Origin of the sequence: Pseudomonas sp. NFR02 (assembly GCF_900119375.1) — a bacterium.
GTDB classification, from domain to species: Bacteria; Pseudomonadota; Gammaproteobacteria; order Pseudomonadales; family Pseudomonadaceae; genus Aquipseudomonas; species Aquipseudomonas paracarnis.
The window spans coordinates 741784-851479 of record NZ_FPJJ01000002.1; the positions used below are offsets into that span (position 1 = coordinate 741784).

Sequence of the window (109696 nt, forward strand, 5' to 3'; positions counted from 1 at the left end):
GCCGCCGCTGGTGCCGTTGACGCGCATCCAGGCACTGTCGCCGGTGAGTTTTTGCAGGCCGACGTAGAAGGTGTTGCCACCGTACCTGGCCGAGAACAAACCGGACCAGGTTTTGTTGTCCAGGTCGCCGGCGCGGGCGCTGCCGTCGTCCTTACCGTAAAAGAAGCCCAGGTTGGCGCCCAGGGTCCAGTCGCCCACAGGCTGGCTGTGGATCAGATTGACGAACTGCTGGCTGTAGATGTCCTTGAGCTGGGCATTCCACACGCCGACTTGGGTGCGTTTGTCGTTGAACGCGTATTCGGCGCCCTGGAAGTTGAAACGGTCGGAGGTGAAGGCGGTTTTGCCGAACATCGACATGTCGCTCATGCTGCCGTCGTCCCGCGGGCTATTGGCGCGGAATTGGCCGCCATAGAGGGTCAGGCCGTCGATTTCCTTCGAGGTGATCTGCCCGCCACGCAGGGTCTGTGGCAGGGAGCGGCCATCGTCGGAACGCAGGATCGGCAGCACCGGCATCCATTCGCCCACCTTCAGCTCGGTCTTGGAAAAGCGCGCCTTGAATGCCACGCCCAGCCGGCCAAACTCATCGGCTGGCCGGCCGTCATGGTCCAGCGGCAGCAACTGCGTGCCGCCTGTGCCACGCCCGCCATCGAGCTTGAGCGAGTACAAGCCCAGCACATCCACACCAAAACCGACTGTGCCTTGGGTGAACCCGGACTTGGCGTCGAGAATGAAACTTTGCGTCCACTCCTGCGCGCCACCCTGAGCCTTGGTCGGGTTGGTGTAGTTGCGGTTGAAGAAGAAATTACGCAGGTTGAGGTTGGCGCTGGCGTCTTCGAGAAAGCCGTGATCCTGGGCGAGAACGGGCAGGGCAGAACTGGCGACAGCAGCCGCCAGCAACAGCTGGCGCGGTTGGAAAGTGCTCATGGTGTGAACCTGTTGTTATTGGGTTTATGCAGGTGGCGGCCATGGTGCGCGGCGGTGCGGGGGCGATGAAAGTAGGGGAAGGTGGGTTGTGGGCGATGATCGAACGCAAGTTGTAAGGGCAACAATGCAGGCATAAAAAAACCGCTTCCGGTGAGGGAAGCGGTTTTCACACCCGCGCTATCAGAACAACTTCAACGGCGGTGCTTGTTCTTTCAACGGCTCGTTCTTCGCAGTCTGCTCGTTCCAGCCACCGCCGAGGGCCTTGTACAGGTTGACCTCGCTGGTGAGCTGCGCCAGGCGGTCGGTGATCAGCGATTGCTGGGCACTGAACAGTTGGCGCTGGGCGTCGAGGAAGGTCAGGTTGCTGTCGACACCAATGCGGTAGCGACGCTCGGCCAGGCGGTAGTAATCCTGGTTAGCCTCGACGAAGCCGCGCTGGGCATCCAGTTGCTGCTTGTAGGTCGCACGCGCGGCCAGGCCGTCGGAGACTTCCTGGAAGCCGGTCTGGATGGCCTTCTCGTAGTTGGCCACGTTGATCTCTTTCTGGATCTTCGAGTAGTCCAGGCTTGCGCGCAGGCTACCGGCGTTGAAGATCGGGATGTTGATCTGCGGGGCAAACGCCCAGGTTCCCGAACCGCCTTTGAACAGGCCACCCAGGGTAGGGCTGGCAGTACCGGCGCTGGCGGTCAGGCTGATGCTCGGGAAGAACGCCGCACGGGCCGCGCCGATGTTGGCGTTGGCGGCCTTGAGGTTGTACTCGGCTTGCACAATGTCGGGACGACGTTGCAGCAGGTCCGATGGCAACCCGGCCGGCACTTCGCTGAGCAGGTCATCGGACAGCGGCTTGCTGGCGATATTCGCCGGCAGGCCGGTGCCCAGCAGCAGGGTCAGGCTGTTTTCGTCCTGGGCCACCTGGCGGGTGTAACGCGCCAGTTGTACACGGGCGTTTTCCACCGAGGTGCGTGCCTGGCTGAGGTCGAGGGCCGAGGCCACGCCAACTTCATTGCTGCGCGAGGTGAGCTTGTAGCTTTGCTCGAACGCGGCCAGGGTGTCCTGGGTCAGCTTGAGCAGCTCCTTGTCGGCCTGCCAGGTCAGGTAGGCATTCGCCACGCTGGCCACCAGGCTGATTTGGGTGCTGCGACGTGCTTCTTCAGTGGCGAAGTACTTCTGCAGCGCTTCTTCACTGAGGCTGCGCACGCGACCGAACAGGTCCAGCTCATAAGAGCTGATCCCAAGGCCCGCCGAGTACTGGCTGGCGATGGTCGATTCGCCGGTCTGCGACAGCTTGGCCGGGGTGCGCGAACGGCTGCCGTTACCGGTGGCCGACACGGCCGGGAACAGGTCGGCACGTTGGATCTGATATTGCGCCGCATAGGCGTCGATGTTCAGCGCCGCGACACGCAGGTCACGGTTGTTCACCAACGCGGTCTGGATCAGCTGTTGCAGGGCAGGGTCATGGAAAAACTGCTTCCAGCCTTGCTCGGCAGCGGCCTGGCTCGGCGCCTGGGCCGACGAATACGCCGGGCCCTGCGGGAACTGCGCGGCCACCGGCGCTTCGGGGCGCTGATAGTCAGGTATCAGCGAGCAGCCACTGAGCACGAATGCGGTGACGGCTAGGGAAAGTAGCGACTTGCTCATTGGCCAGCCTCTTTAGGAGTTTCAGTAGTGTCTTTCTTTTTGCGTTCGCCAGCGGCGGACACGGTTGCGTAGAACAGCGGCACCCAGAAGATCGCCAGCACAGTGGCCGTGATCATACCGCCGATAACGCCGGTACCGATTGCGTGCTGGCTGCCTGAGCCGGCGCCGGTGGAGATTGCCAGCGGTAGTACGCCGAGCATGAACGCCAACGAGGTCATGATGATCGGGCGCAGACGCATACGGGACGCTTCGATAGCCGCCTCGACGATGCCTTTGCCTTGCTCGTGCAGTTCCTTGGCGAATTCCACGATGAGGATGGCGTTTTTCGCCGCCAGGCCCACCGTCACCAACAGGCCCACCTGGAAGAACACGTCGTTGGACAAGCCGCGCATGCTGGTGGCGATCAGTGCACCGATCACACCCAGTGGCACAACCAGAATCACCGCAATCGGAATCGACCAGCTTTCGTACAGTGCTGCCAGGCACAGGAACACGACCAAAAGCGACAGTGCGTACAGGGCTGGCGCCTGGGAACCGGAAAGGCGTTCTTCGTACGACAGGCCTGTCCAGGCATAACCGACACCGGCCGGCAGTTCTTTGGCAATGCGTTCGACTTCGGCCATCGCATCACCGGTACTGTAGCCCGGTGCCGGGGTACCGAGGATTTCCATCGCCGCTACACCGTTGTATCGCGAAAGTTTGGGCGAACCGTAGATCCACTGGCCCGACGAGATAGCCGACAGCGGCACCATTTTCCCGTCGTTGCTGCGCACGTACCATTTGTCCAGATCTTCAGGCGACATGCGGCTGGCGGCGTCACCTTGTACATACACCTTCTTCACGCGACCACGGTCGATGAAGTCGTTGATGTAGCTACCACCCAAGGCAATGGCCAGGGTCTGCTGGATATCGGCGAGGCTGATGCCTTGGGCACTGGCCTTCTCGTCGTCAACGGTCAGCTCGTACTGCGGCTCATCGTTCACGCCGTTAGGGCGTACGCCGGCCAGCACCTTGCTTTGTGCCGCAGCGCCCAGGAACTGGTTACGTGCAGCCATCAGCTTGTCGTGGCCGACGCCACCCTGGTCTTGCAGGAACACGTCAAAACCGGTGGCGTTACCCAGCTCCAGCACCGAAGGCGGCACGATGGCAAATACCATGGCGTCCTTGAAGGCCCCGAAGAAGTAACCCTGGGCACGCTTAGCCACTTCGAACACCGACTGGCTCGAATCCCGCTCGTCCCACGGCTTGAGCATCACGAACGCAAGACCCGAGCTCTGGCCACGGCCAGCAAAGTTGAAGCCGTTCACGGTAAACACCGATTTCACTGCCTTGCCTTCGCCTGGCTCGCCTTCCTTGTCGTTCAGCAGGAAGGCGCGCATGTCGTCGACGACTTTTTGCGTGCGCTCAGCCGAAGCGCCGACCGGTGTCTGCACCTGGGCGAAGATCACACCCTGGTCTTCCTCAGGCAGGAACGCGCTTGGAATACGGGTGAACATCCAGATCATGCCGGCCAGGATCAGCGCGTACACCAGGAATGCCGGGATCTTGTGCTTGATCATGCCGCCCACGCCGCGCTCGTACTTGAGTACGCCACGGTCGAAGGTGCGGTTGAACCAGCCGAAGAAGCCGCGCTTGGGCTGGCCGTGTTTTTCCGGATCAATCGGCTTGAGCATGGTGGCGCACAACGCCGGGGTGAAGATCAGGGCAACCAGCACCGACAACGCCATCGCCGAAACGATGGTGATGGAGAACTGCCGGTAGATCACACCGGTAGAACCACCGAAGAACGCCATCGGCAGCAGTACCGCCGACAGTACCAGGGCAATACCCACCAGGGCGCCCTGGATCTGGCCCATGGACTTGATCGTTGCTTCCTTGGGCGACAGGTGCTCCTCAGCCATTACCCGTTCGACGTTTTCCACCACGACGATGGCATCGTCCACCAGCAAGCCGATGGCCAGGATCATGCCGAACATGGTCAAGGTGTTGATGGTGAAGCCGCACGCCGCCAGGATCCCGAAGGTGCCCAGCAATACCACCGGTACGGTCATGGTGGTGATGATGGTGGCACGGAAGTTCTGCAGGAACAGGAACATCACCAGGAACACCAACACAATCGCTTCGACCAGGGTGTGAACCACACCGGAGATCGACTCGGTCACGACCGGCGTGGTGTCATAAGGCACCACCGCCTTCATGCCAGGCGGGAAGAACGGCTCCAGGGACTTGACTGTTTCGCGGATGGCCTTGCCAGTGTCCAGGGCGTTGGCACCGGCCGCCAGCTTGATCGCCATACCCGAAGCCGGCTTGCCGTTGAACTGTGCACTGATGCTGTAGTTCTGGCCGCCCAGTTCGATGCGCGCGACGTCACCCAGGCGAACCTGGGAGCCGTCGGTGTTCACCTTCATCAGGATCTTGGCGAATTCCTCGGTGCTTTGCAGGCGCGTCTTGCCGATGATCGTGGCGTTCAGCTGGGTGCCGGGCAGGGCAGGCAGGCCGCCCAGTTGGCCGGTGGCCACCTGCACGTTCTGGGCCTTGATGGCATTGCTGACGTCCACTGGCGTGAGCTGGTAGTTGTTCAGTTTGGCCGGGTCGAGCCAGATACGCATGGCGTACTGCGAACCGAACACCTGGAAGTCACCCACCCCCGCGGTACGGGAGATCGGGTCCTGGATGTTGGACACGATGTAGTTGGAGAGGTCGTCCTTGGTCATGCTGCCGTCTTCCGACACCAGACCGATCACCATCAGGAAGTTCTTCACCGACTTGGTCACACGGATACCCTGTTGCTGCACTTCTTGCGGCAGCAGTGGGGTGGCCAGGTTCAGCTTGTTCTGTACCTGGACCTGGGCGATATCCGGGTTGGTACCCTGGTTGAACGTCACGGTGATGGTCATGCTGCCGTCGGAGTTACTGTCCGAGGAGACATAACGCAGGTTGTCGATACCGTTGAGCTGTTGCTCGATGACCTGCACCACGGTGTCCTGCACGGTTTGTGCGGACGCACCTGGGTAGGTCACCTGGATATCAATGGCCGTTGGCGCAATGGCCGGGTATTGGTTGATGGGCAACTTCAGGATCGAGAGTGCCCCGACCAGCATGATCACCAGGGCAATTACCCAGGCGAAAATGGGACGGTCGATAAAAAATTTCGACATGGATTACTCCCCTTGACCAGCAGCGGCAGCAGGCGCTGCGGCAGTACCGGCGGGTTTAGCGTTGGAGGCTTCCGTGACCTTCACCTCGGCGCCTGGCTTGACGTACTGCAAGCCTTCGGTGATGACGCGATCACCGGCATTGAGGCCTTTTTCCACCAGCCAGTAGGCACCGGCGGTACGGTTGGCAACCAGTTCACGTTGCTCGACCTTGTTGTCCTTGTTCACGATCAGCGCCGTCGGAATGCCGCGCAGGTCACGGGTCACGCCTTGTTGCGGAGCCAGGATGGCCTTGCTGTTCACACCGGCCAGCAACTGGGCGTGTACGAACATGCCCGGCAGCAGCACGTGGTCAGGGTTGGGGAACACGGCACGCAGGGTCACGGAACCGGTGGTCTGGTCGACCGACACTTCGGAGAACTCGAGCTTGCCGTCCTGGGCGTAAGCCGTGCCGTCTTCCAGGGTCAGCTTGACCTTGGCAGCGTTGTCGCCGGCTTTTTCCAGTTGGCCACTGGCCAGGTCGCGACGCAGCTTGAGCATTTCAGCTGAAGATTGCGTGACGTCGACGTAGATCGGGTCCAGTTGCTGGATCACCGCCATGGCGTCGGCCTGGCCATTGCTGACCAGTGCGCCTTCGGTGACCGAAGAACGGCCAATACGCCCGGAGATCGGCGCGTACACCTTGGTGTAGCGCACGTTGATCTGGGCGGTTTGAACGTTTGCCTCGGCAGTCATGCGGTTGGCAACGGCGGTGTCGTATTCCTGACGGCTGACGGCCTGCTCCTCGACCAATTGCTTGTAGCGATCGGTGATGGATTTGGTCTGGGTCAGGCTCGCCTGTGCGCTTTTGAGCGTGGCTTCATACACCGACGGGTCGATCTGGTAGAGCTGTTGCCCTTCCTTCACGTCGGCGCCTTCCTTGAACAGGCGCTTGAGAATGATGCCGTTGACCTGCGGCCGGACTTCCGCAATGCGGAAGGCCGTGGTGCGGCCTGGCAGCTCGGTGGTCAGGGTATAGGCTTGCGGTTGAATGGTGACCACGCCGACCTGAGGGGTTTGAGCGGGCGGTGCCGCTTCTTCCTTTTTACATCCGCTGAGCAGCGATGCCAGGGCGACGGCAGTGACCAGAGCGGTAACAGCTGGCTTAAGTTGCATGAAGATCCTCGGGTCAGGCGCGCAGAGTGCGCACAAGAAGTGTGGAAGGGTAAAAAACAAGCCGTGAGTGGATAAGTAGCTTGCTACGCAATATACTTACGTTCATGGTTGTTTGTAAACTCTTGACAGGCTTCGCGCAATGCTGACAAAGCACCGCTGCAAGCCTCGATTCTAGTACGTTCGGCGCCCATGACGGCGTCGTCCCACAATTATTCAGATGATGGTCAAGTACCATCCACAGTGTCCTGATTGAGGTTTTACTGCCATGGTTCGTCGCACCAAAGAGGAAGCTCAGGAAACGCGCAGCCAGATTCTCCAAGCCGCCGAGCAAGCCTTTTATGAGCGTGGCGTGGCGCGCACCACCCTGGCGGACATCGCCGCGCTGGCAGGGGTGACGCGCGGGGCTATCTATTGGCATTTCAGCAATAAGTCCGATTTGCTCCAGGCCCTGCTCGACACGCTGCACGAACCGCTGGACGAACTGGCCCGGGCGAGTGAAAGCGAGGATGAAGCCGACCCGCTCGGCTGTATGCGCAAGCTGCTGATTCATCTCTACCATGAAGTGGCCCTGGACCCGAAAACCCGGCGCATCAACGAGATTCTGTTTCATAAGTGCGAGTTCACCGATGAAATGTGCGACATGCGCCGCCAACGCCAGACCCACAGCCTGGAATGCAACCTGCGTATCAGCCTGACGTTGCGTAACGCGGTCAATCGCGGGCAACTGCCTGAAAATCTCGACACCACCCGTGGGGCTGTCTGCATACATGCCTTCATCCACGGTTTGATCGGCCAGTGGCTGCTGGTCCCCGATAGCTTTGAACTGCACCAAGACGCCGAGCGCTGGGCTGACATAGGGCTGGACATGCTGCGCCTGAGCCCCAGCCTGCGCAATTGAAACAAAATGCGTAATTGCAACCCGTTGTGTCAACAGTAAAGCCTAAAGACAGTCAATCGTCCTTCTGCCTGATTTGTGGGGTGACTTTATATACGGCCTGGCGGGCGGTTGATAGGTAGCCGGCTAAGTATTTTGTAGCGATATTGTTGCCGTTCTGTGAAGCGATGTTTCCAGGGGGCTACAGACAGGCACAAATGTAGGAGGGGGACTTGCCTCTGATACTGTAGGAGCGAGCAAGCTCGCTCCTACAGTATTTGCGGATGACGTTAGATCGGCAGCGTCGGGTAGTCGATGTAACCTACCGGGCCTTTGCCATAGAAGGTCTCCGGATGCGGCTCGTTCAACGGCGCATCAGCCTTCAGTCGCGCCGGCAGGTCCGGGTTGGCGATGAAAGGAATACCGAAGGCCACTGCATCCGCCTTGCCCGCCGCCAGCCAGGCATTGGCGCTGTCTTTGGTGAAACGTTCGTTGGCGATGTACGCGCCGCCGAAGGCTTTTTTCAGCTGCGGGCCAAGGCTGTCTGCGCCTTCTTTTTCACGGGAGCAGATAAAGGCGATACCGCGCTTGCCCAGTTCGCTGGCGACGTAGGTGAAGGTCTCGGCGAGGTTGTCGTCGCCCATGTCATGCGCGTCAGCACGCGGTGCCAGGTGCACGCCCACGCGGCCGGCGCCCCAGACTTCGATGGCGGCGTCGGTGACTTCCAGCAACAGGCGCGCACGGTTTTCCAAAGAGCCGCCGTACTGGTCGGTGCGCTGGTTGGTGCTGCTTTGCAGGAACTGGTCGAGCAGGTAGCCGTTGGCGCCGTGGATTTCCACGCCGTCGAAGCCTGCGGCTTTGGCGTTCTCGGCGCCGGTGCGGTAAGCGTCGACGATGTCGGCGATTTCAGCGGTTTCCAGGGCGCGCGGGGTCGGGTAGTCGGCCAATGGGCGAACCAGGCTGACGTGGCCTTTAGCCTGAACCGCACTCGGGGCCACCGGAGTTTCGCCGTTCAGGTAGGACTCGTGGGAAATCCGGCCCACATGCCACAACTGCAGAAAGATCTTGCCGCCCGCGCCATGCACGGCCTTGGTGATGTTGGCCCAGCCGCGCACCTGATCGTTGGACCAGATGCCGGGGGTGTCCGGGTAGCCCACGCCCATGGGCGTCACGGAAGTGGCTTCGCTGAGGATCAGCCCGGCGGAGGCGCGTTGCACGTAGTACTCGGCCATCAGTGCGTTGGGTACGCGGCCGGCATCCGCGCGGCAGCGGGTCAGCGGCGCCATGATGATGCGGTTCGACAGTTGCAGGTCGCCCAGTGTGATCGGATCGAAAATAGTCGTCATGGGAAAAACACCTTCTCTTTCAAGTTGATCAGTGGGTCGCGGGGGCCAGGTCGGCATTGGCGCCCTGACGGAAAGTGATCAGGGTCACCAGCAGCGCGAGGATGGCCAGCGCCGCGGCGGCCAGTGGCACGCGGGTCAGGCCGAAACCGTGGGCAATCACGCTGCCACCGACCCAGGCGCCGAGGGCGTTGCCAATGTTGAAGGCCCCGATGTTCAGGGTGGACACCAGGTTCGGCGCGGCCTTGCCGAAGGTCACCACGTTGATTTGCAGCGCCGGCACGGCGGCGAACGAAGCGGTGGCCCACAGGAACAGGGTGATTTCAGTCGGTATCACCGCAACGCTGGTCCAGCTCAGCACCGTGCAAACCACCGCCATGCTGATGAACACGCCGATCAAGGTGGCCGCCAGGCGCTTGTCCGCCAGTTTGCCGCCGATGATGTTGCCCACGGTGAGGCCCAGGCCGATTAGCAGCAGTGTCCAGGTCACGCCTTTGGGCGACACGCCAGTGACATCGCCCAGCAGCGGCGCGACGTAGGTAAAGAGGGTAAACATGGACGCGGCAAACAGCGCAGTCATGCTCAGTGACAACCAGATACCGGCGCCCTTGAGGGCGGCCAGTTCGGCACGCATGTCGAGTTTTTCTTCGTCACGCTTGGCGGGCAGGAAGCGAATAAGGCCGATCAAGGCGATCACGCCAATCACGGTCACGGCCCAGAAGGTCGAGCGCCAGCCGGCTTCCTGGCCCAGCGCCGTACCCAGGGGCACGCCCAGCACGTTGGCCAGGGTCAACCCGGTGAACATCAGCGCCACCGCCGACGCACGTTTGTTGGCCGGCACCAGGTTGGCCGCCACCACCGAACCAATTCCGAAGAAGGCTCCGTGGCACAACGCCGTGACCACACGGGCAAACATCAGCACGTTGTAGTCGCTTGCCAGGGCGCAGAGCAGGTTGCCGATAATGAAAATACCCATCAACGCTACCAGCGCCGCCTTGCGTGGCAGCCTGGCGGTGGCCAGTGCCATGAACGGTGCGCCGATGGCCACGCCCAGGGCGTAACCGGTGACCAGCCAGCCGGCGCCGGGAATTGACACACCCAGGTCTGCCGCCACATCGGGCAGCAAGCCCATGATGACGAACTCGGTGGTGCCGATGGCGAAGGCGCTCAGGGCCAGTATGAGTAGCGAGAGGGGCATGTACGTGTCCTTGGTGATTACGGTGCGCTGAGTTCGGTAATGAGCGCAGTCAGAAAGGCTTGGATCACTTCCTCATTGCGCTTGAAAAAGTGCCACTGTCCAGCCTTCTGGCTGCTGATCAGACCCGCACGTTGCAAGGTGGCCAGGTGGGCCGACACCGTCGACTGGGACAAGCCGCAGCGCTGGTCGATCTGCCCGGCGCAGATGCCGTATTCGTGGTTGTGCAATTGCTCGGGGAACTGCACTTTCGGGTCTTTGAGCCAGGTGAGGATGTCTCGTCGTACTGGGTGCGCCAGGGCTTTTATTATTTCGTCGAGGTCGATGGACATGGCAGGGTGCTCGGTGTCGTAAAGCGTTATATCGCGATAAGGCGAACTTTAGATCGTAATATCCCGATATACCAATATGATTTTGATCTGAGGCCAGGTCGAATCGGTATATCGGGTTATAACGATATGTTGGTGGCAGTGGTAGACTGCGCGGCATGAATTATCTCGCACATCTGCACCTGGGCGGCCAACTTCCTGCGCAATTGCTGGGTAGCCTTTATGGTGACTTCGTCAAAGGCCGCCTGCAGGGCCAGTTCAGCCCGCAAATCGAAGCGGCGATCCAGTTGCATCGTTCCATCGACCGCTTTACCGATAGCCATCCGCTGGTGGGCGAGGCCTTGTCGCGCTTCAGTCTGACCCGCAGGCGCTATGCCGGGATCGTCCTCGATGTGTTTTTTGACCATTGCCTGGCGCGGGATTGGGCGCTGTATGCCGACCAGCCTCTGGAGCGTTTCACGTCCCAGGTGTATCAGGTGTTGGCGGCTGAACCCGCGTTGCCGGGGCGGCTGGCGCAGATTGCGCCGTATATGGCCGCGGATGATTGGTTGGGCTCGTACCGCGAGTTTGCGGTGATGGACCAGGTGCTGCGCGGGATTTCGCGGCGGCTGACGCAGCCTGAGGAGTTAGGATATGCGATGCAGGAGTTGCGGGTTTTATATGAGCCCCTGAGTGAGGACTTTCGACTGTTCTACCCAGAGTTGCAGAAATTTGCGCAATCTCAACTGACTACATGAGAGCTGAATGTGGGAGCTGGCTTGCCGGCTCCCACATTTGGATTGTGTTCACATTGCTTCAGGCTGCGAATGCAGGTCGAGCAGCCACTTGCTCTGCTTCCGGCACTGGCCCAAACAACGCCTTCTGCACCGCTTGCTGCGCCTGATACGCCAACGCCGCACGTTCCTGCCCAGTGCAGGCAATCGGCTTGAGCACATGAATCTCTACATCGCCCTGGTCATTGGAAAACAAGCGCATCAGGTGCGAGAGCAAATCATCATCGCCAATAAAGGGCGCCAGCGGGTCGACCTGGCCGTCGCGCAGATACCGAATCGCCACCGGCTGCAGCGACACATCCGCATCGATCGCGCTGGCCAGCAAGCGCCCGTGGAACGTGCGCAGGCCGCGACCGTCGGTGGTGGTGCCTTCGGGGAACATCAGCAAGGGGTGCTGTTGTTCCAGATGACGGGTCATCTGCTTGCGAATCAGTTGGCTGTCACCTGAACCGCGACGAATAAACAGGCTGCCAGCCTTGGCCGCCAGCCAGCCCGCCACCGGCCAGGTACGTACTTCGGCCTTGGACAAAAACGACATCGGCGCCACCATGCCCAGCAACGGGATATCCGTCCAGGACACATGATTGCTCACCCACAGCATCGGCGTTTGCGGCAACTCGCCATGCACCGTCACGCGAAAGGGCAGGGCGTTGGTCAGCCGTGCCATGAAGAAGCGCGACCAACGCTGGCGCCGCACCATCGAGTTAGCCACCCCCAGGCGCTCGAACAGGCCGAACACACTGGCCATGCTCAACCCCAGCCCCACCACCAACAGCACGCGGGCGATGCGCCCGTAAATGCGCAGGCGGTTCATCACATGGCCGCCTTGAAGTGGCGCGCGTAACGCGGGCACAACTCGTCGCGCTTGAGCAGGATAAACACGTCGGCTACCTGGAAGTCTTCATCCCAGCACGGCTCGCCGCAGATCTTCGCGCCCAGGCGCATGTAGGCCTTGAGCAGCGGCGGCATTTCGGCGATGACGTTGGACGGCAAGTCCAGGGCCGGCAGCGGTTTTTTCGGTTCGGCGCGCAGGTGTTCGTTGCACAGATAGCGCTCGCGCAAGCGCTGCATGATCGCGTGGGCCTGGATGCCGCCATCGTGCATCGGGATGCTTGCGCAGCCCATCAGGTAGCTGTAGCCACCCTGGTTGAGTACCTCGGCCAACTCGCCCCACAACACCGCGATGGTGCCGCCATTGCGATAGGCCGGGTCGACGCAGGTGCGGCCAATCTCCAGAATCGGGCCCTGCAAGTGCAGCAGGCCATGCAGGCTGAATTCTTCTTCGCTGTAGAACCGGCCCAGGGTGCTGGCGGCCTGGTGGTCGAGCAGACGGGTAGTAGCGACGAGTCGACCGCTGTTCAAATCCCGCACGCCGATATGGCTGCAGTGAACATCATAGTCATCCATGTCCAGACCCAGTTCCGCGCCTTTCAGCTTGGCGTTGAACTCGCCGCTGAACACGTTGAACCGCAGGGCCTGGGCTTCCTGCAATGCCTGTGCGCCTACCAGGCGTTCGGCTTGCAGACGGCGTTCATTGCCTTTGTCGCTGATGCGGGCGATCTGAGTCATAGCGAGTCTCCGGGTGCCGGCCAGGTTGCGGCCAGTCGACTTTGTTGTCCAAAGTCAGGCTATGTAGCCTCGGTGTCAGCTCCATGAAGTTACGGTGACGGTTGGATGACAGCCCCCTTGTCGCAAATCTGTCACTGGCGTGAGCTAGGCTCGCGGGCTTGAATGCCCCCTTGAGTTTGCGTCCATGGTCCGAGGCCTGTTGTGCGTTGCCCTATTGTTTGTCGCCGTGAATGCTCGCGCTGAAATCTGGCCTGAAAAGGAGTGGGCCGTGGGCACAGCCCTCACTGGTCCCGCTGTCGATGCCCTGAACGCCTACGCTTTCCCACCCCGTGACGATGCCACCCGCAACGGTATTCGCACCGACGCGTTGCTGGTCATTCGGGATGGCGAAATCATCTATGAACGCTACGCCGCACCCACCACTGCCAGCACACCGCACCTGACCTGGTCCGTCAGCAAAAGCCTGATGGCTACCGTGCTGGGCGTGGCCTATGGGCAAGGCCGCTTCAAACTCAGCGACCCTGTCGCACGTTTCTACCCGCCGATGAAGCAGCACCCTAAGGTAACCATGGCCGACTTGCTGCACTGGGCCTCCGGGTTGGATTGGCAGGAAGACTACGAATACGCCCCGTTGAAGTCTTCGGTGGTGGCGATGCTCTACACCCGTGGCCACACCGACATGGCGCAATTCACGGCGGATACCGAAGCCGCCGCCGCCCCCGGCCAGGTTTTCCGCTATTCCAGCGGCGACAGTAACCTCTTGTCCGCCGCGCTCAAGGGCATGCTCGGCCACAAGGCTTACATGAACTACCCATGGGACGCGCTGTTCCAGCCCCTGGACATTCGCGACGCAACCTGGGAAACCGATGCGGATGAAACGTTTGTCGCGTCGTCCTATGCCTATCTCACAGCCCGCGATCTGGCACGAGTAGGGTTACTGATGGCGCGGGATGGACGCTGGGGCGAGCGGCAACTGCTGCCCAAGGACTGGGTCGCCTTCAACCGCCGGCCCTTCGATCGCTACAAAGCCGGCCAGGATGAAGCCGTGCCGGGCGGCCATTGGTGGCTCAACACCGGCGCCCCCCAACCCTGGCCCGACGCACCGGCCGCCACCTTTGCCGCGCTGGGGCACTGGGGCCAGGCGCTGTTTGTGCTGCCCGATGAACACCTGGTGATCGTGCGTTACGGCGATGATCGGGATGGTAGTTACCGGCATAACGAACTGCTCAAACGAGTGCTGGCGGCGGTGCGCTCATGATGCGTCGTCATCCGTTCATCAGCGTTTTACTGGTGTTGTTTATCGCACTCTTGGGCTGGGTTTGGCACGAGCGCGTCAACCTGCAAGCCTTCCCTGACATCATCGCGGCGTACACCGCCAAGGAGTATTGCTCGTGCCGGTATGTGGCCAACAACCCTGCGCAGTATTGCCTGGGGTATGTGAAGCAGTACGTGCCAACCAGTGCGTTCACTGACTCGCCGGAACGCAGTGAAGTCACGGCAAGCGGTTTAGGGCGTACGCAGACGGCGCGGTGGTTGGGCGACCGTCAAGGCTGCCGCCTCAACCCCTGACACACCCAAATTCCCCTGTGGGAGCTGGCTTGCCTGCGATAGCGCCAGGTCAGTCAACATCACGGGTGCCTGTGCCGCCGTCATCGCAGGCAAGCCAGGTCCCACATTTAGATTATCTGCGTGGGTTCTCGGAAAAAGAACCGGCCCTGAGGTTCCACAGAGTGGAACCACCTTTGATTGTCCTCACGCGCACATCGCGCTTAGCTGTCGATGTGTCGCCAACAAGAACGGGACCACCCGCCTGTGAGGAGAATCACCATGCGCCCGCACCAGCACATCCTGGATTGGCTCAGTGACGTTGCCAGCGACTTGCACGCTGTGCGTCACGATATCCACGCCCACCCCGAACTCGGCTTTGAAGAGAACCGCACCTCAGCACTGGTCGCGCAGTCATTGCGGGAGTGGGGGTATGAGGTGCATACCGGCATCGGCAAGACCGGTGTGGTCGGCGTGCTGCGTAACGGCAGCAGCTCGCGCACGTTGGGGATTCGCGCCGACATGGACGCCTTGCCCATCATCGAAAATACCGGCGCGGTCTATACCAGCCAGCATGCCGGCTGCATGCACGCCTGCGGCCATGACGGCCACACCACCATGTTGCTCGGTGCCGCGCGTTACTTGGCGGCGACGCGGCAATTGGACGGCACTTTGAACCTGATTTTCCAACCCGCCGAAGAAGGCCAGGGCGGTGCCGAGGCGATGTTGGCGGACGGTTTGCTGGAGCGCTTTCCTTGCGACGGGTTGTTCGGCATGCACAATATGCCGGGTTTGCCGGCGGGGCATCTGGGCTTGAGAGTTGGCCCGATGATGGCGTCCCAGGATTTGCTTACCGTGACCCTCGAAGGTGTCGGTGGCCACGGCTCCATGCCACACCTCACTATCGATCCACTGGTGGCGGCAGCCAGCATGGTCATGGCTCTGCAAACGGTGGTGGCGCGCAATATCGATACCCAGGAAGCCGCCGTGGTCACCGTCGGCGCCTTGCAGGCCGGCCAGGCGGCCAACGTGATTCCCCAGCAAGCGTTATTGCGCCTGAGCCTGCGCGCACTCAACCCCAAGGTGCGTGAACAAATGCTGGAACGGGTCAACGCGATCATCCAGACCCAGGCCGCCAGCTTCGGCTGCACCGTGCAGGTCGAACACCGCCCGGCCTACCCGGTGCTGGTCAACCACGCCGAAGAAACCGAATTCGCCCGTCAGGTCGGCGTGGCCTTGCTCGGTGCCGACGCCGTGGACGGCAACACCCGCACGCTGATGGGCAGCGAAGACTTCGCCTGGATGCTGCAACGCTGCCCAGGCAGTTATCTGTTTATCGGCAACGGCGTGTCGCGGCCGATGGTGCACAACCCCGCCTATGACTTCAACGACGACATCCTGCTGACCGGCGCAGCCTACTGGGGCGCGCTGGCCGAGAGCTGGCTCAAGCCGGCCTGATGACCTCTTTTTTCTGCCGCTGGACCCTTTCCCTGACCGGTTGAACGGAGTGTTCCTCATGCAGACTGCAAAACCTGGTGTTTCGCGCACCCGCCAAGTGGTGGCGGCGGTGATTGGCAACGCGTTGGAATGGTATGACTTCATCGTCTACGGCTTTCTCGCCAGTATCATCGCCCGGCAGTTCTTCCCCTCGGAGGACGAATACGCCTCGCTGCTGATGGCCCTGGCCACCTTCGGCGTGGGCTTTTTCATGCGCCCGGTGGGCGGCATCCTCTTGGGCATCTACGCCGACCGCAAAGGCCGCAAGGCGGCGATGCAGTTGATTATCCGGTTGATGACCGTGTCCATCGCGCTGATCGCCTTCGCGCCGAACTATGCTGCCATCGGCATGGGCGCGCCGTTGCTGATTGTGGTGGCGCGGATGCTGCAGGGGTTTGCTACCGGCGGTGAGTACGCGAGTGCCACGGCATTTCTGGTGGAAAGTGCACCGGCCCATCGCAAGGGATTGTATGGCTCCTGGCAACTGGTGGGGCAATGCCTGGCGGTGTTCGGTGGGGCAGCGATGGTGGCGCTGGTCACGCATTTCTTTTCGCCCGAAACCCTCGACTTGTGGGGCTGGCGCCTGCCGTTTGTGCTGGGCTTGCTGATCGGCCCGGTGGGGTTGTGGATTCGTCGGCACATGGAAGACCCGGAAGAGTTCATCGAAGCGCGCAAGCAAGCCACTGGCCCGGCGCCGAGCCTCATGCAAGTGCTGCGTGAGCATCGGCGCAGTATTCTGGTGTCGATGGGGCTGGCCTGCGGCGCGACGGTGTCGTTTTATGTGGTGCTGGTGAACATGCCGACCTTCACTCACAAGAACCTTGGCCTGCCGCTGGACCAGGTGCTGATGGTGCAGATGTTTGCGGTAGCGCTGATGACTGTGGTGATTCCGTTGTCCGGCTTGCTCTCGGATCGATGGGGACGGCGACCGGTGTTGATGGCCTTCACCTTGGCGTTCTTCGTGATGGTCTACCCGTTGTATGTGTGGGTGGCCGCCGCACCGTCTATCGAGCGCCTGCTGGTGATGCAGGTGATGTTGTGCACGGCGATTGGCGGGTTCTTCGGGCCAGCGCCGACGGCATTGGCCGAGCAGTTCCCTATCGAGGTGCGCTCGACCGGTGTGTCGGTGGCCTATAACGTGGCGGTGATGGTGTTCGGTGGTTTCGCGCCGTTGATCGTGACCTGGCTGAGCAAGGTACTGGGCACGCCGGTGGCGCCCTCGTTCTATGTATTGTTTGCGTGCGTGCTGACGCTGCTGGGCACTTACTGCATGCGCGAGGCACCCCGGGCGAGCAAACCGCTGCCGTTTTCCAGAGAGGTGAAGCCTTGAGTATTGTTGATTGGGATGCCACTGAACTGTCGCGGGCCATTCATGGGCGGCAGGTGTCGTGCGAAGAGGTGATGCAGGCGTACCTGGCACAGATTCAGCGCTTTAACCCTGGCGTGAATGCGCTGGTGTCGTTGCGCGACAGCGAGGCCGTGCTGGCCGAGGCGAGGGCCTGCGATCGTGAGTTGGACCAGGGCCACTCCCGTGGCTGGATGCATGGCATGCCCCAGGCCATCAAGGACCTGGCGGCCACCCGGGGCTTGCGCACCACCCTGGGCTCACCGCTGTTCGCTGAGCATGTGCCGGGCGAGGACGCCATCAGCGTGGCGCGGGTGCGGGCCAGTGGCGCGATCATCATCGGCAAGACCAACGTGCCGGAGTTCGGCCTGGGTTCCCACACCTACAACACGCTGTTCGGTACCACCGGCAACGCCTATGACCCGCGCCTGGCGGCCGGCGGCAGCAGTGGCGGAGCGGCGGTGGCCCTGGCGCTACGCATGCTGCCGGTGGCCGACGGCAGCGACATGATGGGCTCGCTGCGCAACCCGGCGGCGTTCAACAACGTGTTCGGCTTGCGCCCCTCCCAAGGACGGGTGCCCCACGGGCCGATGCCGGAGTTGTTCGTGCAGCAACTGGGCACCGAAGGCCCGATGGGGCGCAGCGTGACGGATGTGGCTCGGTTGCTGAGCATCCAGGCCGGTTACGACCCCCGCACGCCGCTGTCATCCCAGGCCGATCCGGCGGTGCTGGGCCAGCCGTTGCAACGCGACTTCAACGGCGCACGCCTCGGTTGGCTGGGGGACTACAACGGTTATCTGCCGATGGATGATGGCGTGATGAGCCTGTGCGAAGCGGCGCTGGATGATTTCGCCAGGTTGGGCTGTGAAGTGCACAGCTGCCAACCGGACTTTTCCATGGCGCGCCTGTGGCGCTGCTGGTTGGTACACCGCCATTGGCTGGTGCACGGCAACCTCGGCGCGGCCTACGCCAACCCGCAAAAACGCGCGTTGCTCAAGCCCGAAGCGCAATGGGAAGTGGAGGGCGGCCAGGGCTTGAGTGCTCAGCAGGTTTACCAGGCGTCGGTGGACCGCAGTGAGTGGTACCGCGCTTTGGGCAAGCTGTTCGAACGTTACGATTTCCTGCTGTTGCCCACCGCCCAGGTGTTCCCTTTCGATGCACAACAGCCTTGGCCGCGCCTCGTCGGCGGGCGTGAAATGGACACTTATCACCGTTGGATGGAGGTGGTGATCGGCCCGACCCTCGCCGGTTTGCCGAGCATGAGCATTCCGGTGGGCTTCAACCCCCAGGGCTTGCCCATGGGCCTGCAAATCATTGGCCCGGCCCAGGCCGACAGGGCCGTGCTGCAATTGGCCTACGCCCATGAACAACTGACCCAATGGGTACAACGCCGGCCACCGGCGTGCCTTGCAACGACCCGTTGAGCGCTGACCGGGCCTGTATCTTGCTGTGAAAAAAGATCATCCACCGGCAACAGGGAGATCGAACATGGAGACAGGCACCGTACGCTCGGTTGAGCGCGCACTGGCAATTGTCGAGTTGCTGGGCGAGCACCAGGCCCTGGGGCTGGAAGAGTTGCACTACCTCACGCGCCTGCCCAAGGCCACGGTGTCGCGCATGTTGCTAACCTTGCAGGAACAGGGTTGGGTCTATCGGGGCCTGAGTGATCGACGTTACCGCCTGCGTGCCCGGCGCTTGTTCGGCGATACCCAGCAACGCTTCAAGCGCCAGGTGGTGGAGAGCGCCGCCCCCTGGTTATTGGAGCTCAGCGAGCGCACCGGGCTGGTGGTGGATTTGTCGTGCTTCGATGGTGAGCGCCTGGAGGTCATGGAGAGTGCGATTCCCAGTGTGTTGCGCAAGCTGTACCCGAACAACTGCCAGATCGTCGGCCAGTATGCCAGCCTGTTCCATTCCGCGATGGGCAAAGCCTGCTTGACGCAATTGCCGGCCGAAGAAGTACATCGCCTGGCAGGCCGTAATCATGTGGCGGCAGACGAGCACTATCGCGCATGCGAGCAAACCCAGCACCAGGGCTTTGGCCAGCGTACCGAGGGCTATTGGGAATATCCTGTGCGTTTGCCGTTCCTGATCCGGGCGGTGGCGCTGCCGGTGCGCGCCAATGGCCGCCTGGTGGGGAGCATGGCGCTGCATTGGCCAATGCATCAGGCGCCGGTGGAGCGAGTGTTGAATTTGCATATGGGCAGCCTTGAACAGGCGGTGTGCGAAGTGCAGCGAACGCTGGATTAAAAACACCGCAAAACCCTGTGGGAGCTGGCTTGCCTGCGATGGCGGTGTGCCAGGCGAGAAATGGTTGACTGATACACCGCCATCGCAGGCAAGCCAGCTCCCACATTTGAATTTGCGCCGGTTGTGAGATTGCGCTTAAGGTTCGCCCAGGTTTTTTGCCCCATGAGTCTTTATGTTCAATGTCAAACCTCTGGTCTTCGCGCTGCTGACCTGTGCTGCCGTGCCCGCCCACGCCGACTGGTACCTGGATAACGAATCCTCACGCCTGTCCTTCGTCACCACTAAAAACACCGAAGTGGCTGAAGTCCAGCGCTTCCTGGTATTGCATGGCAAGGTCGACGCCAAAGGTGCGGCTCGGCTGGAAGTGGAGCTGGACTCAATCAACAGCGGCATCCCGCTGCGCGACGAGCGCATGCGTAAAGAGCTGTTCGAGATCAAGACCTTCCCCGAAGCGCAGATCAGCGCGCAAATCAATCTGCAGCCCATCAATGACCTGGCATCCGGCGCGCAGTTGGAATTGCGCCTGCCCTTGAGCGTCACGCTGCACGGCAAGACCCAGACCTACAGCGCCGAACTGCTGGCCACGCGCCTGGATGAGCGGCGTTTCCAGGTGGTAACCCTGGAGCCCGTGGTGCTGCATGCCGAAGATTTCGACCTGGCGCCCGGTGTGGCTACCTTGCGCAAGGCGGCGGGGCTCAAGTCGATCAGTTTGTCGGTGCCGGTGGGTGCGGTGCTGATTTTCACGGCGCGCTGACATGAGCGGCGCGGTGTTCCCGTGGCGCAGCGCCAATCAGTTCGAATTGCTGATCGACGGGCCGAATTTCTTCCCGCAGATGCTGGTGGGCATCGCCCGGGCTGAGCAGCAGGTTGACCTTGAGTTGTACCTGGTCGAAGCCGGGGCCTGCGCCGAGGCCATGGTGCAGGCACTGGTGCTGGCCGCTGAACGCGGCGTGCAGGTGCGTTGCCTGTTTGACGATTACGGCAGCCTGGCGTTTACCCTTGGGCTGCGCAAGCGCTTGACCGACGCCGGCGTGACGCTGCGCTTTTACAACCGCCTGAATTGGCGGCGCTGGATGCGCAACCTGTATCGCGACCATCGCAAGCTGCTGCTGATCGACCAGCGCATTGCGGTGGTCGGCGGCACCGGTGTCACCGACGAGTTCTGGACGCCGGGGCAAGACACCGCCGACTGGCATGAAGTGATGGTGCAGATCAGCGGCCCGCTGGTGCTGGACTGGCAGGCCCTGTTCGATCGGCAATGGCACGCTAACGCCGCGCGCCGTGAATGGAAACCGGCGACCCATTTTGGTTTGCCCCGCTTACCCAAGGTGCCCGCCACCGGGCCGGGGCTTGGTCGCGTGGCGTATGCCGATGCGCGTCAGCACCGTGACATTCTGCAATCGTTGATTCGCGCCTTGAACAGCAGCAAATCGCGTATCTGGCTGGCGACCCCATACTTCCTGCCCACCTGGAGCGTGCGCCGCGCCTTGCGCCGGGCGGCAGGGCGCGGTGTGGACGTGCGTCTGTTGCTCACCGGCCCGCGCACCGATCACCCGTCGGTGCGTTACGCCGGGCACCGTTATTACCCGCGTCTGCTGCGTTCAGGGGTGCAGATCTTCGAATACCAGCCGTGCTTCCTGCACCTGAAGATGGTGCTGGTGGACGATTGGGTGAGCATTGGCTCGTGCAATTTCGACCACTGGAATTTGCGCTTTAACCTGGAAGCCAATCTTGAAGCGCTGGACCCGGGATTGACGGCGGCGGTGATGGGCAGTTTCGAAGCGGACTTTGCCCAGAGCCAGGCGGTGAGTCTGGAGGCATGGAAGGCGCGGCCATTGTGGCGGCGGGTAAAGCAGCGGGTGTGGGGCTGGATTGATCGGTTGGTGGTCAACCTGCTGGATCGGCGCGGCTAGTCGGGCCACCTCAAGTCCAATGTGGGAGCTGGCTTGCCTGCGATAGCATCACCTCGGTACACCTGACAAACCGAGGTGCCTGTATCGCAGGCAAGCCAGCTCCCACAAAAGCCAGCTCCCACAGCGACCGGGTTGACAGCTTCAGATCAGAGCAGTTCGAAGGTTTGCTGCTGCACATCCTGGGAATCCAACCCGATCTGTACATTGAACTCACCCGGTTCGGCTGCGTACTTGAGCTGGGTGTTATAGAACTTCAGGTCGTCCTCGGTGAGGGTGAAGTGCAGCGTGCGCGCTTCGCCAGCCTTGAGCATGACCTTCTGGAAGTGCTTGAGCTCCTTGATCGGGCGGATCATCGAACCGGCCACGTCCTGGATATACAACTGCACAACCGTTTCGCCATCGACCTTGCCGGTGTTCTTCACGGTGACGCTGGCGTCGAGCTTGCCGGTCTTGTTCAGCGTGGTGGACGACAGTGCCATGTCCGACAGGCTGAACGTGGTGTAGCTCAGGCCATAGCCAAACGGAAACAGGGGACCGGTGGTGTCATCGAAGTACTGTGAGGTGTAGTTGCCCGGCTTGCCTGGGGTGAATGGCCGGCCCACGGTCAGGTGGTTGTAGTAAGTCGGAATCTGCCCCACCGAACGAGGGAAGGTGATCGGCAGTTTGCCCGACGGGTTGTAGTCGCCGAACAGCACGTCGGCAATGGCGTTGCCGCCTTCGGTACCTGCGAACCAGGTTTCCAGGATCGCATCGGCCTGTTGGTTCTCTTCAAGAATCGACAGCGGACGGCCGTTCATCAACACCAGCACCAGCGGTTTGCCGGTGGCTTTGAGGGCCTTGATCAAGTCGCGCTGGCTTTGCGGGATGTTCAGGTCGGTACGGCTCGACGATTCGTGGGACATGCCACGGGACTCGCCCACCGCCGCAACGATGACGTCGGCGTTGTTCGCCGCCTTCACCGCTTCATCAATCAGCACCTGGGCAGGGCGCGGGTCATCCACTACTTCCGGGGCATCGAAGTTGAGGAAGTTGAGGTAGTCGAGCACCGCTTTGTCGCTGGTGATGTTGGCGCCACGGGCATAGATCACTTTGCCTTTTTCGCCGATCACGGCGTTCATGCCGTCGAGCAGGGTCACCGACTGCGCAGGCCGGCCGGCAGCAGCCCAACTGCCCATCATGTCGATGGGTGCCTTGGCCAGCGGGCCGACCAGGGCAATGGTCGCGGATTTTTTCAGCGGCAGGGTGTCGTTGTGGTTCTTGAGCAACACCAGGCTGCGGCGCGCAATGTCGCGGGCCTCGGTGCGGTGCAGGCGGCTGTCGGCGTAGGTGTCGACCGGGTCATCCTCGGCCTTGCCGATGCGCAGGTACGGGTCCTTGAACAGGCCCATGTCGTACTTGGCACCGAGCACTTCGCGCACGGCGTTGTCGATGTCGCTCTGCTGGATCTCGCCGGACTTGAGCAGCCCCGGCAATTCCTTGCCGTACAGCGAGTCATTCATGCTCATGTCGATGCCGGCCTTGATCGCCAGCTTGGCGGCTTCACGCCCGTCTTTAGCCACGCCGTGCTTGATCAGCTCGAAGATCGCGCCGTGGTCGCTGACGGTCAGGCCCTTGAAGCCCCAGTCCTTGCGCAGCAGGTCGTTCATCAGCCAGGTGTTGGCCGTGGCAGGCACGCCGTTGATCGAGTTGAGCGCCACCATCACGCCGCCGGAGCCGGCTTTGATCGCCGCGTGGTAGGGCGGCAGGTAGTCCTGGTACATCTTGACCGGGCTCATGTCGACCACGTTGTAGTCGCGCCCGCCTTCCACCGCGCCATAGAGGGCAAAGTGCTTGACGCTGGCCATGAGGCTGTCGGCATTCGCGGGGCTGGTGCCCTGGAACGCCTTGACCATGACTTCGGCAATACGTGACACCAGGTAGGTGTCTTCACCGAAACCTTCGGAAGTGCGGCCCCAGCGCGGGTCGCGGGAGATATCGACCATCGGCGCAAACGTGATGTCGAGGCTGTCGGCGGCGGCTTCCTGGGCGGCGATGCGCCCGGAGCGGCCAATGGCGTCCATGTCCCAACTGGAGGCCAGGGCCAGGCTGATCGGGAAAATGGTGCGGTGGCCGTGGATCACGTCATAGGCGAAGAACATCGGGATCTTCAAGCGGCTGCGCATGGCCGCGTCCTGCATCGGACGGTTTTCCGGGCGGGTGATGGAGTTGAACGTGCCACCGATGCGGCCGGCGGCGATTTCCTTGCGGATCAGCTCGCGGGGCATTTCCGGGCCGATACTGATCAGGCGCAATTGGCCGATCTTCTCATCCAGGGTCATTTGCTTGAGCAGGTCGCTGACGAAGGCGTCCTTGTCGTTAAGCGCAGCAGGCTTTGTTTCTGCCCATACGGGGTGGCTGGCCAGAGTGGCAACAAGGCCGAGCAAACACAGCTTTTTCATGAATATCCTTTTTCGGCGACTGCGCAGCATTCAGAGAGATGCTGTCGGCCAAAATGTGGGGAACGTCTATTGTTGTTCGGGTGTTGTTCAGATAAATGCAGCACACTCTGAACTCTTTTTCGCGCTGGGCATCTTTGTAGCTGATTGGCTCGAAGCATTCCAGTGGTGGCGGATTATGCCCCAAGCGCGTGGTTTATAGGGTTAGTCGTCACATTCCATCAGATCGGGCAGGAGAAACACTATGCAAGCAGCACACACTTATCGCTGGGGCTTCAAGGCTGCGGCGCTGTTACTGATCAGCAGCGTGCTGAGCGGTTGCGGCATCAACAACATCCCGACCCTGGACGAACAGGCCAAGGCCGCCTGGGGCCAGGTGCAGAACCAGTATCAACGCCGTGCCGACCTGATCCCCAACCTGGTGGAAACGGTGAAGGCGTATGCCGCCCACGAACAGGAAACCCTCACCGCGGTGATTGAAGCGCGGGCCAAGGCCACCTCGATCCAGGTGGATGCGAGCACCCTGGACAACCCCGAGAAGCTCAAGCAGTTCCAGCAAGCCCAGGATGGCCTGAGCGGCGCACTCAGCCGTTTGATGGTGGTGTCCGAGCGTTACCCGGACCTGAAGGCCAACCAGAACTTCCTGGCCTTGCAATCGCAACTTGAAGGCACCGAGAACCGTATCGCTGTGTCTCGCCGTGACTTTATCCAGGCCGTACAGGCTTACAACACCGAGATCCGTACTTTCCCGGGCCGCCTGTGGCACAGCGTGATGTACAGCGATTTGCCGATCCGCGCCACGTTTGAAGCCACCAGCGCCGATGCCGATAAAGCGCCGCAAGTGAAGTTCAAATAAGGCTGCACTGAGGTGTCGATGCGTTTATTACGGATAGGCCTGGCGCTGTGGCTGTTGGCCTGCGTGGGCGTGGCCCAGGCGGCACTGAGCTTCCCGGCGCTGACCGGGCGGGTGGTGGACAGCGCGCAGATGATCGACCCGGCGGTGCGCGAGCAACTGACCCAGCAATTGCAGGCGCTGGAGCAGACCTCGGGCGACCAGCTGGTGGTGGTCACCGTGCCCGACCTGCAAGGCGTGCCTATTGAGGATTACGGTTATCAACTGGGCCGCCAGTGGGGCATTGGCCAGAAGGGCAAGGACAACGGCGCGCTGTTGATCGTCTCCCGTGATGACCGCCAATTGCGCATCGAAGTCGGCTATGGCCTGGAAGGCGTGCTGACGGATGCGCAATCCTGGGTGATCATCAACCAGGTGATCCTGCCCAAGTTCAAGGCCGGCAATTTCAGCCAGGGCATCAGCGACGGCGTGGCCGCGATGATCCAGGTGGTGGGCGGTGAGCCCTTGGCGGTGCCGGCTCATGTGGCGGATGCGAACTTCGCCATGGATAATCCCGGGTTTTCCATCGGCCTGTTTATTCTGCTGATCGGCGTGCTGTGGCTGTGCAATCGCATGGGCTTGCCGGTGGGCGCTATCCTGCTGGCGATTCTCAACAGCAGCGGGCGCGGCGGTGGTGGGGGCGGCGGTGGCGGTGGTTTCCGCGGCGGCGGCGGTGGTTTTGGCGGTGGCGGGGCTTCGGGCAGCTGGTAATGACAATAACGAGAATAGAGCATCTACAACCATGGCATTACTGACTGAACACGAGCAGCGCCAAGTCGCCGAAGCGATCGCCCGGGTCGAGAAAACCACCGACGCGGAGTTGGTCACCGTGCTGGCGGCGCGCGCCGACGACTACGCCTACATTCCGTTGCTGTGGGCGAGCTTGATCGCGTTGGTGGTGCCGGGCGTGGTGCATTACCTGTCGGGTTACCTGACCATGTACACCTTGCTGGTGGCGCAGTGGGCGACGTTCATTGTGCTGTGCCTGGTGTTCCGCTTGCCCAAGGTCACTACTCGGCTGATCCCGCGTTCGGTACGCCACTGGCGTGCGTCCAACCTGGCGCGGCGGCAGTTTCTGGAGCAGAACTTGCACCACACGCTGGGCAGCACCGGGGTGCTGATTTTTGTCAGCGAGGCTGAGCGTTATGTGGAGATCCTGGTGGATGAGGGGATTTCCAAGCGCCTGGATGACAGCAATTGGGACGCTATTGTCCAGGCGTTTACCCAGCAGGTGAAACAGGGGCAGACGCTGGCCGGGTTCATCGCCTGCGTTGAAGCCTGTGGCGAGTTGCTCAAGGTGCATGTGCCCGTTACCCAAACCCGCAACGAACTGCCCAATCGCCTGGTCGTACTCGAATAACTGCTTTCTGTGGGAGCCGGGCTTGCCCGCGATGGCATCGCCTCGGTTTGCCTGATTAACCGAGTGGCCTGCATCGCAGGCAAGCCAGCTCTCACACAAGGCAGCATCCTTATTCGGGCTGATTGACCGTTGATCAAATAACCCCGTGCCCTGAACCCCCATCCCGCCTAAAATGCCCGGCATTCTTTACCCGAGGCGTTTTTGTTCATGTCCGTCACCGCTCAACCTGCCCGCCCTGCGCCGGATCATCATGCCCAGTTCATCGAACTGTTGAGCGCAAGCCTGGCCCAGAACGCTTTTATCAAGCTGGTGCTGGCCAAGTACGTCGGTGAGGAAGCCGAGTTGCAGCGGCTGATCATCAAGCCGGTATTCGTCAAGGACCGGCCATGCCTGTCGTTCGTCTATCGCTACAAGACCCGCGATATCACCAAGAACTTCCCCTTGGCCGACGGCGTTGCGGCGATCGGCGAGCTGTTGCCCAGCTCGTTCAAGAACGCGCACTTGCTGGCGCTGACCGACGAAGCCCAGTTGGAATACAGCAAGAAGAACAAAAGCTCGCTGTTCAAAAGTAAACCGCAGCAACTTCGCGAGGCGCCTTCGGCTGAGCATAACCGCGAAAAAAATCGCTTCCTCGACCTGAGCCGGCCGTTCCTCGCCGACCTGGGCGTGACCGACGCCAAGCAGGCGCTGATCCCCTCGATGTCGCGCAAGTGGAAGCAGATCAACAAGTTCATCGAAGTGTTCAGCCATGCGCTGACGTCGTCGCCGTTGCAGCTCGACCGCCCGGTGCGTGTCGCCGATTTCGGCTCGGGCAAGGGTTACCTGACCTTCGCCATTCACGATTACCTGCGCAATACCCTCAAGGCCGAGGGCGAGGTCACCGGTGTCGAGTTGCGTGAGGACATGGTCACCCTGTGCAACAGCGCCGCCGCACGCCTGGAGCACCCGGGGCTGGTGTTCAAATGCGGCGATGTGCGCAGCGTGGCGCCCAGTGAGCTGGACGTGATGATTGCCTTGCATGCCTGCGACATCGCCACCGACTACGCGATCCACACCGGCATCCGTTCCGGTGCGTCGATCATCATGTGTTCGCCGTGCTGCCACAAACAGATCCGCCTGCAGATCCAGAGTCCGGCGTTGCTCAAGCCGATGCTGCAATACGGCCTGCACCTGGGCCAGCAGGCAGAAATGGTCACCGACAGCCTGCGTGCATTGTTGCTTGAAGCCTGTGGCTATGAGACCAAGGTGTTCGAGTTCATCTCGTTGGAACACACGAACAAGAACAAGATGATCCTGGCGGTCAAACGTGCCGAGCCTGTGGACAACGCGCAGCTATTGGCAAAAATCCAGGAGCTCAAGGCGTTCTATCACGTCACCGAGCACTGCCTGGAAACCCTGCTGCGCGGGGACGGCTACCTGGCCTGAAATGGGCGCGGTTCCCTGTGGGAGCTTGCTCCCGTGACGGCCCCGGCGGCCAGCGCATATCTACCTGACGCCCCACGATCCAAATGTGGGAGCTGGCTTGCCTGCGATAGCGGCCTGACAGCCGACGCCTATCTGCCTGACACCCCACAATCCAACTGTGGGAGCGGGCTTGCTCGCGAAGGCGGCCTGGCAGTCAACACCGTTGGATTGTGTGTATATCCATTCCTGCGGTAACGGCCACCTAGGGTTCCGCTCTGACAGCGGCTCACTTTTGAAAAGCGCAAAAGTAAGCAAAACGCTCTTGCCCCACCACTCGGCACCTCGCTTAGGCTCGGTGTGCCCGTAATCCGCCAGTGATTTGGGGGGCCGCCGCCACGCGCCATCCATGGCGCGGGGCGGCTAAACCGGCATCCCTGCCGGTTTACCCCCCAAATCCCTGTCGAATTCCGGCCAGCGTGGTTTGACGGGGCGCTTGAGATCAAAAGCAGATCAAGATCAAGAGCGGCTCGCTTCGCATCGTGGTTACCGTCGACCGTTACAGCGTTGTGTAGATACTTTTGGCTATCGCAGGCAAGCCAGCTCCCACAGTTGGAATACGTGCGTGCTTAGAAGAAACGCGTCACGCTGATCTTCGCATCACGCCCTTTCGTGTACGCCCGGTCGCCGCTCAAGGCCGGGCGGAAGTTTTTGTTGAACAGGTTGTCCACCGTGAAGTTCACCTCGGTGCCTTTGAGGTATGCCTGCTGCGGTGTCCATTTGGCGAACAGGCCCTGGGTATTGTAGCGCTTGTTGCCGTACTGGTCGTAGAACAGATCGCCGATGCTGGAGCCCGGGCCGCCCGAGTATTTGTCGCTGGGCAGGCGGTCGGTGGCGCCGATGAACTGGCCCATCCAGCCCACCTGGGCATCCCAGGCCGGGATGTGGGTACCCAGTACCAGCACCCATTTGGTCGGCGGGATGTCTCGTGCGGCTACGTCCGGGCCCCAAGGATTGGTGTAGGCGCCTTGGTGCTGGCCCTTGGCATAGGCGAACGACACCGAGCCAAACAGGTAGGTGGAGTTGTAAATCGATTCGAGCTCAACGCCCTTGATGGTCAGGCTGCCGATATTGCGGTAGTTGGACATCGGCCCAGGCGGGCAAGCTGAAGCGATGCTGCCGCCATTGACAGCCTGGTTCTGGCAGCCCACGCCGGTGGCCTTGAAGATCTCGTCTTCGACCTTGTTGTGAAACAGGGTGGTGCGCAGTTGCAGGTTATCGTCCTGGGCGATCAGGTTGTCGAAGTTGGTGATGTTGCCCAGGGTGATCGAGGTGATGCGCTCCGGGTCCAGGTCGACGCTGGTGGCGGTGCGACTGCCCACGCCCTGCACTTCGTATTGTTCGTCGATCACCGGGGCGCGCCAGGTCTGGCTCCAGTTGGCGAACAGCCCCACGTTCGGCGTCACGGTCCAGAACAGCGCCAGGCGTGGCGACCAACCTGTGTAGGTGCGGTCGCTGTAGTCGTGACCCACTGCCGGGCTGGGGTTGTTGTAGTAGGGCGCATCGTTGCCTTCGCCGCGGTTGCGCACATGGTCATAGCGCAGCGACGGCGTGATCGTCACGTCGCCCAAGGTCACCGCGTCCTGGATAAAGAAGCTGTTGGTATCAACTTTGCCGTGGGGCATGAAGCCTGGCTGGAAGTGCCCGTAGTTGTAGCGCGGCGTGTTGTAGGTGGCGCCGGGCATCCACATTTCGGTTTCGCGGGTGTGCTTGCGGATTTGCCCGCCAACCGTCACGGCATGCTGCAAGGGGCCGGTGTCAAACAGGCTGACGTTGCGGATGTCCAGGAGCTTGTCGGTGTAGGCGGTGTCCATCTTGCGCCCGCCGGTGGCCAACTGGAAAAACGCCGTGGCGTCACGCTCATCGGTCTGCTCGGTGTTGGACTGTGAGTACTTGACGGTCAAGTCCACCAGCGGGTTGTCCAGCGGCTGGTATTCATACTTGCCCGACCAGGTGGTGTCGACCGTGTCACGGTGGGCGAGGAAACGCTTCAACGCGCCTTCGTAGCCGTAGCGATCGATGTTGAACTGGGTTGGCGGCGTGGGGTAACTGGCGGCGGAAAACGGGGTCCAGCGGTTGCTGTGGGAGCGCGAGTATGACAGCCCGACACTGTGCTCATCGGTAAAGTGCGCGTTGACCTTGAACAGCTTGCCGTCCACATCCTGGGCGCTGTTGGGCAGGCGCTGAGGGTTGATCGGGTACTCATTGTTGTCGTTGGGCAACTTGGCGGCCACTTTCATATCGCCGCCGTCGCGTTGGGTCAGGTAGGCCAGCGCATCGAAACGGCCGTCGTCGGTACGGCCATACACGGCACTGCTGTAGACCTGCTCATGGTCGTTGCTGGAGTAGCCATATTTGAGCATCGCACCGCTGTTGCGGCCGTCCTTGAGCAGGTCCGGGGCGTCCTTGGTGACCATGTTGACCGTGCCGCCGAAGCCGCCATTACCGGTGAACGGCGAGTTGGGACCTTTTTCCACTTCGATGCGCTTGATCAGCTCGGGCTCGATAAACACTGTACCTTGCTGGTAACGCTCAAAGCCCGTCTTGGTGGCACCGTCAACGGTCAGCGGCACGTCTTCGGCATCGCCGAAACCGCGGATGTTGATGGTCTGGCCGCCGGGTTTCAGCGAGCCGCCCTGGCTGACACCGGGCAGGGTCTGCAACAGGCTGGGAATGTTATTGGACTGGTAACGGTCGATGTCGGCCTGGGTCAGGGTGGAGCGGTTGACGGTGCTGGCGTTCACCTCGTTGCCGGTGCCGATCACGCTCAAGGTGTCCAACTGGATTGCCCCACCGGTGGTGGTGGTTTTACCCTCATCGGGGCGCACCACGTAGGTACTGCCGACCTTGAGCAGGATGAGTTCACCGTTTTTGAGCAGGGAGCGGATGGCCACTTCCGGGGTGTAGTCACCGTTAAGCGCCGGGGCCTGCACATTCTTGAGCAGGGTTTCATCGAACAGCAGCTGGATTTTCGCCTGCTGGGCCACCTGGCTCAGGGACGTGGCCAGCGACTGGGCAGGCAGGTGCAGCTTGAATGACTCGGCTTCGGCGCTGAGGCTCAAGGCCAGGCACATAGCCATGAGTGTCGGTCGAAGAAACAGGTGCGAAGCGTGACAAGGCGCGCGAAACATGAAATCCCCCGGAGCGGCTAAATAGCCAAAAAGGTGTGCGTATCAAACACGGACAGGAGGAAGACGGGGCAGGCAAAAAAAACCACACATGCGAATGCAAAATATTCTCATGTGTGGTGTTGCCGCCTATTTGCTTGGCTCGATTCTCATAATGCCGTCCGCCGAGAGTACGGTTTTCACCGGCAACAGCGCGGGCAAGGCATTGAGCAGGGCGTCCGGGTCATTCACATCCAGGTTGCCCGAAACCTTGAGTTGCGCCACGGCCTTGCTCACCTGCAACGACGCCTGTGGACGGTACAGGCTCAGTTCGTCGATCAGGCTGGCCAGCTCGCGATTGCGAAACGACAAGTGCCCGCTGCGCCAATCGGCGACCTCTTCGGCGCTGAGGCTTTGCGGTTGCACGATGCCTTTGGCGTAGTTGTATGAGGCCCGTTGCTGGGCGCCGAGCAGGGTGACGGGGCTTTTGCCATTGGGCGCGAAAGCGACCTGGCCATGGGCAACGCTGACCACCAATTGCTGCTGCCCTCGGCGCACATCGAAAGCAGTGCCCACCACCCGTACGCTCGACTCGCCGGCTTGCACGTAGAGGGGGCGTTCCTTGTCGGCGGCCACTTCGAGGTACAGCTGACCTTTGTCCAGGTGCAGCACCCGTAGATGGGCGCTGAAGTCCACGCGGATATGGGTGTTGGCATTCACATACAAGGTACTGCCATCCGGCAGATTCAACGTGCGCATGCCCTTGGCCTGGGTGGCAACCTGGCTGTGATACAGCTCGCGCGGTGCGCCGATAGAGGTCGCCAACACGGCGCACACCAAGGCAGCGGCCACCGCCAGGGCAGGGCGCCACAAGGCGGGCTTGCGCTTGGGCAGTGCCAGCGGTTTGTTCAGTTGTTGCAACTGGGCGAGGTCGGCCCATAACTGTTCGAATTCGGCATAGGCGCGCGCATGGTCGGGCACCGCCTGCCAGGCGGCAAAGGCTTTACGGTCGGCGCGGCTTACTTCGTTGCGGTTGCGTGCAAACCAACTGGCGGCCTGGGCATCGATGGAATCGCTCGCTTGGCTGTCCAGCGCGTTTGTGTCGCTCGGGCGGTTCATTCTGGCTGCTCCGTGCCGGTGTCGGGTTGAAGGCGTCGCTTGCAGTGCAGCAGGGCAAAGGCGATGTGCTTTTCCACCATGCTGGTGGAGATGCCCATGCGCGTTGCGATCTGCGCCTGGCTCAAGCCTTCGAGGCGGTGCAGCATAAGGGCTTCTCGCCGGCGGGGCGAGAGTTCGGCGAGGACTTCTTTCAACTGTTCCAGGCGTTGCAGGCGAAGGGCGGCGGCCATAGGGTCGTTGTGCTCGTCGGTGACCGGCTCGGCATCCATTTCGGCGTGATCAGGGTGGACGGTTTGCCGTACCTTCTGTTTACGCCAGTGATCGCGCAGCAGGTTGCGTGCCATCTGGAACAGAAACGCCCGTGGCTGCTCGACCTTGGCGCGGTCGCGGTAGCCCAGCCATTGGGTAAACACATCCTGGGCCATGTCTGCCGCATCGCTGGCGTTGTCCGTGCGTTTGCGCAGGAAATACAGAATGTCTGCATAAAACCCGCGACAGGCATCGGCCGACGACGGGTCGGGCTGGGGACGAGACATGGATACCCTTCTTGACGAAGCACGATGTGGAAAAGTCGCGAATGATATCGAGAATTATTGTCATTTGTCTCCAGCTAAATAGATCTCCCGTGTTTGGCTGGAAAAAATTGGGGCATGGCCTTTAATCCTACAAGTTTGGGAGCGATATCCCACTCAAAGGAGAAAGTCATGGCTGGATGGTATGAGTTGAGTAAAAGCAGTAACGGGCAGTTTCGTTTCGTGCTTAAGGCGGCGAACGCAGAAACCATATTGACCAGCGAGCTTTACACCACCCGCGGTGCTACTGAAGCCGGCATTGCTTCAGTGCAGGCAAACAGCCCACATGATGAACGTTATGAGAAAAAAGTGGCCAGCAACGGCCAGCCGTTCTTCAACCTCAAGGCTGCCAATCATCAAGTGATCGGCAGCAGTGAGCAGTACACCTCTACAGCCGCACGAGACAATGGCATTGCCAGCGTCAAGACCAATGGTTCCAGTGTCACTATCAAGGACAAGACCTGACGGTTGTGCAAGAAGGCCTACGCCCGGCTCGCGAGAGCCGGGCGTTTTTTATACCGATGACAGCAACGTTTTGAGCTGTCCGATCCCTGCTTCGCCCAACGGGAACACCGGCAAGCGCGGATGACCCACCTCCAACCCGGTCAAGCGCAACCCGGCCTTTATCGTCGCCGGCAGCCCGCCTTTGAGGATGAATTGCAGCAAGGGCAACTGTCGGTAGAACAGCTCCCGCGCCTTGTTCAAATCATCGGCCAGTACGGCCTGATACAAGCTCAGGTTCAGTTGCGGGATCAGGTTCGGCGCCGCGGTGCACCAGCCTTTGGCGCCAGCCGCGAAGGCTTCCAGCGCCAGCGGGTTGCAGCCGTTGTAGAACGGCACGTCACTTTGCAGTTGCAACTGGTGCATGCGCTGGATGTCGCCAGTGCTCTCCTTGACCATCGTCACGTTCTCGACCTGCTTGAGGATGCGCAGGATCAGCTCCACCGACATGTCGGTGCCGCTGGTGGCCGGGTTGTTGTAGAGCATGATCGGCACGCCGATGCTGTCGCCGATGGCGGCGTAGTGAGCGAGGATTTCCGCGTCACTGAGTTTCCAGTACGAGGCCGGCAGCACCATGACCACATCGGCGCCGTGCTCTTCGGCGTAGCGGGCGCGGCGTACGGCCTTGGCGGTGGTCAGGTCGGACACGCTGACAATGGTCGGCACGCGCTTGGCGACTTTCTTGATGCTGTAGGCGCTGACTTCATCCCACTCGGCATCGCTCAGGTAAGCGCCTTCGCCCGTGCTGCCCAAGGGCGCAATGGCGTGGACGCCGCTGTTGATCAAGCGGTCGATGGAGTGCCCGAGGGCGTCGAGGTCAACGCGTTGGCCGTCGGCACTGAAGGGGGTGATGGTGTAGCCGATGATGCCGTGAATGGTTGGGTTGGACATGGGAAAAACTCCGGTCGAAAAGGGGGACAATCAGTTCAGGCAGTCGGCGTGCTTGCGCAGGTTTTGCCGGGCGTAGTAGTTGAACGCGGCGCCGTGGCGTTTGGGCTTGGAGATCCAGTCATGGGCCTCGCGCCCCAGCTCCGGCAGGATCGGTTTGACGCTGCCCGCAGACATCGCCAGCAACTGCAACTTGGCAGCCCGTTCGATCAGTTGCGCAATCACGCAGGCTTCTTCGATGTTGGCCCCGGTGGACAACTGCCCGTGGTGCGAGAGCAGGATGGCGCGCTTGTCGCCCAGGGCCGTGGTGATGATTTCCCCTTCTTCGTTGCCCACCGGCACGCCGGGCCAGGCCTCCAGGAACGCGCAATCTTCGTACAGCGGGCAAAGGTCCATGTGCGACACCTGCAACGGCACTTCCAGCATCGACAGCGCGGCAATGTGCGTGGGGTGTGTGTGGATGATGCAGTTTACATCCGGGCGGCCGCGGTACACCCAGGTGTGAAAACGGTTGGCGGGGTTGGGAATGCCATGGCCTTCCAGTACTTCGAGGTCTTCGTTGACCAGCAGCAGGTTGCTGGCGGTAATTTCATCAAAGCCCAGGCCCAGTTGCTGGGTGTAGTAGGTGCCAGGCGTCGGCCCACGTGCGGTGATCTGCCCGGCCAGGCCGGAGTCGTGGCCGTACTCGAACAGGATTCGGCAGGTCAGCGCCAGCTTTTGCCGGTCGGTCCACGTATTATCTGCCAGGCTGTTTTGCATCTGGCTCAGTGCTTGCTTGACCAGTTGGTCTTTTGGGAGTGCTAATGTCTTGGCCATATCGGTGTCCTTTGGATGGTTCAATGGACGTCGGATTTGCTGGTCGCCCGCTGTTCGCAAGGTCGTTGGGTGAGTGCAAATGACACTAAAGATGCTATATGACACTTTGTGTCACTGGCAAGCCTGTCTCATCGCTTTCTGCATGGATTAACCGCAGCAAATGTCTATCCGCTTGAAAATATTAAGAAAAAAGCTTGGCGTAACCCTGGAGGCCCTGGCCGAAAAATCCGGGATGACCAAGAGTTACCTGTCGAAAGTCGAGCGCGGGCTCAATACGCCCTCCATCGCCGCGGCATTGAAACTGGCCAAGGCTCTGAACGTGAAGGTCGAAGAGCTGTTCAGCGAAGACAACGTCAGCCTCGACAGCTACAGCCTGGTGCGCAGCCATGAGCGGCCCGACACCTCGCCGGGTTATGCGGTGCTTGCCCACCAAGTCAGCGAGCGCAGCCTGCTGCCGTTCATCATTTATCCGCCGGCGGAGTTCACCGACAAGACCTTCAAGGAGCACTTGGGAGAGGAGTTTTTATTCGTGCATGAAGGCCAGGTTGAGGTGGATTTCATGAGTGAGCGCGTGCTGTTGGCGCGCGGCGATGCGCTGCATTTCAACGCGCAGAAACCCCACCGGATTCGCTCGGTGGGAGAGGTGCAGGCGCAGTTGCTAGTGGTGGTGCACAGCGCTGAGGAATGAGGCTGATCCCGACTTGAAATGCAGTCAATGTGGGAGCTGGCTTGCCTGCGATAGCGGTTTATCGGTGCCCGATCTGTCGCTGACCCACCGCCATCGCAGGCAAGCCAGCTCCCACATTTTGCTCAGCGTTCCACAGGGACGGACAATGCCGGATTACCCAGTGGGTGCGTACGCGCTGTAAAGAACCTCAGTTCCACGGCAGAGCCCTCGAACAACTCCAGATACCGCCGCTTCTGCTGGCGAATAAACCCATCGCTGCGCCCCGACACCGAGATCGCCAGGGTGTTGATGCTGGCCTGGCCGATAGCATCCACCAGGTGTTTATCCTGCGGCCCCAAGTCATGGCCGAAGATGCACAGCGCGCCTTCATGGCTCAACAGCTGTTCATAACAGAACGACAGATAATCCGAACTGCGGATACTTTTGAGTTTCTCCTCCACCTTGCCTTCACTGACAAACAGCGGCACATCGTCGAGGGTCTTGATCGTGTTGTTGATGGCAAAACTGCTGAGCAGGGTGCTGTCGGTGGACGGCAATTTGCGCGCCGTGCCGTCGAGGTTGCGCACCAGGTGCAGGCCGCCGTGCAGGTACAGGATGCGGGTGGCGTCGGTGTGCGTATTGCGCAAGTCGAAGCTTGAGTCGGCGCTGCGAAACAGGTCGTCAATGCCCGGTGCGTGCAGGGTCGCCCAATAGTTGAGCAAGTCGTAGTTACTGGTGAAGACGGTGGCGTAGGTGGTCAGCTCCGCGTTGATCGTCGTCAGCGTCGACGGCTGCACCAGGCGCCAGGGAATGTGCACGGTATGAATGGTGTTGATCAGCGCTTCCTTGATCGCGTAGTAACGGTTACGCGGCGCCGCCGAGCTGACCGCCAGGGCCTTGTTGACCCGGCTGGTGGTTTTCAAGGCGGCCAGCGCTTGCTCGAAACTGCGGGTCTGCAAGGCGTCGAACACGCTGAGTTCGGAGGCGCTTAGGGGTTTTTCTTCGACGGTACGGGCGTTTTCGAACAGCGAGTCGTAGGCAAAGTCTTCCCAAATCGTACGGCTGGCGCCGTTACCGATCAGTATCCCGCTGAAGTCGACGGCAGCGCGCAGGGCACTCCAGTCTTCAAGGTGGGCGTCAATATCCTGGAAATCCTTCATTGCGGCGGGTCTACTCGAAATCGGCTGGGGGGTGACTTTATCACGAGCCGGCATTGATCCTGATCAAGATGCGCCACGCGGTACAGGTTGATTCTGTCGGCATAAAGCCTTTGAGGATTGATCATGAGCAGCACGTTCTTCATCCCCGCCGTCAACATCATGGGTATCGATTGCCTCGACGAAGCGATGACCGCCATCCGCAACTACGGCTTTGACAAGGCGTTGATTGTGACCGACGTGGGCCTGGCCAAAGCCGGTGTGGCCGGCATGATCGCCGAGAAGCTGGCGATGCAGGATATCGACTCGGTGATCTACGACGGCGCCAAGCCCAACCCCAGCGTGGAAAACGTCGAAAAAGGCCTGGCGTTGCTGCAACAGAGCGCCTGCGATTTCGTCGTGTCCCTGGGTGGCGGTTCGCCCCATGACTGCGCCAAGGGCATTGCCCTGTGCGCCACCAACGGCGGGCGCATCGGCGACTATGAAGGCGTCGACCGATCGAGCAAGCCGCAACTGCCGCTGGTGGCCATCAATACCACCGCTGGCACGGCCAGCGAGATGACGCGTTTTTGCATCATCACTGACGAAAGCCGCCACGTAAAAATGGCCATCGTTGATCGGAATGTCACGCCGTTGCTGTCGGTCAACGACCCGGCGCTGATGGTCGGCATGCCCCAGGGCCTCACTGCCGCCACGGGCATGGATGCGCTGACCCACGCCATCGAAGCCTATGTGTCCACCGCCGCGACACCGATCACCGACGCCTGCGCGATCAAGGCCATCGAGTTGATCAGCGCCAACCTGCGCTTGGCGGTCCGCGACGGCACTGACAAGGCCGCACGGGAAAACATGGCCTATGCGCAGTTTCTCGCCGGCATGGCCTTCAACAATGCGTCCCTGGGTTTCGTGCATGCCATGGCTCACCAATTGGGCGGCTTGTACGACCTGCCCCACGGCGTGTGCAACGCCGTGCTATTGCCCCATGTACAAAGCTTCAACGCCAGCGTCTGCGCCAAACGCCTGAGCGACGTGGGCCGCGCCCTTGGTGCGGATATCAAGGGCATCACCGCCGAGGAGGGCGCCCAGGCTGCCATCGCGGCGATTCGTCGGTTGTCCCAGGACGTGGAAATCCCTGCGGGCTTGCGTGAGCTTGGCGCTAAGTTGCAGGACATTCCATTGCTGGCCAGCAATGCGTTGAAAGATGCCTGCGGGCTGACCAACCCACGGCGGGCTGACCAGCGTCAGATTGAGGAGATCTTTCGTAGCGCGTTTTGATCCGAGCTGCAGCGGGCAAGGCATATGCATGTGCCGCCCGCCAACGCCACACACAACACCGCCAGCGGCCACGCCTGCTGGCTCACCAATAGGCTTGCCGCACCGCCGATCATGGCTGCCATCAACTGATGCACAAAACCGCCGAGGGCCATGGCGTAGGAGCCGCTGATGGGGGCCTCATCATTGGCGAGAGATAAACTGATAGGGTAACTGATCGACTGCCCCAGCACCGCCACGCAATAGGGCAACCACAGCAGCACCGCGAGCCCACTGGCAAGCACGCTGCCTAGCAACATGGTCGCCGTACCGAGCAGTACCAATGCAACGCCTGCACGCATCATTCTCAAGCGACCTGTGCGTGCAACGAAGCGATTGACCATTAACGCACCTGCCAGGTAAGCCCCACTGATCGGCCAACCCAGCCAGCCGTATTCCATTGCGCTCCACTGAAAACCTCCCTGAAAAATCAACGGTGCGCAGGTATTGAATGCAATGATCACCCCATAGCCCAAACCGCCGGCCAGTGCGGCGTGCAGAAAGGGAGGATGTCGCGCAATCGCGTTGTAAACACGCCAAGCGCGGACCGGGGAGCCAGCTTTTGCTTGCGTCGCAAATACCACCCGCTGCAACACCCCTATCAAAGCGACAGCCCCGATTGCCAACGTATAGAAAATTGCCTTCCAGCCAAACGCCATTTGCAATAACGAACCCGCGAATTGGCCAATACCCAAGGCGACCACGAAGGTCATCCCCAGCCACGATAGTCCTTTGGCCAACTGTGCACCGCTGAAGTTGTCGCGCACTAATACCCGTGCCATGACGGACATCCCACCAGCCCCCAAGCCTTGAAGCAGGCGTAAGGCTAGAAATGACTCAACATTGAACGCTGATGGGATCGTCGCACTCGCCAGGGCATACACCGCCAAGGCTGCAAGTAACACCGGTTTTCTGCCAAGTCGCTCAGCCAGACTACCCCACAGCAGCATTGGCAAGGCCATGCCCACCAGATACACCGCTAGAGCCAGAGCAACATGCTTTTCGACGGCTAAAGCTTGCGCGATTGCTGGGACTGCGGGCAGATAGCTGCTGATACCGGCTTGAGCGAGGAAGGCAGCACTACAGGCGAGGAGGAGAGCGATATTGCTTTTCAATAAAAATCGTCCTATATCCTAAGTAAGGAAGAAACTGCTAGTTCGGCATCGTTTATACAGTTTTTAATCCGTTTCAGTAATCGTGGCCATTAATGAACGTCCCCATTAGGTAGCTTCTGACTGGGAGTGCAAGCTGGTGCTGGTTTTTGAGGCCGTGGTTAGTTGGGTTAGCTGTGCGCAAAACGACTCTATCGTTGTAGGGGACATATCTGCTCGGAGCGTTATGCGTACGGCTGATTTTCCTTTTGGCACTACCGGAAAAAATACAGCAGATGTAAAAAAGCCAATGTCCGAAAGTCGGGTGGCGAGCTCATTCGCTTTTTCAGCTTCTCCACAGTTAATTAAGCGTATGGCAGTCTGGGTGCCGTGCTGCTCTGTATATATTAGTTTGTCAAATAGTTGAATGTTAAATTGAAGTTTTTCTTGAAGCTCGTATAGCTCTTCAGTCTGGTGTATTTTTAGCGACGCCAGCCCAGCGCCAATAGCCGCTGAGTTCAGACTTTGCGACCAGTTGCTCGGGCCACCATAACGGTACATCAGACTTTTTTGTCGTTCGCTGCCAAACATGATCAACCCGCCGCTAGCACCGAAAGACTTTCCTAAGGACGCGACTATTAATGTCTGATCGTCTTGCGCATGCATAAATGGCCGGATGTAACCACGTCCTCCCTCTCCGAATGCCGACAGCGCATGCGAGTCGTCCATATAGAGAAATAGCCCATAACGAGCTTTTAAGTAAAGTAAACCGTCAACGTCCGCAACGCCGCAGGGTTTTGGCCTCCCTTATTCCCTGCATCGCACCTTCTATTATGGCCGGGTGGTGATCGAGCCCAAGATATGAGGTTGTGCAGAAGTGATGGAAGTCGCGCCCATATTGATCTGTCAGGTAATTATTACTTTTGACGGTGACATTGAGCTCGCATATTCGCCCGCTCTTTGCCGAGTGCCAGTCCGTTTCGGCCAATGCTATGAGTTTTTTGTAATTTGAGAATTTGTGTGTGAGTGATGAGTTTTCCATTTCTCTAGCGTCCTTTGGGGGGGCTGGAAAACACTATCGGGAAAATTTTGATTCGATAAGTCAGACGATTCCCAGGCACGATAGTCCGGATGGAGTATTTCGTGTAGGTCCATTCCTGCTTTTAGGATGGCACAGTAATGTCATTCGATAGCTGCCTACAATGTCCTCGTGTGTCAATGGACCTGAAGGGGGGTGATATCATGCGATTTAATGGGGTTGTGCGTCAGTAAATTAGGTAAGGTGCCGGCGTGCAGGGCGGATGTGCCGGTAGCCTTCAAGAGGCTCGTCTATCGACTCGCCAAGTCAGTGGGATGAAGGAATATTTGATGAGAGTTCTGTTATTCGGCGCCACCGGCATGGTGGGCCAGGGTGTGCTGCGCGAGTGCCTGCTGGCGGCCGATGTGCAGGAAGTGGTAGCCGTCGGCCGCACGCCCCTGACTCAGGAGCACGGCAAGCTGCATCAGGTATTGCACAACGACATGCTGGATTTCCAACCCCTGGAAAACCTGCTGCAGGGTTTTGATGCCTGTTTCTTTTGCCTCGGCGTTTCGTCGGCGGGCATGAAGGAGGCGCGCTACACCCACCTCACCTATGACCTGACCCTGGTGGCGGCCAGCACCCTGGCGCGGCTCAATCCGCAGATGACCTTTATCTATGTGTCCGGCGCCGGCACGGACAGTTCCGAAGCCGGCAAGTCGATGTGGGCGCGGGTCAAGGGCAAGACCGAAAATGCCTTGCTGCGCTTGCCGTTCAAGGCGGTGTATCTGTTCCGCCCGGGGATCATCCAGCCGTTGCACGGTGTGCGTTCGAAGACGCCGTTGTACCAATCCTTCTATAGCGTGCTCGGGCCGGTGCTTTCGTTTGTGCGGCGATTGAAACCGGATTGGGTGGTGAGCACCGAGACCGTCGGCCGTGCGATGTTGCAGGCGGCCAGCCAGGGCGCGCCGCAGCCCGTGGTGGAGCAGGCGCAGATCAATCGCCTTGCGGCTGAGCGCCGCTGAACTGAATCAGCGCAACGCCGCTGATCAGCAGTAGCGCGCCCAACACCCGGGAGGTTGTCAACTGACGTTCCACCAGGCCGAACAGGCCGAAATGGTCCAGCAGCAATGACGCGAGAACCTGCCCGGCCATGGCCAGCGCAATGAAGCCCGATGCGCCGAGCTTGGGCAGCAGCATCAACGCCAATGAAATAAAACACACGCCAAAGGCACCGCCGGCCCACATCCACAACGGTGCCTTGCTGATAAAGGCCAGGCTCGGCAGGGGTAAACGCAGCGCCACAATCACCGGCAGCAGCACGATGATGCTCACCAGTAACGAAGCCAGGGTGGCCCACAAGGGATGGCCGAGGCCGCGCCCGAGGTTGGCGTTGATCGCACTCTGAAACGGCACCACCGCGCCGGCGAACACCGCCAGCGCTAACAAACCTACCCAATGCAACACAGTCATCTCGACGCTCCCAAAGGTTTTGCTGGACTCTAGGGTATTCGTCGCGCAAATTTAAATTCCGAATTATTATGCCGAGCATGCAGCTGATGAATGATCTGCGTCGCATCGACCTGAACCTGCTGGTGATCCTCGACGCTTTGCTCAGCGAGCAACACGTCACCCGCGCCGCCGAGCGCCTGCACCTGAGCCAGCCGGCGGTCAGCCATGCGTTGGCGCGGCTGCGCGATATGCTGGGCGACCCGCTGCTGATGCGTCAGGGCGGCACATTGGTGCCAACCGCCCGCGCCATGGAATTGGCGGCGCCATTGACCGAAGCCCTGGCCCAGGTGCAGGCCTTACTGGCGCCGAATCGTTTTGACCCCACTTCTGCCAAGCGCCGCTTTCGTGTGGCGATGTCGGACTACAGCGCGGCGATATTCCTGCCCGGCCTGGTTCGCCTCCTACGCCATGAAGCGCCCGGTATCGACTTGCAGGTCATCCAGGCTAGCCGCGAAGGCATGGTTGAGGGTGTACTCAATGGCGATCTCGACCTGGCTGCGGGCGTATTCCCCGACATGCCCGCCGAAATGCGGACTACGCCGCTGTTCGAGGAGCATTACACCTGCCTGGTCGACCGCGATAGCCTGGCGCCCGCCGGGGTGCTGGACCTGCCGGCCTATCTATCGCGCCCCCATGTACTGTTGGAGATGCGCGGCAGCGGCACGCCGGAAATCGAACGGGCGCTGACGGCCATTCGTGAACGCCGCCATGTAGCCATAAGCCTGCCGCACTGGGGTGTGGCGCCTCAGTTGATCCAGGGTACGGACCTGATTCTGACGGTGTCGTCCCGGGGTTTGATAAATATTGACGCTCGGCAATTGCTGGCCGTGCCTCCGCCGTTTCATATTCCGTCGTTTGCCTTTGAGCTGGCCTGGCATACGCGGCGGGGTGGGGATGTGGGGTTGCAGTGGTTGATTGGCAGGGTGGTGGGTGTATTGTCCGCAGACCCACGATAACGCGAGAACACCTAGATGCTCAGCGGTTTCAACCACCTGACCCTGGCCGTCACCGATGTGCCGCGCAGCGTCAGTTTCTATCACGATCTGCTGCGCCTGCAGCTCGACGCAACCTGGGACAACGGTGCCTACCTCTCACTGCCTGGGCTTTGGCTGTGCCTGTCGCTGGACCCGTTGCGCTCGACTGCTCCGGCGGTGGATTACACCCACTATGCCTTCACTGTCGATGCTGCTGATTTCACTCCCTTGGTCGAACACCTGCGTGCTGCCGGGGTACAGGAATGGCGAGACAACCGCAGCGAAGGCGCATCGTTTTATTTTCTCGATCCCGACGGCCATAAGCTGGAGGTTCATGTCGGCGATCTGGCCTCGCGGCTGCAAGCCTGTCGCGCCCAGCCCTATGCTGGAATGAAGTTTTACCCACCGCGCTGAAACATGCAGAATCAATCACCTTTTAGCGTCTGTCGGAGCGTCTATCCATGACCCCATCCTTGCTGCTCGCCGTGCTGGCTTCGGGTTTTATCTACGGCATTACCCCAGGCCCCGGTGTCCTGGCCGTATTCGGCATCGGTGCGGCTCGTGGCCGGCGTGCCGGGGCAGGATTCTTGTGCGGTCATTTGCTCGGCGATGTGGTGTGGTGCAGCACGGCGCTGATTGCCATCGTCGGTGCGCGGGAAGTCGGCAGCAGTGCCTTTGACGTACTCGGTGTACTCAGTGGAATGTATTTGTTCTGGCTCGGCTGGCGTGCGATCCGCACCCAGCGGCGCAATAGCGATGCCCCTCAGGGCGCGGCGCGCCATCCGTTCTGGCACGGTATTGTGTTTGGCTTGACCAACCCCAAGGCCTACCCGGTCGCCGTGGCGACGTTCACCGCGTTACTGTCCAGCCGAGCCGAGTTGTTGACTTGGTCGATGTTGCCGACGTTGATTCTGCTGAGCTTTATCGGTGGCTTGCTGGCCTACGCGATCCTGATCGGCGTGGTGGGTGCCCAACGGGTGCGCACGCTGTATCAACGCCATGAAATCCTGATCACCAAGCTCTGCGGCGTGATGTTTATCGGCTTCGCCCTCAATGCCCTGGCGCACGCATTGCCGGGCCTGTTCGGCAGCAAAGCGGCCTGAGGCGACGACGACCGTTCGTCGCACAGGTAAGTTTTTTCTAAACCTTTACCGCCGTGAAAATTCGAATTCAGGGCGGGTTGTATGCTCCCGCGCCTATTTTTGCCCTGGAGGAACCCATCATGAGCCGCATGGCTACCCGGTTACGCACCGCCAGTTTCGCGATGCTGCTGGGCCTCGGCGCCAGCAGTGCTTTCGCCCAGTCGCCTGCAGAATTCATCGAGCAGGCTTCGGCCAAAGGCATGGCCGATATCGAAACCAGTCGCATGGCCCACGCCAAGACCTCGTCCCAGGAAATCAAGGACTACACCATTGAGGTCATCAACGAGCGCACGCTGGCCAACCAGCACTTGGCGGCGATCGCCAAGAAGCTTGATTTGCCAGTGGCCCCACGGGAGAAGATCGTTGATAAGGCCGAAACCCTGATGCCTGAACTCAAGGACGGCGATTCGTTTGACGCTGCCTATACCGCGCAGCAGGTCAAGGAGAACGAAGACGCCATCGCCCTGTTCAAGAAAGAAGGCGCTGCGTCGGATGTGCCAGAGATAAAGGCACTGGTGGATGAGACGCTACCCAAGCTTGAAGAGCGCCTGCAAAAAGCCAGGGCCCTGGCCTCGACCTACGGTAAGGGCCATCAAGGCGACGGTTGAGGCGACTACTGGAAATGAAAAAACGGCGGTTGGAGAGGATCCAACCGCCGTTTTCATATCAACAGGACTGTGGGTTTTTCTGCCGTGCTTTTAGGAGCGAGCCTACGGTATCTCAAGGCGGCGAGCGCAAGACTGGGTTTTTACCTGGATAACCCCTATGACCGCATATGCCACCTGCGACCTGCGCACACTTTATCACCTGACCGAAGATCACTATTTTTCTGCCACCTGCGGCCTGCATCGTCGTTATAGCGCGGCTATCAACGCTTATTTCGTTGACGTATGTTCTGGCCTGTATGACTTGTTATTTATTCGCGTGGGCAGCGCTCCATTGGGCGAAGCTTTTGCTGACCCGTTGGGCTTGATCCATGGTTCCGTCCTTGCAATACGCATTGTGGTTCATGAGGAAAAGGTCGCTGAGCTACGCGAGGCGCTCTGCGCAATCGGTTTCCAGCCTGCCGAACAGACAACCGCGATGGTTCTCGAGCTGTCGCGTTTTATTCCAAGGATGAGCGAGGGGACTCTACAGATCTGCCTGACGCGGGATTTGAACGAATGGGTGGGTCCAGTTGGCAGCGCATATTCGATGCTTCCCGAGGTCGTTGTGAACTATCAGGAACGGCACCAGAGGGCGCTTGATGCGGGTGAGGCCCTTTACCACTTCACCTTGTCCGCCGAGGGGCGGGTGAGCTGTTCGTTGACGTTGTCATTGTGTGAAGGCGAGGCCCGTCTGAATGATGTCGGCACGCTCAAGGGCTTTCGTGGAAGAGGCTATGCCACTTGCCTGATTCAAGCTGCCCTGCTTCACGCCTCGAGCCTGGGGGCTCACCGATGTTTTCTCGAGGCCTCGGCGGAGGCCATCTCGCTGTATCAACAGTTGGGCTTTGCACGTTTGTTCGAGTATCAGGCTTTCACTCGCGGAGCGCTTGCTGACCGGTAATCAAAAAGCCATTTTTGCCTGGCTGCGATCCTCAAGCGTCAGTAGATACTGCTTGGCCTCAAGCCCTCCGGCAAACCCGGTCAGCCCGCCCGAAGCTCCCACCACTCGGTGGCATGGCGCAATGATCGAGATCGGGTTGCGCCCATTCGCGGCCCCGACTGCGCGCACGGCTTTGGGGTTGCCGATCTGCTCGGCGATCTGGCTGTAGCTGCGGGTTTCGCCGAAGGGAATGGTCAGCAGTGCCTGCCAGACCTGCTTCTGGAAGTCAGTGCCGGCGAAGTCCAGCTCCAGTTCGAATTGGTTACGCGTTCCGGCAAAGTATTCCTTCAGTTGGCGTTCGGTTTCGCGCAACACCGGGCTGTCGTTGGCCTCGATCAATTCACCCAGGCGTACGCGATTGGCGCGTTCTACTTCCCAGAGGATGGCGCTGAGTTTGCCACCGCGCGCCACCAGGGTGAGTTCACCGACAGGGGAAGGCATGAGCTTGTAGTGGTAGGTCATGAGCAGTTTCCTTGAAGGGCGTTGAGGGGGGACGACGCCACTGTAGTTCCACCATGGGGTTTGGGAACTACGTTTCTTGCGGTCAAATTCTTCGCCCAATTAGAAATTCCAGTAAACCCAGTTCGAATAATAGGGGTACCAGTAGAGCCAGGCGATAATGTAAAGGGCCTTGAGTACTGACGCGGTACTTAACATGACCATGGAAATGACGTTGAGCAGGGTGACAAACAAAGCGAACACAGCCACGCGTGGGGTTGCGTGACGCCAGGCAAACCTCACGCCATACGCCGACGCGGCAATCACTCCTAACTCCAGCAAAAATCTAAGGGGGAAGGGGAAGGGCAGCCGTACAAACGAGATCAGCAGCGGCAAAACCAACACCCAGCCGACTACTTGGCGCAGGATGATGTTGGGTGTGGTTTTTTGGATGTCCAGCATTGCCATATTCCGAACTTTGGGCCGATGAGCCTACATTATCGCGAGGTGTTGCCGGCCTTGCCGTAAGACTTTGCTTAGGCGTACCTACCGCTCCTGCTGTAATACCTGGAGCGCCGCGGATGCCAGAAAAGAAACCCCGAGCGGCTTTTTTTCCTGTGGATGATTCAACACGTATTCAACGATGAGATTCAACAGATAGGCGGGCAGGGTGATGTTGAGTATGGGGGCGCACAAATGGCGCCGCTTGGAGGTATTACAAGGTGCTTCACACCCTCAGGCTCGACTGCCGAGCAGCAGATGAGCGCTGGAGAATAAATTTTAGACATAAAAAAACCGGTCACCAAGGACCGGTTTTTTGTGCATCCTGCGTCAGAACCTTCCTGACGCCAGCGCAAATCTGAGTGGAGCGGGTAGAGGGAATCGAACCCTCGTCGGAAGCTTGGGAAGCTACTGTTCTACCATTAAACTATACCCGCTCAGAACGGCTGACTTTGTACCAGATGTTCGGCTGGATTTGAAGTTTTTCTTTGAAAAATGTGAGAGTTGCATGTGGCGAGGGAGCATGCTCGCCACAGTGTCAGGCTTGATCTCAAAGCGCCCACGCATGTTGCGCCTGGCCCTGGCTATACCGCAACGGGCTGGCGGGCCGCTGCCCTTTCAAGAAGCCCACCACGGCCTCACGGCTATCGCGGCACGCGGCTTTATGTTCCATGTCCAGGAAATGCCCCGTTGCCTGGATGGTGCTGAAGCAGCTCTTGGCCACATGCTGGCCAAACAGCTTGGCGTCGTCTGCGCTGGTGTATTCGTCCCACTCGCCGTTCAAGAACAGCACCGGGATGTCGATTTGCCTGGCCGCCTTGAGGTAGCACTGCCGGTCGCTGTTGAGCACGTGGCTGATGTGAAAGTGCATTTGCCCGTATTCGTGTGCGGCCAGGCTGCTGACATGGCGGTAATTGAAGCGTTTGAACAGCGAAGGCAGGTGCTTGCCAATGGTGCTGTTGACCAAGTGGCCGACACGGTCGCGGTCGAGGTTGCCCAGGTAGTCGACGCCTCGTTCGAGGTAATCGCGCATCGGCGCATTGATTACCGGCGAGAAGGAGCTGATCACGGCTTTTTCTATCCTACGGGGCCGCTGTGCAAGGGCGACCAACGTGGCGGCGCCGCCCCAGGAGAAGGACAGCACATGTTCAGCGGCGAAGTGGTCGAGCAGTTCCAGGAGGATCTGGCCTTCGACTTCCTTGGTGAGCATCTGCTCATGACGGTTATGGATTTTGGAACGGCCAGCGTAGGGCTGGTCGTACAACACCACATTGAATTGCGGGTACAGGCTTTTGACGGTTTGAGCGAAGGACGCCGTGGTCGCCATGGAGCCGTTGACCAGGACGATGGTCTTTGCCGCCGCGTCCGCGCGATAGAACTCCGTGTAAACCCGATACTGACCCTGTATATCCAGCACAGCGATTTCTGGCCTCATGTCGTAAGACTCCTGGCAAGCGGGTAGTGCGCGCAAATCACTTTGCACGTGCTTTATGACAGGTAGGCATACGCCTGGAAAATGAAGGCTCACGTCGGTCCGATGACGGCTGGCCGGCGGGTGTTGTTATGGCGGGCGGTTTGCCGGGAGGGCCCGACGATCAAGCACGGGCGCGGCAGGTGTTTCTTGGAGGTTATAGGGCGACTCATCAGTCATCATCTGGCTGAAGCCTTGATTCAAGCAGCACCGAAGGCAGGTCGCAAGGTAAGCGGTTGGTTTTTTGCCATCACCGGCTGAACGGTCGTCAGATTAGTCGGATTTCGTCGTCAGTCAGTGGCCGATACTGACCCGGCGCAAGCGAGGTATCCAGCACCAAGGGGCCCATTCGCTCGCGGTGCAGGCCGATTACCTTGTTATCAAAATGCCCGAACATGCGCTTCACCTGGTGATAGCGGCCTTCGACGATGCTCAACCGGGCCGTTCTTGGGCCCAGCCGTTCAAGTTTGGCAGGTTGGGTAGTGAGATCTTCAAAGGCGAAATACACCCCTGCCGCGAACTTCATCGCATACTGCGGGCCTATGTCCTGTTCGGTTTGCACGTGGTACACCTTGGGCAACTTGGTCTGTGGTTGCGTGAGGCGCCGTGACCATTGGCCATCGTTGGTGATCAGCATCAGGCCGGTGGTGTTGAAATCCAGGCGCCCGGCGATATGCAGGTCGGCTTTGTCCGGTTCGTGCAGCAGGTCCAGGACCGTGGAGTGTCGCGGGTCCGACGTGGCGCTGACGCAGCCCTGGGGTTTGTGCAGCATGAAATAGCGTGCCGGCTTGCCCGCTTGCAGAATTTCACCGTCAACGCAGACATGGCTGAACTCACGTACGTCATGGTGCGGATCGCTGACTGCAACACCCTCGACGGTCACCCGGCGCTCCACCAGCAACAAGCGCACTTGTTTACGATTGAACTGTGGCAGGTTGCTTAGGAAGCGATCAACGCGCATGGCGGTTACGCAACTGTTCGTCCACTTGGGCGCAGCGTGGGCACAGGCAGGCTTTATTGCGCACCTCATCCGGCAGGGCTTCAAGCACCGCCGGGTCGATGATGACGCTGTAGCACCAGCAGGCTCGATCGGCCGTGCGCGGATCGGCCAGGGAGCAGTCGTTGCGGGCACCGCAGGCGGGGCATAGGGTCGGTGTGGTCATGGGTCGGTTCAGGCAGGCCTCGGGTAGGACAGCGGTAGTTGTTGCACGATACAGCGCGGCTGGGCGGCATTCCATCATCATGGGTTTTTGACAGACCTTCACTTCGTCTGAAACAGGTGTTTCCACTTGTGTCGCGAACGCACCAGATTCGGTTTTTGATGTCAGATGTTTCGTCATTCAGTGAAAGCTGAATGCCGCTCGCCAGCGTCGCTGGAGGAGCTCTTCCGCGGTCCAGGAGGCCGCCATGTATCGACGACTGCTGCTCATCGCTTTGCTCGGCCTGACCCTTTCAGCCTGCGTGCCCTATTACGATGGAGGCGCCACCTACTATCGCTCCGAGGTCTACACCGCGCCGGCGCCAGCCTATTACTACGGCGGCCCGCGTTATTACCCTTCTGGGCGCAGCTATTACGCGCCAGCGCCTCGCTACTATGCGCCACAGCCTCGCTACTATTCGGCGCCGCGCTACTACCAACCAGCCCCGCGCTATTACCCTCGCGCCGGCTACCGACCCTACCCCAACCAGGGGTGGGGCGACCGCTGGGGTAATGGCGGGCGTGGACGCGGTTCCGACCACGGAGGTGGTCGCGGCGGTCACCGTTAAATATCTTGAAAAACAAGCGGCGCATCATGCGCCGTTTTTTATAGGTACCGTATGTCCGTACTGTCAGATTTAACAGCTATCTTTGAGGCGCTAGCTGTACTTCACTAACGAGAAGCCTTGTGCTTTTGCGTGGTGAGACTGAGCAGATGGAATCCCTATGTTCAAACAATTGATTTGCGTGCTCCTGCTGATGAGCTGCTTCATTGCATCGGCAAGTGCGGAGCAAGGCTGTCCTTATCCGTCGCAGATCGTGTACGCCGATGGCCATTATCGCGCCCAAGACAACGGCCTGCGCTGGCAAAGTCCGAAGGTCGCGTCGCGTGGTGTTGTCGACGGGTTCATTGGCGCAGTCTTCATGCCGGGCGACGGCGAGGAGAGAGGAAACGGCTACATGGACAAGTGCATCTACCGCACCAACTGGAGCGGGGTAGTAGTAGCGTTGAGGCCAAGCAGGGGCAATGAGATTATCAACATGTCGTTGACCAGCTCCTTGTATTGGAAGCTGCAGCCCGATGCGTTCGAGTTGCCGGTGTATACGTGCGTGGACAGCCAACCGGACAATTGCAAGTTCAAGGTCAACGACAAACGTACAGACCTGTCAGTAGTCAGATAAATCTGCCAGAGGATTTCTACCTTCCCAGGCCTTGTCAAAGTGCGCCTGCACCACCGCTTCCGGGAGTGTGTTGATATCCGGCCAGTGCCAATGAGGCGCCTGGTCTTTGTCGATCAGGCGCGCCCGCACCCCTTCGGCAAATTCCGGATGACGGCAGCAGTTGAGGCTCAGGGTGTATTCCATCTGGAACACCTGGGCCAGGGATAGGTGGCGGGCGCGCTGGAGCTGTTCCCACACCAGATGCGCCGTCAGTGGGCAGCCCTCACTCAGGGTTTTGCCGGCCCGGCTCAATAGCGGGTCGCTGTGGTCGCGCAGCAGGTTCAAGGCGCGCCAGGCACAGCGTACATCTCCTACATCCAGCCATTCGTCGATCTGTGGGCGGCGTGGTAGCCATTGCGCGTCGGGTTGATCGCTGATCGCCTCCTGCGCCAGGGCCTTGAGCAAGCTGTTGAGTTGCATCGCGCTCTGTTCCTGCCAGTTCAGCTGCAGCAGGCCATCGAGCAATTCGTCTTGCTGGTCATCACGCAGAAAACGGTCTGCCAGGCCCAAGTCCAGCGCGTCGCGACCGTTGATATGGGCGCCGGTGAGGCCCAGGAACAGGCCGAGCTTACCCGGCAAGCGGGACAAGAACCAACTGGCCCCCACATCCGGGTACAAGCCAATGCTGATCTCGGGCATGGCCAAACGACTGCTTGGTGTAACGATACGCACGGCGGCGCTTTGCAACAGGCCCATGCCACCGCCCAAGACATAACCGTGGCCCCAGCAGATCAACGGCTTTGGGAAGGTGTGCAGGCGGTAGTCAAGACGATATTCAGCGGCAAAAAACTGGGCGGCCAGAGCCGGAACTTCGCCGGGCTGCTCACGGCAAGCCTGAGCCAGGCTGCGCACTTCGCCACCGGCGCAAAAGGCTTTGGGGCCGTTACCGCGTAGCAGCACGCAGACGATCTGCGGGTCTTTGGCCCAGGCCTCCATGCGCTCATCCAGGGCCAGAATCATTGGCAGGGAGAGGGCGTTAAGGGACTTTGGCGCGTCCAGGCTGGCGATACCGATGCGAGCGCCGCCACTGCCGGTCAGTTCTTCGAAATGCAGGTTCATCGTGACCTCAATCGAGAAGGTGAAGGATGAGTATGATCCCTTCGTGGGAAAGTGCCGGTGCTGTGTCAGATCAATTGACAAGCGGGGTCGGCTTTCCTAGGGTTCGCCTCATTCTTTTTTACAAGACAATTCAACTATGACCGATGGCGACCGTATCAAACTCGAACCCAGCTGGAAACACGCTCTGCGTGAAGAGTTCGAGAAGCCTTACATGGCGCAATTGCGCGAGTTTCTGCGCCAGGAACATGCCGCAGGCAAAGAGATCTACCCGCCCGGCCCATTGATCTTCAACGCACTCAATTCAACACCGCTGGACAAGGTCAAGGTCGTGATCCTCGGCCAGGACCCTTATCACGGCCCTGGCCAGGCCCATGGCCTGTGTTTCTCGGTGCAACCGGGCGTGCCGGCGCCGCCGTCGCTGGTCAATATCTATAAAGAGCTCAAGCGCGACCTGAACATCGACATCCCCAACCACGGCTACCTGCAAAGCTGGGCCGACCAAGGCGTGCTGATGCTCAACACCACCATGACCGTGGAGCGCGCCAACGCCAACGCCCATGCGGGCAAGGGCTGGCAGTTCTTTACCGATCGGATTATCGAGGTAGTCAGCGAGCATCAGCCGCACCTGGTGTTCCTGCTGTGGGGCGCCCATGCTCAAAGCAAGCAGAAGCTCATCGACGCCACCAAGCATCTGGTGCTGACCTCGGTGCATCCTTCGCCGTTGTCGGCGTATCGCGGGTTTCTGGGCTGCGGGCATTTCAGCCGGGCCAACAAGTTTCTCGAGCAGAATGGCGAGGCCCCCATCGAGTGGCGTTTGCCACCCGTCTGAGGCCTGGCACATTCAACATGTGGAAGGTTTTAGAGGGGGGCGGGCTGACGGTTCCAGTGCCGAAACAAAGGCTCGGCCAAGAACAGCACGAACAACAAGCGCATCACCTGCATCGCCGTCACCAAGGGCACCGACAACTGCAGGGTTTCAGCTGTCAGGCTCATCTCAGCGATACCGCCTGGCATCATGCCCAGGGTCAGTGATCGCAGGTCGAGGTGAGTGAGGGCGCTCAAGCCCACCGCCGCTAACGTCGCCAGCAGCATGGTCAATGCCGTGCCAATCAAGGTGCGGCCCATGAATGAGGGCGCGCGACGGAAGAACTGCCGATTGAAGTGGCAGCCCAAACCGCTGCCGATCAACCATTGGCCGATCTGGCTGCCGCCGTCGGGCAGGCCAATGTGTAAATCCCAGGTCACACTGGCGATCGCACTCACCAGCAATGGCCCGAACAGCCAAGGGTTGGGTTGGCGCAAGCGTTGCCAGCCCCAGGCAACCAGCGCACCCACCGGAAACAGCAGGGCCAGCCACGCCCAGTCCACCGGCGCCGGGTGAAACTGCGGTGCGCCGCCTCCGAGCAAATACTTGAAGATCGCCGGCACACACAACACCACCACCAGCACACGCAAACTCTGCCCGGCCGCAACCCGGCTGAGCACCGCGCCGTTGCGAGCGCCCAGGTTGACCATCTCCCCGGAACCGCCCGGCATGCTGGAGAAAAACGCCGTGGCGCGGTCTTCCCCGCTGCGGCGCATCAACCACACGCCGACCACGCTCGACAAGCTGGTGACCAGTGCACCGAAGAAGATCAGGCCGAAGTGGCTCATCACCTGCTCGATCACCAGCGGGGTGAAGTGCAAGCCAATGCCGATGCCCACCACCCATTGGCCGCATTTGCGCCCGCCGGGAATCTCCGCCAATTGCCAGGGCGTCAGGCAGCGCACCAGGATGATCGCCAGCAACGAGCCGACCATGTACGGCAACGGCCAGCCGACCAGGCTGGCCAGGTAACCGCCGGCCAGGCCGACCAGCGGTGTTCCCCACCAATGTTTAAAGGTGACCTCAGACATCGGCCAGGGCACGACGCTGTTGCACGCGTTTACGCCAGATACGCAGCAGCGGTACAAGCAGCATGATTGCGGTCAGCACCCAGACGCCAAAGGTGATCGGGCTCGACCACAGGATTTCCAGCGCACCGTTGGAGATCGACAGCGCACGGCGCAGGTTCTGCTCCATCAAACCGCCGAGGATAAAGCCCAGCAGCAGCGGCGACAGCGGGAAGTCCAGCTTGCGCAGGATGTAGCCGAAGATGCCGATGGCGATCATCAGGAACAGATCGAAGGTGGTGGCATGTACAGCGTACACGCCGATCGCGGTGATGATGGCGATCACCGGCACCAGCGCCCAGTTCGGCACGGCGAGGATACGGGTGAAGATGCGGATCATCGGGATGTTGAGCACGACCAGCATGATGTTGGCGATGAACAACGAGGCGATCAGGCCCCAGACAATGTCCGGTTGCTGTTGGAACAGCAGTGGGCCGGGAGTGATGTTGTACAGCGACAGGGCGCCGATCATCACCGCTGTGGTGCCCGAGCCAGGAACGCCGAGGGTCAGCATCGGCACCATGGCGCCGCAGACCGATGCGCCAATGGCGGTTTCAGGGGCGGCCAGGCCGCGCATGTCGCCTTGACCGAACTTGCCGCTGGCGCCTGCGATGCGTTTCTCGGTCATGTAGGCAACGGCCGAGGCCATGGTCGCACCCGCACCCGGCAATACGCCTATGATAAAACCCGATACGCCGCAACGAAGGTTCACGGTCAGTACCGATAAGGCTTCCTTGACGTTGAACATCATGCGCCCGGTGGCTTTCACTGCTTCCTGGCCACGGTGGGTTTTTTCCAGCAGCAGGAGAATCTCGCTGATGGAGAACAGGCCGAGTACCAACACCACGAACTGGATGCCATCGGTCAGGTGAATATTGTCGCCGGTAAAGCGGTACACACCGCTGTTGGCGTCGATGCCCACGCAGGAAAGGAACAAGCCGATCAGCGCCGCAACAAAAGTCTTCAGTGGTTTGTCACCGGCCATGCCGCCCAGGCAGACAATCGCAAACACCATTAAGACAAAATATTCCGCCGGGCCGAACGCAATTGCCCACTTGGCCAGCAGCGGGGCGAACAGCACCATGCCGCAGGTGGCGATAAACGCCCCAATGAACGAACTCCAGGCCGACAACGACAGTGCCACGCCGGCCAGGCCTTTGCGGGCCATCGGGTAACCGTCGAGGGTGGTCATCACGGTGGACGCTTCGCCCGGGATGTTCAGCAAAATCGAACTGATGCGGCCACCGTATTCGCAGCCCAGGTACACGGCTGCCAGCAGGATCAGCGCCGACTCTGGCGGCAAGCCCAGAGCAAAGGCGATGGGGATCAACAGTGCCACGCCGTTGATCGGGCCCAGGCCCGGCAACAGGCCGACCACGGTGCCAATCAGGGTGCCGCACAACGCGGTCACCAGGTTATAGGGGCTCAGCGCAACGCCGAAACCCTGGCCCAAATAGCCAAAAGTATCCATGTCAGTTCTCCAGAACGTCGAGCAGGCCGAGGGGCAACGGTACGTCCATGGTTTTATCGAACAGCAGATAAAGACCGACGCTCATCAAGGTGATGATCACCACGCTGGGCAACCAGCGGCCGCCGTACAGCCGTGCCATCGGAATACCGATCAGCATGCTGCTGAGAATGAAACCCAAGGATTCGAATGTGCCGGCAAACACCAGCAGCAGGGCCACACAGATGCCGATCTTGATCAACGTGGGTTGATCCAGCGCGGGTTCATCGTCAGTGTGTTTGGTCGCCTGCGGGCGAATCATCATGTAGATGAGCGCCAGGCCCATCAGCCCGAGCAACAGCAGGGGGAAGGCTCTTGGCCCTACGGGTTCGTAGGAAAAAGCCGCCTGATACGGCCAGGCCATCAGCGCCAGGCCGATACAGGCCAGCAATAGCACGGCAGCGAAAATGCGTTGTAAGAGCATAGAAAACTCCAAGGCCCCTCTTGTAGGAGCGAGCTTGCTCGCGAAAAACTTCAACGATAACGCGTGCTCTCTGGACGCACGTGGATGTCCTTGGGTTCTTCGCGAGTACGCTCGCTCCTACAGGGGCATTACACAAAAGAGGGGCGATTACTGGATCAGGCCGAACTCTTTGGCCAGCACTTTGTAGTCAGCCACCTGTTTCTTCACGTAGGTGTCCAGCTCCTGGCCCGTCATGGCGAACGGGAACAGCTCGCGCTGGTCACGCAGCTTGGCGAACTCCTCGGAAGCCAGCAGTTTGTCGAAGGCGTCTTTCCACCAGGCGTAGTCGGCATCGCTGACCTTTGGCCCCAGGTAGAAGCCACGCACCACCGGCCAGACGATGTCGTAGCCTTGCTCTTTGGCGGTCGGGATGTCCTTCATTTCCGGCTCATCCAGGCGTTGCTCGGAGAACACCGCCAGCAGGCGCATATCGCCGCTCTGGATATGCGGCATGGAGTCGGAGATGTCGGTACTGCCCACCTGGATATGCCCCCCCAGCAGAGCCGTAGCGATTTCACCGCCACCCTCAAGGGCGACGTAACGCAGTTCGCGCGGGTTGATTCCGGCGGCCTTGGCGATCAGCGCGGTTTGCATCCAGTCCTGGCTGCCGACGGTGCCGCCGGAGCCGATCACCACGCTGCCTGGGTCTTTCTTCAGGGCTTTAACCAGGTCATCGAGGGTCTTGTAGGGCGAGTCGCTTTTCACCGCGATGGCGCCATAGCTGGTGCCCACTGCCGCCAACCAGCGCACGGCGCTTTCATCAAAACGGCCGAACTTGCCCTGGGCCAGGTTCAGCAACGAACCGCTCGACCAGGCGACCAACGTGCCGGCATCTGCAGGGCGCTGGGCGACGACCGCGTTGTAGGCCACCGCGCCCACGCCGCCTGGCATGTAGGTCACACGCATCGGCTTGGTCAGCAGCTTCTGGTTCACCAGCGCGCTTTGCGCCAGTTTGCAGGTCAGGTCAAAACCGCCGCCAGGGGAGGCCGGGGCGATGCATTCCGGACGCTTGGGTTCGTCGGCGGCCAGCAGTTGGCCGGCGAACAGCATGCAGCCGGCGGCGAGGGCAAATTTACGCAGTGAAGGGGTCATGGCGATCTCCATCGTTGTTGTTATGAGGGGTACTACCAAAGTGCGACGCTATAGCTGACCAGCAAGCGCATTTCATCCGCATCACGGGCCGAGTAGTTGGAACGATAGGTGGCGTTACGCAGGCGCACGGCCACATCTTTGAACGTGCCGCTTTGCACCACGTACTTGATCTCGCTGTTGCGTTCCCACTCCTTGCCGGTCTCGCCGTTCTTGAGCTTGATGTTGTCACCCGAGAGGTAACGGCTCATGAAACTCAAGCCAGGAATGCCCAGCTTGGCGAAGTCGTAGTCGTAACGTGCCTGCCAGGAGCGTTCTTCAGCGCCGGCAAAATCGTTGATCTGCACGAAGTTGACCAGGTACGGGTCGCTGCCATCCACATATGGGAAGGCGCTGTCGCCGGACATGTGCTGGTAGCCGGCGCTGAGCTTATGGCCATTGAGGGCATAGCTGAACAGGCCGTTGAGGGACTTGTTGTCGATATTGCCGCCGCGGGCCGAGCCGGTGTCATCGCTGATGGCCAGCCGCAGGTCGGCGGCGAAAGTGCCAGGGCCCATCGGGCGTGAGGCGACCATGCCGAAGAAGTGTTGGCGATACACGTCGTCGAGTTGGGCGAAGTGGTAGCTGCCGGTGATCTTGTCGGCGAACTTGTAGTCGACGCCACCGAAGTTGAAGTGCTTGCCGGTGGCACCGCTGAGGAAGCGGCTGTTCTTGTTATTGAGCGCGATGTCTTCGTAGTTGGTGTCGTCGCGGTCCTTGGCTTTGTCCAGGCGGCCACCGGTGAACACCAGGTTCTTGAATTCCTTGGAGGTGATCAAGCCACCGTTGAAGGTCTGCGGCAGGATGCGCCCGTCGTTGGGCTTGAGGATCGGCAGTTCGGGGATCAGCGAGCCGATTTTCAGCTCAGTCGCCGAGATTTTCACTTTGCCGGTCAGGCCCAGCTTGGCGTACTCGTTGGCGGCGCGGCCGTCATCGTGGGTCGGCAGCAGGCCGGTGCCGGTGCGGTCGGGGCTGGAGTCGAGCTTGACGCCGAGCATGCCCAGCGCATCCACGCCAAAGCCGACGGTGCCGTCGGTGTAGCCTGATTGCAGGTTGAGCATGAAGCCCTGGGCCCATTCGTCGCGCTTGGATTGCTGCGCACTGGTACCGTCGCGAAAGTCGCGATTGAAGTACATGTTGCGGGTTTCCAGGGTCGCGCTACTGTCTTCGAAGAAGGCAGCCTGGCTGAGCGGCGCAAAGCCGGCAAGGGCAGCGGCACTGGCGAGGGCGGTGTGGGTCAGACGGCAAGAGCGAACAGGCGGGCAAGCCTGTGGCTGGGTCGACAGCATCGTGGTGTACTCCGTTATTGTTCTTATTTTGGCGAAAACGCTTCGAGGCGTTTTTCGGGCGCTACGGGTCAGGCAACTCGGCGGGCATAGACCACCGTGGTTGGATGCTAAAGGGCGAAGCTTTCACTAACCTTTCAATCGCCTTTCAATGTTTTCGGGCTTCACAGGCCAGGTTGCGGCTGTAAACTGCCGGGCAAAGCGTGGCGCCGACCACCCCTGAATGAGGTAGAAATCCATGCGTGTCCTCCTGGTTGAAGACCATCTGCAGCTCGCCGAAAGTGTCGCCCAAGCGCTCAAGAGCATGGGTTTGACCGTTGATGTGTTGCATGACGGCGTGGCGGCGGACCTAGCCTTGAGCAGCGAGGAATACGCCGCGGTGATCCTGGACGTAGGGCTGCCGCGCCTGGATGGTTTCGAGGTGCTCGCGCGTTTGCGGGCAGGTGGAAAAAATCTGCCGGTGCTGATGCTGACTGCTCGCAGTGATGTAAAAGACCGCGTGCACGGCCTGAACCTGGGCGCCGATGACTACCTGGCCAAACCGTTTGAACTCACGGAACTCGAAGCACGGGTCAAGGCACTGTTGCGGCGCAGCGTGTTGGGCGGCGAGCGTCAGCAAACCTGCGGTGTGCTGGTGTACGACCTCGACACTCGGCGCTTCACGGTCGCAGGCGAGCTGATGACCTTGACCTCCCGAGAACAAGCGGTGCTCGAAGCCTTGATCGCCCGGCCGGGGCGCGTGATGAGCAAGGAACAATTGGCTTCCCAGGTATTCGGCCTGGACGAGGAGGCCAGCCCCGACGCCATCGAAATCTACGTGCATCGCCTGCGCAAGAAGCTCGATGGCCAACCCATCGCCATCGTCACCTTCCGCGGCCTTGGCTATTTGCTGGAAGCCCGTGATGCATAAGCCCAGCAGCCTGCGCTGGCGCTTGCTGTGCAACCTTGCGTTATTGCTGGTGTTGTTGATGCTCGCCAGCGGCATGAGCGCTTATTGGAACGGTCGCGAAGCCGCCGACACCGCTTATGACCGCACGCTGCTGGCCTCGGCACGCACCATTGCCGCCGGTTTGACCCAGGTGGACGGCACCCTCAGCGCCAATGTGCCCTATGTGGCCCTGGACACCTTTGCCTACGACAGTGCCGGGCGCATTTATTACCAGGTCAATGATATTGATCAGAAACTGATTTCCGGTTACGAAAACCTGCCCGGCCCGCCGCCCGGCACGCCCCGCACCGACGATTACCCGGCCTTGGCGCGGTTCTACAACGCCATGTATTTGGGCCAGCCTGTGCGCGTGGTGAGCCTGCTCAAGGCCGTCTCGGAACCGAACATGAACGGCATGGCCGAAATTCGTGTTGCGGAGACCGACGAAGCCCGGGTGGCCATGGCCCGCAGCCTGATGGCCGACACCTTGTTGCGCCTGGGCATGCTCGCCATCGGTGCGTTATTGCTGGTGTGGTTCGCGGTGAGCGCCGCGCTGCGCCCGCTGGAACGCCTGCGTACAGCGGTGGAAGAGCGCCAGCCTGATGATCTGCGGCCCCTGCCCTTGGTGGAAGTTCAGGACGAGTTCGGCCCACTGGTACGCTCACTCAACCATTTCACCGAACGTCTGCGCGGGCAGTTCGAGCGCCAGGCGCAGTTTATTGCCGACGCTGCCCACGAGCTGCGCACGCCCCTGGCGGCGCTCAAGGCCCGGCTGGAACTGGGCCTGCGTGCCGAAGAACCGGCCACCTGGCGCAGCACCCTGGAAACGGCCGCCCAGGGCACCGACCGCCTGACGCACCTGGCGAATCAATTGTTGTCCCTGGCCCGCATCGAAAACGGTGCCCGCGCCATTGCCGAAGGCGGTGCGCAACTGCTCGATTTGAGCCAATTGGCCCGTGAGCTCGGTATGGCCATGGCGCCGCTGGCCCACGCGCGGGGCGTGGCCCTGGCGCTGGAGGCCGACGAGCCGGTATGGCTGCGCGGCGAACCGACGCTGTTGAATGAGCTGCTGAGTAACCTGGTGGATAACGCCTTGGCCCATACCCCGCCCGGCGGCAATGTGATTCTGCGCGTGACGGCCCCGGCGGTGCTGGAGGTGGAGGATGACGGCCCCGGCATCCCGCTGGATGAGCGGGACCGGGTATTCGAGCGCTTTTATCGACGCAGCCAGCAGGGCATGGGGTCGGGCTTGGGGCTGGCGATTGTCGGGGAGATTTGCCGTGCGCACCTGGCGCAGATCAGCCTGCATGATGGCGAGCTGGCGGGGCTTAAGGTGCGCGTGAGTTTTATCGCGGGTTGATCAGTAAAACATCGAGCGCGCTTCGTCCAGTTCGCTGCGCAGGGCGTCGCTGTGCAGGTCTATGCGTAACTTCGTGATGGCCGGCAATGTGGCAATCGGCGCGGTCCCCAGGGGATGGTCGGTGCCGCGGTGGCAGTACAGAGCGGCGACCTGCACCAGGTCGACGTAGTCCAGGCTTGCAGAGTCGCGTGTCAGGTCCAGGTATTGGCCTGGCACGTTCACCAGCATCTCGGGAAAGTCCCAGACCCGCAGCAGCTTGTCGCCCAGCACCGGGTGGATGCTGTCGATGACGTGGTTGAGGCTGACGGGGTCGGCCAGCAGCTCATAGTGATCCTCGGCATAGGTGAGGATCGGCAGCACGCCGATCTGATGCACCAGGCCACCCAGGGCCGCCTGGTCTGGCTTGAGGTGGCTGTGGCGACGGCACAAGGCGTAGCTCACGCCCGCCACCTCCAGGCTGCGGCGCCATACGTCGCGCATTTTCTGTTCGACCACCTCGGAGCGGGCGTGAAAGATCTGCTCCATCACCAGGCCGATGGCCAGGTTGCTGCTGTAGTTGGTACCAAGCCGGGTGATGGCGGTGTGCAGGTCGGTGACTTCCTGGCTGGCCCGTAGCAACGGGCTGTTGACCACTTTGATCAGGCGCGCCGACAGGGCCGTGTCACGACTGATCACTTTGCTCAGGTGGCTGATGCTGATGTCCGGGTCTTCGGCGGCCTGGCGAATTTTCAGGGCCACCTCCGGCAATGTCGGCAGAACCAGGTCATCGTTGTCGATGGCCGTTACCAACGCTTGTTGGACTTTTTCCGCCAGCTTGTTCATTCATGCTCTCTAGGGTGCTGCAAAAAGTACGGCGATTAACGCTGGATCTCGCGGTCACGGTCCAGTTGGTAGGGCAGGTCAAGCAGATTCAAGCCCGGGCCCTCGAGGGTGCCCAAGCGCACGTCGCCACTGTCGGCAGCTTCGGCTTGCAGCACAGCGAGAAGTTCAATCGACTGGTCAGCTTTCGCCGCGATGACCACTTCGCCGATTGCGCTGTTATGGCTGGGGGAAAACAGCGGCGTGCCTGGCTCGGGAAGCTCGTTGGCCTCAAGGCTCAGGCGATACAGGCGCCGCTTGAGTTTGCCCAGGTACTGCATGCGCGCGACGATTTCCTGGCCGGTGTAGCAGCCTTTCTTGAAGCTGACGCCACCCACGGCCTGCAGGTTGAGCATCTGCGGGATGAACAACTCGCGCGTCTGGGGCATCACCTGGCCGATACCGGCACGGATCTGGCCAAGCAGCCAGGCATTCAATTGAGCTTGTTGCAACTGCGCGGCCAATTGGCTGCGCACGGCGTCGGCGTGTTCGGCAGGTACCCAGAGTTCGGCACGGCCCGGGGAAACGCGGACGGCGATCAATGCTTCGTTGCGCGCCACGCTATCGGTCTCGACCGGCAGCGCGAGGCCCAGGGCGCTCAGGGCCGCGTCTGCGTTCGCCAGGCCGAAGCGCGCCCAGGCAGCGCTTTCGTCGGTGAGCTTGGATTTGGAGAACACCGCGTACTTTTTCAAATCTGCCAGCTGCGGTTCAAGCAACTCGGTGGCCATGGCCAGGAGTACGCCATCACCCTGCAGCAGGATGCGGAAGCTCGACTGCATCCGGCCTTTTTGCGTGCAGCGCGCGCCCAGGCTGGCCTGGGTTTCACTCAGGTAATTAAGGTTGCAGGTCAGTTGGCCCTGCAGGAACTTGGCAGCATCAGAGCCGCGGACGGCGAGAACGCCTTCGTGGGACAGGGAGCAGAAAAAAGCGGAGTCAGCCATGGGTCATCGCAGGTCAAAAAGTCATGGGTGCATCATAGAGGGGCGTCCGGCAAATGCATAGTTTCGTCGCGGTCGACCAAAGCCGACTGTTCCGGTGTCGCCTGGGCTGTATACTTGCGCTCTATTTTAGGAGGGCTCCATGGTCGAAGATGTAGAAATCAATCGCCTCTACTGGCACAGCCGTCGCGGCATGCTGGAGCTGGATGTGTTGCTGGTGCCTTTCACCAAAGAGGTGTACGCGACGCTCAATCAGGTGGACCGCGACCTCTACGTCAGGTTGCTTACGTGCGAAGACCAGGACATGTTTGGCTGGTTCATGGAGCGCGCCGAATCCGAAGACCCGGAGCTGCAGCGCATGGTTCGGATGATCCTGGACCGTGTCCAGCCCAAGTAATCGTTTCGAATGCCGCTGGCAGGCCTCGCGGCTGTTGCTGGCGGCCTATGTGCTTGCCCAACTGATCGCGCTGGGCAGCCTGCTGGTTCTAAACCTGCCTTACTCAAGCCTGGGCATCCTGTTATGCCTGGCTCATTGTGCCTGGGTGTTACCGCGGCAAATTCTGCTCACTCACCGTTCGTCGATTCGTGGCCTGCGCCGTGACGACGATGGCTGGCAATTATGGAGCGCCGCACGCGGGTGGCACCCTGTGCAACTGCGGCCCGACAGCCTGGCGTTGCCGCTGATCGTGGTGTTGCGTTACCGGGCGCAGGGTGAACGGCGAGTGCGGTCCATCTGCGTGCCAAGGGATGCACAGGCCGCCGATGTGCACCGGCGCCTGCGGGTACGCCTGAAGTTCAGCCGGCGTAGGTGGTTGGCACCAGGATAGTGTCCCGGGCTTCGGGCAGCATCTGTGGATAGTCGAGGGTGTAATGCAAGCCGCGGCTTTCCTTGCGCTCCATGGCCGACCGGATCATCAGCTCGGCCACTTGGGCCAGGTTGCGCAATTCGATCAGGTCGCGGCTGACCTTGTAGTTGCTGTAGAACTCGTCGATCTCATCCAGCAGCAAGCGCACCCGATGTTGCGCCCTTTGCAGGCGCTTGTTGGTGCGCACGATGCCCACATAGTCCCACATGAAGCGTCGCAGCTCGTCCCAGTTGTGAGCGATGATCACGTCTTCGTCCGAATCAGTGACCTGGCTCGCATCCCAGCGGGGCAGGGCGGCTGGTACCGGGATGCGCGGCAGTTGCTCAAGAATGTCCGCTGCCGCCGAGCGGGCATACACGAAGCATTCGAGCAATGAATTGCTGGCCATGCGGTTGGCGCCGTGTAGGCCAGTGAAGCTGGTTTCGCCGATGGCATACAGGCCCGGCACGTCGGTGCGGCCATGCTGATCGACCATCACGCCACCGCAGGTGTAGTGCGCGGCCGGCACCACGGGGATCGGGCCCTTGGTGATGTCGATATTGAAGGTCAGGCAGCGTTCGTAGACGGTCGGGAAGTGGGTCTTGATGAAGGCTTCGGGCTTGTGGCTGATGTCCAGATACACGCAGTCGATACCCAGGCGCTTCATTTCGTGGTCGATGGCGCGGGCGACGATATCGCGTGGTGCCAGCTCGGCGCGTGGGTCGAAGCGCTGCATGAAGCGTTCGCCATTGGGCAGCTTCAAATGTGCGCCTTCGCCGCGCAGGGCTTCGGTGATCAGGAAACTCTTGGCCTGCGGGTGATACAGGCACGTGGGGTGGAATTGGTTGAACTCCAGATTGGCGACCCGGCAGCCCGAGCGCCAGGCCATCGCAATGCCGTCGCCGCAGGCACCGTCGGGGTTGCTGGTATAGAGGTAGACCTTGGCGGCGCCGCCCGAGGCGAGAATGGTGAAGCGTGCGCCATAGGTATCGACTTCACCGCTGGTGCGGTTCAGTACGTAGGCGCCCAGGCAGCGTTCGCCCGGCAGGCCCAGGCGTTTTTCGGTGATCAGGTCGACGGCGACGCGCTGCTCCAGCAATTGGATGTTGGGGCGTTGGCGGCCCTGATCGAGCAGGGTCTTGAAAATCGCGGCCCCGGTGGCATCGGCAGCGTGAATGATTCGGCGATGGCTGTGGCCGCCTTCGCGGGTCAGGTGGAACTCAAAGCCACCGTCGTCGCTGCCGGCATGTTCATCGCGGGTGAAGGGCACACCTTTGTCGATCAACCATTGGATGGCTTCCCGGCTGTGCTCGACGGTGAAGCGCACGGCGTCTTCGTTGCACAGGCCACCGCCGGCGTTAAGGGTGTCTTCGACGTGGGATTGCACGGTGTCTGTGTCGTCCAGCACCGCAGCCACGCCGCCCTGGGCCCAGAAGGTCGAGCCGTTGGCCAGGTCGCCTTTGCTCAAAACCGCTATACGCAAATGGCTGGGCAGGGTCAGGGCCAGGCTCAAGCCGGCGGCGCCGCTGCCGATGACGAGGACATCGTGTTGAAACTGTTGGCTCATTTGACGGATTCCGCAAAAAGCGATCCAAAGGGGGGCGCAAACAGGACGCCTGGATCGGCGAATCAAAGGGTCACACGGGCCACTAGTATATAGAGGGGTGGAGCGGCACAATAGCCACGCCTTCGTGGCATTGTGAGATTATGCTGCGCAGCGTTGGGAAACGGCCGGTTGGCGGGACGGGAACTTTTTGCATAAGCCCCGACTCAATAGCAGGTTGCCCGAAAGCTGGGAAAACGTTGAGTTTATTGGCCCGTCGGGAGCATTGGACGCGTCACGAAACCGGCGACAAGATTATTCGCGCAGCCGGCACCGACCGTGCTGCGTTTTTCGTGTGTGCCAAATCAGTGCATGCCGGAAACTTGCTTGAAGGGGGAGAACTTTTGCGAAAAGCCCGAGTCTATGTTTGCAAGCCTGATCGTTTAGTTATGCAAGCCTCCTTCAAGTACAACGAGGAGTGTTCATGCTAACCCAGGAAGAGGATCAGCAGCTGGTCGAGCGCGTACAGCGCGGTGATAAGCGAGCATTTGATCTGCTAGTGCTGAAATACCAGCACAAAATTCTCGGGTTGATCGTGCGGTTTGTGCACGACACCCATGAAGCGCAGGACGTTGCACAGGAAGCCTTTATCAAGGCTTACCGTGCACTTGGAAATTTCCGCGGTGACAGTGCGTTTTATACGTGGCTGTACCGCATCGCCATTAACACGGCGAAAAACTATCTGGTGTCACGCGGTCGCCGCCCACCAGACAGTGATGTCAGTTCAGAAGATGCAGAATTTTACGATGGTGATCACGGCCTCAAAGATCTCGAGTCGCCGGAGCGTGCATTGCTGCGCGACGAGATCGAAGGCACCGTTCATCGCACTATTCAGCAACTGCCAGAAGATTTGCGTACGGCGTTAACTTTACGTGAATTCGATGGTCTGAGTTACGAAGACATTGCGAGCGTCATGCAATGTCCGGTGGGGACTGTGAGGTCACGGATTTTCCGGGCCCGAGAAGCCATCGACAAAGCCTTGCAACCGTTGTTGCAGGAAAACTAAAGACAGCGGCGACAGCCAAGAGAGGAACCGCCATGAGTCGTGATGCCCTGCAGGAATCGCTGTCCGCAGTGATGGATAACGAAGCGGATGAACTGGAACTTCGTCGAGTGCTCAACGCATTTGATGACGCCGAAACCCGTGATACCTGGTCTCGTTACCAAGTCGCTCGGGCGGTGATGCACAAGGATCTCCTAATCCCTCGTCTGGATATTGCTGCGGCCGTTTCTGCTGCACTGGCGGATGAAGCCGTTCCGGCAAAAGCCTCGCGTGGTCCATGGCGTAGCCTGGGGCGTCTGGCAGTGGCCGCCTCGGTGACCGTTGCTGTGTTGGCAGGCGTTCGCCTGTACAACCAGGACGAGATCGCAGGCAACGAGCTGGCCCAGCAGACTCAGCAGCCGGTCATGGCCGGTCCGCAAGTCAAAGGCCCGGCCGTGCTGGCTGGCTACAAGGAAAGCACCGATACCACCGGCCCTATGGCCAATGGTGTACTTCAGGGGCAATCCGGCTGGCAAGATCAGCGCCTTCCAGGCTACCTGCGTCAACATGCGCAGGAATCGGCCGCCAAAGGCACTGAAAGCGCTCTGCCATACGCTCGCGCAGCAAGCCAGGAAAACCGCTGATTCGCTAAGGAGCCCTATGCGCGCCATACCGCTCCTTGCGCTTTTGCTCAGTAGTTGGTTTGCACTATCCGCCCATGCCGATGAAGCCCAAGACTGGCTGACTCGACTTGGGCGTGCAGAGCAGCAGCAAAGCTTCGAAGGTACGTTTGTCTACGAACGTAACGGCAGTTTTTCAACCCATGACATCTGGCACCGCGTCCAGGATGGTCATGTCCGTGAACGATTGTTGCAACTTGACGGCTCCGCCCAAGAAGCGGTCAGGGTTGATGGTCGGGCACAATGTGTCAGTGGCACGTTGGTTGCCGGTCTCGGTCATTCGCCTGAGGCACCCTCGCGTATTCTTGATCCAAAAAAACTCACTTCATTCTATGATCTGGCCGTCATTGGCAAATCCCGTGTGGCCGGTCGTAATGCGGTGATTGTGTCGATCAGCCCGCGTGACCCCTACCGTTATGGGTTTGAATTACACTTGGACCGTGAAACTGCGCTGCCGCTCAAGTCCTTGCTGCTAAATGACCAGGGGCAGTTGCTGGAGCGTTTTCAGTTCACCCACCTGGATACTTCGGCCACTCCTTCTGAGCAGAGCTTGCAGCCCGGCAGCGACTGTTCGCCTGTAACAATGTCCGCCGCTAAATCTCCTGACATGTCTGCCACGCAAAAGTGGCATCTGGACTGGCTACCGCCTGGTTTCCAACAGATCAGCAGCGCTACGCGCAAAGATCCCCAAACGAAATCTACCGTCGACAGCCTGATGTATGACGATGGGCTCGCGCGTTTTTCGGTGTTTCTTGAGTCAGCCAACGGCGCTGATGTAAATGAAACCCGCGCTCAGCTTGGGCCGACCGTGGCAGTATCCCGGCGATTGAATACGGTGGATGGCGAAATGATGGTTACGGTGGTGGGCGAAATTCCCATCGGCACAGCTGAACGTATCGCGTTGTCGGTGCGTGGTGAAAAAGCCGCCGCCAAGCCCTGAGATTGTTAATCTTATGTTCATCCTGGTCTATCAATCTGGGCCCGAATTTCGTTGGGTGCTGGGCGTATGAAATCTCTGGACAGCATTTTCACTTGCAAAAACTTCCCATGTTTTTTATAGGTCAGGGTTTGATGGCTCTGGCCTTGTTTGTTCGCGGAACAAAAATGCCACTCGCAGTATCCGGCGTTTATTGAACCCTGTCGCTTAACCCTGCTCGTCGTAACGGGAGCTGTATGTCGATACCACGTTTGAAGTCTTACTTATCCATAGTCGCCACAGTGCTGGTGCTGGGTCAGGCCTTACCTGCGCAAGCGGTCGAGCTGCCTGATTTCACCCAGCTGGTGGAGCAGGCCTCGCCTGCCGTGGTGAACATCAGTACCACGCAGAAGCTGCCGGATCGCAAAGTCTCGAACCAGCAGATGCCCGACCTGGAAGGCTTGCCGCCCATGTTGCGCGAGTTCTTTGAGCGCGGGATGCCCCAACCTCGCTCTCCCCGTGGTGGCGGTGGTCAGCGCGAAGCCCAGTCCCTGGGCTCCGGCTTCATCATTTCGCCTGACGGCTACATCCTCACTAACAACCATGTGATTGCCGATGCCGACGAGATTCTCGTGCGCCTGGCCGACCGCAGTGAACTCAAGGCCAAGCTGATTGGCACCGATCCACGTTCCGACGTGGCTTTGCTCAAAATCGATGGCAAGGATTTGCCGGTGCTTAAGCTGGGCAAGTCTCAGGACCTGAAAGCCGGTCAGTGGGTGGTCGCGATCGGTTCACCGTTCGGCTTTGACCACACCGTTACCCAAGGCATCGTCAGTGCCATCGGTCGCAGCCTGCCAAACGAGAACTACGTACCGTTCATCCAGACCGACGTGCCGATCAACCCGGGTAACTCCGGTGGCCCGCTGTTCAACCTGGCCGGCGAAGTGGTGGGGATCAACTCGCAGATCTACACCCGCTCCGGTGGCTTCATGGGCGTGTCCTTCGCGATCCCGATCGATGTGGCCATGGACGTCTCCAATCAGCTCAAAAGCGGCGGCAAGGTCAGCCGCGGCTGGTTGGGCGTGGTAATCCAGGAAGTGAACAAGGACCTGGCTGAGTCCTTCGGTCTCGACAAGCCGGCCGGTGCTCTGGTTGCGCAGATTCAGGACAATGGCCCTGCGGCCAAAGGCGGCCTGAAAGTGGGCGATGTAATCCTGAGCATGAACGGCCAGCCGATCATCATGTCGGCAGACTTGCCTCATTTGGTCGGCGCGCTCAAGGCCGGCGGCAAAGCCAAGCTGGAAGTGATTCGTGACGGCAAGCGCCAGAACGTCGAACTGACCGTCGGGGCAATTCCGGAAGAAGGCGCGACCCTGGACGCCCTGGGCAACGCCAAGCCAGGTGCCGAACGCAGCAGCAACCGCCTGGGTATCGCCGTGGTTGAACTGACCGCCGAACAGAAGAAAACCTTCGACCTGCAAAGCGGTGTCGTGATCAAGGAAGTTCAGGACGGCCCAGCCGCCTTGATCGGCCTGCAACCGGGTGACGTGATCACCCACTTGAACAACCAGGCAATCGATACCACCAAGGAGTTCGCCGACATCGCCAAGGCGTTGCCGAAGAATCGCTCGGTGTCGATGCGCGTCCTGCGTCAAGGCCGTGCCAGCTTCATCACCTTCAAGCTGGCTGAGTAATCCGCTAGACCTATAAAAAAGCCCCGCTGCCGGTTAACGGCAGCGGGGCTTTTTTGTGGGCGGCGGGTTCAGCTCATCATGCCTTTCACCAGGCGCTCCTGTTCGATCAGCTCACGCTGACGGGCGTCGATGCGCGAGGACAGCGGGAAGTTATTGCCAGCACGCCGCTTGGCAAAGTCCAACTGCTGGATGGCTTGCTGGAAATCCCCCACCAATGCGAAATATTCAGCGCGAGCCTGATGCAGGCCAATAATGTTGCCGGACAAACCGCGTGTTTCAGCAACCTGATACCACACGTCCGGATCGTCCGGCCGCGACTTGAGTAGCCCGTCCAGCGCCTTTTCTGCATCGGCGGTACGGTTCTGTTTAAGCAACAGATCTACCCGCACCTGGTTCAATGGATAGTTGCTGGGGTACTGGGTGAGCATGCGGTCGGTACGTTGCTGCGCATCCGGCATGCGGTTGCTGGTGATGTCCAGTTCGATTTGGGCCAGGTTGTAGGTGATGTCGTTAGGCGCCTTGGCCAGCAACGGCGCCAGGCTTTCCCGCGCTTCCTTGAGTTGGGTACCCTTGATCTGGGCGATGGCCAGGCCATAACGCGCTACATCATTTTTAGGGTTTTCATCCAGCTGTGCCTGGAAGCGCTTGGCGGCCAGACCTGGCGTGTCTTCGTATTTGAGCTGCACCCGTGCGCGAATCAATTGATAGCGCAGGCTGTCTTCCTTGCCGCCAGGTTTGGCTTGTTCGGCGCGGTTGCGGGTGTCGGCGATACGCGATTCGGTTACCGGGTGAGTCAGCAGGAATTCCGGCGGCTTGGCGTCGAAGCGGTATTGGCGCATCAGCCGTTCGAACATGGTGGGCATGGAGCGCGGGTCGTAGCCGGCTTTCTCCAGGTTGAGAATACCGATGCGGTCGGCCTCTTGCTCGTTCTGGCGAGAGAAGCGGCGCTGTTCCTGGATCGCGGCGGCTTGTGAGCCGGCAATCGCGGCGATACCGGCATCACCGGCACCCGCAGCGGCGGCGATAATGCCCCCAAGCAGGGCGGCCATCATCGGCAGTTGCATGCGTGATTGCGCTTCCACGCCTCGGGCGAAGTGGCGCTGGGACAAGTGTGCCAGTTCGTGGGCCAGTACCGACGCGTATTCACCTTCGGTCTGTGCATTGAGAAACAGGCCGCCGTTGACCCCGACGATCCCACCGGGAGCCGCAAAGGCGTTGAGCTGTGGGCTGTTGATCAGGATGAATTCCAGGCGCCGGTCATTGACCTGGCTGGTCTCCACCAGCTTGTACACGCTGGTTTCAACGTAATCCTTGAGTTGCGGGTCGTTGAGTTGCGAAACCTGGCCGCGCAGGTAGGCCAGCCAGGCGCGGCCCAGTTGGTATTCCTGTTGCGGCGAGACAATGGCAGAACTGGCATCACCAAGTGACGGCAGGTCGTCAGCTAAGGCCGGGGAGGCCAGCAGGCAGGCCAGCGTCAGCAGGGTAGGGCGCAAAAAAGTCATGCACAAAGCCTTTCGACAAAGAGCTTACTGTAGCCGGACACTGAGCCTGGGACCAGATATTCTAAGCAGCCCGAATGTTTGCCTGGAGTAACACTATGACCGACGCCGTCGCCTTTGACGCCGAACTTGATGCTAGCGGTCTGAACTGCCCGTTGCCCTTGCTCAAGGCCAAGCTGGAACTCAATCGATTGGCCAGCGGGGCCGTGCTTAAAGTGATCGCCACCGATGCAGGCTCCCAGCGCGATTTCCGCACTTTTGCCAAGCTGGCGGGCCATACGCTGGTCCAGGAAGAAGAGGCCGCTGGCGTGTACCGTTATTGGTTGCGCAAGGCCTGAAGGCCTTACGAGGCAAGGTATCTACACAACTTCGGTACCAAGCTGACCCTGTGGCGAGGGAGCTTGCTCCCGTGACGACCTGACGGCCGATGCTTGTCTACCTGACCCACCACGATCCAAATGTGGGAGCTGGCTTGCCTGCGAAGACGGCCTGACAGGCGACACAGTTGGATTGGGTATATATCCATTGCTGCGGTAACGGCCACTTAGGGTTCCGCCCTGACGGCGGGTCACTTTGGAAAAGCCCCAAAGTAACCAAAGGGCTCTTGCCCCATCACTCGGCACCTCGCTTGGGCTCGGTGTGCCCGTAATCCGCCAGTGATTTGGGGGGCCGCCGCCACGCGCCATCCATGGCGCGGGGCGGCTAAACCGGCATCCCTGCCGGTTTACCCCCCAAATCCCTGTCGAATTCCGGCCAGCGTGGTTTAACGGGGCGCCTGAGATCAAGATCACAAGCAGATCAAGATCAAGAGCTACTCGTTTCGCATCGTGGTTACCGTGTGTGCTACAGCCCACAAAGTTGTGTAGATACCTATCCTTATCGAGGCAAGATCAAGCCTTGTTCAGCGCCTGCGCTGCCGCCAAAACCGTATCAACATGCCCTGGCACTTTCACGCCGCGCCATTCCTGACGCAGCACACCTTGGCTGTCGATCAGGAAGGTGCTGCGATCCACGCCCAGGTATTCCTTGCCGTACAGCTTCTTCAACTTGATCACATCAAACAGCTGGCAGACCGATTCGTCCTTGTCGCTGATCAGCTCGAAAGGAAATGCCTGCTTGGCCTTAAAGTTTTCGTGAGACTTCACGCTGTCACGCGACACACCGAACACTTCGGTATTAGCGGCCTTGAACGCCGCGTACTGGTCACGAAAGCCCTGGCCTTCGGTGGTGCAGCCCGGGGTGCTGTCCTTGGGGTAGAAGTAGATCACTACTTGCTTACCCTTGAGGGCTGCGAGGCTGAAAGTCTGGCCGCTGGTGGCCTGGGCTTCGAAATCGGCGACGGGTTTATCGATGGCTACCGGCATGAGTCCTTCCTTACATTGGGTTCTGTGGGCGCCACGGCTCGATCAACGCGTCGAGGTTCAGGGCATCGGCGAAATCCAGGAACTGGTCGCGCAACCAACTGATCTGTACACCGGCCGGCAAGGTCACGGTAAAGGTGGCATTGAGCATGGTGCCGCCGGTTTGTGGCGCCTGGTAGGTGTCACAGGTCAGGTTTTCCAGCTCGACGTTGTGGTCGATAAAGAACTGGCACAACTCGTTGACGATGTCCGAACGGTAGGCCGAGCTGACATAGGCTACGTAAGGCAGGGCCTGGGGACGGTTTTCCAGGGCAGCACTGCGTACCACGTTGACGGTGAAATCATGCTTCTTGGCCAGGCCCGGCAGGCCGGTTTCCAGGCGCGCCAAGGCATCCCAGGAGCCAGAAATCTGCAGGACCAGCGCACTGCACTCGCCATGGCGGGTGAGGCGGGAGGTCACGACGGCGCAGCGGTTCTCATGGCTGGCGCGGCACAGGACGTTGGTCAGCTCCATGGGGTTGGCGCCGAGGGCACTGATAACAAGGAATTGTTCGCGAACTGTGGGGGTGGACATGCAGCCTTCCTAAAGCGATGAGCGGTCGATGCCGTGTGGGCGGTATCGATCAAAGGATCAAGGGTAGCGAAAAGCGTCGCCAAGGGCTAGGAGGTGGCGTTTTCATTGCGTGATCAGCCCGCTTCGGGCGGTGCTTTGGCCTAATGATGGCATTGCCCGTCGTTTAGTTGCGCCAGAACGCATCCTCACGCGGTACTTCGCTTGTACAAGCATCTTGGCGCCAGTACCATTACGGCTCTCTTTTTCCGGCAGGAGCGGTTGCATGATTGCGGGCAGTATGGTGGCACTGGTCACACCCATGGATGCACAAGGTCGTCTCGACTGGGACAGCCTGGGCAAACTGGTGGACTTCCACCTGCAAGAGGGCACCAACGCCATTGTGGCGGTCGGCACCACAGGTGAATCGGCCACCCTTGATGTGGAAGAACACATCCAGGTGATCGAATTCGTGGTCAAGCGCGTAGCGGGCCGCATTGCCGTGATCGCCGGTACGGGCGCCAACTCGACGCGTGAAGCGATCGAGCTGACCAAGAACGCCAAGAAGGCCGGCGCCGACGCTTGCCTGCTGGTGACTCCGTACTACAACAAGCCGACCCAGGAAGGCTTGTACCAGCACTTCAAAGCCATCGCCGAAGCCGTGCAGATCCCGCAGATCCTCTACAACGTACCGGGTCGCACCGCGTGCGACATGAAGGCCGAGACCGTGATCCGCCTGTCCACCGTGCCGAACATCATCGGCATCAAGGAAGCCACCGGCGACCTGCAGCGCGCCAAGGACATCCTGGCCGGCGTGAGCAGCGACTTCCTGGTGTATTCCGGTGACGACGCCACCGCTGTGGAGCTGATCCTGCTGGGTGGCAAGGGCAACATCTCCGTGACCGCCAACGTGGCCCCGCGCGCCATGAGCGATATGTGTGCCGCCGCCATCGCGGGCGATGCAGCCACCGCGCGTGCGATCCACGAAAAGCTGATGCCGCTCAACAAGACACTGTTTATCGAATCCAATCCTATTCCCGTGAAGTGGGCGCTGTTTGAGATGGGCCTGATGCCGGACGGTATCCGTCTGCCGCTCACCCGCCTCAGCGAAGCCTGTCACGAACCGCTGCGACAGGCCCTGCGCCAGTCCGGCGTCCTGGTTTAATTGAGGAAGCACTACGCATGAAGCGATTGGCCGGACTTTCCGCACTTGCCTTGATTATCTCCAGCACCAGTGGCTGCGGTTGGGTATGGGGCCCGGAAGGCTACTTCCGTGACCGCGGCAGCGATTACCTGGAAGCGCAAGCAACCAAACCGATGCAACTGCCGCCTGATGTCAATGTCGCCAAGCGCCTTGACCCGCTGCTGCCGATTCCACGCAACGTTGCCGACGACACGGTCAAGGGTGAGTACGTAGTGCCACGCCCACAGCCGATTATGTCCGTGGCCGATGCCAGCGACTACAGCCTGCAAAAAAGCGGCGACAATCGTTGGATCGTGGCTCAGCGTCCGCCTGCCGAGGTCTGGCCGGTGGCGGTGCAGTTCTTCCAGGACAACGGTTTTAGCATCGACCAGCAACGCCCGCAGACCGGTGAGTTCACCACCGCGTGGCAGCAAGGTCGCGAGCTGTCCGCCAACATGGCCCAGCGCCTGCTGGCGGGCGGTGTTGCCGCCGACAGCGAAGCTCGTGTGCGTGTGCGCATCGAGCCAGGCGTGCAGCGCAACACCAGCGAAGTCTATGTGGTCAGCGCCGAGCGTCCTGCAGGCAGCACAGCCAACGTCGATTTCACTCCACGTTCGGTCAACACGGGTGTTGACGCCGCGCTGGTCGACGAAATGCTCGCCAGCATGAGCCGTATTTCCGAGAAGGGCGGTTCCGTATCCTTGCTCGCCGCCCGTGATTACGACACCCCTAGCCGCGTCAGCCTCACCGAAGACGGCAGTGGCAACGTCGTGCTGAACCTGGGTGAAGACCTCGACCGTGCCTGGGCCAGTGTTGGCCGCGCGTTGGAGCAGGGCCCTTGGCGCGTTGAAGACATCAACCGCAGCCTGGGCCTGTACTACATCAACGTGGCTGAAAAGGCTGAGAAGAAGGACGACGAACCAGGTTTCTTCGGCAAATTGTTCGGCAGCGCGCCGACCAAGGAAGAGATCGAAACCCGTGCCGAGCGTTATCAGGTTCGTTTGAGCAAGGTGGGCGAAAGCGTGCAAGTCACCGTCGAGAAGAACATCAACACCGTCGCGCCAGCTGAAACAGCGCGCAAAGTGTTGGGCGTGATTCAAGACAACCTGGGCTGATCCGATGCGTTTTGCCGTTCTCGGCAGCGGTAGCCAAGGGAACGGTACGCTGGTCGCCCACGATGACACGTATGTGCTGGTCGATTGTGGTTTCTCGTTAAGAGAAACCGAGCGACGCCTGCTGCGCCTCGGTGTTCACCCGGCGCAGTTGAGCGCGATTCTAGTGACCCACGAACATGCCGACCACGTGCATGGCGTGGGTTTACTGTCTCGGCGCTACAATCTGCCGGTGTACATGAGCCGCGGCACGTTGCGCGGGATGCGCAAACCCATCGAGCCGGCAGGTTTTCTGGCTGGTGGCGAGCAACTGCAAATCGGTGCCCTGAGCATCAATGTCGTCGCGGTTGCCCACGATGCCCAGGAGCCGACGCAATACGTATTCAGTGACGGTGAGCGGCGCTTCGGTGTGCTCACCGACCTGGGTTCTTATTGCGCCAAGGTGCTGGAGGGTTACCGGGACCTCGATGCCTTGATGATCGAGTCCAACCACTGCCGAGACCTGCTGGCACGCGGTCATTACCCTTACTTTCTCAAGCAACGGGTGGGCGGCGAGCTGGGACATTTGAACAACCACCAGGCCGCATACCTGGTGTACGAGTTGGGCTGGCAAGACCTGCAACATCTGGTCCTGGCTCACCTCAGCAGCAAGAACAACCTGCCGACGCTTGCCCGGCAATGTTTTGTCGACACCCTAGGGTGCGACCCGGACTGGCTGCAACTGGCCGATCAAGATTCAGGGCTCGACTGGCGACACATCGCCTAGCCCACCTTACTCAAAGCGGAGCCCATCATGGAAAAACGTGAAGAACTCTACCGCGGCAAAGCCAAGTCGGTGTACAAGACCGACGACGCCAACCGCCTGATCCTGCTGTTTCGCAACGACACCTCGGCGTTCGACGGCAAGCGCATCGAACAACTGGATCGCAAAGGCATGGTGAACAACAAGTTCAACGCCTTCATCATGCAGAAGCTCGAAGCGGCCGGTATCCCGACCCAATTCGACAAACTGCTGGGCGACAACGAGTGCCTGGTCAAGAAGCTCGACATGATCCCGGTGGAATGCGTCGTGCGTAACTACGCCGCCGGCAGCCTGGTCAAGCGCTTGGGCGTGGAAGAGGGCCTCAAGCTCAACCCTTACACGTTCGAACTGTTCCTGAAGGACGACGCCAAGGGCGACCCGTTCATCAACGAATCCCACGTCGTGGCGTTCGGCTGGGGTACAGCTGAGCAACTGGCGCGCATGAAGGAGTTGTCCCTCAAGGTCAACGACGTGCTGACCAAGCTGTTCGACGACGCCGGCCTGTTGCTGGTGGACTTCAAGCTCGAATTCGGCGTATTCCACGACGGCTCCATCGTCCTGGGCGACGAATTCAGCCCGGACGGCTGCCGCCTGTGGGACAAGGACACCAAGAAGAAGATGGACAAAGACCGCTTCCGCCAAGGCCTCGGTGACGTGATCGAAGCCTACGAAGAAGTCGCCAATCGTCTCGGCGTACCGCTGTAATCGACGCAAGCATCTGATAGCACGGAAAAAAATCACCTTTGGGGTTTGCTTCCGCGAAACACACTGTTATGATGCGCGCCGTTGGAGAGATGCCAGAGTGGCCGAATGGGACGGATTCGAAATCCGTTGTACCTTCACCGGTACCTAGGGTTCGAATCCCTATCTCTCCGCCATTACATAGAAAAAGCCCCGCAGCTGAATAAGCTGCGGGGCTTTTTCATTTCCAGTCTTTATCAGCGACTGCTTCAGGGATATTTTCCAGTCCTGCCTAACGCTGATCAAGGCGCTCAGACGCTTTGCGATAAGCCTGATCACGCTCACGTTTATCAACGGCGACCACGAACACCGCAATTTCCTGATCGATCACTTGATACACCAGCCTGTACCCGCTACTACGCAGTTTGATCTTGTAGCAGTCAGGCAGGCGATGTAGGCGATTAGCCTCAATACGTGGGTTGTTCAGGATTTCGACCAGCTTCTTTTTGAGTTGCTGACGGAGGGTGTCACCGAGCTTTTGTCATTCTTTCAATGCACGCGCATCAAAATCAAGGCTATAGGTCATCCAAAGAAACCCTTACGCGTTGAGGCGATGCAAGACGCTCACGTACGGTCGCCATCAAGGCTTCATCCTCTTCAGTCATCAGCACAGGCTTAAATGGCAACTGGCCGCGCTCGGCAACATATTGCAACGCCTGGCGTATCAGTTCGGAAGGGGTGACACCAAGTTTCTCCAGCTCCAGGTAGGCGCGAGTTTTCAAGTCGTCATCGATACGAATGTTGATAGATGCCAAGGGATAGCTCCTTGTGTAATGACGTTGGTCATTACATTGGAGCAATCGGGTTTCATTGGCAAGTTTGTCTGGACATACGGCAGTCGCTCTCATCTGTTGATCCTACTTTTTGGCCGTCGGCTTTGCCGGGCGCTTTTTATCGGTTTCTTTCACCGTTTCCCTTGGTCTTTTCTTCGCCTCTTGCTCGGTTACGTATTCACCTGTGACCGCATCGCGATATCTCGTTGGCATATCAGCACCCTTGACAGTATGTCGCCACGGCGGCGACTTTTTGAGACTAGCTCGCAGGCTTATGCACACAAGGTTCCCGGTGGAGATTCTGGTTACCAAGCTTTGCCGAAACAGGTGCTTACGTTGTGCAGGTTCGGCAGTTTTCGTGCAGGGTTGCGTTGGCTGGGGTTACATCATGAATAAGATCACCGCTGATTCTACCGAAGGGCATGCACGCAAAATCTTTTGCGTAGCCGATGATGTCGGCACCGAAGAAACCCTTATAAACGCCACCGAAACCCTCTCATCCGCCCTTCAATCCGCCTACCAATGCGCCGAAGATCCAGTCAGCACGCAGTCGCCCGTGATCATGGCCCTGGCTCAATTGATCGAGAACGCGCAAGCCTTGGTGGATGCTGTCCTTGAGCGTGATTTCCCCACGGCCAAATAAATACCTGCTCCCTGAAACGAAAAAAGCCTGCAGAGCTCAATGCTCAGCAGGCTTTTTTGCGCCTACAACCCGGTCAGGCTGGCTGCGCCACCAGGCTATTACTCACCTTGCGTCCCAACACCAGCACGGTCACAAATCCGAAACCCACCAACACCGTGGCCAGGCTCAACAACACCGAGCTGCCCATCTGGTCGACGATCCGCCCGCCAAAGAACGAGCCCAGGGCAATGATCACCTGAAACAGCGCCACAAACAGCGGCATGCCGCGTTCTACATCCTTGGGCGCCACGACGAACATCCAGATGCTCGCGCAGGCCGGGAAAGCCCCGAAGGCGAAGCCCCACAGGGCGATCAGCATCGCCGCGCCGGTCATGCCGGTGGCGAAGTAGGGGAACAGCGCGGTGCTGGTGCCGATCATCAGTGCGACCAGCAACAGGGTGTTGCGTACGCTGCGGTTGGCGGCAAAGCCGGCGAAGATATTGCCCAGCACCCCAGCCACGCCATACAGCAACAACAGCGAGCCAATCGTCGGTCCGTCGAAGCCGGAGCTGTGTTTAAAGAACGGTGCGACATAGGTGTATGCGGCAAAGTGTGCGAGACCGATCAGCAGCACGGCGATCAACCCGACCCGTGCTTGTGGGTTGATAAACAAAGCCGGCAGGTCACGGATCTGAATGGCTTTCTCCGGGGTGAGTCGCGGCAGCAGGAAGATCTGCGCCAGCAGTACCGGAATGCCCACCAACGCCGTGACCAGGAAGGTCATGCGCCAGCCCATCAGGCCGCTGAGCCATGTACCTACCGGCACGCCCAACACGGTGGCCAGGGTTACGCCCATCATGATGATCGAGGTGGCTTTCGCAACCCCCACGCCTTTGGGCGCCAGCCGCCCGCTGAGGGCAATGGCGGTGGCCCAGAAGCCGCCGATGCTGATGCCGAGCAATACGCGGCCGAACAGCAGCAGGCTGAAATCGGTGGCAAAGGCCACCACCGAGTTGGCGATGATCATCACCAGTGTCAGGCCAATCAGCAGGTAGCGACGGTCCATGGCGCCAATGCTGACCGACAGAAACGGCGCGGCGAGGGCGGCCATGATGCCGGGTAATGTGACCATCAATCCGGCGTGACCGGCACTGATACCCAGGTCGCTGGCGACATCGTTGAGTACGCCCACCGGCAGGAATTCACTGGTCACCAGGGCAAAGGCACCCACGGCGACCGAAAGAATCGCCAGCCACTGCTGTTTGACGCTTTGTTGATTATGTTCGGGAAGGCCGTTAGAGGCCTGGCTCGCGCTTGGCATGGTGTGGGATTCCAAGGTGAAAGTCGCCTGAGGTCAGACGCAGGAGAGGGAAGCTGGGGGCGATTATAGGAATCAGTGTTGGCAATCGAGCAGGCGCTCGTTTCGATAGTAATCATCAGTGCTATCGATGTGAGGTTTTTGAAGAGTCCTCACTCAGCATCACAAACGAAAAAGCCCGAAGTTGAGTCAGCTCCGAGCTTTTCCGGTTATGACGATGTTTAAGGTGCAGGGGGGGGAGTTTTATTTTAGCTAGCCAGCGCGTTCAGTACATGTACCGGGTCGTTATGGATAGCTTTCAACAACGCCTTTGCCGGCCCAGTAGGTTCGCGACGACCCTGCTCCCAGTTGCGCAACGTACCGAGCTGAACGTCAATCAGCGCTGCGAATTTAGCCTGGGTCAGCCCTGTTGCCTTACGGATCTCTTTAACTCGTATTGAGTCGACATGAAATTCACGGGATGGCTCCCGTTCTCCGCGCAGGATCTCGTTCATCTCTTGAACGCTTTCCATCAATTCATCAAAAAGTCGGCTCATAGCTATCTCCAGTGCTCAATCGCAGCCTTCAGTGACTTGCGTTCGTCGGCGCTCAAGTCCTGCTGTTCATTTTTGGGATAGATCATCAGTAAAACAATCTGTGATGCCGAGGCGAAGTGGTAATAGATCACACGTGCCCCGCCTCGTTTACCATGGCTCTTGGCTGCTACTCGTATTTTGCGGATACCGCCCGTACCCTCAATCACATCGCCTGCAGCGGGATTCACTACAAGCACGTTCTGAAAGGCCGTGTAGGCATCTTCGTCGATCAATTCTTTAACGCGACGTGTGAAGACCGATGTCTCAATGAAAATCATCGCTAATGTACGCCATTGGCTTAGTTCGCTGCAATCCTAGCCGTGCGCGCTTCGGTGCGCATCCGGTGAGTTGTAACTGCTTTTTGGCGCACTCGGATGCGGCCAATTATGTTCTGGCCAACCGCTCCAAAAGGCACTCAATAAACACCCCCTCCGCCCGACTCATCTTCTGCTCCCGGTTCCAAAGCACGTGAATATCCACATCCGCAATGCCCTCATCCGGCGGCAGCCGCCAGAGCAGCCCGTTCTGCACATCTTCGGCCACTACATGCACCGGCAGGCATCCCAGGCCATACCCGGCAATCACCAGGCGCCGCACTTCTTCCAGACTGGATGACGACGCCACAATCCGCCCGCCGAACCCTTGCTGATCACGGAAAATAGTCAGCGGCGAGAGCATCCCGCCAATCTGGTCGCTGGTAAAGCTCACGAAATTTTCCGATTGCAGATCCCCTTCGACCAAACCTGTACGTCCGAACAATGGGTGGTGTTTCCCACAAAAAAATGCATAACGCTGACGCAGAAACAGATGCTGTTCCAGGCGCGGTTGTGGCCGGCGGTTGAGGCTGAGCCCCAGGGTCGCGGTTTTTTCCAGCAGGGCGGCAACGATGTCGGAGCTGCGCATCACTTCGACCTCCAGGTCTACCCGTGGGTGCTCGCGATGAAAGCCTGCGAGAAAGTCATCGAAAGTGTCGGAATTAATCCGGCTGATCATCAGCAAGCGCACTTTGCCGATCACTTCATCACCCGGCTTTTGCAGGGCGTTGCTCATCTGCGAAACCTGGCCGTACATCTCCCCGGCAATGGCGAAGATCTGTTCACCCGCCTCGGTGAGTACGAAGCGCGGGCCACGGCGCAGGATGAGCTGGCAATCCAGCTGTTCTTCCAGGCGCTTGAGCGCCTGGCTGATCGCCGGTTGCGTCAGATGCAGGCGGGCAGCAGCGCGGCTGATGCTCAGTTCCTGGCCGATCACGCGGAAGGTGCGCAGCAGGTTCCAGTCCAGGCGGTCGTTGAGCAGGGGGTGAATATCGCGGCGGGATTCGGGCATGGCATCCCTCGATAATAAGCAGTTTTTATAATTAAGATAATAAATAGAAAATTGACTAATCATAGCCCCAGGCCGAAAAATCGGGCTTAACGAGCGCCACCAGAGCGCACTGGTTTGATCTTCTCCTGCCAAAAAAATAACCAAAGGAGCCAGCCCCATGAAGCCTTCCGCTTCGCCGCAGCCTCGCCGTGCCGCGGCCGCCGCCTTTATCGGCACCATGATCGAGTGGTACGACTTTTACATCTATGCCACCGCCGCCGCGCTGGTGTTCGGTCAGCTGTTCTTCCCTTCCGACGATAAACTGTTCAGCACCATGGCCGCCTTCGGCACCTTCGCCGTGGGCTTTTTCGCACGGCCGTTGGGCGGCATCGTGTTTGGCCATATCGGCGACCGCATCGGGCGCAAGAAGTCCCTGGTGATTACCCTCGTGATGATGGGCGTGGTGACGGTGTGCATCGGCCTGTTACCGACCTATGCGCAGATCGGCGCTGCCGCGCCAGTGCTGCTGATCCTGTTGCGAGTGGTGCAGGGCATTGCGGTCGGCGGCGAGTGGGGTGGGGCGGTGTTGATGGCCGGGGAACATGCGCCAAAGGGGCGACGTAACTTCTTTGCATCTTTCGCGCAGTTGGGCAGCCCGGCCGGTTTGATTCTGTCCTTGCTGGCATTCAGCGCCGTCACTCGTCTGCCGGAAGAAGACCTGCTCAGTTGGGGCTGGCGCCTGCCGTTCCTGGCCAGCGCCTTACTGCTAGTGGTCGGCCTGGCGATTCGCCTGGGTGTGAACGAGTCGCCGGAGTTCCTTGAAGACAAGGCCCTGGCGGAAAAGGCCCGTGCTATTAAAAAGGACCAAGCCCCCGTCCTGGAAGTGCTGAAGACCGCTTGGCGCCCGCTATTGCTGTGCATTGGCGCCAATACGTTGGGGATTGCCGGCGTGTATTTCACTAACACCTTCATGATTGCCTACAGCACTCAGCAATTGGACCTACCGCGATCGCTGATCCTGGAATGCCTGTTCTTCGTTGCCATTATCCAGTTCTGCGTTCAGCCATTGGCCGCCTGGGTGGCGGAGAAGGTCGGCGCTACGCGGTTCCTGTGCGCCATGTGTGTACTGGCAATGGCTTCGCCGTATCCGATGTTCGTCTTGGTCAGCAGCGGCCAGGCGCCCTTGATCATCCTCGGCATTGCCTTGGCGGTGGTGTGCATGGCGTCGTTCTACGCCGTCATCGCAGGTTTTGTCAGCGGCCTGTTTGAAACCCGTGTGCGCTACACCGCGATTTCCCTCGCCTACCAGGTATGCGGCGCGTTGGCCGGTGGTTTGACGCCGCTGATCGGCACCTGGCTGGCTCATCAATACCTTGGCCAATGGTGGCCGATGGCAGTGTTTTACAGCGTGATCGCGGCGGTCTCGTTGGTGTGCGTGCTGGCCTTGTCCCGCCGCCACGCCACGGCTCACCGCCTGGAAATGGCACACAGTTGAGGGAGTCAGTAATGTTGAAGATTAATGGCGAGCGCCTGTGGCATAGCCTGATGGACATGGCCGAGATCGGCGCGACGGCACGCGGTGGCAGCTGCCGTCTGGCATTGAGCGCTGAAGACAAGGCCGGTCGTGAGCTGTTCAGCCACTGGTGTACAGCCGCTGGCCTGACGTTGAGCGTGGACGCTATTGGCAACCTGTTCGCCCGCCGCGGCGGCACCGATAAGGACGCAGCCCCTGTGATGATGGGCAGCCACCTGGATACCCAGCCCGAAGGTGGACGCTTCGATGGGGTGTACGGCGTGTTGGCTGGCCTGGAGGTGATCCGCAGCCTTGACGACCACGGCATCCAGACACGCAAGCCATTGGAAATTGCAGTGTGGACCAACGAGGAGGGCGCCCGTTTCACCCCGGCCATGCTGGGCTCGGCGGTGTTCACCGGCACGCTCGCCCTGGACAAGGCACTGGCAACCGCCGATGTAGACGGTATCAGCGTGAACGAGGCGTTGCGCACCATCGGCTACAACGGTGAGCGCCCGTTGGGTGGCGCAGTAGATGCGTATTTCGAGGCGCATATCGAGCAAGGCCCGATCCTGGAAGACAACGCCAACAGCATCGGCGTAGTCACCGGTGGTCAAGCGATTCGCTGGCTCGATGTGCGGGTCGAAGGCATGGCCGCGCACGCTGGCACCACGCCGATGCCGTTGCGCAAAGATGCGCTGTACGGCGCGGCGAAAATGATCCAGGCCCTGGAAAACCTCGCTGCCGATTTTGCCCCGCAGGGCCTCACCACTGTGGGTGAACTGAGCATCGCCAAGTCGTCGCGCAACACCATTCCCGGCTTGCTCAATTTTACCGTCGACCTGCGCCATCACCGCGACGCCGACATCGACGCCATGGAGCAGCAAGTGCGTGCACGCCTGCAGGCTATCGCTGACCACCGTGGCCTGAGCGTCACCATCACGCCTCACTGGATCAGCCCGGCCACGCCGTTCGACGCCGAGTGCGTGGCTTGCGTGCAGGCTGCGGTGGACGGCTTGGGCTACAGCCAGCAGACCATCGTCAGCGGTGCCGGCCACGATGCGATTCACCTGGCGCGCTATTGTCCCACCGCCATGATCTTCATCCCCTGCGTTGGCGGCCTCAGCCACAACGAAGCCGAAGATGTCTTGCCCGACGATGTGCGCCAGGGCACCGATGTATTGCTCAACGCCGTCTTGAAACGCGCCGGGCGCGTTCATGTCTGAAGGCTGACGCCATGCCCATAGGCAAGTCAGCTCCCACAGGTTTTGTGTTTATCCAGGAGCAACTCATGAAGGCGTTTTTCCACCCCGAACAACTCCTGCATCACCCACGTAGTTACTACTCCCGCGGCCAGATGCGCACGCCCCAGGAGGTTCCCGAGCGCGCGCGCAACCTGTTGCTGGCTGCGCAAACCCTGGGCTTCGATATCCAGCAACCGGCCGACTACGGTCTGGATCCGTTGCTCGCCGTGCACGGCGGCGACTACCTGGCTTTTCTTCAAGAAGCTCACCAGCGCTGGAGAGAAATCCCCGAAGACTGGGGCGACGAAGTCATGTCCAACATCTTCGTGCGTGAACCCAATGCCTTGCGCGGCATCCTGGCCCAGGCGGCACGCTACCTGGCCGATGGCAGTTGCCCCATCGGTGAGTTGACCTGGCGCTCGGCTTATTGGTCAGCCCAAAGCGCCATCGCCGCAGCGGGAGACATCCTCGATGGCGCCCCTGCCGCCTACGCCTTGTGCCGGCCCCCGGGCCATCACGCCCGCTTCGACGCGGCCGGTGGCTTCTGTTACATCAACAATGCGGCCGTGGCTGCGCAAGCACTGCGCCAAGGTTTCCAGCGTGTCGCCGTGCTCGATACCGATATGCATCACGGCCAAGGCATCCAGGAAATTTTCTACGACCGCGACGACGTGCTGTATGTGTCGATCCACGGCGACCCGACCAACTTCTATCCTGGCGTGGCAGGCTTTGCCGAGGAAAAAGGCGGTGGCGCCGGCGAGGGGTATAACCTCAACCTGCCGATGCCCCATGGTGCCAGCGAAGCGGTGTTCTTCGAAAAGCTGGAGCAGGCCCTGGCAGCGGTGAAGGACTTTTCGGCGGATGTGCTGGTGTTGTCACTGGGCTTCGATATCTACGAGCTGGACCCACAAAGCAAAGTCGCGGTGACGCGGGAAGGCTTTGCGCGGTTGGGAGCCCGCATCCGCGCGCTGGGGTTACCCTGCGTGATCGTGCAGGAAGGCGGGTATCACTTGGAAACGTTGGACAGTAATGCCCAGGCGTTTTTCGGTGCACCAACGGCGTGGAACGCGCTATCAGGCCCTTCACTAAAGGGTGATTGAACGCTAAAAGCCTGCTGATCAGTTTTCAGCAGGCTTTTCAGCCCTTGTCGGGTGTTCGTTCTCATCTGCATGCAACAACGCCGTGTAGTCTTGCCCGCCGTAAAACACCCCCACTATCGATACCGTTTTGAAGTCAGGCTTCACCCTGAACGCAATAATGGTGCTGCTACGATAGTGAGTGATGCGCAAGTCTTTCAGCAGGTTGTCACGGTGCATGCCGCGCAAGGGAAACAGGGCAAGGCTTTCGCAGTAGCTGACAAGATTGTCGATAAAACGCACCGCTACAAGAGGGGAGCCCACATCGCTGATGTAGTCTTCGAGGGCATCGAGCTGCGCCAAGACCTCGGGCGAAAAAACTACCGAGTAGCTCACGCTTGCCCTGTGCCTTTGCCCCGTCGTCTGGCGGCCATATGTTCGCGGACCTGTTCTGGCGATAACCCAAGCTCAGGCTTCGCCTCAAGGGCGGTCGCTGCTGGGATGACTTCGTCTCTGAGCCAATCTTCCATGGCACGATCACGCGCCAGCAACGCCCGCAGGCCATCGCGAATCACTTCACTTTCGCTGGCATATTCGCCAGCAGCCACCTTGGCTTTGACCGTGGCAGCCATTTCAAGGGGCAAGGTGATGCTCATTTGCTGGGTTGAGCGCATGGGGTTATCCGCCAGGGTTGAGTAGGATTCAATCCTACTCGACCATTGGCGCGATGCAAGAAGCAACTGATCGATGCCGATGCCCGGCGCCTCGTCGTCCATCCAGAAGGGGTAGGTTTCCATGAGTTGCTACGTCTCCAGTTGTGTAGGTCAGGCCCCAAGTATTGACCCGTTTTGGCGATCGCGTGGCCGCAGGCGGCCGATAACTTGCTGATATGTATGACTTCATATGTGTAACAGGATGATCTCGGCAAACCGTCTCGGCATACATGGCGTCCCACCGGCTCCCATACGATAATGCTTGTCACCTCGACCACCTTTGGCCAGCCTCCCGTGATCATCAACTTCGACCTCAACGACCTCCAAGCCTTCCGCGCCGTGGTGGACAAGGGCAGTTTTCGTGGCGCTGCCGAGGCCATCCGTATCTCGCAACCGGCCCTCAGCCGGCGTATCGAAAAGCTCGAATCCGCGCTGGATGTAAAGCTGTTCGAACGCACCACGCGGCGGGTCAGCCTGACCATGGTCGGGCGTGCGTTTTTGCCCCAGGTGGAGCGAATGCTCGATGATCTGGACATCGCCTTGATGGGCATCAGCAACGTCGCGTCCACACGCATGGGCAACGTCACCATCGCCTGCGTGCCGTCTACCGCGTACTACTTCATGCCCCACGTGATCTCCGAATTCCATAAGCTGTACCCGAAGATTCGCCTGCGGGTGTTGGATGCCAGTGCCGGCGAGGTGTGCAATGCGGTGGCCAGCGGCGAGGCGGACTTTGGTGTGAGTTTCAGCGGCAGCCTGGCCGATGAGGTGGAATTCGAGTTGCTGTTGCAGGAGCGCTATGTGTTGGCGTGTCGGCGTGACCACCCGTTGGCTGAGCGTGACAGCGTGAGCTGGACCGAGGCCTATGAGCATGACTACATCGAGGTGGATAAGACGTCGGGCAACCGCTTCCTGCTCGACCAGGCCCTGCGAGGGGTGCGGGTGAAAAAGCCGAGTATCTGCGAGACGCACCACGTGACCACGATGATCGGGCTGGTGGAGGCAGGGTTGGGCGTAGCGATGGTGCCGTCGATTGCGATGCCGGCGCACACTCACCCGATTCTGGTCAGTGTGCCGCTGGTGGAGCCCCAGGTGCTGCGCAATGTGGGCTTGATCAAGCGCCGCGGGCGGACATTGCCACCGGCGGCGCTGGAGTTGGAGCGGTTGGTGCGGGAGATGCCGTTCCGGTCAGCGTGACACCGAGTCCAGGCCGGTGGATTGCACCTCTGGCTGGGCCTCGGGCGATGCCATGAACTGCAACAGCGCCTTGGCCTGCTCCGGGTGTTCGGCGTTCACCGGAATGCCCGCGGCAAAGCGCGTCACCGACTGCACGTCTTCCGGGATCTTGCCCACAAACGTTACACCCTTGACTGGCAACAGCTCCGCCACTTGTTGCAAGCCGACCTCGTAATCGCCCTTGGCCACCTGCTCGCCCACCGGCACGCGTTCGATCATGGTGCCCTTGGCCGGCATGCCGAGTTTCTTGAACAATTGCTTCTCGACATACACGCCGCTGGCGCTATCCGAATAGGCCACCGACTTGGCTTGGTTCAGCACAGCCTTGAGCTCGGCGTCGGTATTGATCGAAGGTTTGGCCGCACCTTCCTTCACCACCAGGCCGATCCGCGAGTCCGCCAATTCCACGCGGGAGGCGGGGTCGACTTTGCCTTGTTTGATCAATTCGTCCAGGGCATAGCCGACCATGATCACCACATCGGCGTGCTCGCCACGGGCCAGGCGGTTGGGAATCGCTTCCGGCGCCTTGCCCATGGACGGGCCAAGAATGGTCTCGAGGGTGTCACCACTTTGCTTGGCGTATTGCGGGCCGAGCAACTTATACGCGGCGGTGAAGCCGCCCGAGGTCATGACTTTGAGTTGCTCAGCCTGGGCGGCCAGCGCCAGGGTGCCGAGGACGACAGCGGTGAGGGTCTTGAACAGCGGCTTCATTGCGCGGCCTCCTGCAGGACTTGGCCACGGGTATTGGCGCGGCGATACAACGCCAGGGTCGAACACAATGCACACAGCGCGGCAAAGATCATCCAATACGCAGGTGAAGCCTTGTCTTCAGTGATGTGAATGAACCAGGTGGAGATCGCCGGGGTAAAGCCACCGAACACTGCTGTCGCCAGGCTGTAGGCCAGGGAAAAACCCGCCACACGCACTTCCACCGGCATGATTTCAGTCAACGCCGGGATCATCGCGCCGTTATACATGCCATACAGGAACGAGAACCACAGCAGGGTTTCCAGCATGTGCGCAAAGCTTGGTGCGTTGACCACGTAGGACAATGCCGGATAAGCCGTAAGGACAGTCAGCACTGTCATGGCAATCAGCACCGGTTTGCGGCCGAAGCGGTCGCTTAACGTGCCGCCGATTGGCAGCCAGAAGAAGTTCGAAATCGCGACCAGCAAGGTCACCAGCAGGGCGTCCGAGGTGCTCAGGTGCAACACGGTTTTGCCGAAGGTCGGTGCGTACACAGTGATCAGGTAGAACGCGGTGGTGGTCATGGCCACCATCAGCATGCCGCCGATGACCACGGTCCAGTTCTTCACCAGGGTCGCCATCACTTCACGCATGGTCGGGCGATGCTTGCGGTTGGCGAACTCTTCGGTTTCCTGCAGGTTGCGACGCAACACGAAGATAAACGGAATGATCACGCAACCGACGGCAAACGGAATACGCCAGCCCCAATCGGCCACCACCGCAGGTTCCATCCACACGTTCAGGCCATAACCCAGGGCCGCGGCGACGACGATGGAGATCTGTTGGCTGCCCGACTGCCAGCTGGTGTAGAAGCCTTTACGGCCCGGCGTAGCCATTTCGGACAGGTACACCGACACGCCACCCAGCTCCGCGCCGGCCGAGAAGCCTTGCAGGAGGCGCCCCAACAGCACCAGAAACGGTGCCCATAGGCCGATGGTCTGATAACTCGGCACCAGCACGATCAGTAGCGTACCGCTGGCCATGATCGACAAGGTCACGATCAAGCCTTTGCGACGGCCCACGTCATCGATGTAGGCACCCAGAATAATCGCGCCCAATGGACGCATCAGGAAGCCAGCGCCGAACACGGCGAAGGTCATCATTAATGACGCAAACTCATTAGCGGCCGGGAAGAACGCGGCAGCGATATAGGTGGCATAGAAACCGAACAGAAAGAAGTCGAACTGTTCGAGGAAGTTGCCCGAAGTAACGCGCAATACAGCGCCTACTTTGGAGGGGGCAGCCGCAGGCCGGGAAGGGGTCGTCATGGTTTTGTGTCTCCAGCGTTCTTTTTAAAGTGCTTGTTTCGCTTAAGACTTGGGATAGTGGCTGACACATTTAGAAATGATAAGTGACTAATTTGGATGAATTGATGCGTATTTGCTATCAATCTGGGCCGGCTTCAAAACAGCCTGCTGTGTTCTATGCTTGAAGCTGTATCCAATTCTTATGGGCGCAGAGCTTTATGGGGAACGAACAGAAGCAGCACCACGAGCCGGAGCGTGAAGAGCATCGGCAGAAGCCTGAAGAAGAAAAGCCGCAAACCTGGAAGCATCCGGACGACGGCACCGAGCTTTCCGAGCGTGACCAGGAGCGTCCGCTCAAACCCTGAGTAACAGGTCAAACGCGGTCAAATTGTGGGAGCGGGCTTGCCCGCGATGGCGGTGTGTCAGTCAACCAATGTGTGACTGACCCACTGCATCGCGGCCAGGCCCGCTCCCACATGTCTATGTGCTCACGCTCATTGGCGGGAAATCATTTGACATATTTGATTTGTGATCACATATTGAGGCCATAACAACCACAACACAGGTTTTGCCTCATGACCGATGGTCCGCTCCTCCTGCCCACCTTGCGTCAGGTGTCCCGCGATACCTTGCAAGACCAGGTCTACCGCCAGATCCGCGAAGCGCTGATGAGTGGCCGTTTCCAGCCTGGCCAGAAACTCACCATCCGTGGCCTCGCCGAAGCGCTCGGCTCCAGCCCCATGCCGGTACGTGAAGCGTTGCAACGCCTGAGCGCCGAAAACGCCTTTGAAGTCACCGAAACTTCCCGCCTGCGAGTGCGTTTGATGACCGCCGAACGCTTGCGTGAAATTCGCGACACGCGGGTAGCCCTTGAAGGCTTGCTGGCGGAAAAAGCCGTGCTGCTCCTGCAAAAACACGACCTCGACGAAATCACCGATCTGTGCAACCAGATGCAACACGCCGCCGATGAGGTCGACGTATCCCGCTACCTGTGGACCAACTTCGCCTTTCACCGTCGCATTTATGCAGTGGCCCAGGCCGAATTGACCATGGCAGCGGTGGAGAATTTCTGGCTGCACATGGGGCCGTGTTTTGCCCTGGTCGCCCCCGATAAAGCCCACCTGCAACGTTCGATGGAAGCGCATACGCGCATCGTTGAAGCCCTGGCTGCCCGCGATGGCGCCGGCGCGCGGGCAGCGGTGACCGACGACATCATGCAGGCCGCCGATTCCCTGGCGCGCTTGCTCGTCAAAAACGACCGTGCGCGGTCGTCTGTATCAGGAGGTAAACGTGCATGAGTGTCCTACAACGGCTACAGCCTTATCCTGGGTTACGTGTGTTGATTTCCGGCGGGGCTGCCGGCATTGGTGAAGTGTTGGCCGCGGCCTATATGGAAGCCGGCGCCCAAGTGCATGTGTGTGATGTGAGCGAGCCGGCGCTGGCGGCGTTTCGGGATAAATACCCTGGCAGCGTCGCGACCCGCGCCGATGTCAGCGATGCCGCGCAGGTCGAGGCGGTATTCAAGGTGCAGCGCGAGCAGTTCGGCGGTTTGGACGTGTTGGTCAACAATGCCGGAATTGCGGGGCCTACGGGAGGTATCGACACCATCAGCGACGCCGAGTGGCAAGCCACCATCAACATCAATCTCACGGCCCAATACCGCTTTGCCCACCACGCAGTACCGCTGCTCAAGGAATCGTCCCACGGCCATTTGCTGCATATCGCCTCGGTGGCGGGGCGGCTAGGCTACGCGTGGCGTACGCCCTATGCGGCGACCAAATGGGCCATTGTCGGCCTGATGAAATCCTTGGCTTCGGAGTTGGGCGAGAGCGACATCCGCGTCAACGCCTTGCTGCCCGGCATTGTCGAAGGCCCGCGCATGGACGGTGTGATCCGCGCCCGCGCTGAGCAACTCGGCGTGCCCGAAGCTCAGATGCGCCAGGAATACCTCAACAAGATCTCCCTCAAGCGCATGGTCACCGCCGAAGACGTGGCTGCCATGGCCTTGTTCCTCTGTTCGCCCGCCGCACGCAACGTGACCGGCCAGGCGATCAGTGTCGACGGTAACGTCGAGTACCTGTAAGCCACGCAAGCACATATCGCGCTGCACCCAGGATTTTTTTCATAAGAATAAAAGTCGGAGAATCGTCATGCCCAAAAATCGCCCTGTCATCATTACCTGTGCTGTTACCGGCGCCATTCATACGCCGTCGATGTCACCGCATTTGCCCATCACCGCGCAGCAAATCGCCGACGCAGCCATCGGCGCCGCCCAAGCTGGCGCGGCCATTGTGCACTTGCATGCCCGTGACCCGATTGATGGGCGCCCTAGCCAGGACCCGGCGCTGTTCGCCGAATTTTTGCCGCAGATCAAGGCGGCCAGTGACGTGGTGATCAACATCACCACCGGCGGCGCGCCGACTATGGGCGTGGAGGAGCGCCTGCAACCGGTGATGCAGTTCAAGCCGGAATTGGCCTCGTTGAACATGGGGTCGATGAATTTCGGGCTGTACGAAATGCTCAACCGCTTTACCGAGTTCCAGCACGATTGGGAACGCCCGTATCTGGAAGAGAGCGACGACCGGATCTTTCGCAACACCTTCCGCGACATTGCCCACATCCTCAATGCCTGTGCCGATAACCGCACCCGCTTTGAAATCGAGTGCTACGACATCGGCCACCTCTACACCGCCGCGCATTTCCTGGAACGCGGCTTGCTCAAACCACCGCTGTTTATCCAGTCGGTGTTTGGTCTGCGTGGCGGCATCGGTGGGCACCCGGAAGACCTGGCGCACATGCGGCGCACTGCTGACCGCCTGTTTGGCGATGACTACGTGTGGTCGATCCTCGGTGCCGGGCGTGGGCAGATCCCGCTGGCGACCATGGGCCTGTCCATGGGCAGCAACGCACGGGTGGGCCTGGAGGATTCGTTGTGGGACGGGCCGGGCAAGCTGGCGGCTTCGAATGCCGACCAGGTACGGCGCATTCGCACGGTGATCGAAGCTCTCGGCCACCGCGTCGCCACGCCCGATGAAGCGCGGGAAATCCTCGGGCTCAAGGGGCGTGACCAGGTCAATTTCTGATCCCGTTTATTTATCGACAAAAAGGCCGCGTCATGACGTGGCCGACATTCCCGCACAACAACAATAAGGGGATCACACCATGCGTATCGAAGTGCCCAAGCACGTCAAGACCGGTTCACCCCGTGAACCGCAGGCCCTCAACAGACTGATGTTTGCCAAGTTGATGCCACTGTTGATCATTGCCTACATTCTGAGCTTTCTGGATCGCACCAACATCGCCCTGGCCAAGCATCACCTGGACGTCGACTTGGGTATTTCTGCCGCCGCCTACGGGTTGGGCGCCGGACTGTTTTTCCTGACCTATGCACTGTCAGAAATCCCCAGCAACCTGATCATGCACAAGGTTGGAGCGCGGTTCTGGATCGCCCGCATCATGGTGACCTGGGGCCTGATCTCTGCGGCGATGGCGTTTGTGCAGGGCGAAACGTCGTTCTACGTATTGCGCCTGCTGCTGGGTATTGCCGAAGCCGGTTTATTTCCCGGTGTCATGCTGTACCTGACCTACTGGTTCAACCGCGAACAGCGGGCGCGCGCCACCGGGTATTTCCTGCTGGGCGTGTGCTTTGCCAACATCATCGGTGGCCCTGTGGGCGCGGCTTTGATGCGTATGGACGGTATGCTCGGCTGGCACGGCTGGCAGTGGATGTTCCTACTCGAAGGCCTGCCCGCCGTGGCGTTTGCCTGGGTGGTGTGGCGCAAGTTGCCGGACCGTCCGAGCAAGGCGCCGTGGCTGTCGGCCGAAGAAGCACGCGGTATTGAACAGCGTATCGCCCAGGAAACCGAGGAAGGTGCGGGGGCGGGCGGCCATGCGTTGAAAAACTGGCTGACGCCGCAAATCCTGCTGGCGATCTTTGTGTATTTTTGCCATCAGATCACCCTCTACACCGTGATCTTTTTCTTGCCGAGCATCATCAGCAAATACGGCGAGTTGAGCACCATGAGTGTCGGCCTGCTGACCTCGTTGCCGTGGATCGCGGCGGCACTGGGTGCGGTATTGATCCCGCGTTTTGCGACCACGCCCGGGCGTTGCCGCCGGCTGCTGGTCACTGGGTTGCTGACCATGGCATTGGGGCTGGGCATTGCGTCGGTGTCGGGGCCGGTGTTCAGCCTGTTGGGTTTTTGCCTGTCTGCAGTGATGTTTTTTGTGGTGCAGTCGATCGTGTTTCTCTACCCGGCCTCGCGCCTCAAAGGCGTGGCCTTGGCGGGAGGGCTGGGGTTTGTGAATGCGTGCGGGTTGTTGGGCGGCTTTGTCGGGCCGTCGGTGATGGGCGCCATTGAGATGAGCACGGGCAATGCCATGAACGGCTTGAAAGTCATTACCGTGGTGTTGGTGGTGGCTGCGTTGTCGGCTTTACGCCTGCGCCAGGGCCAGGAAGCGTCTCACACCAGCAACGAAGTGGGGAATCCGGAAGCCAGCACCAGGTAAACCAGCACCGCCGCCAGGCACAAGCCGACAAATGCGCGCAGCAGTGTCCTGGCGGTGGGGTGCACAATGAATTTGATGGCCCAGAGCAAAGCCCCGCTGAGCAGGACGCTTAAGGCGAAAATGACCAGCACAAGGGGGTACCTGCAACCTTCAAGACCTGATTTATAGTCCCAAACCCGTTTATTGAACAGTGCGCACATAGACGCAGCCCCGCAGCCTTCCTAAACTGCCGCTTGTCTTGGGCAAAGGGGCAGGCGCCGATGAATCGCAATGAATTACGCAAGGCCGACATCAACTTGATGGTGGTCTTCGAAGCACTGATGCTCGAGCGCAATGTGACGCGGGTGGCGGAGAAGCTGTTTCTCGGCCAACCGACCATCAGCTCGGCCCTCAACCGCCTGCGTACCCTGTTCAACGACCCACTGTTTATTCGTGTCGGCCATCGCATGGAGCCTACGGCGCGCGCCGAGGAGATCATCCAGCACCTGTCGCCAGCCCTGGACTCGCTGTCTTCGGCCCTGAGCCTGACCCATGATTTCGACCCGTCCATCAGCACCATGACTTTCCGCATCGGCCTGTCCGATGACGTGGAGTTCGGCCTGCTGCCACCCTTGCTGCGCGCCTTGCGCCAGGAGGCGCCGCAGGTGGTGTTTGTGGTGCAGCATGTGGATTACTGGCGCATTCCGGACTTGTTGGCTTCCGGCGATATTACCGTCGGCATCACCCAGACCCGCGGGCTGCCGGCCAATGCCAAGCGCAAGCTGTTGCGGCACATCCGCCCGTGCCTGCTGCGCGCCGATGCCTCGGACACACCGCTGACCCTCGACGAATATTGCGCACGGCCCCACGTGCTGGTGTCCCACACCGCCAACGTCGCCGGGTTTGCCGATGAGTGGCTGGCAGAAGTGGGTCGCAAACGTCATGTGGTGCTCTCGGTGCCGCAATACAGCTCGTTGCCGGCCTTGCTTGCCGGCACCGACATGATCGCCAGCCTGCCCGATTACACCGCCCAGGCCATGGCCGCCAGCGGGAACCTGTTCTGCGAGCCGTTCCCGTTCGAAACCCCGACTCTGGATTTGTCGATGGTGTGGCTCAGCCATGTCGACACCGACCCGGCGGAGCGCTGGATGCGCTCGCGGCTGGAGGCATTCATGAGTGATAGAGGGCTGGTGGCCAAAGCTTGAGGGTATATAGGGGGCGCATGAGAAAACGGAAAATAAAGCACTTTAAGCCGATTACAGCGACCTCAATGACCGGTACTTGCCCGCCGCCGAACTGGGCAAAGCTAAGTGCGCGAAGCCATATAAACTCAGGGTGCCTTGGCTATCATCATGTTGTTGATCGCGCCAAGCATGCGACTGGTGAACTCGTCGCTCTGGCTGACTCTCAACGCCAGATGGCTGGTGGGTAGATCGAGCGCGACTATACGAAGCCCTTTTTGAAGCGATAGTTACTTTGAGCATCCGGCAAACGAGCGAATACGGCGGCTTTTACTCTCTCGTATCATTTTGAGTGTTCACATATTAACGTATCAAATTGAACGTATCAGTAATGGAAAATCTCCCCAGACCTGATTTCTTCTAGATGCATCATTTTATGTATATCTAAAAATACAAATCTCAGGAGTTTTCTCCGCGCAGAATGGAACAATTTGTCAAGGTCCGTGAAAAAAGAAAGCCCAGCGTGAGGCCGGGCTTTTTTAAATGGCGCTACATATTATTCAAACATGTATTTATTTTCAGTTATAAATGTTGGGTTTTTCCAGTTTGGACCTTTTGTCAAAGTTAGATTTTTACTAACAATCAACCCCTCTGAAACCATGTTATCAACTAGTTTCATAAGCTCCAGATTGTTGCTGATATTCACCCAGTTGTTTGTGTTATAAAGCCGATCAAGTATTGGGTATGAAATACCATTTTCGCCTCGCGTGACGAAAAGAATAACATCTCTCGGATTTTCTTCTTTCACTATTGTGTCAATGATACTCATTTGTTTTCCCTCTCGATTTGAATTTTATCTGCTTCCAATGCTTCTGGTGTATAGAACAAGTCAGAGCCGTCTTTTAGCTTGTAGTCTTCTAAAGTGGCAGCATGGGCACTATTCCATATAGTTCCATCTTCCGGTTTTACGCCATCGGCGACTCCCAAGGTTCTATACCGCTCTAGCTCGCGAATTTCATGGGTGTAAAAGCGTTTATCTACATCAGTAAGAGAGATTTCGCCACTCAAGATTTTTTCTAAACGATCAATCATTAAATTATTTGCATCTGACGGTCCAAATCGGCCTGTATGCAACTTGACCAGGTCGATACCTTCCTGAGTCACTGATGCCGTTGTCCAGTCTAGGTCTTGAGTGGGGCCTCCCGCTTTGTCGGGATTGTACATCCGTCCGCTGTGTTCACCTTTGGTGGTAGCGCCTTCATACGGACTACTAAACACCGCATAAGTCGGCGGTAAACCCGAATCTGCGGGGTACACGTAGATACCATCTCGGATGGTCAACTGGCTGGCAATCGGAAACGGCTCAGTTTTGACCTCAATTGGGGTCAGCGTGATGCCGGTATAAACCGGATTTTCCACTGGTTGCGCTGGGGTCGCCGTTGAACTATCACCTGGTACCGCGATTGGAAATGTCAGAGTGATCGGCGGTGTATCGGTTGTAGTAAACGTATAGGCGTTGGCCACAGGATCAAGCACCAATGCCCTTACCGGAACACTGGGGGCTAGTCCACCAGTGACCTGGGTGGCCACTACCGAATACTTCGATTGATCACCATAAATCCGATATGGCACATCAACCGTCCCACCAGCCGCCGCTACCTCGAGAAGATTATCAGGCAGGCTAGGCGCCAGTTCCTTAGCTGGCAGGTCCAGCATTGTCGCGGGCAGCTCCCCGTTGCCAAGAGACTCTGAATACATCAAAGCTCCAATACCGACAGCCGTGGCCGCACTCACAACTGTACCCAGCGCTACCTTAGCCGCTTGAATCGCGGCCTCCAACGTAACGCCTGAACCTGCCGTGACTGCAATAGAGCCTGCTGCCGTACTCAGTTGCGTAGCACCGGCTGCGGGAAGCCTGAATGTGTAAGCTGCTTTAAGTGCTGCGGCTTCAGCGGCTACCCTAGCAGCCTCACTTGCTGCAGCTTCATCCGCGATCCGCTTAGCTTCCGTCTCGGCGGCTATCCTGGCAGCTTCAGCAGCAGCTGCTTCGTCTGCAACACGTTTGGCTTCGGCTTCAGCCGCCAATCGAGCAGCCTCGGCGGCTGCGGCTTCATCGGCAATACGCTTAGCTTCAGCCTCCGCCACGCGTTGTGCTTCAGCTTCAGCGGCAATGCGGCTTTGTTCAGCTGCGATAGCGGTAAGTGCATCCTCTTTCGCTTTTAGCCGGTTCGCCATTTCCGAATAAACTTGAGAGACTTTATACGAATAATACGCAGTGGCCCAATCCGTTAGCAGTTTATAATCTGGAGAAGGGCCCGCAAGGTTGTTTGGATAAAAGTCTACCAGATCATAACCCGAATCTTTCATTGGAATACCAACGAAGAAAGATTGGGCTTCCTGTAATCTATTATTCGCCAACCCTTGAGCTTCAACCCTCATCCTGGAAACGATACCAAGCTCTTTCAAAATGGTTTCAGATGGCGTTTCTGAACTCATTGGCGCATTTGAACCACCGGACCCTTTTATGCCTTGATCGATTTTAGAATCGATATTGGCAATATCTTCTTCATTCCTTTTTTTGATTTCTTCCTCGCGCAACTTAATGACTTGTTCTGTGTAATCAGTTACCGCCATTACTGCTGATAAATGGTCCGCCATTCCTTCCGGGGGGGCGTTATAGTTTGTGCTCCCTCCTACTCCACCCACCTCAAAGTCTGGCTCTGGCCCAATCCATACAGGGCCTATTTCCATCGGTCCGTCTGACATATCGTTCTCCATAACTAGGTCAAAATGCCAAAAAATGGCAGATATTTAAGCCAGAAGCCCATATCTGGGCTTCTCCGGTTCCATGCCTGAGAAGCCACCTACGACAGCAGTGCTTAGGAGGTGGAACCCATGCGCACAACAACTGTACATAAGTACAGCCATTGCACCAAGATTAAATATGCATAAATGCATATTTTCAGATGGGCGGTATTGATAGCTATTTGCGTCTATGGTCAGTAGACAGTAAATCTGCCCTGACATGCCAATGCTTTCAAGAGAAGGGGCTATATGTCGCAGCGTTCGATCCTATCTGCCGCCGAAGCGCGAAGGTCTGTGCGCGCTGCCAGACACCCGAGACGAGTTGATCCGCCACTACACATTCAGCGACGCTGATCTCTCGATTATTCGACAACGACGTGGAGCGGCGATCGCTTGGGTTTCGCGGATCAGCTTTGCTACCTACGCTTTCCAGGCATCATTCTGGGCGCCGATGAGACGCCGCCCCCATCCTTATTAGGACTGGTCGCTGATCAGCTCAAGGTAAGCGTCGATAGTTGGGACGCTTATGGGCAGAGAGCAAACTCGACGCGAGCAGGTGTCGAGTAGTAATGCACCAGGCCAGCGGCCTCAATCTAGTGACGGCAGCTATCGTTTTTTGGAATACCGTCTAATTGGAGCGTGTGGTAAACGCTGTGCGTGACCACGGCCAAGGTGTTGATGACATGCTGTTGAGGTATCTCTCGCCGTTGGGCTGGGAACACATCAACCTGACCGGGGATTAATCTGTGGCGCAGCACCGCAAAGGTCGGATCGGGCAAGTTCAGGCCATTGCGACCGCTGCAATCGGCTTGAATGCGCTTATTTCCGTTTTCTGACGCGCCCCCTATATAGTTGGGCATCTTCCTACAAAAAACTCGGAGAAAAGCATGCCGCACCTGCACTTGGAACACACCGCCAACCTGACGCAACTGGACATCGACAAGGCCCTGTTGCGCCTTAACCATGCGTTGGTGGCCTCCGGTCAGTTCGGCGCCGAGTTCGACATCAAGAGCCGTGCGGTGGCGGTCGAGCGATTTCGGGTCGGCACTGGCCTGGGTGAGCGCGGTTTTGTTGCGGTGCGTCTGGCGTTATTGAGCGGGCGTTCGCCGCAGATCAAGAAGCAGCTATCAGAAAGCCTGCTGGCGGTGCTTCAGGACCTCGGCCCGTGGCCCGAAGGTGTGCAGGTACAGCTGAGTGTCGAGCTGCTGGATATTGATCGCGATTCCTACAGCAAAATCGCCATCGGCTGACTTCCACCATCGCCATCCAATTACAAAAGGCCCTGATCCGCACACACCTTCACCACTTGCTCCCGAAACCAGGTATTGGCGCTGTCCTGCCCACTGGTTTCGTTCCACTGCATATCCAGGGTGAACCCCGGCAAACCGTTAGGTGCTTCGCAAACACCGAATGCCGGCGCCGGTGCCAGTAACTTTTGCACGCGGCGGGGCAGGGTGACGATGAAGTCGGTGCCGGCAATCATCTTCAATGCCGCGCTGTAGCTGTTGGCCCGTGCAATCACCTGACGCTTGCGCGCCTGGCGCGCAAGCCAGCCGTCGATCATGTTGGTGTCGGAGGTCCAGGGTGTGGGGAATACGTGGCGCCGCTCAACGAAGGACTGCAGGCTGAACGCCTGTTCCCTCGGCGCTGAGCGTTGGTCGCACACGCAGACCAAGTCGTCCTCCAACAGCATCTGGGTCTTGAAGTCTTTGTGAGCGCGGTGAAAGTGCGGGCCGAAACAGATCACCAGGTCCAGGCGACCCTCACGCAGGTCGTCGGCGGGGATGTCGGTTTCCAGCTTCTGCACGTTGACGATCACCGGCAGGTCGGCATGGTCGAAACGCTTCAACAGGCGCGGCAGAATCAGCTGCTCGAAATATTCCGGCGCACACACATTGAAGGTCACGGCCTGTTGGGTCGGATCAAAAGCCTGGCCACCGGCATGGCACAGGTTGATGCTTTCCAAAATCTTCTGCACATGCTCGTACATGGTGGTGGCCTTGTACGTAGGACGCATGCCTGCGCGGGTGTTGATAAACAGCTCATCTTCAAAGCTGGTGCGCAGCTTCTTCAGGCTGTAGCTCACAGTGGACTGGCTGACGAACAGCGTTTCAGACACCTCGGTAACGCTGCTCTGGTCGTAGACGGCGATAAACACCATCAAATCCTGCATATCGAGCTTTCTGAGCAAGTTACTGTTTAGCATCGGTTTCGTCCGTAAACCCTTTGTACCGAACTCAGTACAAGACTGAGCAAAATGTTAACGGAACGCTCGTACCAATAGAAAGCTCTGTAGGACCCTTCTATGTTTCGTGTGGGACAAAAAATGTTTGTAATACGACGTCAGCGGATATGCCGTGCGTAATGCGCCGGGTTGAACCGCATCACGATCAGCAGCATCAGCCCGCTCACTGCCATCAATGACCACCAGGCCCATTCGAAGCTGCCCAACTGGTCGCGGATCATGCCGGCGATCAGCGGCGACAGGCCGGCGATCAGATAACCGATGCCCTGCACAAACGCGGTAAGGCCACCGGCACGGCGCGGGTTGTCGAGGTGGTCCAGGGACAGGATCAGGCTCATCGGGAACAGGCCGCCAATCCCCAGGCCTAGCAGGCAGGGCCACAACAGGCTCCAATGTTGCGGGCTGAGGATTAGGCCGCAGAAACCCAGGATGATCAGCACCAGCAGTACCGCCACCACGCCACGTTTATCCTGGCGGCGGTTGGCGATGGCCGGTGTGACCAGGCCGGAGATCACTTCCATGGCGGTCAAGAAACCCAGCAGCAAGCCTGCATTCTGTTCACTCCAACCCTGCTCGACGTAGTACGGCGCCAGCCATGCCAGCACACAGGTGTAGGACGCGGTGCCGAGGCCAAAAAAGATCGCCAGCAACCAGGCGCGGCGATTGCTGAAAAAAGCCTCCTGGGGGCCCGAACCGGCGTGGGGTAAGGGCGGCAGGGCCGAACGCTGCGCATACCAGAACACCAGGGCCAACAACGCCAGCAGTGCCCAGATCGCCAGGCCGATACGCCAGCTGCCGGTCTGGGTTTGCACCAACGGCGAGAACGAAGCAGCCAGGGCCGCGCCGCCCATGATCGCGGTGACATACAGGCCCATGAATAACGAAACATTGGCGCTGAAACGCGACTTGATCAGCGCCGGCATCAACGCCTGGATCAGCGCAATGCCGACACCCGCCGCAATGGCACTCGCGATCAGCTCCAGTGCCGAATCAAGGAACAGCCGCGACACAGTCGCCAGCCCAATCACCAGCAACGACGCCACAATGCTGCGATGCTCGCCCACGCGCTTGGCCAGGCCCATGCCAAAGAACATCGCCAGGCCCATGGCCATGACTGGCAACATGGTCAGTAAGGCGGCGGTGCTGAAACTTAGCGGCACATCCGCACGAATCGACGCCAATAACGGCCCCACGGCCGCCATCGACGGACGCAAATTGAGGGCGACGAGCACCACGCTGATCATCAGCCATAGTGCGCAGGTGGATTTTGCCTGAACGTTTTCCATGGGCCTGCCTTGAATGAACAAGGGCGAATCAGGCCATGGAGCGTGCAGCGGGGCAAATCAGAAAGTCGCAGGGGCTATTGAAAAAACGATTCAGGCCCCTGCGAACTGTGCAAATTGCCATGGGTACTCAACAGCGTCGCTTTTGTCCGGCGTGCCTGTGGTGGTCGGCCGCCAGTCAGTCTGCTGTGCAAGCACAGTCCCCAGGTAGGGACTGGCCGTGTCCAGAATGCGCATGTGGTCCATATCCTCGGCCTCGACAATACCGCGGTCGGGATTGCGCACCGCCCATACCATTCCCGCGAACACCCCCGCAGCGACCTGCAGGCTGGTGGCCGTATTGAACGGCACTAGGGCCCGCGCCTGATCAACCGACAGCACTGAGCCAAACCAATAGGCATTCAGGGCATGCCCCATGAGCAATACCCCGAGTGCATCGACGCCGCCGGCGGCAACGTCATTGCTCATTACTCGTTTAGTGCGCGGAGGCTGCCAGTTATTATCGATCAATTCATTGATCGATAATAACGCCTCGTCGCAGCAGCGGTAGGCATAGTGCAGTGTGGGCCGATAAATCACATCGCCGTGTTCGCGTAGCGTTAAGCAGTCGGCCAATGAACAGGTTTCATGGTGGGTAATCAGCAGGCCCAGGCAGCTCCCCTCCACAGGTGTCCAGGTTTTCAACAACACGGTGGCGCTGGGCTGATCCAGGTAGATCGAGTTTTTTGAACCGCTGCGATGACGCCGCGCGTCCTTGCGCCAGTTTCGCTCATGGGTGCCCCATGCCAACTCTGCCGGCTGTCCGCCCTCGCTGATAAAGCCGTCGACCGACCAGGTATTGACGAACTCTCCACTTTGTTTGGGCTGGGTGGAGCGTTGCGTATCGTGCTCGGCGATGTGCACCACCTTGACTCCCATCTGCATCGCCAGGCGGGCCCACTGCATTTGACCGTCAGCGATGGGCGCCGGGTGCTTGAGCTCGCCGGCCAATCTCATGAGGCCGGCCTTGAGCAAGTGCGAAATCAAGCCTGGGTTGGCACCATGGGCCACCACCGCCGTAGGCCCCTCGCCGAGCTGCTTGCGCAGTGTGAGCATCTGCTGGCGCAAGGCGTAATTGGTGCGTCGGGCGCTAGACGGTGATGGGTCGGTATAACCGCCGGCCCAGGGTTCGATACAGGTATCGAGGTACAACACGCCCGCATTCGCGGCATACGTCATCAAGGCGATAGAGCTGACGTCCACGGATAAATTGAGCAGGAAGTCGCCGGGGTCCACATGTCGGTCGAGCAAGTCTTCGTAGTTGTCTTTGTCCAAGTGCGCTTTGATAAAGACAATGCCCTGGGCTTCAAACCATGGGGATTGGTCAAGGATGGGCGCAATGACAGTAATGGTGCGCAGGATCAGTGTGTCCTGTTGTAGCAACAACGCGAGCGTGGCTTTGGCGATGGAGCCAAAGCCAATCACTACGAGGTTGCCGGAAAATATCGATGCCCTAGCCATGTTGCCTCCTTGTGCATTGTCATTGTGCATGGCTTGAGTGTTATGGCTTCGCGCGAGTGCGTCTACTGTCAGAATTCACAGGAAGCGTGAGTGATTCAAGGATCAAATCCCATTGTGCATTCGCAGCCTTTGGTCAATTTCGATGAGCGTCGGTCCCTCGTGATCAGCAGCGGCACGCAATGCGGTACGCAAATGTTCCATGCCACGAATGCTTTCTGCCGCACAGCCCAGAGCCTTGGCCACACCGATAAAGTCCGGCGTGTAGATGTCCACACCCACCGGCTCGATGTCACGGTTGACCATGTATTTCTTGATCTCTTCGTAACCCTGGTTATTCCACAGCAGCACGATCACCGGTGTACGCGCTTCCACCGCGCTGGCCAGTTCCGGCAGGGTGAATTGCAGCCCGCCGTCGCCGATCAGGCACACCACCGGTTGGCCATCGCCGCGCCCGAGCCAGGCGCCAATGGCGGCGGGCAGGGCATAACCCAGCGTGCCGTACCCGGTGGAGGCGTTGAACCAGCAGCGTGGGTGGTCGAGGTTCAGGGTCAGGTTGCCGCTGTACACCGGTTGAGTGGAGTCCCCCACGAACACTACGCCCGGCAGTTCCTCCAGAACGGCGTTGAGAAACCGGCTTTGCGCGCGCGTCGCAGCGTCCCACGTAGGTTCCAGCTCGGCCCATAAACGGGCGACGCGTGCTGTGCCCCAGTCGGTAGTGCGCGGCGTCAGCGGCTGGCGGTTGATTTCGGTGAGCAGGGCCTGGGCGGCGATGCGTGCGTCGGCCACTAGTGCCACTTGGGGCGGGTAGTTGCGTACGGTCTGGTCCGGGTCAATATCGATGCGCAACAGCGCACCGGGAATGTTGAAACCACCGGCGAAGGTGACGTCGTAGTCGGTCTCTGCCAACTCGGTGCCGATCGCCAATACCACGTCAGCCTCAGCCACCAGGGCACGGGTGGCGATCAGGGTTTGCGTGGAGCCGATCAGCAGCGGGTGCGCGGCCGGCAACATGCCCTTGGCGTTAATGGTGAGGGCCACGGGCGCGCCGAGGGCTTCTGCGAGGTGGGTCAGTTCGGCGGCTGCGTCAATGGCGCCGCCACCGGCCAGGATCAGCGGGCGCTTGGCCGCAGCCAGCCTCTGGCTCATCTGCTGCACGGCCGCCGGTGCCGCGCCAGCGCGGGCGACGCTGACAGGCGTGCTGCCCAGCAACGCGTCGGCATTTTCCACCAGTACATCCAGGGGAATCTCGATATGCACCGGGCGCGGCCGACCGGCCTGGAACACCGCAAACGCCCGCGCCAGCACGGCGGGCAGTTCGGCCGCCGACATCAAGGTGTGGGAGAACGCCGCCACCCCGGCCACCAGCGCGCTCTGGTTCGGCAGCTCATGCAACTTGCCGCGCCCGCCGCCCAGTTGGCTGCGTGACTGCACGCTGGATATCACCAGCATCGGGATCGAGTCGGCATAGGCCTGGCCCATGGCCGTGGTGATATTGGTCATGCCGGGGCCAGTGATGATAAAGCACACGCCGGGCTTGCCAGAGGTGCGCGCATAACCGTCGGCCATGAAGCCGGCGCCCTGTTCGTGGCGCGGGGTGACATGTCGAATGCTGGAGCGCGCCAAGCCCCGGTACAGCTCCACGGTGTGTACGCCGGGAATGCCGAATACGTGGTCCACGCCGTAGCGTTCCAGGAGGTGCACCAATACTTCGCCGCAGGTCGCCATACAGGTCGCTCTTGTGATGGGGTCGAAGCGCTATTGGAGCGGTTGGCCGGTGGCGGCAACAATCGATAAAAAGTCATACTCGCCATGTCCTCCCGTCATGGCTGCGCCCCGATGAAACGCCTCCCACCGTTACCTGCGTTGCACACCTTCTGGGTCACAGCCCAGTGCTGCAACTTCACCCGTGCCGCCGAACACCTGCACATTACCCAGGGCGCGGTGAGTCGACAGGTGGCCGGGTTGGAAAGCCAGTTGGGCTATGCCTTGTTTCAGCGCCAGGCGCGTGGCTTGAGCCTGACGGAGGAGGGGCGCGAATGGCTGGCATGCGCGCAACAGGTGTTTGGCTTGCTCGCTGACGCGGTGGAGCACATCGGTGACCGGCGCCGCACCTTGCAGCTCAAAGCGTCCACCTGCGTGATGCGCTGGTTGTTGCCGCGCTTGCTGCAATGGCAAAAAGAACGCCCGGATGTGCCGGTGGAGCTCACCACGACGGTGGCCTATAACGTCGACTTTCGTCGTGAGCCGTTTGACGCGGCGGTGATCTACGGGCCCATCGCCGAGCAGTCGGCCGAGGCGCGGCATCTGTTCGACGAGCGTCTCACGCCGGTCTGCGTGCCTGGGTTGCTGGGCAGTTTGCGTACGCCGCAGGATTTGCAGCATCAGGTACTGTTGCACCCGACCCGAGACGAGCGCGATTGGACGTTGTGGCTCAAGGCTGCCAATACCCGCTTGAGCGACCCCATCCAACGCCATCATTTCGAAACCTTGGACTTGGCAATGACTGTGGCGTCCCAGGGCACCGGGGTGGCGATGGGCGACAGTGCGCTGATTGGCGAGGATCTGAAGGCGGGGCGGTTGGCGATGCCGTTTGAACTGCGGGTGTCGACGGGGATGGGGTATTTCCTGGTGTATCCGCCGGGGAAGGAACCGTCGGTTGGGTTGGTCGCGCTGATGGATTGGTTGGTGAGTGAGGCCAGTGTGGGATGACAGCCTACGCCTATCTACCTGACTCGCCGCGATCCAACTGTGGCTGGCTTGCCTGCGATGACGGCCTGAAAGCCGATACCTATCTACCTGACACCCCGACGATCCAGATGTGGGAGCTGGCTTGCCTGCGATGAGGGCCTGAAAGCCAACGCCTATCTACCAGACACCCCACGATCCAACTGTGGGAGCGGGCTTGCTCGCGAAGGCGGACTGACAGTCAACACAGTTGGATTGTGTACATATCCATTGCTGCGGTAACGGCCGCTTAGGGTTCCGCTCTGACAGCGGGTCACTTTGGAAAAGAGCCGGAATGCCGGCCCCGCCCAAAGTAACCAAAGGGCTCTTGCCCCACCACTCGGCACCTCGCCTAGGCTCGGTGTGCCCGTAATCCGCCAGTGATTTGGGGGGCCGCCGCCACGCGCCATTCATGGCGCGGGGCGGTTAAACCGGCATCCCTGCCGGTTTACCCCCCAAATCACTGTCGAATTTCGGCCAGCGTGGTTTAACGGGGCGCCTAAGATCAAGATCAAAAGCAGATCAAAAGCAGATCAAGAGCGGCTCGCTTCGCATCGTGGTTAGCGTTGACGGCGTTGGGTCAGTAACCGACCGTAAAGCGCTGGCGCGAGTGCTTCGGTGTTTCCACTTCATCCAGCATGGCGATGGCGAAGTCGGCAAAACTGATCGAGCTGTTGCCGTCACTGTCCACCAGCAGATCATCCGTGCCCAGGCGGAATTTGCCGGTGCGCTCGGTGCCGTCGAACAGGGCCGATGGCGACAGGAAGGTCCAGTCCAGCTCCTTTTCCTGGCGCAGCGTTTCCAGGAATTGCGCCCCGGCACTGGCTTCAGCTTTATATTCAGCCGGGAACCCTTCGCTATCGATCACGCGCCCGCCACCGGGCAACAGCAGTGAACCGGCGCCGCCGACCACCAACAAACGTTTCACACCAGCCTTTTTCACCGGGCCGATCACGGCGCTGGCGGGAAGCGTGGCGAAGTGCGCGGCGCTGATCACCACGTCGCTGCCGCTGATGGCGTGTTGCAAGGCTTCGGCATCCAGGGCATCAACCTGTTTGACCGTAACGCCAGGACGCACAGCCAGCTTGTCGGTATTGCGGGCGATGGCGATGACGGTATGCCCGCGGCGCAGCGCTTCTTCCAGCAGTTGGCTACCGGCGCGGCCAGTGGCACCAATGATTGCGATCTTGCTCATGATGTTCTCCAACAGGGTTAAGGTTTAAAGCCAGTTACCACTTCATTTCGCCCTTGGCGACTTTGGCGCTCAGTTCCAGCGAGCTTTCGTCGGCGAGGGTGGGGTAGCGTTTTTTCATGGCCGCAATCAGGGCGGCGGAGTCCTTGGCCTTGGCGGTTTCGAGGTCGAAGGCCTTGATGTAATCGGCGGTGAAGGTGACCGAGGCCAGCGATGGCGTGCCCAGGTAATGGCCCGGCACCACGGTGTTCGGCTTCAGGTCTTCAATGCGCGTGAGGGTAGCCAGCCAGTCTTTATGGGATTGCGCGCTCTGGGTATCGGCCATCCAGACGTGGATGTTTTCAGCGACCACCACACCACCGACCACGGCCTTGATCGACGGAATCCACACAAAGCTGCGATCTGGCTGCGGGCCGTCAAGGCCAACCACTTCAAGCTGTTGCCCTTCCAGGGTCAGGCTGTGGCCTTTAAGCACTTGCGGCACAAGGGTCTTGGCCGGCTTGTCGGCGCCCATTTTCGGGCCCCAGAAGGCCAGCTTGTCGGCGACGGTGGCGTTGATATGGTCCACCACTGGCTGTGGCGCCAGCACTTTGGCGTCGGGGAAGGCGGCGGTCAGTGTGTCGAGGCCGAAGTAGTAGTCCGGGTCGCCATGGCTGATGTAGATGGTGGTCAGGTGCTTGCCGCTGGCGCGGATCTTCTGCACCAGCTGCTCGGCTTGGCCTTTGCCGAATTGCGCATCCACCAGGATCGCGTCTTTCTCGCCGCTCACCAGCACCGAGCTGACCGGGAAGATCGCGGCTTCGCCTGGGTTGTACACGTCGAGTTTCAGCTCTGCCGCTGCTGCGTGGGCAGCGAAGGCCAGGGCGGCGGTGGCCAGGGTCAAGCGTTTGAAGGTCGAGAACATCGGGCAGCTCCTGCCATCGGTAAGGGATGCACAGAGCTTAGTTGCATAAAACACGACAAAAAATGCGATGCTGGGACATAGTTTGTTTCTAAAATCGGGCAAATCATGGATCGTCTTCAAGCAATGCGCGTGTTTGTCACCGTGGTGGACCTGGGCAGCCAATCCGCCGCTGCCGACCACCTTGACCTGTCGCGCCCGGTGGTCTCGCGCTACCTGGCCGAGCTGGAAGACTGGGTGGGCGCACGCCTGCTGCACCGCACCACGCGCAAGCTCAGCCTCACCGCCGCCGGCGGAGAAACGCTGCCGCGTTGCCGGCAATTGTTGGAACTGTGCGGTGATATGCAGGCCGCCGTCAGCGAGCCCGATGATGCGCCCCGAGGCCTGTTGCGCCTGAGCGTCAGCACTTCGTTCGGCCAGGCGCAGCTGGGCGCGGCGATTGCCGAATACGTCAAGCTTTACCCCCTGGTGACGGTGGATTTGCAGATGCTTGATCGCACGGTGAACCTGGTGGACGAGCGCATCGACCTGGCGATCCGCACCAGCAACGATCTGGACCCCAACCTGATCGCCCGGCGCCTGACCGTATGTCGCTCGGTGGTATGCGCCACACCGGCTTATCTGCGCGAGCATCCGGCGCCGCAGAAAGTCGAAGACCTGGCCCGGCACAACTGCCTGACCCACTCTTACTTCGGCAAGAGCCTGTGGCATTTCGAAGAAAACGGAGAGCACGTGTCGGTGCCGGTCCACGGCAATATCACGGCCAACGAAGCCAGCACGTTAATGCGCGTGACGCTGGCCGGGGCAGGGGTGGCGATGTTGCCCAGTTATCAGGCCGGTGAGCTGATTCGCAGTGGGGAGTTGGTGCGCTTGCTGCCGCACGCCGAGCCGCGACAGATGAATATCTATGCGGTGTACGCCTCACGCAAACACATGCCTTCGGCGCTGCGTAGCCTCCTGGATTTCCTGGTGCTGCGGTTTCCCGAAGAGCCGGTTTGGGACATAGGGCTCTGAGGTGAAATAAGCGCGCTGAATGGCAGCGCATCATGGCAAGTTGCCCTGACTGACCTATGCTTTAAACAGCACCCTGTAGATCCGTTCAGAGGTCTGTGCCATGAGCATCAAAACCAGAAAGTACCTGACGATTTTCACCCTCTGCGCATTGGCGACAGCGCTGTATGGGACTGCCGCCTACCGCGTCGAGCAAACACGCATGCAGCCGGCGGCATTCGCCATCAGCTGCCATCAGGACCAATGCGTTCCCCGCACCGGCAGTTTCAGTGCGCTCAGGTAGGCTGCTCTGCCTTCAGTTGTTCACGAAACGCCTTGGGTGAAAACCCGACCCTGCGGCGAAACAGCCGTGAGAAGTTGGTCGGGTCTGAAAAGCCCAGCACCTCGGACATCTCGTTGATGGTCATGCTGGTGTAGGTCAGCAGGCGCTTGGCTTCCAGCAACTGGCGGTCATGCATGATCTGCAACGCCGGTTGCCCACCCAACTCCCGACACGTCCCGTTCAAGTGTGAGACCGAGATACCCAGCTTGTGGGCCAGGTCTTCAATCTTGGGGTGTTCGCGGTAATGCTGTTCGACCAGTTGCGTAAACCGCCGAAAGTACTCACGACCCCGTGGCGCCCGTGGGTGGCGGCGCTGGATCGCCTGGCGGCTGACCCACACCAATAACACGCTGACCAGGGCGTGCAGCATCATGTCCCGTGCCGGTTGGTCATCGGCGTATTCGTCCTGCAAACGTACGAACAGGCTGTTCAAGTAATCGCTGTCCTTGCCCGCCGGGTAGCTGCCGAGTGTGTGCAGGCCATCGACGGTAGAGCCCAGTTGCGCCTGCAAGTGGCTGACCAGCGGTGCCGACAGCGTTACCACAAACCCTTCCACATCCTCGGAAAAACGAAAGCCGTGCACGCAAAGCGGTGGCAGCACTTGTAGGCTCGACTCATTGAGCGTGGTGCGCTGGCCTTCGATTTCCAGTTGTGCCTGGCCTTTGTGCACATACAGCAACTGGCACAGGTCCGCGTGCCGGTGGGGCTGGATTTCCCACTGGTATTCCCGACTGCGCCGGGAAATGGTTTCGCAGTGCAACAAATCGGGAGTCGGCCACTGCTGGCTTTCCCCGTAAAGCTTGAAGACCGGAATCGCGGTTTTGGTCATGGTTTCAATCCGATACTCAGGATAGTGGTTCGGTAATCGCCCCGATTGGCGAAAAGCACAGGTTTTGACGCAGTTTTCACCTTCTTATGAGCCTCACTCAAGTGAAAAATGTCAGCCACAAGAGCAATGACAACTCTTTCACTCCATACGTTCGCGTGAAGCTTGAAGGTCATAAAAATAATGAAAACCCTGAAAACCCAAGTCGCCATTATCGGTGCCGGTCCTTCCGGATTGCTGCTCGGCCAACTGCTGCACAATGCTGGCATCCAGACCCTCGTTCTAGAGCGTCAGAGCGCCGATTACGTACAAGGCCGTATCCGCGCCGGTGTGTTGGAACAGGGCATGGTCGACCTGCTGCGCGAAGCCGGCGTCAGCCAACGCATGGACGCCGAAGGTTTGGTGCACGACGGGTTTGATATTGCCCTCAATGGCCAACTCACCTCCATTGACCTCAAGGCCTTGACCGGCGGCCAGTCGGTGATGATTTACGGCCAGACCGAGGTCACCCGCGACCTGATGGCCGCCCGCGCAGCCGCCGGTGCCATCACCCTGTACGAAGCCTCCGATGTTCAACCCCATGACCTGAAAAGTGAACAGCCGTGGCTGACCTTTGAGCACGAAGGCCAAGCCTACCGCCTGGAGTGCGACTACATTGCCGGCTGCGACGGTTTCCATGGTGTGGCCCGCCAGTCGATACCGGCGCAAGCGCTGAAGGTGTTCGAACGCGTCTACCCCTTCGGCTGGCTGGGCGTGCTGGCCGACACGCCGCCGGTACATGCCGAACTGGTGTACGCCAAACATGCGCGGGGTTTTGCGCTGTGCAGCATGCGGTCGCCGACCCGCAGCCGTTACTACCTGCAAGTGCCGGTCGAAGAGAAGCTGGAAGACTGGGCGGATGAACGTTTCTGGGATGAACTCAAGAGCCGCCTGCCCGGCTCATTGGCCGAACAATTGGTGACCGGCCCGTCGATCGAGAAAAGCATCGCGCCGCTGCGCAGCTTTGTGGTGGAACCCATGCAGTACGGGCGCCTGTTCCTGCTCGGCGATGCCGCGCACATTGTGCCGCCCACCGGTGCCAAGGGCTTGAACCTGGCGGCCAGTGATGTGAGCACCTTGTTTCGCATCTTGCTCAAGGTGTACCACGAAGGGCGCTTGGACTTGCTGGAAAAATACTCGGCAATCTGCCTGCGCCGAGTGTGGAAAGCCGAGCGGTTTTCCTGGTGGATGACCTCGATGCTGCATCAGTTTCCCCAGGCGGACGCCTTCAGCCAGCGCATTGCCGAGAGCGAGCTGGACTATTTCATCCACTCCCAGGCCGGGCGCAAAACCATCGCAGAAAATTACGTCGGCCTTCCTTACGAGCCTATCGAATAGCCTGCTATCGTATCGAGCATTCCCACCGGTGACCGTTGCCTGTGGGCCCTGCTCGAAGGTTCTGCCGTGACTCACCTCAATCAGCCCGCTCCAACCGTTCCCGC

At 59.8% G+C, this 109696-nt stretch carries 110 protein-coding genes, 2 tRNA genes and 6 pseudogenes (2 of these 118 running past the window's edge); 59 read left to right on the forward strand and 59 right to left on the reverse strand.

The genetic code is table 11. The features are described 5' to 3' along the window. The 4 genes from BT199_RS09105 to BT199_RS09120 form a co-directional block, all read right to left on the reverse strand. Nucleotides 1-924, reverse strand: partial view of an OprD family porin gene (locus BT199_RS09105; protein WP_019817827.1) — the 5' portion only. The gene continues 327 nt to the left of window position 1, outside the view; only the first 924 of its 1251 coding nucleotides appear in the window; the start codon lies at nt 922-924; its stop codon lies beyond the left edge, outside the window. A gap of 180 nt (nt 925-1104) precedes the next feature. After that, nucleotides 1105-2562, reverse strand: a complete 1458-nt coding sequence (adeC, locus tag BT199_RS09110) for an AdeC/AdeK/OprM family multidrug efflux complex outer membrane factor (RefSeq protein WP_003189337.1) — start codon at nt 2560-2562, stop codon at nt 1105-1107. Further along, nucleotides 2559-5720 (reverse strand): efflux RND transporter permease subunit, encoded by a 3162-nt coding sequence (locus BT199_RS09115; protein WP_014717302.1) that lies wholly within the window; start codon nt 5718-5720, stop codon nt 2559-2561. Before BT199_RS09115 ends, adeC begins: the two co-directional genes overlap by 4 nt. Nucleotides 5721-5723: 3 nt before the next feature. Further along, a complete protein-coding gene (locus tag BT199_RS09120; protein WP_014717303.1) occupies nt 5724-6872 on the reverse strand; it encodes an efflux RND transporter periplasmic adaptor subunit in 1149 nt (382 codons plus the stop codon). A gap of 265 nt (nt 6873-7137) precedes the next feature. Between BT199_RS09120 and BT199_RS09125 the strand changes: the two genes are divergently transcribed. Then, the gene (locus BT199_RS09125; RefSeq protein ID WP_014717304.1) at nt 7138-7770 is read left to right on the forward strand and encodes a TetR family transcriptional regulator; all 633 of its coding nucleotides are present in this window, start codon (nt 7138-7140) and stop codon (nt 7768-7770) included. A 266-nt stretch (nt 7771-8036) separates the two neighbouring features. Here BT199_RS09125 and BT199_RS09130 read toward each other — a convergent pair whose 3' ends face one another. Genes BT199_RS09130 through BT199_RS09140 form a run of 3 tightly spaced genes read right to left on the reverse strand, consistent with a single transcriptional unit; the run spans nt 8037 to nt 10616 of the window. Continuing rightward, complete coding sequence (locus BT199_RS09130) at nt 8037-9092, reverse strand: alkene reductase (protein ID WP_072434328.1); 1056 nt, start codon at nt 9090-9092, stop codon at nt 8037-8039. Nucleotides 9093-9120: 28 nt separating this feature from the next. Beyond that, nucleotides 9121-10287 carry an MFS transporter gene (locus BT199_RS09135; protein ID WP_014717315.1) on the reverse strand — a complete coding sequence of 389 codons (1167 nt, stop codon included), beginning with the start codon at nt 10285-10287 and terminating at the stop codon, nt 9121-9123. A 17-nt stretch (nt 10288-10304) separates the two neighbouring features. Beyond that, nucleotides 10305-10616, reverse strand: coding sequence for an ArsR/SmtB family transcription factor (locus BT199_RS09140; protein ID WP_003189349.1), 312 nt, complete (start codon nt 10614-10616; stop codon nt 10305-10307). 155 nt (nt 10617-10771) lie between these two features. Between BT199_RS09140 and BT199_RS09145 the strand changes: the two genes are divergently transcribed. Next, nucleotides 10772-11350 carry an acyl carrier protein phosphodiesterase gene (locus BT199_RS09145; protein WP_014717316.1) on the forward strand — a complete coding sequence of 193 codons (579 nt, stop codon included), beginning with the start codon at nt 10772-10774 and terminating at the stop codon, nt 11348-11350. Nucleotides 11351-11408: 58 nt separating this feature from the next. Here the strand turns inward: BT199_RS09145 and BT199_RS09150 are convergent, their stop codons facing one another. Continuing rightward, on the reverse strand, nt 11409-12200 hold the full coding sequence (locus tag BT199_RS09150) for a lysophospholipid acyltransferase family protein (RefSeq protein WP_014717317.1): 792 nt from the start codon (nt 12198-12200) through the stop codon (nt 11409-11411). Then, on the reverse strand, nt 12200-12955 hold the full coding sequence (gene olsB, locus BT199_RS09155; RefSeq protein ID WP_003189352.1) for an L-ornithine N(alpha)-acyltransferase: 756 nt from the start codon (nt 12953-12955) through the stop codon (nt 12200-12202). The genes BT199_RS09150 and olsB overlap by 1 nt, the downstream gene beginning before the upstream one ends. 184 nt (nt 12956-13139) lie before the next feature. On the opposite strand from olsB, the gene BT199_RS09160 reads away from it, so the two are divergent. The 8 genes from BT199_RS09160 (at nt 13140) to BT199_RS09195 (ending at nt 21502) form a co-directional block, all read left to right on the forward strand. Further along, the gene (locus BT199_RS09160; RefSeq protein ID WP_072434329.1) at nt 13140-14213 is read left to right on the forward strand and encodes a serine hydrolase domain-containing protein; all 1074 of its coding nucleotides are present in this window, start codon (nt 13140-13142) and stop codon (nt 14211-14213) included. After that, nucleotides 14210-14524, forward strand: coding sequence for a hypothetical protein (locus BT199_RS09165; RefSeq protein ID WP_014717319.1), 315 nt, complete (start codon nt 14210-14212; stop codon nt 14522-14524). The genes BT199_RS09160 and BT199_RS09165 overlap by 4 nt, the downstream gene beginning before the upstream one ends. Nucleotides 14525-14782: 258 nt before the next feature. Further along, on the forward strand, nt 14783-15958 hold the full coding sequence (locus BT199_RS09170; protein ID WP_019817817.1) for a M20 aminoacylase family protein: 1176 nt from the start codon (nt 14783-14785) through the stop codon (nt 15956-15958). Nucleotides 15959-16016: 58 nt separating this feature from the next. After that, nucleotides 16017-17327: a citrate-proton symporter gene (locus tag BT199_RS09175; RefSeq protein ID WP_072434330.1), complete on the forward strand. Its 1311-nt coding sequence runs from the start codon at nt 16017-16019 to the stop codon at nt 17325-17327. Next, nucleotides 17324-18766 carry an amidase gene (locus BT199_RS09180; protein ID WP_072434331.1) on the forward strand — a complete coding sequence of 481 codons (1443 nt, stop codon included), beginning with the start codon at nt 17324-17326 and terminating at the stop codon, nt 18764-18766. Before BT199_RS09175 ends, BT199_RS09180 begins: the two co-directional genes overlap by 4 nt. A 64-nt stretch (nt 18767-18830) precedes the next feature. Further along, nucleotides 18831-19589 carry a helix-turn-helix domain-containing protein gene (locus BT199_RS09185; RefSeq protein ID WP_014717323.1) on the forward strand — a complete coding sequence of 253 codons (759 nt, stop codon included), beginning with the start codon at nt 18831-18833 and terminating at the stop codon, nt 19587-19589. A gap of 172 nt (nt 19590-19761) precedes the next feature. Beyond that, nucleotides 19762-20343, forward strand: a complete 582-nt coding sequence (locus BT199_RS09190) for a YceI family protein (protein WP_003189365.1) — start codon at nt 19762-19764, stop codon at nt 20341-20343. A gap of 1 nt (nt 20344) precedes the next feature. Beyond that, complete coding sequence (locus BT199_RS09195; protein ID WP_072434332.1) at nt 20345-21502, forward strand: phospholipase D-like domain-containing protein; 1158 nt, start codon at nt 20345-20347, stop codon at nt 21500-21502. A gap of 146 nt (nt 21503-21648) precedes the next feature. On the opposite strand, the gene bglX is transcribed toward BT199_RS09195, so the two are convergent. Next, nucleotides 21649-23940, reverse strand: a complete 2292-nt coding sequence (gene bglX / locus BT199_RS09200) for a beta-glucosidase BglX (protein WP_072434333.1) — start codon at nt 23938-23940, stop codon at nt 21649-21651. Nucleotides 23941-24181: 241 nt separating this feature from the next. On the opposite strand from bglX, the gene BT199_RS09205 reads away from it, so the two are divergent. The 4 genes from BT199_RS09205 (at nt 24182) to BT199_RS09220 (ending at nt 27614) form a co-directional block, all read left to right on the forward strand. Further along, nucleotides 24182-24793 (forward strand): LemA family protein, encoded by a 612-nt coding sequence (locus BT199_RS09205; RefSeq protein ID WP_014717327.1) that lies wholly within the window; start codon nt 24182-24184, stop codon nt 24791-24793. An 18-nt stretch (nt 24794-24811) separates the two neighbouring features. Continuing rightward, nucleotides 24812-25540, forward strand: a complete 729-nt coding sequence (locus tag BT199_RS27600; RefSeq protein WP_003189373.1) for a TPM domain-containing protein — start codon at nt 24812-24814, stop codon at nt 25538-25540. A gap of 31 nt (nt 25541-25571) precedes the next feature. Next, nucleotides 25572-26189 (forward strand): TPM domain-containing protein, encoded by a 618-nt coding sequence (locus tag BT199_RS09215; RefSeq protein ID WP_020301011.1) that lies wholly within the window; start codon nt 25572-25574, stop codon nt 26187-26189. Between the two features lie 207 nt (nt 26190-26396). Continuing rightward, nucleotides 26397-27614, forward strand: coding sequence for a class I SAM-dependent methyltransferase (locus BT199_RS09220; protein ID WP_072434334.1), 1218 nt, complete (start codon nt 26397-26399; stop codon nt 27612-27614). A 605-nt stretch (nt 27615-28219) separates the two neighbouring features. On the opposite strand, the gene BT199_RS09230 is transcribed toward BT199_RS09220, so the two are convergent. The 3 genes from BT199_RS09230 to BT199_RS09240 form a co-directional block, all read right to left on the reverse strand. Further along, a complete protein-coding gene (locus tag BT199_RS09230; protein ID WP_072434336.1) occupies nt 28220-30781 on the reverse strand; it encodes a TonB-dependent receptor in 2562 nt (853 codons plus the stop codon). Between the two features lie 126 nt (nt 30782-30907). After that, a complete protein-coding gene (locus BT199_RS09235; RefSeq protein WP_072434337.1) occupies nt 30908-31876 on the reverse strand; it encodes a FecR family protein in 969 nt (322 codons plus the stop codon). After that, complete coding sequence (locus BT199_RS09240) at nt 31873-32412, reverse strand: RNA polymerase sigma factor (protein WP_072434338.1); 540 nt, start codon at nt 32410-32412, stop codon at nt 31873-31875. Before BT199_RS09240 ends, BT199_RS09235 begins: the two co-directional genes overlap by 4 nt. Before the next feature lie 168 nt (nt 32413-32580). Between BT199_RS09240 and BT199_RS09245 the strand changes: the two genes are divergently transcribed. Then, nucleotides 32581-32913, forward strand: coding sequence for a YegP family protein (locus BT199_RS09245; protein WP_014717333.1), 333 nt, complete (start codon nt 32581-32583; stop codon nt 32911-32913). Between the two features lie 48 nt (nt 32914-32961). Here BT199_RS09245 and BT199_RS09250 read toward each other — a convergent pair whose 3' ends face one another. Further along, on the reverse strand, nt 32962-33840 hold the full coding sequence (locus BT199_RS09250) for a dihydrodipicolinate synthase family protein (RefSeq protein ID WP_072434339.1): 879 nt from the start codon (nt 33838-33840) through the stop codon (nt 32962-32964). A 30-nt stretch (nt 33841-33870) separates the two neighbouring features. Continuing rightward, nucleotides 33871-34653, reverse strand: a complete 783-nt coding sequence (locus tag BT199_RS09255; RefSeq protein ID WP_014717335.1) for an aldolase — start codon at nt 34651-34653, stop codon at nt 33871-33873. 160 nt (nt 34654-34813) lie between these two features. Between BT199_RS09255 and BT199_RS09260 the strand changes: the two genes are divergently transcribed. Further along, nucleotides 34814-35341, forward strand: a complete 528-nt coding sequence (locus BT199_RS09260) for a helix-turn-helix domain-containing protein (protein ID WP_014717336.1) — start codon at nt 34814-34816, stop codon at nt 35339-35341. Between the two features lie 122 nt (nt 35342-35463). Here the strand turns inward: BT199_RS09260 and BT199_RS09265 are convergent, their stop codons facing one another. Then, the gene (locus BT199_RS09265; RefSeq protein WP_072434340.1) at nt 35464-36480 is read right to left on the reverse strand and encodes a DUF4917 family protein; all 1017 of its coding nucleotides are present in this window, start codon (nt 36478-36480) and stop codon (nt 35464-35466) included. 123 nt (nt 36481-36603) lie between these two features. Here BT199_RS09265 and yiaY point away from each other — a divergent pair, with 123 nt between their 5' ends. Further along, nucleotides 36604-37752: an L-threonine dehydrogenase gene (gene yiaY, locus BT199_RS09270; protein ID WP_054917605.1), complete on the forward strand. Its 1149-nt coding sequence runs from the start codon at nt 36604-36606 to the stop codon at nt 37750-37752. Here the strand turns inward: yiaY and BT199_RS09275 are convergent. Continuing rightward, nucleotides 37719-38903 carry an MFS transporter gene (locus BT199_RS09275; protein ID WP_072434341.1) on the reverse strand — a complete coding sequence of 395 codons (1185 nt, stop codon included), beginning with the start codon at nt 38901-38903 and terminating at the stop codon, nt 37719-37721. The genes yiaY and BT199_RS09275 overlap by 34 nt on opposite strands. Before the next feature lie 105 nt (nt 38904-39008). Continuing rightward, a pseudogene (locus tag BT199_RS09280) lies at nt 39009-39921 on the reverse strand (aminotransferase class I/II-fold pyridoxal phosphate-dependent enzyme). 326 nt (nt 39922-40247) lie between these two features. On the opposite strand from BT199_RS09280, the gene BT199_RS09285 reads away from it, so the two are divergent. Then, nucleotides 40248-40922 carry an NAD(P)H-binding protein gene (locus BT199_RS09285; RefSeq protein WP_019818511.1) on the forward strand — a complete coding sequence of 225 codons (675 nt, stop codon included), beginning with the start codon at nt 40248-40250 and terminating at the stop codon, nt 40920-40922. Here the strand turns inward: BT199_RS09285 and BT199_RS09290 are convergent. After that, nucleotides 40894-41370: a DMT family transporter gene (locus tag BT199_RS09290; protein ID WP_014717341.1), complete on the reverse strand. Its 477-nt coding sequence runs from the start codon at nt 41368-41370 to the stop codon at nt 40894-40896. The two genes, BT199_RS09285 and BT199_RS09290, sit on opposite strands and share 29 nt — an antisense overlap. Before the next feature lie 68 nt (nt 41371-41438). Between BT199_RS09290 and BT199_RS09295 the strand changes: the two genes are divergently transcribed. From BT199_RS09295 to BT199_RS09315, 5 genes are all read left to right on the forward strand, one after another. Next, a complete protein-coding gene (locus BT199_RS09295) occupies nt 41439-42365 on the forward strand; it encodes a LysR family transcriptional regulator (RefSeq protein WP_014717342.1) in 927 nt (308 codons plus the stop codon). A 15-nt stretch (nt 42366-42380) separates the two neighbouring features. Beyond that, nucleotides 42381-42797 carry a fosfomycin resistance glutathione transferase gene (gene fos / locus BT199_RS09300; protein ID WP_019818507.1) on the forward strand — a complete coding sequence of 139 codons (417 nt, stop codon included), beginning with the start codon at nt 42381-42383 and terminating at the stop codon, nt 42795-42797. Nucleotides 42798-42844: 47 nt separating this feature from the next. Further along, nucleotides 42845-43486: a LysE family translocator gene (locus tag BT199_RS09305; protein ID WP_038449410.1), complete on the forward strand. Its 642-nt coding sequence runs from the start codon at nt 42845-42847 to the stop codon at nt 43484-43486. A gap of 119 nt (nt 43487-43605) precedes the next feature. Further along, entirely contained in the window at nt 43606-44133 is a 528-nt protein-coding gene (locus BT199_RS09310; protein WP_014717345.1) for a DUF4142 domain-containing protein, read from the forward strand. Between the two features lie 157 nt (nt 44134-44290). After that, complete coding sequence (locus BT199_RS09315; protein WP_072434342.1) at nt 44291-45073, forward strand: GNAT family N-acetyltransferase; 783 nt, start codon at nt 44291-44293, stop codon at nt 45071-45073. On the opposite strand, the gene BT199_RS09320 is transcribed toward BT199_RS09315, so the two are convergent. From BT199_RS09320 to BT199_RS09345, 7 genes and pseudogenes are all read right to left on the reverse strand, one after another. Beyond that, nucleotides 45074-45574: a methylated-DNA--[protein]-cysteine S-methyltransferase gene (locus BT199_RS09320; protein WP_072434343.1), complete on the reverse strand. Its 501-nt coding sequence runs from the start codon at nt 45572-45574 to the stop codon at nt 45074-45076. A gap of 99 nt (nt 45575-45673) precedes the next feature. Further along, on the reverse strand, nt 45674-46012 hold the full coding sequence (locus BT199_RS09325; protein WP_072434344.1) for a hypothetical protein: 339 nt from the start codon (nt 46010-46012) through the stop codon (nt 45674-45676). Nucleotides 46013-46096: 84 nt separating this feature from the next. After that, a pseudogene (locus BT199_RS27660) lies at nt 46097-46231 on the reverse strand (type II toxin-antitoxin system HicB family antitoxin); the annotation flags it as partial. A 183-nt stretch (nt 46232-46414) separates the two neighbouring features. After that, a tRNA-Gly gene (locus BT199_RS09330) sits at nt 46415-46488 on the reverse strand. A gap of 113 nt (nt 46489-46601) precedes the next feature. Further along, the gene (locus BT199_RS09335; RefSeq protein WP_072434345.1) at nt 46602-47486 is read right to left on the reverse strand and encodes an alpha/beta fold hydrolase; all 885 of its coding nucleotides are present in this window, start codon (nt 47484-47486) and stop codon (nt 46602-46604) included. 304 nt (nt 47487-47790) lie between these two features. Further along, nucleotides 47791-48483: a 16S rRNA pseudouridine(516) synthase gene (locus BT199_RS09340; protein ID WP_072434346.1), complete on the reverse strand. Its 693-nt coding sequence runs from the start codon at nt 48481-48483 to the stop codon at nt 47791-47793. Continuing rightward, nucleotides 48473-48685: a cysteine-rich CWC family protein gene (locus BT199_RS09345; protein ID WP_014717351.1), complete on the reverse strand. Its 213-nt coding sequence runs from the start codon at nt 48683-48685 to the stop codon at nt 48473-48475. Before BT199_RS09345 ends, BT199_RS09340 begins: the two co-directional genes overlap by 11 nt. A 244-nt stretch (nt 48686-48929) precedes the next feature. Between BT199_RS09345 and BT199_RS09350 the strand changes: the two genes are divergently transcribed. Both BT199_RS09350 and BT199_RS09355 read left to right on the forward strand, forming a co-directional pair. Further along, a complete protein-coding gene (locus BT199_RS09350; RefSeq protein WP_019818497.1) occupies nt 48930-49289 on the forward strand; it encodes a hypothetical protein in 360 nt (119 codons plus the stop codon). A 157-nt stretch (nt 49290-49446) separates the two neighbouring features. Then, nucleotides 49447-49902: a DUF3757 domain-containing protein gene (locus BT199_RS09355; protein ID WP_019818495.1), complete on the forward strand. Its 456-nt coding sequence runs from the start codon at nt 49447-49449 to the stop codon at nt 49900-49902. Here BT199_RS09355 and BT199_RS09360 read toward each other — a convergent pair. Beyond that, nucleotides 49888-51000, reverse strand: coding sequence for an enoyl-CoA hydratase/isomerase family protein (locus BT199_RS09360; protein WP_032903199.1), 1113 nt, complete (start codon nt 50998-51000; stop codon nt 49888-49890). The two genes, BT199_RS09355 and BT199_RS09360, sit on opposite strands and share 15 nt — an antisense overlap. A 136-nt stretch (nt 51001-51136) precedes the next feature. Between BT199_RS09360 and ung the strand changes: the two genes are divergently transcribed. Continuing rightward, complete coding sequence (ung, locus tag BT199_RS09365) at nt 51137-51829, forward strand: uracil-DNA glycosylase (protein ID WP_020301023.1); 693 nt, start codon at nt 51137-51139, stop codon at nt 51827-51829. Nucleotides 51830-51858: 29 nt separating this feature from the next. On the opposite strand, the gene BT199_RS09370 is transcribed toward ung, so the two are convergent. The 5 genes from BT199_RS09370 to BT199_RS09390 all read right to left on the reverse strand — a co-directional run bounded on the left by BT199_RS09370 (nt 51859) and on the right by BT199_RS09390 (nt 57319). Continuing rightward, nucleotides 51859-52896 carry an AbrB family transcriptional regulator gene (locus tag BT199_RS09370; RefSeq protein ID WP_014717354.1) on the reverse strand — a complete coding sequence of 346 codons (1038 nt, stop codon included), beginning with the start codon at nt 52894-52896 and terminating at the stop codon, nt 51859-51861. Continuing rightward, the gene (locus BT199_RS09375; RefSeq protein ID WP_014717355.1) at nt 52889-54403 is read right to left on the reverse strand and encodes a tripartite tricarboxylate transporter permease; all 1515 of its coding nucleotides are present in this window, start codon (nt 54401-54403) and stop codon (nt 52889-52891) included. The genes BT199_RS09370 and BT199_RS09375 overlap by 8 nt, the downstream gene beginning before the upstream one ends. 1 nt (nt 54404) lies before the next feature. Further along, nucleotides 54405-54863, reverse strand: a complete 459-nt coding sequence (locus BT199_RS09380) for a tripartite tricarboxylate transporter TctB family protein (RefSeq protein WP_003189430.1) — start codon at nt 54861-54863, stop codon at nt 54405-54407. A 147-nt stretch (nt 54864-55010) separates the two neighbouring features. Further along, nucleotides 55011-55994 carry a Bug family tripartite tricarboxylate transporter substrate binding protein gene (locus BT199_RS09385; protein WP_014717356.1) on the reverse strand — a complete coding sequence of 328 codons (984 nt, stop codon included), beginning with the start codon at nt 55992-55994 and terminating at the stop codon, nt 55011-55013. Nucleotides 55995-56026: 32 nt separating this feature from the next. Further along, nucleotides 56027-57319: an OprD family porin gene (locus tag BT199_RS09390; RefSeq protein WP_014717357.1), complete on the reverse strand. Its 1293-nt coding sequence runs from the start codon at nt 57317-57319 to the stop codon at nt 56027-56029. A gap of 235 nt (nt 57320-57554) precedes the next feature. Here BT199_RS09390 and BT199_RS09395 point away from each other — a divergent pair, with 235 nt between their 5' ends. Both BT199_RS09395 and BT199_RS09400 read left to right on the forward strand, forming a co-directional pair. After that, nucleotides 57555-58226, forward strand: coding sequence for a response regulator (locus tag BT199_RS09395; protein ID WP_072434347.1), 672 nt, complete (start codon nt 57555-57557; stop codon nt 58224-58226). Beyond that, complete coding sequence (locus BT199_RS09400) at nt 58219-59604, forward strand: sensor histidine kinase (protein ID WP_072434348.1); 1386 nt, start codon at nt 58219-58221, stop codon at nt 59602-59604. The genes BT199_RS09395 and BT199_RS09400 overlap by 8 nt, the downstream gene beginning before the upstream one ends. Here BT199_RS09400 and BT199_RS09405 read toward each other — a convergent pair whose 3' ends face one another. Beyond that, entirely contained in the window at nt 59605-60426 is an 822-nt protein-coding gene (locus BT199_RS09405) for an HDOD domain-containing protein (RefSeq protein ID WP_014717360.1), read from the reverse strand. 35 nt (nt 60427-60461) lie between these two features. Continuing rightward, nucleotides 60462-61403: a CAF17-like 4Fe-4S cluster assembly/insertion protein YgfZ gene (locus tag BT199_RS09410; RefSeq protein WP_072434349.1), complete on the reverse strand. Its 942-nt coding sequence runs from the start codon at nt 61401-61403 to the stop codon at nt 60462-60464. Between the two features lie 139 nt (nt 61404-61542). Here BT199_RS09410 and BT199_RS09415 point away from each other — a divergent pair, with 139 nt between their 5' ends. Both BT199_RS09415 and BT199_RS09420 read left to right on the forward strand, forming a co-directional pair. Continuing rightward, the gene (locus tag BT199_RS09415) at nt 61543-61797 is read left to right on the forward strand and encodes an FAD assembly factor SdhE (protein ID WP_014717362.1); all 255 of its coding nucleotides are present in this window, start codon (nt 61543-61545) and stop codon (nt 61795-61797) included. Continuing rightward, nucleotides 61781-62227: a protein YgfX gene (locus BT199_RS09420; protein WP_003189446.1), complete on the forward strand. Its 447-nt coding sequence runs from the start codon at nt 61781-61783 to the stop codon at nt 62225-62227. The genes BT199_RS09415 and BT199_RS09420 overlap by 17 nt, the downstream gene beginning before the upstream one ends. Here BT199_RS09420 and nadB read toward each other — a convergent pair. Continuing rightward, a complete protein-coding gene (gene nadB / locus BT199_RS09425; RefSeq protein ID WP_072434350.1) occupies nt 62196-63812 on the reverse strand; it encodes an L-aspartate oxidase in 1617 nt (538 codons plus the stop codon). The two genes, BT199_RS09420 and nadB, sit on opposite strands and share 32 nt — an antisense overlap. 460 nt (nt 63813-64272) lie before the next feature. Between nadB and rpoE the strand changes: the two genes are divergently transcribed. From rpoE to BT199_RS09445, 4 genes are all read left to right on the forward strand, one after another. Continuing rightward, on the forward strand, nt 64273-64854 hold the full coding sequence (gene rpoE / locus BT199_RS09430) for an RNA polymerase sigma factor RpoE/AlgU (protein ID WP_003172477.1): 582 nt from the start codon (nt 64273-64275) through the stop codon (nt 64852-64854). Between the two features lie 32 nt (nt 64855-64886). Then, nucleotides 64887-65474, forward strand: a complete 588-nt coding sequence (locus BT199_RS09435) for a sigma-E factor negative regulatory protein (RefSeq protein ID WP_003189451.1) — start codon at nt 64887-64889, stop codon at nt 65472-65474. Nucleotides 65475-65490: 16 nt separating this feature from the next. After that, nucleotides 65491-66450, forward strand: a complete 960-nt coding sequence (locus tag BT199_RS09440; RefSeq protein ID WP_072434351.1) for a MucB/RseB C-terminal domain-containing protein — start codon at nt 65491-65493, stop codon at nt 66448-66450. A gap of 233 nt (nt 66451-66683) precedes the next feature. Continuing rightward, nucleotides 66684-68120: a DegQ family serine endoprotease gene (locus tag BT199_RS09445; RefSeq protein WP_014717365.1), complete on the forward strand. Its 1437-nt coding sequence runs from the start codon at nt 66684-66686 to the stop codon at nt 68118-68120. Between the two features lie 68 nt (nt 68121-68188). Here the strand turns inward: BT199_RS09445 and BT199_RS09450 are convergent, their stop codons facing one another. After that, nucleotides 68189-69622: a M48 family metalloprotease gene (locus tag BT199_RS09450; protein ID WP_072434352.1), complete on the reverse strand. Its 1434-nt coding sequence runs from the start codon at nt 69620-69622 to the stop codon at nt 68189-68191. Between the two features lie 95 nt (nt 69623-69717). Here BT199_RS09450 and BT199_RS09455 point away from each other — a divergent pair, with 95 nt between their 5' ends. Continuing rightward, nucleotides 69718-69957, forward strand: coding sequence for a sulfurtransferase TusA family protein (locus BT199_RS09455; protein WP_057701166.1), 240 nt, complete (start codon nt 69718-69720; stop codon nt 69955-69957). Nucleotides 69958-70509: 552 nt separating this feature from the next. Here the strand turns inward: BT199_RS09455 and BT199_RS09460 are convergent. Together BT199_RS09460 and BT199_RS09465 are read right to left on the reverse strand one after the other, a co-directional pair. After that, complete coding sequence (locus tag BT199_RS09460; protein ID WP_072434353.1) at nt 70510-70983, reverse strand: peroxiredoxin; 474 nt, start codon at nt 70981-70983, stop codon at nt 70510-70512. Between the two features lie 10 nt (nt 70984-70993). Beyond that, complete coding sequence (locus BT199_RS09465; protein WP_003189463.1) at nt 70994-71554, reverse strand: glycine cleavage system transcriptional repressor; 561 nt, start codon at nt 71552-71554, stop codon at nt 70994-70996. A gap of 262 nt (nt 71555-71816) precedes the next feature. On the opposite strand from BT199_RS09465, the gene dapA reads away from it, so the two are divergent. The 5 genes from dapA to BT199_RS09490 all read left to right on the forward strand — a co-directional run bounded on the left by dapA (nt 71817) and on the right by BT199_RS09490 (nt 75505). Continuing rightward, a complete protein-coding gene (dapA, locus tag BT199_RS09470) occupies nt 71817-72695 on the forward strand; it encodes a 4-hydroxy-tetrahydrodipicolinate synthase (RefSeq protein ID WP_014717368.1) in 879 nt (292 codons plus the stop codon). Between the two features lie 17 nt (nt 72696-72712). Further along, nucleotides 72713-73828 carry an outer membrane protein assembly factor BamC gene (bamC, locus tag BT199_RS09475; protein WP_014717369.1) on the forward strand — a complete coding sequence of 372 codons (1116 nt, stop codon included), beginning with the start codon at nt 72713-72715 and terminating at the stop codon, nt 73826-73828. 4 nt (nt 73829-73832) lie between these two features. After that, nucleotides 73833-74591 (forward strand): MBL fold metallo-hydrolase, encoded by a 759-nt coding sequence (locus BT199_RS09480; protein WP_014717370.1) that lies wholly within the window; start codon nt 73833-73835, stop codon nt 74589-74591. A 27-nt stretch (nt 74592-74618) separates the two neighbouring features. Beyond that, the gene (gene purC, locus BT199_RS09485) at nt 74619-75332 is read left to right on the forward strand and encodes a phosphoribosylaminoimidazolesuccinocarboxamide synthase (protein ID WP_005786030.1); all 714 of its coding nucleotides are present in this window, start codon (nt 74619-74621) and stop codon (nt 75330-75332) included. An 83-nt stretch (nt 75333-75415) separates the two neighbouring features. Then, a tRNA-Ser gene (locus BT199_RS09490) sits at nt 75416-75505 on the forward strand. Nucleotides 75506-75600: 95 nt separating this feature from the next. Here BT199_RS09490 and BT199_RS09495 read toward each other — a convergent pair. Together BT199_RS09495 and BT199_RS09500 are read right to left on the reverse strand one after the other, a co-directional pair. Then, a pseudogene (locus tag BT199_RS09495) lies at nt 75601-75894 on the reverse strand (type II toxin-antitoxin system RelE/ParE family toxin). Next, nucleotides 75884-76123, reverse strand: coding sequence for a type II toxin-antitoxin system RelB/DinJ family antitoxin (locus BT199_RS09500; RefSeq protein WP_020301039.1), 240 nt, complete (start codon nt 76121-76123; stop codon nt 75884-75886). The pseudogene BT199_RS09495 and the gene BT199_RS09500 overlap by 11 nt, the downstream one beginning before the upstream one ends. Before the next feature lie 406 nt (nt 76124-76529). Between BT199_RS09500 and BT199_RS09510 the strand changes: the two genes are divergently transcribed. Then, nucleotides 76530-76784 (forward strand): DUF6124 family protein, encoded by a 255-nt coding sequence (locus BT199_RS09510; RefSeq protein WP_019818461.1) that lies wholly within the window; start codon nt 76530-76532, stop codon nt 76782-76784. A 73-nt stretch (nt 76785-76857) separates the two neighbouring features. On the opposite strand, the gene BT199_RS09515 is transcribed toward BT199_RS09510, so the two are convergent. The 4 genes from BT199_RS09515 to BT199_RS09530 form a co-directional block, all read right to left on the reverse strand. Further along, nucleotides 76858-78084 carry an MFS transporter gene (locus tag BT199_RS09515; protein ID WP_072434354.1) on the reverse strand — a complete coding sequence of 409 codons (1227 nt, stop codon included), beginning with the start codon at nt 78082-78084 and terminating at the stop codon, nt 76858-76860. 245 nt (nt 78085-78329) lie between these two features. Then, on the reverse strand, nt 78330-78617 hold the full coding sequence (gene nadS, locus BT199_RS09520; protein WP_072434355.1) for a NadS family protein: 288 nt from the start codon (nt 78615-78617) through the stop codon (nt 78330-78332). A gap of 2 nt (nt 78618-78619) precedes the next feature. Continuing rightward, nucleotides 78620-78934: a type II toxin-antitoxin system RelE/ParE family toxin gene (locus tag BT199_RS09525; RefSeq protein ID WP_032903171.1), complete on the reverse strand. Its 315-nt coding sequence runs from the start codon at nt 78932-78934 to the stop codon at nt 78620-78622. 106 nt (nt 78935-79040) lie between these two features. Beyond that, a complete protein-coding gene (locus BT199_RS09530; RefSeq protein ID WP_014717448.1) occupies nt 79041-79982 on the reverse strand; it encodes a LysR family transcriptional regulator in 942 nt (313 codons plus the stop codon). Nucleotides 79983-80139: 157 nt separating this feature from the next. Between BT199_RS09530 and BT199_RS09535 the strand changes: the two genes are divergently transcribed. The 3 genes from BT199_RS09535 (at nt 80140) to BT199_RS09545 (ending at nt 83818) form a co-directional block, all read left to right on the forward strand. Next, nucleotides 80140-81456 (forward strand): MFS transporter, encoded by a 1317-nt coding sequence (locus BT199_RS09535; protein WP_014717449.1) that lies wholly within the window; start codon nt 80140-80142, stop codon nt 81454-81456. Nucleotides 81457-81467: 11 nt separating this feature from the next. Beyond that, entirely contained in the window at nt 81468-82700 is a 1233-nt protein-coding gene (locus BT199_RS09540; protein ID WP_014717450.1) for a Zn-dependent hydrolase, read from the forward strand. A gap of 65 nt (nt 82701-82765) precedes the next feature. Next, nucleotides 82766-83818, forward strand: coding sequence for a histone deacetylase family protein (locus BT199_RS09545; protein ID WP_072434356.1), 1053 nt, complete (start codon nt 82766-82768; stop codon nt 83816-83818). A gap of 18 nt (nt 83819-83836) precedes the next feature. Here BT199_RS09545 and BT199_RS09550 read toward each other — a convergent pair whose 3' ends face one another. Together BT199_RS09550 and BT199_RS09555 are read right to left on the reverse strand one after the other, a co-directional pair. Further along, entirely contained in the window at nt 83837-84190 is a 354-nt protein-coding gene (locus BT199_RS09550) for a type II toxin-antitoxin system RelE/ParE family toxin (RefSeq protein ID WP_019818451.1), read from the reverse strand. Then, on the reverse strand, nt 84187-84591 hold the full coding sequence (locus tag BT199_RS09555) for a ribbon-helix-helix domain-containing protein (protein WP_083535069.1): 405 nt from the start codon (nt 84589-84591) through the stop codon (nt 84187-84189). Before BT199_RS09555 ends, BT199_RS09550 begins: the two co-directional genes overlap by 4 nt. Nucleotides 84592-84801: 210 nt before the next feature. Here BT199_RS09555 and BT199_RS09560 point away from each other — a divergent pair, with 210 nt between their 5' ends. Continuing rightward, complete coding sequence (locus tag BT199_RS09560; RefSeq protein ID WP_020301045.1) at nt 84802-85704, forward strand: LysR family transcriptional regulator; 903 nt, start codon at nt 84802-84804, stop codon at nt 85702-85704. Here BT199_RS09560 and BT199_RS09565 read toward each other — a convergent pair. Both BT199_RS09565 and BT199_RS09570 read right to left on the reverse strand, forming a co-directional pair. Next, nucleotides 85696-86454, reverse strand: a complete 759-nt coding sequence (locus BT199_RS09565) for a substrate-binding domain-containing protein (protein ID WP_072434357.1) — start codon at nt 86452-86454, stop codon at nt 85696-85698. The two genes, BT199_RS09560 and BT199_RS09565, sit on opposite strands and share 9 nt — an antisense overlap. Next, nucleotides 86451-87758, reverse strand: a complete 1308-nt coding sequence (locus tag BT199_RS09570) for an MFS transporter (RefSeq protein ID WP_014717456.1) — start codon at nt 87756-87758, stop codon at nt 86451-86453. Before BT199_RS09570 ends, BT199_RS09565 begins: the two co-directional genes overlap by 4 nt. A gap of 197 nt (nt 87759-87955) precedes the next feature. Here BT199_RS09570 and BT199_RS27225 point away from each other — a divergent pair, with 197 nt between their 5' ends. From BT199_RS27225 to BT199_RS09590, 5 genes are all read left to right on the forward strand, one after another. Next, complete coding sequence (locus BT199_RS27225; protein ID WP_014717457.1) at nt 87956-88102, forward strand: hypothetical protein; 147 nt, start codon at nt 87956-87958, stop codon at nt 88100-88102. Nucleotides 88103-88312: 210 nt separating this feature from the next. After that, entirely contained in the window at nt 88313-89035 is a 723-nt protein-coding gene (locus tag BT199_RS09575; RefSeq protein WP_014717458.1) for a GntR family transcriptional regulator, read from the forward strand. Continuing rightward, complete coding sequence (locus BT199_RS09580; protein ID WP_014717459.1) at nt 89032-89820, forward strand: SDR family oxidoreductase; 789 nt, start codon at nt 89032-89034, stop codon at nt 89818-89820. The genes BT199_RS09575 and BT199_RS09580 overlap by 4 nt, the downstream gene beginning before the upstream one ends. A gap of 67 nt (nt 89821-89887) precedes the next feature. After that, a complete protein-coding gene (locus tag BT199_RS09585) occupies nt 89888-90820 on the forward strand; it encodes a 3,5-dioxohexanoate:acetyl-CoA acetone transferase (RefSeq protein WP_019818448.1) in 933 nt (310 codons plus the stop codon). Between the two features lie 79 nt (nt 90821-90899). Then, on the forward strand, nt 90900-92246 hold the full coding sequence (locus BT199_RS09590) for an MFS transporter (RefSeq protein ID WP_019818444.1): 1347 nt from the start codon (nt 90900-90902) through the stop codon (nt 92244-92246). On the opposite strand, the gene BT199_RS27230 is transcribed toward BT199_RS09590, so the two are convergent. Then, nucleotides 92201-92377 (reverse strand): hypothetical protein, encoded by a 177-nt coding sequence (locus BT199_RS27230; protein ID WP_155766211.1) that lies wholly within the window; start codon nt 92375-92377, stop codon nt 92201-92203. The genes BT199_RS09590 and BT199_RS27230 overlap by 46 nt on opposite strands. Before the next feature lie 129 nt (nt 92378-92506). On the opposite strand from BT199_RS27230, the gene BT199_RS09595 reads away from it, so the two are divergent. Further along, nucleotides 92507-93430: a LysR substrate-binding domain-containing protein gene (locus BT199_RS09595; RefSeq protein WP_014717462.1), complete on the forward strand. Its 924-nt coding sequence runs from the start codon at nt 92507-92509 to the stop codon at nt 93428-93430. A 140-nt stretch (nt 93431-93570) separates the two neighbouring features. Here the strand turns inward: BT199_RS09595 and BT199_RS27420 are convergent. The 3 genes and pseudogenes from BT199_RS27420 to BT199_RS09610 form a co-directional block, all read right to left on the reverse strand. Beyond that, nucleotides 93571-93684 (reverse strand): annotated as a pseudogene (locus tag BT199_RS27420) (resolvase); the annotation flags it as partial. Nucleotides 93685-93962: 278 nt separating this feature from the next. Then, complete coding sequence (locus BT199_RS09605) at nt 93963-94235, reverse strand: hypothetical protein (RefSeq protein WP_072434358.1); 273 nt, start codon at nt 94233-94235, stop codon at nt 93963-93965. Then, entirely contained in the window at nt 94232-96172 is a 1941-nt protein-coding gene (locus BT199_RS09610) for an S-type pyocin domain-containing protein (protein WP_256575943.1), read from the reverse strand. The genes BT199_RS09605 and BT199_RS09610 overlap by 4 nt, the downstream gene beginning before the upstream one ends. Nucleotides 96173-96460: 288 nt before the next feature. On the opposite strand from BT199_RS09610, the pseudogene BT199_RS09615 reads away from it, so the two are divergent. The 3 genes and pseudogenes from BT199_RS09615 to BT199_RS09625 form a co-directional block, all read left to right on the forward strand. Next, nucleotides 96461-96763, forward strand: a pseudogene (locus BT199_RS09615) (DUF4158 domain-containing protein); the annotation flags it as partial. A gap of 20 nt (nt 96764-96783) precedes the next feature. Further along, a pseudogene (locus BT199_RS09620) lies at nt 96784-97024 on the forward strand (Tn3 family transposase); the annotation flags it as partial. 74 nt (nt 97025-97098) lie between these two features. After that, nucleotides 97099-97461 carry a 5-carboxymethyl-2-hydroxymuconate Delta-isomerase gene (locus BT199_RS09625; protein ID WP_014717463.1) on the forward strand — a complete coding sequence of 121 codons (363 nt, stop codon included), beginning with the start codon at nt 97099-97101 and terminating at the stop codon, nt 97459-97461. A 20-nt stretch (nt 97462-97481) separates the two neighbouring features. Here the strand turns inward: BT199_RS09625 and BT199_RS09630 are convergent, their stop codons facing one another. The 4 genes from BT199_RS09630 to BT199_RS09645 all read right to left on the reverse strand — a co-directional run bounded on the left by BT199_RS09630 (nt 97482) and on the right by BT199_RS09645 (nt 102964). Continuing rightward, entirely contained in the window at nt 97482-98417 is a 936-nt protein-coding gene (locus BT199_RS09630) for a LysR family transcriptional regulator (protein WP_014717464.1), read from the reverse strand. A 137-nt stretch (nt 98418-98554) separates the two neighbouring features. Next, on the reverse strand, nt 98555-99742 hold the full coding sequence (locus tag BT199_RS09635; RefSeq protein WP_072434359.1) for a cyanate transporter: 1188 nt from the start codon (nt 99740-99742) through the stop codon (nt 98555-98557). Nucleotides 99743-99832: 90 nt separating this feature from the next. Continuing rightward, nucleotides 99833-101239 carry a saccharopine dehydrogenase NADP-binding domain-containing protein gene (locus BT199_RS09640; RefSeq protein WP_072434360.1) on the reverse strand — a complete coding sequence of 469 codons (1407 nt, stop codon included), beginning with the start codon at nt 101237-101239 and terminating at the stop codon, nt 99833-99835. A 102-nt stretch (nt 101240-101341) separates the two neighbouring features. Next, nucleotides 101342-102964, reverse strand: coding sequence for a 5-guanidino-2-oxopentanoate decarboxylase (locus BT199_RS09645; protein WP_072434361.1), 1623 nt, complete (start codon nt 102962-102964; stop codon nt 101342-101344). A gap of 111 nt (nt 102965-103075) precedes the next feature. Between BT199_RS09645 and BT199_RS09650 the strand changes: the two genes are divergently transcribed. Further along, complete coding sequence (locus BT199_RS09650; protein ID WP_072434362.1) at nt 103076-103948, forward strand: LysR substrate-binding domain-containing protein; 873 nt, start codon at nt 103076-103078, stop codon at nt 103946-103948. A gap of 595 nt (nt 103949-104543) precedes the next feature. On the opposite strand, the gene BT199_RS09660 is transcribed toward BT199_RS09650, so the two are convergent. Next, nucleotides 104544-105158, reverse strand: a complete 615-nt coding sequence (locus BT199_RS09660; protein ID WP_014717468.1) for an NAD(P)-dependent oxidoreductase — start codon at nt 105156-105158, stop codon at nt 104544-104546. 34 nt (nt 105159-105192) lie between these two features. Next, nucleotides 105193-106059, reverse strand: a complete 867-nt coding sequence (locus BT199_RS09665; RefSeq protein WP_019818268.1) for an MBL fold metallo-hydrolase — start codon at nt 106057-106059, stop codon at nt 105193-105195. Between the two features lie 105 nt (nt 106060-106164). Between BT199_RS09665 and BT199_RS09670 the strand changes: the two genes are divergently transcribed. Next, on the forward strand, nt 106165-107070 hold the full coding sequence (locus tag BT199_RS09670; protein ID WP_014717470.1) for a LysR family transcriptional regulator: 906 nt from the start codon (nt 106165-106167) through the stop codon (nt 107068-107070). Between the two features lie 100 nt (nt 107071-107170). Further along, a complete protein-coding gene (locus BT199_RS09675; RefSeq protein ID WP_003189580.1) occupies nt 107171-107350 on the forward strand; it encodes a hypothetical protein in 180 nt (59 codons plus the stop codon). Here BT199_RS09675 and BT199_RS09680 read toward each other — a convergent pair. After that, nucleotides 107343-108218, reverse strand: a complete 876-nt coding sequence (locus tag BT199_RS09680) for a helix-turn-helix domain-containing protein (protein ID WP_014717471.1) — start codon at nt 108216-108218, stop codon at nt 107343-107345. The two genes, BT199_RS09675 and BT199_RS09680, sit on opposite strands and share 8 nt — an antisense overlap. A gap of 189 nt (nt 108219-108407) precedes the next feature. Here BT199_RS09680 and pobA point away from each other — a divergent pair, with 189 nt between their 5' ends. Continuing rightward, a complete protein-coding gene (gene pobA / locus BT199_RS09685; RefSeq protein ID WP_172832688.1) occupies nt 108408-109592 on the forward strand; it encodes a 4-hydroxybenzoate 3-monooxygenase in 1185 nt (394 codons plus the stop codon). 66 nt (nt 109593-109658) lie between these two features. Next, nucleotides 109659-109696, forward strand: partial view of an MDR family MFS transporter gene (locus tag BT199_RS09690; protein WP_072434364.1) — the start only. It continues 1480 nt past the right edge of the window; only the first 38 of its 1518 coding nucleotides appear in the window; it begins with the start codon at nt 109659-109661; its stop codon lies beyond the right edge, outside the window.

What these genes read in the sequence shown, in the direction of transcription:
- adeC (WP_003189337.1), bottom strand. Translation starts at nt 2,562, where the DNA reads ATGAGCAAGTCGCTACTTTCCCTAGCCGTCACCGCATTCGTGCTCAGT.
- BT199_RS09115 (WP_014717302.1), bottom strand. Translation starts at nt 5,720, where the DNA reads ATGTCGAAATTTTTTATCGACCGTCCCATTTTCGCCTGGGTAATTGCC.
- BT199_RS09120 (WP_014717303.1), bottom strand. Translation starts at nt 6,872, where the DNA reads ATGCAACTTAAGCCAGCTGTTACCGCTCTGGTCACTGCCGTCGCCCTG.
- BT199_RS09125 (WP_014717304.1), top strand. Translation starts at nt 7,138, where the DNA reads ATGGTTCGTCGCACCAAAGAGGAAGCTCAGGAAACGCGCAGCCAGATT.
- BT199_RS09130 (WP_072434328.1), bottom strand. Translation starts at nt 9,092, where the DNA reads ATGACGACTATTTTCGATCCGATCACACTGGGCGACCTGCAACTGTCG.
- BT199_RS09135 (WP_014717315.1), bottom strand. Translation starts at nt 10,287, where the DNA reads ATGCCCCTCTCGCTACTCATACTGGCCCTGAGCGCCTTCGCCATCGGC.
- BT199_RS09140 (WP_003189349.1), bottom strand. Translation starts at nt 10,616, where the DNA reads ATGTCCATCGACCTCGACGAAATAATAAAAGCCCTGGCGCACCCAGTA.
- BT199_RS09145 (WP_014717316.1), top strand. Translation starts at nt 10,772, where the DNA reads ATGAATTATCTCGCACATCTGCACCTGGGCGGCCAACTTCCTGCGCAA.
- BT199_RS09150 (WP_014717317.1), bottom strand. Translation starts at nt 12,200, where the DNA reads ATGAACCGCCTGCGCATTTACGGGCGCATCGCCCGCGTGCTGTTGGTG.
- olsB (WP_003189352.1), bottom strand. Translation starts at nt 12,955, where the DNA reads ATGACTCAGATCGCCCGCATCAGCGACAAAGGCAATGAACGCCGTCTG.
- BT199_RS09160 (WP_072434329.1), top strand. Translation starts at nt 13,140, where the DNA reads ATGGTCCGAGGCCTGTTGTGCGTTGCCCTATTGTTTGTCGCCGTGAAT.
- BT199_RS09165 (WP_014717319.1), top strand. Translation starts at nt 14,210, where the DNA reads ATGATGCGTCGTCATCCGTTCATCAGCGTTTTACTGGTGTTGTTTATC.
- BT199_RS09170 (WP_019817817.1), top strand. Translation starts at nt 14,783, where the DNA reads ATGCGCCCGCACCAGCACATCCTGGATTGGCTCAGTGACGTTGCCAGC.
- BT199_RS09175 (WP_072434330.1), top strand. Translation starts at nt 16,017, where the DNA reads ATGCAGACTGCAAAACCTGGTGTTTCGCGCACCCGCCAAGTGGTGGCG.
- BT199_RS09185 (WP_014717323.1), top strand. Translation starts at nt 18,831, where the DNA reads ATGGAGACAGGCACCGTACGCTCGGTTGAGCGCGCACTGGCAATTGTC.
- BT199_RS09190 (WP_003189365.1), top strand. Translation starts at nt 19,762, where the DNA reads ATGTTCAATGTCAAACCTCTGGTCTTCGCGCTGCTGACCTGTGCTGCC.
- BT199_RS09195 (WP_072434332.1), top strand. Translation starts at nt 20,345, where the DNA reads ATGAGCGGCGCGGTGTTCCCGTGGCGCAGCGCCAATCAGTTCGAATTG.
- bglX (WP_072434333.1), bottom strand. Translation starts at nt 23,940, where the DNA reads ATGAAAAAGCTGTGTTTGCTCGGCCTTGTTGCCACTCTGGCCAGCCAC.
- BT199_RS09205 (WP_014717327.1), top strand. Translation starts at nt 24,182, where the DNA reads ATGCAAGCAGCACACACTTATCGCTGGGGCTTCAAGGCTGCGGCGCTG.
- BT199_RS27600 (WP_003189373.1), top strand. Translation starts at nt 24,812, where the DNA reads ATGCGTTTATTACGGATAGGCCTGGCGCTGTGGCTGTTGGCCTGCGTG.
- BT199_RS09215 (WP_020301011.1), top strand. Translation starts at nt 25,572, where the DNA reads ATGGCATTACTGACTGAACACGAGCAGCGCCAAGTCGCCGAAGCGATC.
- BT199_RS09220 (WP_072434334.1), top strand. Translation starts at nt 26,397, where the DNA reads ATGTCCGTCACCGCTCAACCTGCCCGCCCTGCGCCGGATCATCATGCC.
- BT199_RS09230 (WP_072434336.1), bottom strand. Translation starts at nt 30,781, where the DNA reads ATGTTTCGCGCGCCTTGTCACGCTTCGCACCTGTTTCTTCGACCGACA.
- BT199_RS09235 (WP_072434337.1), bottom strand. Translation starts at nt 31,876, where the DNA reads ATGAACCGCCCGAGCGACACAAACGCGCTGGACAGCCAAGCGAGCGAT.
- BT199_RS09240 (WP_072434338.1), bottom strand. Translation starts at nt 32,412, where the DNA reads ATGTCTCGTCCCCAGCCCGACCCGTCGTCGGCCGATGCCTGTCGCGGG.
- BT199_RS09245 (WP_014717333.1), top strand. Translation starts at nt 32,581, where the DNA reads ATGGCTGGATGGTATGAGTTGAGTAAAAGCAGTAACGGGCAGTTTCGT.
- BT199_RS09250 (WP_072434339.1), bottom strand. Translation starts at nt 33,840, where the DNA reads ATGTCCAACCCAACCATTCACGGCATCATCGGCTACACCATCACCCCC.
- BT199_RS09255 (WP_014717335.1), bottom strand. Translation starts at nt 34,653, where the DNA reads ATGGCCAAGACATTAGCACTCCCAAAAGACCAACTGGTCAAGCAAGCA.
- BT199_RS09260 (WP_014717336.1), top strand. Translation starts at nt 34,814, where the DNA reads ATGTCTATCCGCTTGAAAATATTAAGAAAAAAGCTTGGCGTAACCCTG.
- BT199_RS09265 (WP_072434340.1), bottom strand. Translation starts at nt 36,480, where the DNA reads ATGAAGGATTTCCAGGATATTGACGCCCACCTTGAAGACTGGAGTGCC.
- yiaY (WP_054917605.1), top strand. Translation starts at nt 36,604, where the DNA reads ATGAGCAGCACGTTCTTCATCCCCGCCGTCAACATCATGGGTATCGAT.
- BT199_RS09285 (WP_019818511.1), top strand. Translation starts at nt 40,248, where the DNA reads ATGAGAGTTCTGTTATTCGGCGCCACCGGCATGGTGGGCCAGGGTGTG.
- BT199_RS09290 (WP_014717341.1), bottom strand. Translation starts at nt 41,370, where the DNA reads ATGACTGTGTTGCATTGGGTAGGTTTGTTAGCGCTGGCGGTGTTCGCC.
- BT199_RS09295 (WP_014717342.1), top strand. Translation starts at nt 41,439, where the DNA reads ATGCCGAGCATGCAGCTGATGAATGATCTGCGTCGCATCGACCTGAAC.
- fos (WP_019818507.1), top strand. Translation starts at nt 42,381, where the DNA reads ATGCTCAGCGGTTTCAACCACCTGACCCTGGCCGTCACCGATGTGCCG.
- BT199_RS09305 (WP_038449410.1), top strand. Translation starts at nt 42,845, where the DNA reads ATGACCCCATCCTTGCTGCTCGCCGTGCTGGCTTCGGGTTTTATCTAC.
- BT199_RS09310 (WP_014717345.1), top strand. Translation starts at nt 43,606, where the DNA reads ATGAGCCGCATGGCTACCCGGTTACGCACCGCCAGTTTCGCGATGCTG.
- BT199_RS09315 (WP_072434342.1), top strand. Translation starts at nt 44,291, where the DNA reads ATGACCGCATATGCCACCTGCGACCTGCGCACACTTTATCACCTGACC.
- BT199_RS09320 (WP_072434343.1), bottom strand. Translation starts at nt 45,574, where the DNA reads ATGACCTACCACTACAAGCTCATGCCTTCCCCTGTCGGTGAACTCACC.
- BT199_RS09325 (WP_072434344.1), bottom strand. Translation starts at nt 46,012, where the DNA reads ATGCTGGACATCCAAAAAACCACACCCAACATCATCCTGCGCCAAGTA.
- BT199_RS09335 (WP_072434345.1), bottom strand. Translation starts at nt 47,486, where the DNA reads ATGAGGCCAGAAATCGCTGTGCTGGATATACAGGGTCAGTATCGGGTT.
- BT199_RS09340 (WP_072434346.1), bottom strand. Translation starts at nt 48,483, where the DNA reads ATGCGCGTTGATCGCTTCCTAAGCAACCTGCCACAGTTCAATCGTAAA.
- BT199_RS09345 (WP_014717351.1), bottom strand. Translation starts at nt 48,685, where the DNA reads ATGACCACACCGACCCTATGCCCCGCCTGCGGTGCCCGCAACGACTGC.
- BT199_RS09350 (WP_019818497.1), top strand. Translation starts at nt 48,930, where the DNA reads ATGTATCGACGACTGCTGCTCATCGCTTTGCTCGGCCTGACCCTTTCA.
- BT199_RS09355 (WP_019818495.1), top strand. Translation starts at nt 49,447, where the DNA reads ATGTTCAAACAATTGATTTGCGTGCTCCTGCTGATGAGCTGCTTCATT.
- BT199_RS09360 (WP_032903199.1), bottom strand. Translation starts at nt 51,000, where the DNA reads ATGAACCTGCATTTCGAAGAACTGACCGGCAGTGGCGGCGCTCGCATC.
- ung (WP_020301023.1), top strand. Translation starts at nt 51,137, where the DNA reads ATGACCGATGGCGACCGTATCAAACTCGAACCCAGCTGGAAACACGCT.
- BT199_RS09370 (WP_014717354.1), bottom strand. Translation starts at nt 52,896, where the DNA reads ATGTCTGAGGTCACCTTTAAACATTGGTGGGGAACACCGCTGGTCGGC.
- BT199_RS09375 (WP_014717355.1), bottom strand. Translation starts at nt 54,403, where the DNA reads ATGGATACTTTTGGCTATTTGGGCCAGGGTTTCGGCGTTGCGCTGAGC.
- BT199_RS09380 (WP_003189430.1), bottom strand. Translation starts at nt 54,863, where the DNA reads ATGCTCTTACAACGCATTTTCGCTGCCGTGCTATTGCTGGCCTGTATC.
- BT199_RS09385 (WP_014717356.1), bottom strand. Translation starts at nt 55,994, where the DNA reads ATGACCCCTTCACTGCGTAAATTTGCCCTCGCCGCCGGCTGCATGCTG.
- BT199_RS09390 (WP_014717357.1), bottom strand. Translation starts at nt 57,319, where the DNA reads ATGCTGTCGACCCAGCCACAGGCTTGCCCGCCTGTTCGCTCTTGCCGT.
- BT199_RS09395 (WP_072434347.1), top strand. Translation starts at nt 57,555, where the DNA reads ATGCGTGTCCTCCTGGTTGAAGACCATCTGCAGCTCGCCGAAAGTGTC.
- BT199_RS09400 (WP_072434348.1), top strand. Translation starts at nt 58,219, where the DNA reads ATGCATAAGCCCAGCAGCCTGCGCTGGCGCTTGCTGTGCAACCTTGCG.
- BT199_RS09405 (WP_014717360.1), bottom strand. Translation starts at nt 60,426, where the DNA reads ATGAACAAGCTGGCGGAAAAAGTCCAACAAGCGTTGGTAACGGCCATC.
- BT199_RS09410 (WP_072434349.1), bottom strand. Translation starts at nt 61,403, where the DNA reads ATGGCTGACTCCGCTTTTTTCTGCTCCCTGTCCCACGAAGGCGTTCTC.
- BT199_RS09415 (WP_014717362.1), top strand. Translation starts at nt 61,543, where the DNA reads ATGGTCGAAGATGTAGAAATCAATCGCCTCTACTGGCACAGCCGTCGC.
- nadB (WP_072434350.1), bottom strand. Translation starts at nt 63,812, where the DNA reads ATGAGCCAACAGTTTCAACACGATGTCCTCGTCATCGGCAGCGGCGCC.
- rpoE (WP_003172477.1), top strand. Translation starts at nt 64,273, where the DNA reads ATGCTAACCCAGGAAGAGGATCAGCAGCTGGTCGAGCGCGTACAGCGC.
- BT199_RS09435 (WP_003189451.1), top strand. Translation starts at nt 64,887, where the DNA reads ATGAGTCGTGATGCCCTGCAGGAATCGCTGTCCGCAGTGATGGATAAC.
- BT199_RS09440 (WP_072434351.1), top strand. Translation starts at nt 65,491, where the DNA reads ATGCGCGCCATACCGCTCCTTGCGCTTTTGCTCAGTAGTTGGTTTGCA.
- BT199_RS09445 (WP_014717365.1), top strand. Translation starts at nt 66,684, where the DNA reads ATGTCGATACCACGTTTGAAGTCTTACTTATCCATAGTCGCCACAGTG.
- BT199_RS09450 (WP_072434352.1), bottom strand. Translation starts at nt 69,622, where the DNA reads ATGACTTTTTTGCGCCCTACCCTGCTGACGCTGGCCTGCCTGCTGGCC.
- BT199_RS09455 (WP_057701166.1), top strand. Translation starts at nt 69,718, where the DNA reads ATGACCGACGCCGTCGCCTTTGACGCCGAACTTGATGCTAGCGGTCTG.
- BT199_RS09460 (WP_072434353.1), bottom strand. Translation starts at nt 70,983, where the DNA reads ATGCCGGTAGCCATCGATAAACCCGTCGCCGATTTCGAAGCCCAGGCC.
- BT199_RS09465 (WP_003189463.1), bottom strand. Translation starts at nt 71,554, where the DNA reads ATGTCCACCCCCACAGTTCGCGAACAATTCCTTGTTATCAGTGCCCTC.
- dapA (WP_014717368.1), top strand. Translation starts at nt 71,817, where the DNA reads ATGATTGCGGGCAGTATGGTGGCACTGGTCACACCCATGGATGCACAA.
- bamC (WP_014717369.1), top strand. Translation starts at nt 72,713, where the DNA reads ATGAAGCGATTGGCCGGACTTTCCGCACTTGCCTTGATTATCTCCAGC.
- BT199_RS09480 (WP_014717370.1), top strand. Translation starts at nt 73,833, where the DNA reads ATGCGTTTTGCCGTTCTCGGCAGCGGTAGCCAAGGGAACGGTACGCTG.
- purC (WP_005786030.1), top strand. Translation starts at nt 74,619, where the DNA reads ATGGAAAAACGTGAAGAACTCTACCGCGGCAAAGCCAAGTCGGTGTAC.
- BT199_RS09510 (WP_019818461.1), top strand. Translation starts at nt 76,530, where the DNA reads ATGAATAAGATCACCGCTGATTCTACCGAAGGGCATGCACGCAAAATC.
- BT199_RS09515 (WP_072434354.1), bottom strand. Translation starts at nt 78,084, where the DNA reads ATGCCAAGCGCGAGCCAGGCCTCTAACGGCCTTCCCGAACATAATCAA.
- nadS (WP_072434355.1), bottom strand. Translation starts at nt 78,617, where the DNA reads ATGAGCCGACTTTTTGATGAATTGATGGAAAGCGTTCAAGAGATGAAC.
- BT199_RS09525 (WP_032903171.1), bottom strand. Translation starts at nt 78,934, where the DNA reads ATGATTTTCATTGAGACATCGGTCTTCACACGTCGCGTTAAAGAATTG.
- BT199_RS09530 (WP_014717448.1), bottom strand. Translation starts at nt 79,982, where the DNA reads ATGCCCGAATCCCGCCGCGATATTCACCCCCTGCTCAACGACCGCCTG.
- BT199_RS09535 (WP_014717449.1), top strand. Translation starts at nt 80,140, where the DNA reads ATGAAGCCTTCCGCTTCGCCGCAGCCTCGCCGTGCCGCGGCCGCCGCC.
- BT199_RS09540 (WP_014717450.1), top strand. Translation starts at nt 81,468, where the DNA reads ATGTTGAAGATTAATGGCGAGCGCCTGTGGCATAGCCTGATGGACATG.
- BT199_RS09545 (WP_072434356.1), top strand. Translation starts at nt 82,766, where the DNA reads ATGAAGGCGTTTTTCCACCCCGAACAACTCCTGCATCACCCACGTAGT.
- BT199_RS09555 (WP_083535069.1), bottom strand. Translation starts at nt 84,591, where the DNA reads ATGGAAACCTACCCCTTCTGGATGGACGACGAGGCGCCGGGCATCGGC.
- BT199_RS09565 (WP_072434357.1), bottom strand. Translation starts at nt 86,454, where the DNA reads ATGAAGCCGCTGTTCAAGACCCTCACCGCTGTCGTCCTCGGCACCCTG.
- BT199_RS09570 (WP_014717456.1), bottom strand. Translation starts at nt 87,758, where the DNA reads ATGACGACCCCTTCCCGGCCTGCGGCTGCCCCCTCCAAAGTAGGCGCT.
- BT199_RS27225 (WP_014717457.1), top strand. Translation starts at nt 87,956, where the DNA reads ATGGGGAACGAACAGAAGCAGCACCACGAGCCGGAGCGTGAAGAGCAT.
- BT199_RS09575 (WP_014717458.1), top strand. Translation starts at nt 88,313, where the DNA reads ATGACCGATGGTCCGCTCCTCCTGCCCACCTTGCGTCAGGTGTCCCGC.
- BT199_RS09580 (WP_014717459.1), top strand. Translation starts at nt 89,032, where the DNA reads ATGAGTGTCCTACAACGGCTACAGCCTTATCCTGGGTTACGTGTGTTG.
- BT199_RS09585 (WP_019818448.1), top strand. Translation starts at nt 89,888, where the DNA reads ATGCCCAAAAATCGCCCTGTCATCATTACCTGTGCTGTTACCGGCGCC.
- BT199_RS09590 (WP_019818444.1), top strand. Translation starts at nt 90,900, where the DNA reads ATGCGTATCGAAGTGCCCAAGCACGTCAAGACCGGTTCACCCCGTGAA.
- BT199_RS09595 (WP_014717462.1), top strand. Translation starts at nt 92,507, where the DNA reads ATGAATCGCAATGAATTACGCAAGGCCGACATCAACTTGATGGTGGTC.
- BT199_RS09605 (WP_072434358.1), bottom strand. Translation starts at nt 94,235, where the DNA reads ATGAGTATCATTGACACAATAGTGAAAGAAGAAAATCCGAGAGATGTT.
- BT199_RS09610 (WP_256575943.1), bottom strand. Translation starts at nt 96,172, where the DNA reads ATGTCAGACGGACCGATGGAAATAGGCCCTGTATGGATTGGGCCAGAG.
- BT199_RS09625 (WP_014717463.1), top strand. Translation starts at nt 97,099, where the DNA reads ATGCCGCACCTGCACTTGGAACACACCGCCAACCTGACGCAACTGGAC.
- BT199_RS09630 (WP_014717464.1), bottom strand. Translation starts at nt 98,417, where the DNA reads ATGCTAAACAGTAACTTGCTCAGAAAGCTCGATATGCAGGATTTGATG.
- BT199_RS09635 (WP_072434359.1), bottom strand. Translation starts at nt 99,742, where the DNA reads ATGGAAAACGTTCAGGCAAAATCCACCTGCGCACTATGGCTGATGATC.
- BT199_RS09640 (WP_072434360.1), bottom strand. Translation starts at nt 101,239, where the DNA reads ATGGCTAGGGCATCGATATTTTCCGGCAACCTCGTAGTGATTGGCTTT.
- BT199_RS09645 (WP_072434361.1), bottom strand. Translation starts at nt 102,964, where the DNA reads ATGGCGACCTGCGGCGAAGTATTGGTGCACCTCCTGGAACGCTACGGC.
- BT199_RS09650 (WP_072434362.1), top strand. Translation starts at nt 103,076, where the DNA reads ATGAAACGCCTCCCACCGTTACCTGCGTTGCACACCTTCTGGGTCACA.
- BT199_RS09660 (WP_014717468.1), bottom strand. Translation starts at nt 105,158, where the DNA reads ATGAGCAAGATCGCAATCATTGGTGCCACTGGCCGCGCCGGTAGCCAA.
- BT199_RS09665 (WP_019818268.1), bottom strand. Translation starts at nt 106,059, where the DNA reads ATGTTCTCGACCTTCAAACGCTTGACCCTGGCCACCGCCGCCCTGGCC.
- BT199_RS09670 (WP_014717470.1), top strand. Translation starts at nt 106,165, where the DNA reads ATGGATCGTCTTCAAGCAATGCGCGTGTTTGTCACCGTGGTGGACCTG.
- BT199_RS09675 (WP_003189580.1), top strand. Translation starts at nt 107,171, where the DNA reads ATGAGCATCAAAACCAGAAAGTACCTGACGATTTTCACCCTCTGCGCA.
- BT199_RS09680 (WP_014717471.1), bottom strand. Translation starts at nt 108,218, where the DNA reads ATGACCAAAACCGCGATTCCGGTCTTCAAGCTTTACGGGGAAAGCCAG.